The sequence below is a fragment of the Allobosea sp. FW305-C-101 genome, from assembly GCF_058783685.1.
The window spans coordinates 725386-838402 of record NZ_JBYSYT010000001.1; the positions used below are offsets into that span (position 1 = coordinate 725386).

The window sequence follows — 113017 nt, forward strand, 5'->3', positions numbered from 1 at the left end:
GGCCGCCGATGACCATATCGATGTCGAGGCGGCCGGCATTCTGCTGGGCCTTGATCTTGGCCGGCAATTCGGGCGCCGGGGCCTTGGTGAAGACCATGCGCGAGACGGCCTTGGGATTGGCCTTCGGATAATTCTCCAGCGGCGTCTGGACGAGGGCGAGCGCCCCGCCGACGTCGATGATGCTGATCGTCAGCGGCGAGGCCGGCAGCTTGAGCTGCTGCGCGAAGACGCCGGGCGCATGCACTGCTGCGCCGAGGCCGGCAACGCCACCAATGAAATGACGCCGATTGATGCTGTCGTGAGCCATGATTTCTCCTCCAGATGTGGATGCCCGCTTACGAGCTTTATTATGATGTGCAGGCCCGACCGCCCCGATCCGGCCCCTGCCCTCGCCCCGGGAACCTGCCAAGTTGACGCAGCCCCCGGTTGATCAGTATCCTAGTATACTAGTCGTCGAGAGCTTGGCAATGGCCCACCCTGCAACCCGTCACAGCACGGACCAAATCTACAGCGTTCTGCGCGGCGATGTGATCAGCGGCGCGCTGAAACCGCGCGAATCGATGTCGGAGGCGCGGATGGCTCTGCGCTTCGGCGTCAGCCGCACACCTGTGCGCGAGGCGTTCAAGCGGCTGGTCGACGAGGGCTTCCTCGTCGCGGTGCCACAGGTCGGCACCTTCGTCGCACCGATCGACCTTGCCGCCGTCCGTGACAGCCAGTTCATCCGCGAGACGCTGGAATGCCGCACCGTGGTGCTGGCCGCGCAGCGCATCGGCGATGCCGATTGCCGCCGCCTCGCCGCCCAGGTCGAGCAGCAGGCGGAAGCGGTCCGGCGCGGAGAGCGCTCCGAGATCTTCCGCCTCGACGAGGTGTTCCATGCCGAGATCTCGCGCATCGCCGGCCACCGTGCGGTCTGGAGCATGATCGAGAGCGTGAAGGCCCAGATGGACCGGGTGCGCTGCCTCTCGCTGGAGACGCCGTCCTGGTCCGAGGTGATCCTGAACGAGCACCGGATCATCGCGGCCTGCATCATGAAGCACGACGCCAAAGGCGCGGAAGCCGCGATGCGCGCGCATCTGCGCACGGTCTTCGCGACGATCGACACGATCGCGAAGGACCATGCGGACGCCTTCGACGATTCCCGCCTCGCTCCCGAAACCACCTGACGCCCGTTCGCCGCGCAGCGACATTTCTCACAAGGATAACAACACCATGGAACAATGCTGGCGCTGGTTCGGGCCGGATGATGTCGTGACTCTGGCGCAGGCCCGGCAGGCCGGCGCGACCGGCATCGTCAACTCGCTGCACCAGATCCCCTATGGCGTGGTCTGGAGTGTCGAGGAGATCGAGAAGCGCCAGGCCATCGTCCGCGCCGACAAGAGCCTCGGCCTCGAATGGAAGGTGGTCGAGAGCCTGCCGATCCATGAAAGCGTCAAGATCGGCGAAGGCGACCTCGAAACCGTCTTCGAGAACTACCGCCAATCGATGCGCAACCTCGCCGCCTGCGGGCTTGAGGTGATCTGCTACAATTTCATGCCGGTGCTGGACTGGACCCGCACCGAGCTCGCCCACAAGCTGCCCGGCGGCGGCACGGCGCTACGCTTCAACCTGCACGAATATGTCGCGCTCGACCATTTCATGCTGAAGCGCAAGGGCGCCGACGAAGGGCACTCCGCGGAGGTGATGGACAAGGCCAGGGCCTGGTTCGAGAAATCCACGCAGGCCGATCGCGACCGCCTGCTCTCCAGCGTCATGGCCGGCCTGCCCGGCGCCTTCGACCGCTACGACCTGCCCGGCCTCGCCCGCATCCTCGAGCGCTATGCCGGCATGACCCATGACAAGCTGCGCGCCAACCTGAAGCGCTTCCTGGAGGCGATCATCCCGACCGCCGAAGAGGTCGGCATCCGCATGTGCATCCATCCGGACGACCCGCCGCGCTCGCTGTTCGGCCTGCCGCGAATCTGCTCGACCGAGGACGACATCGCCTACATCCTCGGCTCGGTCGAATCTTCCGCGAACGGGCTGACGTTGTGCTCGGGCTCGCTCGGCGCCAATCCGAAGAACGACGTGCCCGGCATCGCCCGCCGCTTCGCCGACAAGATCTGGTTCGCGCATCTGCGCAACGTCGCCAAGGACCCGGACGGCTCCTTCATGGAGGCTGAGCATCTCGGCGGCGACACCGACATGGTCGCGCTGGTCGACGTGTTGATGGCCGAGGAGCAGCGCCGTAAGGCTGCCGGCCACCCGCACTGGCGGATTCCGATGCGGCCGGACCATGGCCACGAGCTGCTCGACGATGTCGGCAAGGGCAGCTTCCCGGGCTACCCGGCCGTTGGGCGCCTGCGTGGCCTTGCGGAACTCCGCGGCGTGATGACCGCGCTGGCACAGGTCAAGGGCTACGCGGCCTGAAACGCGAAAGGCGGGCCTAAGGCTCGCCTTTCGCAAAGCCTTCAGCCGCCATTCTCGGGCGAAGCGAAGCGCAGACCCGAGAATGGCTGGCAGGGAAAGGCGCGTCCTCGTCCCGAGATACTCGGGTCAAGCCCGAGCATGACGCGCTGCATCCGCCTCAATGATCGTGGGAATGGCCCTTGTGGCCGTGCGCGGCGCCATGGCCGTGGCCATGATCGTGATGACCATGGCCGTGATGGTCATGGCCGCAGCCACAGCCGTCGCCATGCGCATGATCGTGCTTCTCAGCATGCTCGTGCTTGTGGTCATGCGCATGATCATGGCCGTGGTGATCGTGATGATGCCCATGGCCGTGGTCATGACCATGATGATGATCGTGATGGTCGTGCCCGCAGCCGCAATCGTCGCCATGGGCGTGATGGTGGACTTCCGCTTCCGGCTGGAACGGGCGCTCGACCACCGTCATCGAACAGCCCTGCCCGCGCACCAGCTCGCCGAGCGCAGCATCGTTCGGAATGTAAAGCGCTTCGGCCGTCATCTCGGCCGGGACATGGTGGCCGCCGAGATGCCAGGCGAGACGCACCAGCCGCAGCGGGTTCTCGGCGCGGATTTCCAGCAGGCTTTCCGGCGCGGCCTTGATCTGGACCAGCATGCCGTCTTCGAGCTTCAGGGCATCGCCGTCGTTCAGCGCCGTCGCCTTGTCGAGCGAGATCGCGAATTCCAGCCCGCCCGTGGCGCGAACGCTCACGCCATTGATCGAGCGGTCGCGATGGCCCAGCGGCAGCGTATCGACGACGCGCTCGGCCTTGACGGCGGCCTTGCGAAGGACGGAGGTGGCGCGAAGCATCGGCGGCATCCCATGGCTTGAGGCTAAGGCACCACGCGCCCGAGCCCGGATCGCAGCTTAGTAGCACAAACCGGCGGCCGTGCTACCAAGCTTGGATGTCACAGGGGCCTCAGCGCGGCAGCGCCTTGACCTCGGTGTCGAACTTCTTGAGCAGGCGCGAGCGCTCCACCGGCGAACCCCAGCGCGGGGTGTCGTAGTCGATCAGCTTCATCTCGGCGAATTTCGGCGCGTCCGGCGAGAGCAGCGAATTCTTGTTCGACGGGATCGAGTTGATCTTCAGCTTCGCATTGATGTTCTGGGCATCGGGCGAGAGCGTGAAATCGACGAATTTGCGCGCGGCCTCCGGATTCTTGCCGCCCTTGATGATCGAGACCGAGCCGGTCTCGTAGCCGGTGCCCTCGCAGGGCGCGAAGGTCTCGATCGGGGCGCCCTGCAGTTTCTGCGTCAGCATGTCGTGGATGAAGGCGATGCCGACAGCCGTCTCGCCGAGCGCTGCCGCCTTGACCGGGGCGATGCCGGACTTGGTGTACTGGCTGATGTTCTTGTGCAGGGCCTTGAGGTACTCGAAGCCCTTCTCCTCGCCGAGGCGCTGCACCGTCGTCGCGAGGAAGACATAGGCCGTGCCGGACGAGCTGGGATCGGCGATCTGAACCTCGTCGCGCAGCTTGGGATCGAGCAGGTCGGCCCAGCATTTCGGCGCGGCGATGCCCTTCTTCTTCAGCACCTCGGTGTTGTAGCCGACGCCGAGCGCGCCGAGATAGATGCCGTTGGTGCGGAATTTCGACTGCTCGGCATGGCGCTGCGCCCAGACATGCAGTTCCGGCAGCTTTGGTGACTTGTACTCGTCGAGCAGGCCTTCGTCGGCCGCCTGGAGATGCGGCTCGCCCGGGCCACCCCACCAGACGTCGCCGCGCGGGTTGCTCGCCTCGGCCTTGACCTGCGCATAGACCTCGCCGGTGCTCTTGCGGACCATCGAGACCTTGATGCCGGTGGCCTTCTCGAACATCGCAGCACCCTCGCGGCACTGCTCCTCGAGGATCGAGCAATAGACGGTGACCTGACCCTGGGCGAAAGCCGGGGCCGTGAAAGCCAGGCCGGCGATGAGCGCGCCAACCGGCGCGAAACGCGAAGAAACCATCATCATCCTCCCGATCGGATTCGTTTGCCGACGAAAAGACCGGCGGGAGGATGGGGAGTCAAGCGAAGCGCGGCTAGGCCTCGCCTTCCGGCTTGTCGGACACGGGAGCGACGAGCGCCTCGGCCGGCTTCGCGCGCTTCTTCTTGGCGACGGGCTTCTTGCGCCGCTTCGCCCGCGGCTTCGGCAGTTGCGCCTCCTGCAGCATCTCGAGCTGGACCTGCTGGATCTCGGCCAAGCGTTGCCATTGCCGGGTGACGAGATGGTCCATCTTCTCGTGCAGGTGGCGGATTTCGAGCTCGGCCTTGAGATTGACCTGATAGTCGTTGAGCGAACGCAGGCGATCCTTCGATTCCTGCCGCTTCTGGCTCATCATGATGATGGGCGCCTGCACCGCCGCGATGCAGGACAGCACGAGGTTCAGCAGGATGAAGGGATAGGGATCGAAGGCCTTGGTCTCGCCCATCAGGCCGTTGATCGCCATCCAGATGACCAGCACGAAGCCGAAGCTGATCAGGAAGGCCCAGGAGCCGCCGAAGCTCGCGAGATTGTCGGAGAAACGCTCGCCGAGCGTGCGGTGTTCCTCGAAATCATCTTCGGTATTCTCGGCGATGGTCTCCTGCCGAGCGATGCTCTCGGCGACCTCGCGATCGAGGTCGGAGTATTCGCCGTGCTCCTCGCGCAGGATCTCCTCGACATAGCGGGTGCGGTAGCGCGCGAGCTCCTTCAGGCTGATCAGCGCGTGATCGGGCATATCCGGGAAATCGTTGCGGATATGGTCGGCGAGCGCGGGGCGCAGCGTGCCGATCTCGATCAGGTTCCGGCGCGCCATCTCCTGCCCGCTGATGGCGCAGACACCGCGCTTCTTGCTGGCCGCACCGGCGAGACCCGCCGGATCGGCCAAGGTCGCGAGAGCGGCCGACGGCGCTTCCGCGACCCGATCATCATCCTGTTCCTGTGTCATTCCCTGCCCGTCATTGCGTCTTAAGCCTTCCGCAGATTGCACCTGATCCCGGCGCCGATACCAGCACCCGAAAAAGCCCGGCCGATGGCAACCTCCGAAACGAGATCGCCCGGCGAGGCGGCTGCCTCTCCGGGCTCATGATCGTCACGGGGCCGCACGCGGCCCGTTCAGGCGAGGCTTCAGCCTTTCGGCTTCTCGTCCTTGCCGGCCTCTTCGGAATCCTCGTCATCCTCTTCGGATTCGTCGGCTTCCTCGTCCTCGTCGCCCTCATCTTCCTCGTCCTCTTCGTCGAGGTCGAGATATTCGTAACCGAAGACGATCTCGCCGGTCTCCGGATCGAAGGCGCTGGCCGAAGCATCCTCGAAGGCCTCGATCAGCAATTCGGCATCCTCGGCCCCCTCGACATCGAAGCGGCGCACGGCTTCCTCGCCATCGGCCCTCAGGACGAGCTCGATCGCCCAGCCCTTGCCCGTGGTGTCATAGATGCATTTCAGACCCTGGATCGCCAGCATGATGCTCTCTCCTGAGCTCGACCGATGCGCGGCAGCGCGCCGGGTCAGATGCCCGACGCGCGTGACGACTGCGCGACGCTGGAGGGAAATGAGCTTTTGAACGTGCTAGCTGGCGGCATGCGCGAGGAAGCGCTCGACTTCGTCGCGCTTCGGCGCCCCGCTGCGGCCACCGAAGCGGGTGCATTTGATCGCGGCCGCCGCCGAGGCGAAGCGGATCGCAGCCGGCTCGGCCTGCCCTTCGGCCAAGGCCAATGCGAAGGCGCCATGCCAGACATCGCCTGCGCCCAGCGTATCGACGGTATCGACGACGAAAGCCGGGCTGTGCCGGACATCGCCTTCATCGACGAAGAGCACACCTTCCTTGCCGAGCGTGACCGCGAGCCAGGTCGGGACGCCGGCCGCGACCTTGGCGAGGCCGGTGCGCGGATCCTCCTCGCCCGAAATCTCGCGCAGCGCCTGCTGGCTGAAGGCGACATGGCTCGCCGTGCCCACAAGATCGGGATGCGGCGGCCTGCGGTCGCCGTCGAGCAGGCCGGGCACGCCTGCGACGCGGGCGAGCTTCAGGGCGGCAAGCGCGCCCTCCCCCCAGCGGGTGTCGGCGAGCACGGCGCCCGCTCCCTCCGGAAGGCTCGACGGCAGCCAGCCGATATCCTCCGGCATCGCCGGATCGGAATAGGAGATCACCATGCGCTCGCCTTCCGCATCGACGAGAATCGCCGAGACGGGCGAGCGCAGGCCGGCGACGCGGCGGGCGAAGCCGGCATCGACGCCCTCCGATTCGAGATCGGCGACGATCTGGTCTCCGGTCAGGTCATCGGCGAGGCGCGTCGCTAGCCAGCAGGCGCCGCCAAGGCGGGCGACCGCGACCGAGGCATTGCCGGCGCAACCGCCACCGACGACGGCGAGCCCGCGGGAGCGGTACTTCTCGCCGCGAGTCGGCATGGTCTCGACGCTGTAGACATAGTCCAGCGTGGCGATGCCCAGGCAGAAGACGCCGGCCAAGGCCTCACCAGCTCCCGGTGTTCTGCATGCTCGCCCACGGCTCGGCCGGGGCCTTCGGCTCGCCCTTCTGGAGCAGCTCGATCGAGATGTTGTCGGGCGAACGGATGAAGGCCATGTTGCCGTCGCGCGGGGGACGGTTGATGGTCACGCCGGCCTTCATCAGCTTGTCGCAGGTCGCGTAGATGTCGTCGACCTCATAGGCGAGATGGCCGAAATTGCGGCCACCGGTATAGGTTTCCGGGTCCCAGTTATAGGTCAGCTCCAGCGTCGGGCGACCGCGCGAAGCGCCGGCCTTCGCCTCCGCCAGATCGTCGGAGGCAGCGAGGAAGACCAGCGTGAAACGGCCCTTCTCGTTCTCGATGCGGCGGGTTTCGACCAGCCCGAACTTGTCGACGTAGAAATCGAGCGCCTGATCCAGATCGGTTACGCGCACCATGGTGTGGAGATATCGCATCGGTCTTCCTCGTTGTGTGGCGGCAGGGTTGATCCGTTTCCTAAATCAGGCAAGAGCATCGCCGTTCCAAGCCATCTGAACAGGACGCGCCATGACGACAACGCAAGACGGGCCGGCGACGGCACCGGCCGTGCGCGCCACGCCCGCCCAGATCGCGCAGATCAAGCAGCGCGCCGCGATCATCTCGGTGATGGCGACGATCCTGCTCACCGCGGCGAAGATCGTCGGCGCCATCATCTCCGGCTCGCTCGCCCTGCTCACCGACGCCCTGCAGGGGCTGGTCGATGTCGGCTCGACGCTGTTCACCTGGTTCGCCGTTCGCGCTTCCGACAAGCCGGCCGACGACGAGCATCATTACGGCCATGGCAAGGTCGAGGCGCTGGCCGCGCTGGTCGAGACGGCGATCCTGTTCACGCTCGCCGGCGCGATCCTCTGGGAGGCCGGCAACCGGCTCTGGACCAATGTCATCGAACACGTCCAGGTGACGCCGCTCGTCATCGGCGTGCTCGTACTCTCGATGATCGTCGACGCGATCCGCTGGCGTTCGCTGACCAAGGTCGCCAAGGAGACCGGCAGCGAGGCACTGGCCGGCGAAGCCACCCATTTCTCGGCGGATTTCGTCGGCTCGGGGCTGGTGCTCGTCGGCCTCATCGGTGTCTGGTACGGCATCGAGCGCGCCGACACCGCCGCAGCCTTCGCGATCGCCGCCTATACCGCCTTCTCGGCCTATCGCCTCGCACGGCGCGTCCTCGCCACACTCATGGATACAGCTCCCGAGGGGGTCAGCGAGAAGCTGCGCGAGGTTGCGCGCGGCGTGCCGGGCGTGGTCGGCGTCAACTGGCTGCGCGTGCGCCCGGCCGGGGGGCGCGTCCATGGCGAGATCGGCATCAGCGTCTCGCGGACGCTACCGCTCGACCGGGTCGTGGCGATCAAGGCCCAGCTTGGCGACGCCCTGCTTAAGGTCGAGCCCGGCGCCGAGATCACGATCACCGCCGACCCCGTGCAGGTCGATGACGAGACGGCGCTGGAGCGCGTGCTGCTGATCGCGCTCAAGCTCAAGATCCCGGTGCACCACGTCACCGTCCACTCGATCGGCGAGAAGCTCTCGGTCAGCCTCGACATGGAGGTCGACCAGAGCCTGCCGCTCGGCGAGGCGCATGAGATCGCGACGCGGCTGGAAAGCGCGATCCGGGCCGAATTCGGCGGCGAGACCGAGGTCGAGACCCATATCGAGCCGATGGAGACCGGGCAGCCTTCCGGCCACAACGCCGCCTGGGAAACCGTCGAGGATATCGGCAAGGCGCTGGCGGGCGAGGCCGCGAAAGTCGCCGGGCCGATCCATGACATCCACAGCGTGCGCGTGCGCCAGACCGCCAAGGGGCTGGTGGTGAACTACCATTGCCGGGTCGATCCGACGCTGGACGTCGCCGCCGTGCATGATGCCGTCGATGCGATCGAGCGTGCCGTGCGCCTCGCCCGGCCGCAGGTCTGCCGGCTGGTGAGCCATGCGGAGCCGGCGGTTCCGGCCGGTTCCTGACGCGCCCCAGCCGTCATTCTCGGGCGGAGCGAAGCGCAGACCCGAGAATCTCTTTCCAGAGGAGGCTCCGAGCCTCCTTGTCATGAGATGCTCGGGTCAAGCCAGAGCATGACGGCCCGTTTTCCGCCATGACGGCGCGTTTCCCTCCCGCGCCGGCATGCTCTAGAACCGCCCCCTGACCTTCGCCATCAGGGATTCCATGCGTACCGAAGACGCCCCGCTGATCCGCCTCGAGGATTACCGCCCCAGCGACTGGCTGATCGACACCGTCGATCTCGACGTCGGCCTGCATCCGCAGAAGACGCGGGTGCGCGCGCTCCTGGCGCTCAGGCCCAATCCGGAAGGACAGCCCGGTGCGCCGCTGAAGCTCGACGGCGACGAGCTGGTGCTGAAATCGCTGGCCATCGACGGCAAGCCGCTCGATGCGTCCGCCTATACGGTGACGCCGCAGGCGCTGACGATCCCGAACCCGCCACCGCATGACTTCACGCTGACGATCGAGACCGAGCTCGACCCCTCCGCCAATACCAAGCTGATGGGGCTCTACCGCTCCTCCAAGGTCTATTGCACGCAGTGTGAGGCGGACGGCTTCCGCCGCATCACCTATTTCCTCGACCGGCCGGACGTGATGAGCGTCTACACGGTCAGGCTGGAAGCGGCGAAAGCCGAAGCGCCGGTGCTGCTCTCCAACGGCAATCTCGTCGCGGCGGCGGAACTGCCCGGCGGCGACCGGCATTTCGCCGTCTGGCACGATCCGCACCCCAAGCCCGCCTATCTCTTCGCGCTGGTCGGCGGGGCGCTCGACCATGTCCGTCAGGATTACGTCACGGCCGACGGCCACAAGGTCGAGCTCGCCGTCTATGTCGAGCCCGGCAAGGCCGACCGCGCTGGCTGGGCGCTGGATTCGCTGGTGCGCTGCATGCGCTGGGACGAGCAGGTCTTCGGCCGCAACTATGATCTCGACGTGTTCAACGTCGTCGCCGTGTCGGATTTCAACATGGGCGCGATGGAGAACAAGGGCCTCAACATCTTCAACGACAAATACGTCCTGGCCGATCCGCAGACCGCGACGGACGGCGACTACGCCTCGATCGAAGCGATCATCGCGCATGAGTATTTCCACAACTGGACCGGCAACCGCATCACCTGCCGCGACTGGTTCCAGCTCTGCCTGAAGGAGGGCCTGACCGTCTTCCGCGACCAGGAATTCTCCGCCGACGAGCGCTCGCGCCCGGTGAAGCGCATCGCCGATGTCCGCACGCTGCGCTCGACCCAGTTCTCCGAGGATGCCGGCCCCCTCGCCCATCCCGTCCGGCCGCGCGCCTACAAGGAAATCAACAACTTCTACACGCCGACGGTCTACGAGAAGGGCGCGGAAGTCATCCGCATGCTCAAGGTCCTGATCGGCGACGACGCCTTCAAGCGCGGCATGGACCTCTATTTCGAGCGCTGCGACGGCACCGCCGCGACGATCGAGGAATTCCTCGCCTGCTTCACTGAGGCCTCCGGCCAGAATCTCGACCATTTCGCCCGCTGGTACGAGCAGGCGGGCACGCCGACCATCGTCGCCTCCGGCCGATACGACGCAGCGGCGAAGCGCTACACGCTCGATCTGGCACAGAGCACACCGCCCACGCCGGGCCAGCCCGAAAAGCAGCCGGTCGTTCTCCCGATCAAGCTCGGCCTCGTCGGCGCGAAGGGCGACCTGCCGCTGAAGACCGCCTCGAACGCCTATGCCGGCGACGGGCTCGTCGTGCTCGACCAGCCGTCGCTGTCCGTCACCTTCGATGATGTCGCGGAGGCGCCGATCCCCTCGCTGATGCGCGGTTTTTCCGCCCCGGCGCGGCTCGACCTCGATCTGTCGGATGCCGACTTGCTGCGGCTGTTTTCGGCGGACAGCGATTCCTTCAATCGCTGGCAATCGCTCCAGAGCGTCGCGACCCGCGTGCTCGTGGCCGCCGGCAAGCCCGGCGCCGATGCGGGAGTTCTGACGGCGACCGCCGGCAAGCTCGGCGAGGCATTGCAGGTCTTCCTCAAGAGCGATGCGCTGTCCGACCCCGCCTTCGCCGCGCAGGTGCTACGCCTGCCGGCGCCGGCCGATATCGCCCGCGAGATCGGTGGGGATGTCGATCCCGACGCGATCTTCGCAGCCCACCGCAAACTGTCGAGCGCGATCGGCAAGGCCTTGCTCGGAGACCTGCCGGGCCTGCGCGGGGCTTTGGCGGCGAGCGGCACCTATCGTCCTGATGCCGCGTCCGCCGGACGGCGGGCACTGCGCAACGAACTGCTCGGGCTGGCGGCCTTGGCCGCCCCGACTGACGCCGCCGACCTCTGCGAAGAGCAGTTCGCCGGCGGAGACAACCTGACCGATCGCCTCGCCGCGCTGGCAGCCATGACACTGATCCCCGGCGAGCGCCGGGAAGCTCTGATCGCCCGCTTTGCCGAGACCTATGCGGGCGAGCCGCTGGTGCTCGACAAATGGCTGATGGCGCAGGCGCTGATCGCCGAGCCCGGCACGCTGGAGCGGGTCAAGACGCTGATGCAGCACCCGGCCTTCTCGCTCGGCAATCCCAACCGCGTACGGGCGCTGATCGGCGGCTTCGCAGCCAATCTCACCCAGTTCAACCGGGCGGATGGCGCGGGCTACGAGTTCGTCGCCGATATCGTCGTGGCGCTCGACAAGACCAACCCGCAGGTCGCCTCGCGGCTGCTCGGCTCGTTCAAGAGCTGGCGCATGCTGGAGCCCGGTCGCAAGGGCCTTGCACAGGAGGCCTTGAGCACCGTGGCGCGGCTGCCGAACCTATCGCGAGACGTCGCCGACATCGCCGAAAGAGCGCTCGCCTGAGCGCTCTCCGGAATGGTTAATGCCGACCTGTCCAAAACATTAACGTTTCATTACCCGCGCAGGATTCATCGCCATAAGCACTACAACCTAAAGGGGAATTCGACACTCCTGACTCAACTCAGGGCTAGACAAACCGAGTCGTCCGGATTCAACTGACAGTGATTCGCGGGGATGCGGCACGTCTCCCGATCTTACTGACGGTAAAGTTCCGAAGGGGGACCGGGCATGTCGCGTGCCAACGCGGGCTGCGCACCTGTGCGCGCCGATACGATTCTGGGTGTAGCACGCTCGCTGACGCACCCGTTGTATCATCGCTTCGAAAGTTTCGAGCCCACCTTCCGCACCGCCATCCCGGCGCTCGTCGGGCTGTTCCTCGTCATCCTCGGTGCCGGGGCGTTGTTCCAGACTTCGGCCATGCGCGATGACGCCCTCGTCGACGCGACCGGCGACATGGACCTGGTCTCGGCGCTGGTCGCCCGCGAGCTCGATGCCGCGACGCTGACCGGCAAGGAGCCGACCGCCGTGCTCGCCGCCCTCACGGCCCGCCACCTCGCCGCCCATGGCCGTATCGTCCATGTCAGCGGCGCCGATGGCCGTATCATCGCCAGCGAGCCGGCCATCGGCCAGACGCAGCGCACGCTGGTCGACTTCCTCGGCCCGACCCAGCCATTGACCATCTTCGGCGACCGCGCCGGTGTGATGCGCATCACCTTGCCGAACGGCGTCGATGTCCTCGCCAGCGTGCGCAACCTCTCCTCCCCGCTCGGACAGGTCGCCGTGCTCCAGCCGGTCTCCCGCGCTCTCTCGACCTGGCAGCTGCGCCGCTCCGGCCTGATCCTGCTGTTCGGCGCCGCCGGGCTCGTCCTCGGCGTCACCACGCTCGCCTTCATGCTCCAGTCGAAGCGGGCGAGTGCCGCCGACCAGGATTGCGACTGCGTCCGCGAGCGCATCGATACCGCGCTCAACCGCGGCCATTGCGGCCTCTGGGACTGGGACCTCGCCCGCGGCCGAATCTACTGGTCGGATTCGATGTATGCCCTGCTCGGCTATGACCGTACCGGCGAGTACATGTCCTTCGGCGAGGTCTCGAGCTTCATCAACCAGGAGGATGTCGACCTCTACGCGCTGGCCGACGCGATCAGCCGCGGTGAGGCCGACCATCTCGACCGCGAATTCCGCGTCCGCTCCGCCGCTGGCGAATGGATCTGGCTCAAGGCCCGTGCGGAGCTGGTGATCGACCGCCGCACCCGCTCGCGCCACCTCGTCGGCATCGTCGTCGACATCTCCGAGCAGCGCCGCATGGCCGAGCGCACCGCCACCGCCGACGCCCGCCTGCGCGACGCCGTCGAGGCGATCTCGGAAGCCTTCGTGCTCTGGGATGCCGATAACCGCCTCGTGCTCTGCAACGCCAAGTACCAGCAGCTTCACCAGCTCCCGCCCGAGGCCCTGCAATCCGGCGCTTCCTATGACGAGATCATGGAGCGCTCCGCCCAGCCGCAGATCGACCGCGAGCCGATGCGCGTGCAGCGCGGCAATGCCGGCGCCTCCTACGAGGCCCGCCTCTCGGACGGCCGCTGGCTCCAGATCAACGGCCGCCGCACCAAGGATGGCGGCTCGGTCTCGGTCGGCACCGACATCACCAAGCTCAAGCAGCAGGAAGAGCGGCTGACCCAGTCCGAGCACCAGCTCCTGATGCATGTCACCGATCTCAAGGCCTCGCGCCAGAAGCTCGAAGCCCAGGCCCAGCAGCTCGCCGATCTGGCCGAACGCTATCTCGAGCAGAAAGCCTCCGCCGAAAGCGCCAACCGCGCCAAGTCCGAGTTCCTCGCCAATATGAGCCATGAGCTGCGCACGCCGCTCAACGCGATCATCGGTTTCTCCGAGATCATGGAGAACGGCATGTTCGGCCCGCTCGGCGAGAAATACACCGACTATGTCCGCGATATCCGCTCCAGCGGCGGCTACCTCCTGAGCATCATCGACGACATCCTCGACATGTCCCGCATCGAATCCGGCCGGATGCGGCTGGAGAAGACGGAGATCGCGCTCGGCCCGGTGCTCGACCAGGCGCTGCAGAAGGTCCAGCCGGAGGTGGAGCGCAAGCAGCTGGTGCTCGCCATCGAAGGCCCGCTCGACACCCATCTCGAAGCCGACCCGCACGCCCTCTACCAGATCCTCGGCAACCTCCTCGACAACGCCGCCAAGTTCACGCCGGAAGGCGGGCGGATCGCGGTCCGCACCCGCCATGTCCCCGGCGCGCTCAACATCTTCATCGAGGATACCGGCATCGGCATCCCCAAGGAGAAGATCGACCGGGTCGGCCGCCCGTTCGAGCAGGTCGAGGGCGATCTGGTCCGCAGCTACAAGGGCTCGGGGCTCGGCCTCGCCATCGCCCGCTCGCTCACCGAGATGCATGGCGGCTCGCTCCGCCTGCGCTCGGCGATGGGTGCCGGCACCATCGTCATGGTCCACCTGCCGCTCGACGGCGGCGCCAATCGCGTCACCGCGCAGGCGGCGTGAGGCTCCGGCCTCCACCGCCTCGTCATGCTCGGGCCTGACCCGAGCATCTCCTTCCGGAAGGGGCTCCCGCGCCCCCTCGTTCTGAAATTCTCGGGTCAAGCCCGAGAATGACGCCTAACTCCCCTTCCGCGCTTCGCCCAGCACGCGCGTGAAGATCGCCCGCACGCTGGAACGGACCTCGTCCAGCTCTGCCTTCAGCACCTTCGCATCCGGACGGCCGACCGCCGTCGCGATCCGGCGCAGCACCCGGGGCGGCACGGCCTTGGGGTCGAAAGCCTCCTCGACCGTGAAGCGCTGCCAGAGCTGGACGTCGCCGATCAGGCGATGCGCCTCCAGCAGGACCGAGGCATCGCCATCCGAGAGCAGGCCGGCAGCCTTGGCCGCGGCGAAGACCGAGGCCGTGTCGTTGACGATCAGGCCGGGGTTCTCGCTGGCATAGGCCAGCACGAGGAACTGGGCGAGGAAATCGAGATCGGTGATGCCGCCGGCGGCGAGCTTCAGGTCCCAGGGGTCCTTCTCGCCCTTCTCCTTGGCGATGAGCGCGCGCATCTCGGCGACGGCCGCCGCGACCTTGGCGGGCTCGCGCTTGCGCGAGAGGATTGCGCGGATCGAGGCCTCGGCCCGCTTCGCCAGGCCTGCATCGCCAGCGACGACGCGGGCGCGGGTCAGCGCCATCTCCTCCCAGATCTCGGCCTCGCCGGAATGATAGGCCTCGAAGCCGGCGAACTGGGTCGCGGCCGGGCTCTTGTTGCCGGTCGGGCGCAGGCGCATGTCGACCTGATAGAGCGTGCCGCGCCGCGTCGGCACGGTCAGCGCCGCGACGAGGCGCTGGGTGAAGCGGACATGCCAGGTGACGGGATCGAGGCTCTTGGCGCCGTCGCTCGATCCTGCCTCCTCCGGTCGGTCATAGAGCAGGATCAGGTCGAGATCGGATGAGGGCGTCAGCTCGCCCGCGCCGAGCCGGCCGAGGCCGAGCACCACCGTCTCCGCGCCCTCGATGGTTCCGTGATCCTCGATGAAGGACCGGCGCGTATCGGCAAAGGCGACGCGCAGGCAGGCTTCCGCCACCGCGCAATAGGCCTGCCCTGCCCCTTGCGCGGGATAGACGCCGGAGAGCAAGCGGGCGCCGACCAGGAAATTCTCCTGCCGGGCCGCGTCGCGCAGGCGATCGAGCCCGTCCTCGACGCTCGGCGGCGGCGAGCCGACATAGTTGCGGATGCGGCGCTCCAACGCTTCGACATCGAGCACCGCCTGTCCGAAGGCGGGATCGATGACGCCGTCGAGCACATGCGGGTGCAGGGCCGCGACCTTGGCGAGGCGCGGCGCGCTGCCAAGAATCTCGGCGAAGAGCGTCAGCAGGGAATCATGCGAGCGCAGCAGCGTCAGCAATTCCACCGCAGCCGGCATGCGGACGAAGGCGTTGTCGAGATGGGCGAGCGCACCATCGGGATCGGCGGTGCGGCCGAGCGCGACGAGCAGCGCAGGCGTCAGTTCCGTCAGCACCTCGCGGGCACGGGCGCTGGTCACGGCTGCGCGGCGGCCGAAGTGCCAGCCGCGCACCGTTTCCGCTGCGGTGGCACCATCGCGGAAGCCGAGCTTGCCCAGCGTTTCGATCGTCTCGGGATCGGCCTCCGAGCCGGTGAAGCTCAGCGTGCCGGCTTCGGAAGCGAGGCTCGGCCCTTCCTCGAAGAGCAGGGCATAATGCCCCTCGACGCGCTTCGCATGCGCCGTCAGCGCCTTGCCGAAGGCGGCCGTCGAGGGATAGCCGCAGAAGCGGGCGAAGCCTTCGAGTTCGGCCGCCGCCTTGGGCAGGGTCTGCGTCTGCTCGTCGGCCTGCATCTGCAGGCGGTGCTCGATGGTGCGCAGCCAGCGATAGGATTCGGAGAGTTCGTCGCGGGCCTGCGGCGTGATCCAGCCCTCGGTCGTCAATTCGCCGAGCATCTCCAGCGTGCGCGGGCCGCGTAAAGCCGGGCGGCGGCCGCCGAAGACGAGTTGCTGGGTCTGGACGAAGAACTCGATCTCGCGGATGCCGCCGCGCCCGAGCTTCACGTTGTGGCCGGCGACCGCAATGGTCTCGTGGCCCTTCACCGTCTGGATCTGGCGCTTCATCGCGTGAATGTCGGCGATGGTCGCGAAGTCGAAATACTTGCGCCAGATGAAGGGCGCGAGGTCTTTCAGGAAGCGCCGGCCAACCTCGATGTCCCCGGCAATGGGCCGGGCCTTGATCATGGCGGCGCGTTCCCAGTTCTGGCCGACCGTCTCGTAATAGGAATAGGCCGAGGGCAGCGAGACCGCGACATGGGTCGAGGCCGGGTCCGGCCGCAGGCGCAGGTCGACGCGGAAGACATAGCCGTCCGGCGTGCGCTCCTGGATGATGCGTGCGATCTGCTGGGTCAGCTTGACGAAGAAGCTCGTGGGCTCGCCGACGCCGGCCGCTTCAGCCGCCTCCGGGTCGAAGAACACGACGATGTCGATATCGGAAGAATAGTTCAGCTCGCCGGCACCGTGCTTGCCGAGCGCCAGCACGACGAGACCGGATCCGAGCCCCGGATTGGCGGGATCGGCGAGATTGATCCGGCCGAGATCGGCCGCCTGGCGCAGGACATGGTTGGTCGCGAGCTGCGTCGCCATGTCGGCAGTCGCGGTAAGAGCGGCCGTCACGGTCTCGACATCCCAGGCGCCGCCGATATCGGCCAACGCGATCAGGAGCGCCATCGAGCGGCGGAAGCGGCGCAGTTCCCGCATCAGGTCGGCGGTTTCGCAGCCGGCGCCGGCAAAGGCCGCGATGCCGGCGAGCAGCGTGTCGCGGCGCGCCTCCGGCGCGTCCGTCAAGGCGGCAAGCAAACCGGCCGGATCGAAGCGCATGATCTGCGTCAGGAAGGGCGAATGGGCGAGGATGCCGGCGATGAGCGCCGCGCTGCGCGGATGCTCGGCCAGATGCGCGCTCAGCGCCCCGGCCGCTTCCTCGTCATGGAGCCGCTCGATCAGCTCGCGCTTCAGCAGCGCCTCGGCCTTGGCCTTCGCCGGCAGGACCGGCGCAGCCTCGAGCCTGTCACAGAGCCGTTCCGCCATTGCGAACTCCCTCGCAGCCAATGTCGAGCCCTCATCCTGAGGAGCCATTCCCAAGGGAATGGCGTCTCGAAGGATGTTCCAGGAGGCCTTTTTGAACCATCTGAAGCATCCTTCGAGACGCGCTTCTACGAAGCGCTCCTCAGGATGAGGGCTCGGACATACAACCCTTTAGTGGGTGGGCAGGCCAGCAGGGTTTGGCGCCGCTGTCGAGGCGGCTGGCTCCACGAGGGCCGGCGTGTCCACAGGCTTCGGACTGCCGGCCGGCAGGAGGATGACCACGCGCAGGCCCGGCGCATTGTCCTCCAGCCTGATCTGGCCGCCATGGAGCCGCACCACACCGGACGCCAGCGAGAGGCCAAGCCCGAAGCCCGGCTTGCTGCGGCTGGCATCGAGCCGCACGAAACGGTCGAGCACGCGGCCGCGATCGGCCTCCGGGATACCGGGGCCGCGATCGGCGACGGCAAGCTCGACCTGATCGCCGATCTGCCGCGCCGAGACCGTAACCGTGCCGTCGCCGCCTTGCTCCGGTGTGCCGTATTTCAGGGCGTTGTCGATCAGGTTGTTCAGGGCCTGCCCGATCAGCTCGCGGTTGCCATGCACCTTCAGGCCCGGCTCGACCGCGCAGGCGAGCGAGAGGCCGGCTTCCTCGGCGAGGGGCTCGTAGAGCTCGGCGAGGCCCAAGACCACTTCGGACAGGTCGAGTTCGCTCATGTTCTCGCTGATGCGGCCGGCCTCCAGCCGCGCGATCATCAGGAGCGCGTTGAAGACGCGGATCAGGTTGTCCGCCTCCTCGATCGCGCCATCGAGCGCGGCCCGCAGTTCATCCGGCGATTTGGCCGTGCGCAGCGCCTCCTCGGCGCGGTTGCGCAGGCGTGTCAGCGGCGTCTTGAGGTCATGGGCGATGTTGTCGGTGACCTGCTGCATGCCGGCCATCAACTCGCCGATGCGGTCGAGCATGGCGTTGAGGTTGAGCGCCAGCCGATCGAGCTCGTCGCCCGTGCCGGTGATGGCGAGCCTGCCCTTCAGGTCACCCGCCATGATGCCATGCGCGGTCTCGGTCATGCCGTCGATGCGCTTCAGCACGCGCCGCGCCACGAACCAGCTGGCGAAGCAGCCGAGGACGAAGACCAAAGCCAGCGACCAGCCGGCGGCGCGGCGGATGACGATGCCAAGCCGGTCGCGCTCCTCGAGGTCGCGGCCGACGAGAAGGCGAAAGCCGGCCGGAAGCATGTAGACCCGCACGAGCGCGCGGCTCGGCGTGTCGACCGTCTCGCTGGAGCGGGCATATTCGATCTCGCTCTCGCCGGTGCGGTCGAGCGTGCCGGGCGGGATCGCCTCGACATTGCCGGCGATGCGCTCGCCGACTGGCGTGGTGACGAGATAGAGCGAGGCGCCCGGCGCCCGCGAGCGGCGCTCGATGATGTTGACGAGACGGCGGATGCCACCCTGACGCTGCTGCTCGGCCAGGCCCTGGATCTCGGCATCGATGGTCGAGCGGATCTGGTCGGTCAGCAGGCGCTGCGCGTTCCAGGCGACATAGCCGAGCGCAAACGCCGCAAAGAGCGCGAAGATGACGAGATAGGCCGCCGTCAGCTTGAAGGCGGTCGTGCGGAACAGCGTCGGCAGGAAGCGCTGGCGCTTATGCGGGGAGGCGTCAGCGCGCGCTATCACGGACCAGGTATCCGGCGCCGCGGATGGTGTGGATCATCGGCTGCTCGAAGCCCTTGTCGACCTTGGCGCGCAGGCGGCTGACATGCACGTCGATGACATTGGTCTGGGGATCGAAATGATAATCCCAGACGTTCTCCAGCAGCATGGTGCGGGTCACGACCTGGCCGGCATGCTTCATCAGATATTCGAGCAACCTGAATTCGCGCGGCTGCAGCACGATCTCCTGGCTCTCGCGGGTAACGCGATGGGCGAGCCGGTCGAGCACCAGTTCACCGACGCGGTAGGTCGTCGGCTCCGAGGCGGGCGCACTGCGCCGGCGGGCCAGCACCTCGACACGGGCCAGAAGCTCCGAGAAGGCATAGGGCTTGGGGAGATAATCGTCGCCGCCGGCACGCAGGCCCTTCACCCGGTCATCGACCTGGGCGAGCGCGGAGAGGATCAGCGCGGGAGTATCGTCCTTCTGCTCGCGCAGCGAGCGGATCAGGGAGAGCCCGTCGAGGCGCGGCAGCATCCGGTCGATGACCAGCACGTCATAACCGCCGCCCTCGGCCATGGCATAGCCTTCCAACCCGTCCGCGGCATGGTCAGCGACATGGCCGACCTCGCGGAACGCCTTGGTCAGGTAGGCCGCAGCCTCGGCATCATCTTCGACGATCAGGAGTCGCATGGATCAACCCTAGCCTATCAAACGCGAGAACGGCAGGCCGGATGATACGCATCCGGCCTGCCGCCGCGACGGCAAGGTCCCTCGGCTGGGGCGACAGGAAACCGAAGGGACCCTGCTCAGCATCGGACCGGAAAGCAGGGCAGCTTTCCGGGGAAGCCCGATGCACTTCCGGTTCAGGCCGCCGGCTGGCGGCCGACCTCGAAGGTCACGTCCCGCGACTTGCCTTCGCGGAAGAGCGTGATCGTGGCCTTGGCGCCCGGCGCGAAGGTCGCGATCTTGCGCGACAGCTCGCGAGCGTCCTTGATCGCCTCGCCGTTCACAGCGGTGATGGTGTCGCCGCGGCGGATGCCGGCCTTGGCGGCAGGGCCGTTGCCCTGCGCCTCGGCGACGAGCGCGCCCTTGGCGTCCTTCAGGCCGATGGCGTCGGCCATCTCGGTCGTGACCGGCTGGATCTGCACGCCGATGAAGCCGCGCGCCACCGTGCCGTCCTTCTTCAGCGACTCGACCACCTGCTTGACGGTGGAGGCCGGGATCGCGAAGGCGATGCCGACATTGCCGCCGGAGGGCGAGAAGATGGCGGTGTTGACGCCGACGACCTCACCCTTCTGGTTGAAGGTCGGGCCACCCGAGTTGCCGCGGTTGATCGGCGCGTCGATCTGGATGAAGTCGTCATAGGGGCCCGAGCCGATATCGCGGCCCTGCGCCGAGACGATGCCGGCCGTGACCGTGCCGCCGAGGCCGAACGGATTGCCGATCGCCAGCACCCAGTCACCGATGCGCGCCTTGCCGTCGGCAAGCTGCACGAAGGCGTAGTCGCCGGCATCCTTGACCTTCAGCAGGGCCAGATCGGTGCGCGGATCGGTGCCGACCACCTTGGCATCCAGCGTCTTGCCGGAGTCGGTGACGAGCTGGACCTCGACGGCGTTCTCGACGACGTGGTTGTTGGTCACGACATAGCCGTCCTGGCTGACGAAGAAGCCCGAGCCCTGGGCCATGCCCTGACGCGGCTGCGGCTTGCTCGGGGCAGAGCCCTCGCCGCGCTCGCGGAAGAAGCGGCGCAGCTGCGGCGGCAGGTCATCGAGATTCTGCTCGTCGCCGGCAGCAGCGGCCTGCGTCTTGACGCGGACCGAGACAACAGCCGGCTTCACCTTCTCGACGAGGTCGGCGAAGGAGGGCAGCGCGGTCTGCGCGCCCGAGAGCTGGATCGGCTGGGCAACGGCGTTGTGGTTCTGCATCAGGGCGCTGTCGGCGATGCCGGCGGCGAGGCCGATGCCAAGGATGGCGGTGCCCGCCAGAAGCGCGCCGCGCTTGAGAATGGACTTCCGGGTGTCGTTCTTTGTCGTCATGATCTGAACCTCGTGGAGCGACAGGGCGCTTTCCCCTGCTCGTGACGAGAACCATGACGCCGGCCGCCTTACGCGGCTTTGGCCTGAAGATGACGCTTTCGTAAGGTTGCGGCGCGGGGCCGAGGCGTCATTCTCGGGCTTGACCCGAGAATCTCAGGCCGGAAGAGCATCGCAGCCTCCTTCGGCGAGAGATGCTCGGGTCAAGCCCGAGCGAGACGGCAGTGGCTAGCCCTGCTCGTCCCGCAGCAGCCTGTCGATGCGGCTGCGCTCCTCATCGGTCAGCGGCACGGTGGCAGCGGCCTCCTCACCCATCCGTTGCCGCCCGCGTCGCCAGACGAAGGCTATACCGGCGAGCAAGATGAGGAACGGCGCACCCCAGAGCAGCAGTGTCTGCGCGTTGAGCGGCGGGCGCAGCAAGACGAAATCGCCATAGCGGGCAACGACGAAATCGACCACGGCCTTGTCGTCGTCACCAGCGACGATGCGCTCCCGGACAAGGATGCGCAGGTCGCGGGCGAGCGGCGCGTCGGAATCGTCGATCGACTGGTTCTGACAGACGAGGCAGCGCAGGCCGCCGGAGATGTTGCGCGCCCGCTGCTCCAGCGCCGCGTTGGGCAGGATCTCGTCAGGCTGCACGGCTTGCACCGCAGGCGCCGCCAGCAGCATCAGACCGAAGATGAAAGCGATCCGCCGCATCGCCCTCACTCCGCCGGCTGCGGGGCGGTCACGGGCACAGCGCGCTTCGGCGCCGCCAGCCGGAAGCGCCGGTCGGTCAACGAGAGCCCGCCGCCGAGCGCCATGACGAGCGAACCGATCCAGATCAGCAGGATCAACGGCTTGTCGTAGAGACGCACCGCGACGCCGCCATCCTGCGCTTCGCCGAGGCTGACATAGGCCTGGCTCAGGCCGTCCGTGCGGATACCGGCCTCGGTCGTCGGCATGGAGCGGGCCGTGTAGACGCGCTTGGAGGCCTCGACCGGCGCGAGCTCGCGATCGCCCGAGAAGACCTGGAAGCGGGCGACCTCGGACCGGAAATTCGGTCCGGTGCGCGGCGACATGCCTTCCAGCACGATGGTGTAGCGGCCGCTGGTCAGGCGCTCGCCGGGCTTCAGGACGGTGATCGCCTCGGTGCTCCAGGCCTGGGCGGCGATGCCGATGATGCTCAAGCCGACGCCGGCATGGGCGAAGGCCGTGCCCCAGGCCGAACGCGGCAGGCCGCGCGCCCGCGACAGCATCGCCCGCCAGCCGCTGGCACGCATCATGATGCGCTCGCCGAGATCGAAACCGGCGGCAAGGACGAGGAAGACGCCGAGGCCCACGCCGAGCGGCGCCAGAACCGGCCCGCCGCGCGTGAAGAAGAGCAGCGCGAGAGCGGCCAAGACGGCGATCCCGAAGGCCATGGCGTTGCGCTGGGCCGCGCCGAGCAGGTCGCCGCGCTTCCAGGCGAGCGACTGGCCGAGCGGCAGGATCAGCAGCAGCGGCACCATCACCGGCACGAAGGTCGCGTTGTAGAAGGGCGGGCCGACCGAGATCTTGTCGCCGGTCACCATCTCCAGCAGCAGCGGATAGAGCGTGCCCACGAAGACGGTGGCGCAGGCCGTCGCCAGGAAGACGTTGTTGACGACGAGCGCGCTCTCCCGGGAGACCGGCGCGAACAGGCCGCCCTGCCGCAGCAGGGGCGCGCGCCAGGCGAAAAGCGCGAGCGAGCCGCCGACGAAGAAGATCAGGATCAGGAGGATGAAGAGGCCGCGTGCCGGGTCGGTCGCAAAGGAATGGACCGAGGTCAGCACGCCCGAGCGGACGATGAAAGTGCCCAGCAGCGAGAGCGAGAAGGTCAGGATCGCCAGCAGGATCGTCCAGACCTTCAGCGCGTCGCGCTTCTCCATCACCACGGTCGAGTGGATCAGCGCCGTGCCGGCGAGCCAGGGCATGAAGGAGGCGTTCTCGACCGGGTCCCAGAACCACCAGCCGCCCCAGCCGAGCTCGTAATAGGCCCAGTACGAGCCCATCGCGATCCCGAGCGTCAGGAATATCCAGGCCAGCAGCGTCCAGGGCCGGACGGCGCGCGCCCACATCGCGTCGATGCGCCCGTCGATCAGCGCCGCGACGGCGAAGGCATAGGTGATCGAGAAGCCGACATAGCCGACATAGAGCAGCGGCGGATGGATCGCGAGGCCGAGGTCCTGCAGGATCGGGTTGAGGTCCTGCCCTTCGGCCGGCACAGGCGACAATCGCTGGAACGGGTTCGAGGTCAGCAGGGTGAAGGCGAGGAAGGCGACCGCGACGAGCCCCTGCGCGGCGAGCGCCCCAGCCCGCAGGCGCGGCGGCAGCGAGCGGCGCGACAATGCGACGAGCGCCCCGAACAGCGTCAGGATGAGCACCCAGAGCAGCATCGAGCCTTCGTGGTTGCCCCAGACCGAAGTGAGTTTGTAGATCAGCGGCTGCGCCGAATGGGAATTGGCGACGACGTTGCCGACCGAGAAATCGGAGCGGACATAGGACGTCACCAGAGCCGCGAAGGACAGGGCGACCAGCGCGAACGAAACCAGCGCCGCGCTGCTGCCGACCGAGGCCAGCGTCCGGTCCTGCCGGAACACGCCCCAGAACGGCACCACCGCCTGGATCACGGAAACGCCGAGCGCGAGCGCCAGCGCATAATGGCCGATCTCGACGATCATATCAGGCTCACGGCTTTGCCGGCGCAGCGGCAGGAGAGCCGGCACCGCCCGGCTGCCAATGCCCCTGCTTCTTCAGCGTATCGGCGACTTCGCGCGGCATATAAGTCTCGTCATGTTTCGCCAGCACCGAGTCCGCCTTGAAGCGGCCGGCGCCTTCGAAGACGCCCTCGGTGACGACGCCCTGCCCTTCCCGGAAGAGATCGGGCAGCAGGCCATCATAGCCGACCCTGATCGAGGTCTTGCCGTCGGTCACCGCGAAGGTAACGCGCTTGCCGTCGCTGCGCTGAACCGAGCCCGCCTCGACCAGCCCGCCGAGGCGCATACGGGTACCGGGCAGCACGCCCTTCTCGGTGATCTCGGTCGGGCCGTAGAAGAAGACGATGGTGTCGCGCATCGCGAAGAGGACGAGGCCGGCGGCCAGGGACAGCACGGCACCGGCCATCGCGATCAGCGTCAGCCTGCGCTGCTTGCGGGTGAAGCGGCGCTTCGCCGGGAGCGGCCGCGTCGGCTGGGCAATCGTCATGGCGCGGCCTCCTTCAAGGCCAATTCATCGGCGAGAGCGTCGATGGCCGCAAGCGCGTCCTTGTCTTCGGCGAGGCGTTCGCGCGCGGTCCTTACGGCCTGCAACGCCGCAGGCTTGTCGCCGAGGACGGTGCGGGCGCGGATCAGGCGGCTCCATTCGGGCAAGCTGCCGCCGCCTGCGCTCAGGCGCTCGGCCAACCCGTCGACCATCGCCTTGATCGCCTGCTGGCGTTCGGCTTCGGGAAGGGCTGCGACCGCCTTGCGGCCGGCATCGGCCTGCATGCGCTCCAAACGGGCACGAACGGCGCCGGCCCAGTCGGCATCGGCAGGCGCCTCAGCCAATAGCTGGGTGAGAGCGGCCTGCGCGCCCTCGCCATCGCCGTCCTGCTCTTTGGCAAGCGCGAGGTAGTAACGGGCTCGCGGACTTTTCGGATCGAGCTTGACGGCCTCGGCGAAGGCTTCACGCGCAGCAGCGGTGACGACCCCGCCAGCTTCCATGATGCGGGCCTCGCCGAGCCCCGCCAGCAGATCGGCATCGGGCTTGCCGACGCGGGCGGCCGCGGCAAAGGCTTTCGCAGCCTCGTCGTACCGGCCCTGGCGGAGATAGATCGGTGCGAGCAGCGACCAGCCCTTGGCATCGCCCGGATTGGCGGCGAGATGGGCTTCCATGCGCGCGAGGATGATCGCGAAATCCTGCTGCGGGCCGGCCTTTTCCAGCCGTGCCGCCAGCGGCTGGTCAGGCAGGTTCGGCGAGCCGTAGAGCCCGTAGATCAGGAGGGCGAGCAAAGGCACGACCGAGAGCATCAAGGCGGAGCTTGCCCGGCGGCGACGCAGGGACGGCTCGGTTTCGCCCGCGGCTCCGGTTTCGTCGCCAGCGGCGCGCAGAAGCCGGCGGGCGGCTTCGGTACGGGCGGCTTGCGCGTCCTCCTCGCCGATCAGCTTGCGTGCGAGATCGCGGTCGATCTCCTTGAGCTGGGCGCGATAGAGGCTGCGGGCATCGGCCGTATCGCCGAACCCTTCCGTCTGGCCATGACTGAGCGGCCGGAGCAAGGCGAAGATCGCCGCTCCCGTCATGGCTGCAAAGATGGCCCAGATCATCATGCGGCGTTCTTAGCCAATCGTCCGCCCGGGTTCATGGTGACAAAGGGTCACGCGGCAAAGAATTCTTCTAAACCGAAGGCAGCTCAAGCCGCGCCCTCAATCCGCCCAGCGGCGAGCGATGCAGGGTGAGCCCGCCGCCATAAAGCTTGGCGATGTCGACGACAATGGAGAGGCCGAGCCCCGATCCCGGCGTGGTCTCGTCGAGCCGACGACCTCGCTTCAGGACTTCAGCCATGGCGCCCTCCGGCAGACCGGGGCCATCATCGTCGATCAGCAGCGCGATCCGCTCGGTGTCAGGTGCCTTTTCGACCGCAAGCGAGACCTCGACGGTGGAAGAGGCCCATTTGAAGGCGTTGTCGAGGAGATTGCCCAGCATCTCCTCCAGATCCTGCTTCTCGCCGCGGAAGCGTAGGCCGGGTGCGATCGTGTGCGAACCGGAGATGCCCTTGCCCTGCGAGATCTTGGTAAAGGTACGCAGAAGCGCATCGAGAGAGGGGGGGATTTCCGTCACGCCGCCGAGCGCGCCTGAAAGCGCCGCGGCCCGCGCCCGGTCGAGATAGTACTGGACCTGGTCGCGCATGATCGCGGCCTGAGCGCGGACGGTTTGAGGCAACTGGCCGTCGCCGCTCGTGTCGGCCTCGTTCATCATCACGCTGAGCGGCGTCTTCAGTGCATGCGCGAGGTTGCCGACCTGCGTGCGGGCGCGGTCGAGGATTTCGTGATTGGCGTCGATGAGCTGGTTGAGCTCGCTGGCGAGCGGTGCGAGATCGGGCGGATACTGCCCGACGATGCGCGGGTTCTCACCCGTCCGAACGGCGCCGACGGCAGAGCGCAGGCGCACCAGCGGGCGCAGACCGAAGCGGACCTGCACCAATGTCGATGCGACCAGGGCGATGCCAAGCAGCAGGAAGGTCATCGCCAGCGCGAAGCGGAAATCCCGGATGTCCCCCTCGATCTCGTCGGCGGGGGCTGCAACGGCAACAGTGAAGCGCCCATCCTCGCCCACATCGATCTCGCGCTCCAGGATGCGCAGGAGCCGGTCGTCCGGGCCGGAGACATAGCTTTCGCGCAGCCCCCGGCTGTTCGGCACGATCGGCTGATCGAGCAGCTTGGGGAGCTGCCCACCGACGAGGGAACGCGAGGCGCGGACATTCGGCCGCTCGCCGTCCAGCCTTGTGATCTGCCAGTACCAGCCGGTGAGCGGCAGGTCGAAGCGCGGCTCGCCGAGATCGCCGATCGTCTGGCGTTCAGTCTCAGGCGGCGCAGCGAGGTCCGCGACCAGCTGCTTGATGTAGACCGAGAGCCGCTCGTCGAAACCGCGCTCGGCCGAACGACGGTAGAAGGTGGTCAGGCCGACACCGGCCAGTACGAGGATCAGCACGCAGCAGACGGCCGCGGAGAAGAACAGCCGCGTTCCCAGCGAATAGCGATGGGATTTGAGCGGCATCGCCCGCGATCAGACCTTTTCCGGGGCGGCGGCGATGTAGCCGAGGCCTCGGACGGTCTCGATGATGTCGACGCCGAGCTTCTTGCGCAGGCGCCCGACGAAGACCTCGATCGTGTTGGAATCGCGATCGAAATCCTGATCGTAGAGATGCTCGACCAGCTCGGTCCGCGATACCACCCGGCCCTGATGATGCATCAGGTAGGAGAGCAGGCGGTACTCGTGCGAGGTCAGCTTCACCGGATTGCCGTCGACCACGACCCGGCTCGCGCGGGTGTCGAGCCGGACGGGGCCGCAGACCAGCTCCGAGGTGGCATGACCCGCCGCGCGTCGCAGCAACGCCCGGACGCGCGCCAGCAGTTCCTCGATATGGAAGGGCTTCACGACATAGTCGTCGGCGCCGGCATCGAAGCCCGAGACCTTGTCGCTCCAGCGGTCGCGCGCGGTCAGGATCAGCACCGGCATGGTCTTGCCGGCCCGGCGCCAGCCCTGCAGCACGGCGACGCCATCGACCTTCGGCAGGCCGAGGTCGAGAATCACCGCGTCATAAGGCTCGGCCTCGCCGAGATAGAGGCCTTCCTCGCCGTCAAAAGCCTTGTCGACGGCATAGCCGGCATTCTCAAGCGCAGTCACGATCTGGCGGTTGAGGTCCTTGTCGTCCTCGACGACGAGCAATCTCACGGTGGGGTCGCTCCAGTTGGGGAAGCCGCAACGGCTGTCAGCGGATGGTGGCGATCTTGCCGGATTGTCCTTCCAGCGTCACCCGCGCGACGCGGCCGTCGCGCTTCAGCGTCGTCACGACATAGACGAAATCCTCGCCCTGTCGACAGAGTCTGATGCGAACGACCTCGCCAGGGGCGGCGTGGCGGGCATGGCGCGAGGCTTCCGCCGGCTGCATGACGCGCCCTTCGGCGACGGCGTCGCGGGTCTCTTCGGAGGACAGGCAGGAGATCGGCGTCGCATCGTCGACGCGGATCACCGGCATCGGCGAGGAGGCGATAAGCGCAAAAGCAAGGATCGGTTCGACCGGCATCATCGACATGGGCTAATCCCATCCGCGTGAATGCGCCATGAATGCATCGCCTCGTTCACAACTCACAGTAGATCAGCGTATCGATACTCGTCCACGCCATTCGCGCCCGCGGCCGACCGTGGCGCTGAGCTGGCGGAGCGAGAGCGCGATCTCCCGCTGCTGCGAGCCGAAATCGGCGAGTTCCTGCGCAGCAGGATAGGTCCATTCCGGCGCGTTCACGATTTCGGTACGAAGCAAAGCCTCGCCGTCGAGCACGCCGAGTTCGTAATGCTCTCCCTCCTCTCCGAGAGGCACCTCCACCAGATCCCAGGAATCGCCGTCGATTCGCGTCCGCCTCAACCAGTCGATGACGATGCCTGCACCCGTCCTCGCCGCCTTCGGCCGGACGGGCGATAGCGGCACGAGCGCCTCCCCGGCGATCGGGACCGTGAACTCCACCATCGTGGCATCGCCGACATCGTCACGGACAGGCCCGACGCGATAACGCCGCGTCCGCCCGAGATCGGCCAAGTCTGCCGTCAACGAGACGGCCGCGCCATCGAGCACGACGACGCGAGCGCCGGCCGGAAGGGTGCGCGCCGCCGCGGCCTCACTGCCGCCGATTCCGCGAATCAACCCCGACAGGCGGAACTGCTGTGGCCCGATCAACTCGACCTGCGCAGCCGTGACGATCTCGACAGCGCCGTCCGCTCCAAGCAGGGCCAGAGCATTCGAGCCCGCCAACGCGGCCTCCGGCGAGACGGAGGAGAGCACGCCACCGCGCAACCTGACCTCCAGCACGGCACGACGGTCCGTTCGCCAGAGCGGTCCCTGAGGCAGCGCCGTGAGGGTCTCGCCGACGATCGAGGGCGCCTCGACGAAACCGTCGAGATCGAACACGCCTGCCTCGTCGGCCCGCCAGATCGCCAGAGCGCCGGGCCAGGGGGCAGCGAAAGCCGCCAGCGACAGCAAGGGCGGCGGCTGCACGGTGACGATCGGCAGGGCCAGCGGCACGGCCAATGGGCGTCCGGGCAACGCCGGAGGCGTTCGCGGCGGGCGCGTGCCACCGCTGGTTCCCGTCGAAACATAGATCGCCGGCTCGACGGCGCGAGCGCTCACCCGCCGCGTTGGCCCGTCGGCGATGCGGGTCACACGAAACAGGCGGCTGCCCGACTCGACCGGGACGGACAGGACATCCCCGGGCTCGATCGCGATGCAGCGTGGAGACAGCTCGCATTCGAGGCTTTCACGCCCAGCCCAGGCTTCCTGCAGGCGCTGGTCCGCGAGACGCCGGCCTTCGGCGGAGCGGGTCACAATCGCGGTTTCGACGGAGACTTCGCGCCGGGCCGCTCCGGCCAGGCGGCGCGAACGCGCGGCGGCGTTGCGGTAGTCTGCCTCGCTGTCGCTGAAGCCAAGACGCAGTTCGAGCGGGAGCTCGGTTTCCTGGCTGCGCCTGAGCGTGAAGGGTTCGCCATCGCGATCGGGAACGAGATCATCCGTGCCCAGCAGGCGCGAGACCTTGCCGCCCCTGCCCTCGAAACGCAGAGCGCCTGCGCTCATGATCGCGTCGAAGCCGAAGCTCTGAGCCAGCGGTTCCAGGGCCTGCCGCGCCGATAGCGGGCGATCCAGCACATAGCCGTCGACGAAGCCGTCGACCGCAATCCGGTCAGCCACAGGCAATCCGAAATCGGCGAGCAGTTTCGCGACGAGCCGATCGACCGGCGTGCCTTCCAGGCGCCCGTTCAGCCAATGACCCGTCTCGAAATTCGCTCCATCGGCCCAGATGCCGGAGAGGTCGGGAAAGGCTGGGAAAGGCCGCGTGTCCCAGTTCCACACGAAGATCCGGTTGGGATCGACCATGCGGATGCCGCTGACCGGATGGATCGGATTGCGCGCAGCGTCGAAGCCGACCCGGGCCGGATCGAAGCCGGAGATGATGGCTTCCAGTCCCCGCGCCTGCACGAGATCGTCACGCGCGCCGCTGGAAAACGGCGGATAGCCGCCTTCGTCCGATTTCGGATCGGGGAACATGTTGGGCGCATTGGCGCCCTTGTCGACGGCGGGAATGCCGATCTCGGTCAGCCAGATCGGCTTGGCGCCCGGCACGAACGGGGTCGCCGTCGTCTCGATGCCGCCGGCACGACGGATATGGGCCTGGCTCCACCAGCCCCAGAGATCCTTCGGCCGGAAGGTCCAAGGCTTGCCGTAGGCGCCGTCGGTGATCGGCAGGCGCGTCTGTGCGGCGCGGCCGTCCTCGTCGGCGTAGTACCAATCATAGGCTTCGCCGGCGGTCAGGCGCTGGCGCAGGTGAGCCAGATCGGCCGGCCCCCGCGCGATCGCAGCATCGGCATGGCTGCCGGAATCACGCCAGTCCGAGAACGGCGGATAGAAATCGATGCCGATCGCGCCGATTGCGGGCGACGCCCAGAACGGATCGAGCGGAAAATCGATCGCCTCTCCGTCATCGCGGACATCCGCGCCATATTCGGTCCAGTCGGCAGCATAGGTCAGGGTGGCGCCGGGCAGCATGGCCTTGACGTCCTGTGCGATGGCCACGAGCGCGTCGACCATCGGATAACCGGCCGCGCCGCGCAGATGCGTCAACCCCACCATCTCGGAACCGATGACGAAGCCCTCGACGCCGCCAGCAGCCTGAGCCAACGCGGCGCAATGCATCACGAGCCGGCGATAGGACCATTCATCCGGTTTGGCGCAGGTCACGTTCGAGCCCGCGGCGGCCATATCGGCGGGAACAACCGTGCCGACGAAGGACGCGACCTGCGCCGCGACGGCCGCGCCGCCTTCCGGGCTTCCCGGCTCGCCCGGCGCCGGATCGCAGGTGATGCGGCCCCGCCAGGGATAGCGCGGCTGGCTCGCCGCATCCGAGTAGGGGTCCGGCAGCCCATTGCCGGCCGGGATATCCATCATCAGGAAGGGGTAAAGCACGACCTCCAGACCGTAATCGACACGCAGGCGCCGGATCAGCGCGACGATGCTCTCGTCCGAGGGAGTGCCGCCGAACGCAGGCCTGCCGCCGATCTGGCTGACGACACGGGCAGAGGACCGCGACAGCCCGGCGACCGACCACTCCGCCCCGACCGTCGGCTTGTGCGGGATCTCGACGCGGGGGGCGACGCCGCAAGACCCGACACGCAGATCGTCGCCGAACCAGGACACGACCAACGACACGCGGCGCAGATTGGGGCAGAGCGACACGAGATGATGGAGCGCGGTATCGGCGTCGCTGCCGCCATAGAGCTGGTGGCGCGTCAGGCTTTCGGTGACGCCGGGCGCGGACTCATGGCTGACCGGGCGGACGTCATAGACGAACTCACCGGCGCCGGGCGTCAGCGCCACCGCGCGGATCATGCCGCCCAGCCCGTCGACGGCGCGCACGACCTCGAAGTCGAACTGCGGCACGCGGTTGCCGTAATCGGCCAGCGGAAAACGTTCGAACACGACATAGGCGAGGCCGCGATAGGCCGGCGCCTCGCCCGCCTCCTTCGCCGCGATCAGCGGATCGGGCTCCTGCGTCTCATAGCCGTGATGGACGCGCATCTGCACAGTCTGGACATCGAGTTCGCGCCCGTCGACCCAGATGCGCCGGATGAAGGCGATCGGCCCCTCGCACAGGCCGATCGCCAGATTGGCATGGTAGCTATAGGTCGTCTCGAAGGTCTTCTTCGCACGGCTGCCGCCCTTGCCGCCGCTCTTGGTGCGCGTGATCGAGACCGTGACCTCTTCCTCGAAGCGCGTCGCCCAGATCAATTGCCCGCCAAGCCGCGCGCGGCCGTAGAGGCGCGGGATAGCCGCGCCCTCCGTCGCGGCGAGGCCATTGACCTCCTTGAGGCGCGGCCCATCGACGATCTTGTTCCCGCCCGAGCTGCCGAGCCAGGCCTGGTCGATGCTGGCACCGGCGAGGCCGCCGAGCGCCTGACCGATCGCGCCACCGACCGGCCCGCCCAGGGCCGTGCCGAGAGCTGCGCCGGCAACCTGGAGAAGAAGCGTCGCCATCAGTCGGTCACTCCGGGGAAAGAAAAGGCATGGCTGAGATGGCGCCGCCACCAGGGCGTGAACGCAACCTCGGCGACGGCCGCACCGTCATGCGCGTGGATGATGCGATCCGGGCTTGCCAGGATCGCGCAATGCTTGGCCGGCAGATGCTCGCGCCAACGAAACAGCAGCACGTCGCCGCGTTGCGCTCCCGTAAGGGCGAGCGGTTGCAGGTGGCGCTCGGCAGCCAAGGCGAGCGTCTCCTGCCGCAGGCTTTCGGCCCAGCTCGGCGAATAGGGTGGCGGCGTTTCCGGCTCGTCGCCGCAGAGGTCGCGCCAGACGCCGCGTACCAGCCCGAGGCAATCGCAGCCGACACCGCATAACGAGGCCTGGTGGTGATAGGGCGTGCCCAGCCAGTGCCGCGCCGCCTCGACGATTTCGTCGCGCGTCATCGGAACAGGCTCCCGCCGTCGAGCGCCCCGTCGCCGGGGCGGACGCCGCCGATGATGAAATCCGTCGTCGGCATATGCGGGAAACCGCGGAAATTGACGCCGTTGGCGAATTTGGCGCGACAGGTCGCAAAGCTCTTGTCGCAGCCCGGCGTCACCCGAAAGCCGTCCCCGGGGGCGATCGGCACAGCCGGCGCCTGCCAGAGCTGGAACAGTGCCTGCGCGCCCTCGCGGCCGTGCCTCTTCACCTCGGTGGCGAAGCCGGCATTGGCGCCGCTGGTGAAGACCAACCGGCCGCCGGTAAAATGACCATCGGCATAGGACCCCATGCCCTCGGCCGAGAGCGAGAGGCGGCCATCGCTCTCGACGACCACCGCTTCCGCCGCGACAAGCGCGAGCCCACAGCGCGCATCGCCGAGATCGGCCGAGCAGGAGCGCATATAGAGCCGGCCGCGCTCCTCGTCGAAAGCCTTCGCGAAGCTGCGGATTTCGGCGGTGAAGCTCGCTTCGCCGCGCTTGATCTCGCCGACGAAGCCTTCCTCCAGCAGCACGCGCTGACCGGGATCGGCCCAGTTCACCAACCAGACGCGAACGCGCGCATCATCGTAGAGCCCGCGCGCCAGGTCGGCCTCGTTCAGCCCGAGGGCGGCGAAGGCGCCCGCAACCTCGCCGCCGCCGATGGCGAAGCCGAGTTCCGCTGCGCTTTCCGCGGCTTCGAGGCCGGTCGTCGCGGCGAAATCGACGCCCTCGAAAGACAGCTTGCGATCATGATCGGTGAAACCGAGCACGAGCCCGTCGCGGCGCGTCAGGCTCCAGCAATGGCACAGCGTCGTCGCGGCCGTCTCGATATGAGCGGCGAGACCGGAGGGGATGTCACGCATGGGCGGGCCTCAGGGAATGATCTCGACCACGGGAACGCGCGGGATCTCGCCGGCCGCGAAGGCGGAGAGATCGACCTCGATCGCGTCGGTGTCGAAGCGGACCGGTACGTCGAAGGCGAAACCGGCTGTCAGGACGGCGGCTGGAGGCGGGATCGAGCCGGCTGCGAAGGTGACCTGCCCTGTCGACAGGCTGCAGGAAAAGGCGCCGGCCGCGAGCTCGACACCGTCCATGGCGACCCGAACCGTGCCGGCGCAGGGCTTGGTGATCTCCCGGCTATAGGCGGACGCGCCGGAGCCATAGGCCTTGCAGAGCTGAAAGGCGGCGACGACACCGTCACCGACCCCGATGACCTGGTCGGTCGCGGCCGGCTGCTGCGAGGGCGGGCAACTCTTCCAGTCGAGCTGATCGCGCCAGCGAAAACCATGGAGCCGGCCGCGACGCTCCTCGAAGAAGCTCACCACGGCCGCCAGCGCATCGAGATTGCGGATGCCGAGTCCGGCATCGTAACGGCGCCGCGAATGCGCCCAGCGGCTGTTTCGAACTTCGCGCCCGGAAGCGAGCGTCACGATCTGGGTCTGGCGCTCCGGCCCGCCCCGCGCGCCGCGCGCGACATCGAGCGGAAAGCGGACCTCATGGAAATCCGGCATGCCTCCCCTCCCTCAAAGAGCCCGTCGCCCGCGCGCAACGGCGCGGGCTATCGCCGCGGAGACCTGCGCCTCCGAACGGCGGAAGCTGTCGGCATCGGGAGTCGAGACCTGCACCACGACGCTGAGCGGCCGCCCCTGCCCGCTACCCGCACGCACGCCGAGGCGCCCGTCCGGACCGCGGGCGAGCGGCATGATCGCCTCGGCGCCGCGCTCGCCCATCAGGCCGAGCCCGCGCCCGGTCGGAAAATAAGAGGGCGAGGCGACGATGCCGCCCTCGGCGAAGGGAGCGATCGGCACCGTTCCGCCGGAGCCGCCGAAGCCAATACCTCCGAAAAGACCCGTCAGGCTCTTGACGCCCGTGCTCAACAAGCTCGACAGGCCGGTCTGCAGCGGCTTCAGAGCGGTTTTGAGTAGGCTGTCGGTCATCGAGCGTCCGACGCTGCGCAGCACATCCTCGAAGCGCTTACCTTCGACGACGCCGCGCGAGAAGGCGCTGACGATCGACTTACCGAAGCTCTCGGAGGAGCGGCTCAGCGATTGGGTCAACCGGTCCATCGCCCTCAGGTCCGAGAGGCGCCCTCCCGACTCGATACCGTCATCATCCGTCATGGCCACTCTCTCGCTATGGTGGTTGGAATTGCCGCCTCAGGCGTCAGGAAAGGCGTCCATCAGCGCCGCGAGCGCCGGGCGCTCCGGGGCGGAGCTTCGGGAGAGGTCCTGATGCGCTCGCAACGCCGCCGCGATCTCGCGCGGCGTCGCGGCCCAGAAGCGATCAGGCGGCCAGGCCAAACGGCCGAGCCCGAAGGCCATCACCTCGTCCCAGGGGAAAGCCGCCGGCGCGCCTATGCCGGCGGCGGCTGAGGGGGGGCCGCGTCCCCACCCTCGCCGAAAGTCGCCTCGAGCAATGCGATCGCCGCCTTGATCGCGCCGCTCAGGCCGCCATCGAAGGAGAGCTCCGCGACATCCTCGTCGCGGATCGCCCTGCCCGCTCCGCGCAGGCCCGCGGCAATGATGCGGATGATGTCGCGGGCAGAGAGCCTGCCCTCGACGAAGCGCTCGCCCAACGCCGGGAGGCTATCGACGGCGAAGGCCTGTTCGAGCTCGGCGAGCGCGCCGAGCGTCAGGCGCATCGGCAGGGTTTCGCCGGAGACCATGAGCGCGGTCTCGCCGCGATGACGATTGACCATGACCGCCTCCTCAGAGCGCCGCGAAGGCCAGGAGCCCGGCGGATTCCAGCGACAGGTCGAAGGTGACCTCGCCGGCATGGTCGCCGCGGTACTCCAGGCCCGTGAGCTGGAACGGCCCGGAAATCGTGCCGAAATCAGGCACGACGATCTGCCAATCCCGGATCACCCCGTCGAAGAAGCTCTGCCGGACGAGCGCATCGGAGGCCTCGTCCTTGAAGATGCCCGCGCCGCTGATGCTGGCGCGGCGCACGCCGGCCCCCGCCAGCAATTCCCGCCAGCGCCCGGCCGATTCCGAGTGCGTCACATCGACGGTCTCGGCGTTGAAGGCGATCTGGCGCGCCCTCAGTCCGGCAACCGTGACGAAGCCGCCGGCACCATCCCCCGCCTTGAGCAGCAGGTCCTTGCCCTTCTGTGCCGCCATGCGGCTTCTCCTTTTCGAACTAGAGCGTTTCGGTGGCGGCGCGGAAGCGGATCGTCACCTGAGGCAATCCGTTGCGCGTTTCGCGGGCGAGCCGGCTCGACAGCCAGCGCAGATTGACCAGCGCATGCCCGTCCAGGGTGAGGTCGATCTGATCGAGCGCCGCGGCGATCAGGCCTGCGGCTTCCAGCGCCTGGCGCGACGAGCCGCTCTGCGCGGCCCAGACGACGAGCGCGAACTCCTGCTCGCAGCCCCGGTCGCTGCCAGTCGACCAGTCGCGTGCCTCGACCTCGCCATGGACGACATAGAGCCCGCGCGCAGTGCGCGGCGCCTCGTCGAAGACGCGGTCCGGACCGATCAGCGTGGTCAAAGCTGCATTGGCGACGAGGCGCGCCTGGACGGCAGCGCGGAGGGCCAGGATGGCGTCGCTCATGGCGTCACCTCCTCGGCGAGGCAGACCAGCCGCCGGCGCGCGCCATCGGGATCGGCGGCAGAGCGGATGTCGAACAGGCGATCGCCATCGCGCAGGCGCCGGCCGGCATCGACGTCACCGCGCCAGCGCATCGTGATGCGATAGTTGCGCGACTGTTCCGACCGGCCCTGCCGCCAGGCTTCGGTGCCGGACATCCACTCGACCTGCGCCCAGAGCGCGGCCACGGCCTCGAAAACCTGCGTTGCGCCGCCCAGCCCGTCCGGCGAAGCGACCGGCGCTTCCAGCACCAGCCGGCGCCGCATCCGGCCGATGGCAGCGAGTTCCTGCGCCATCTTCAGAGCCTCCCGCGACGAAACGGCGCGACCAGCGCGGCGATCGCAGCAGGCAAGGCCTGAGCATCGCGCCCGGCGACATCCCCGCGCAGCTCGAACCAGCGTGCGGCGAGACGCAGCACGGCCTGCCGCAGCGGCGCGGGCACTGCCCCAGCCGTTGCCCCGAAGCCGACGGCGACGTCGATCTCGATCGCGCCATGGGCACGGCCGATCTCGGGCACCTCGCCCGTCAGTCGGATGATCGGCGGATCGGCAGCCTTGTCGATGGTCAGCGAAGCACTCGCGACAGCCTGAGCCACGCCGAGCACGTCGTAGACGCGCGCGGCCTCGATGCGCAGCAGCGGCGAGAGCGGCAGGCGGATCTCGCCGCCGGCCGGCCAGCGGTCGAGCACGATGCGCCAGGGCTGCTCGATCAGGCAGCGACCCGAAGCAGCCTCGATCATCAGCCTTGCGGCCGTGATAAGGGTGATGAGCAAACTGTCCTCATCGGTCTGATCGAGGCGCAGGAACTGGCGGGCTTCAGTGAGCGTCACCGGTTCCATCACCGGTGGGCCCAGGGCAAGCGGCGTCATGGGCGCTCCCTTCATTCGTTCGATTTCATGGATTCGACCGCGAAGCCGCAGCCGAGAGGGTTCATCTGCGGCGCCGGGCGCGCTATTCAGCGCCCTCTCGGAGAGGAGCACCCGATGCACATCGCCAACCGGATCGCCGCCATCGGCCTTGCCTGCGCCGCCGCCAGCTTCGGGAGCCTGCCGGCGCGAGCCGTCGTCGCCGGGCAGGAAGGCGGGCCGGAAGCCGGCTCGACCCTGATGGTTCTGAACGCCCGCGGCGGGGTTTGCACCGGCATCGTCCTATCGGCGCGCGCCATCCTCACCGCGGCGCATTGCGCCGCCGGCGGCGCGGAATTGCGCGTTCACTGGCGCCAGGGCGGCGAGCCCGTCCTCGTCGTGCCGTCTTCAGTCGCGATGCATCCGGAATTCGATGCCGGCGCGATCCGCAGCCGCCGCCGCACGATCGACCTCGCGCTGGTCCGCCTGGCAGAGCCCCTGCCCGGCCGGTTCAGCGCAGCGAGCCTTGTCGACGGTTCGCTGCCACGCGCCGGCAGCAGCGTGACGCTCGCCGGCTACGGCGTCGCCCGCGAGGGCGAAGCCCGCAGCACGGGCACCTATCGCTCGGCAGCGCTGACCACGGTCGAGCCCTACGGCCCCGGCCGCATCCTGCTCTGGGCGGCCGACGGTGCCGGCGGCGGCAAGCGCCCCGGCGCCGGCGCCTGCCAGGGCGATTCCGGCGGACCGATCTTCGGCGATGACGGCATCGTCGCGGTCACGAGCTGGTCGACCGGCCCTTCCGGGCGCCAATGCGGGCTGCTCAGCCAGGGCGTTCTGGTTGCGCCGCAACGCGGCTGGATCGATTCCACCCTGTCGAAATGGGGCGAAACCGCACGCTGGACACGCGGTCGCTGACGGAAGGACTGGACTGTGCCGCGCCACAGCCTAGATTGATCGGCCGGTCCATTGGTTCGTTTCATGATCTTGCGCTCGTCACTCGCTCTTGCCTGCTTCCTGGCCATCAGTGCCTCTCAGCCGGCGCTCGCCGTGGTCGGCGGTGTCGATTCACGTGACGCGCTCGGCGCCCGCGCCTCGACCGTCCGGGTCGAGACCAGTCGCGGCGAGCTTTGCTCGGGCGCGGTGATCGCCCCAGAGATCGTGCTCACCGCGGCCCATTGCCTGATGGGCGGCGGCTCGATCAGCGTCGTCAGCCTCGACACCCAGTTCCGGGCGCGCCGCCAGATGGTGGTCGCAGTCCTGCCGCATCCGAGCTTCGTGCCGGGAACGACGCCGCGCACCCAACCCGGCACCGACCTCGCGCTGCTGCGCCTGGCCCAGCCCCTGCCGCGCGATATCGAGCCTTTGACGCTCGGCAGCGGCCTCTGGCAGGGCGAGACCGTCACCATGGCCGGCTACGGCTTGTCGGCGGAGAACAACAAGCGCACGGCACGGCGGCTGCGCGAGACGCAGCTCGTCAATGCCGGCAACTACACCACGCAGAACACCGTCAAGGTCGCGGTCGATGCCGAGAACCGCGGCGAGACGCCGGGGGCCGGCGCCTGCCGCGGCGATTCGGGCGGGCCGGTGCTGCGCGGCAGCGGGGCCCGCTCGCGTGACCTCGTCGGCATCGTCAGCTGGTCCAGCGGCCCGCTGAAGACGCAGGCGCGCCGGATCTGCGGCGGCTTCACTGCGATCACGCCGGTCAGCGATTATCGCAGCTGGATCGCCGAAGGCGCCGCGCGGCTACGTTCGCTCGGCAGCGAAGCGCCGCCTGAGCAGGTAGCCGAGCCGCGCGCCGCCTTCAGCTGGTGGTTTTCGCGCTGATCAGCCCTAGACGGCGAACTTCAGGCCCTTGATCGCGGCGAAATCCTGAACGCCGCCGCCGACGCGCTTGGTCGTGTAGAACAGCACATAGGGCTTGGCGGAATAGGGATCGCGCAGGATGCGCACGCCGGCCCGGTCGACGACCAGATAGCCGCGTCGGAAATCGCCGAAGGCGATCGAGACCGCGTTGTTGGCGATGTTCGGCATGTCCTCCGCCTCAGCCAGCGGGAAGCCGAGCAGCGTCGCCGGCGCGCCGGCCGAGGCCGGGGGCTGCCAGAGATAGTGGCCATTGGCGTCCTTGAACTTGCGGACCGTCGCCTGGACCTTGCGGTTCATCACGAAGGAAGCGTTCTGGCGGAAGCCCGCCTTCAGCGCATAGACGAGGTCGACCAGCACGTCGGAGGGGTTCGAGGCCGGGAAGGCGCCAGCCACGCCCGTATTGAGCACGCCGATATTGCCCCAGCTCCAGGAGGCGTCTGCGACCGTCGGATAGGCTAGGAAGCCCTTGGGCTTGTCGACGCCGTCGCCGGTGACGAAGGCAGCACCTTCCTGCTCGGCGAAGGCGCTCTCGACCTCCTCGGCGATCCACTGGTCGATATCGACGATGGCATCGTCGAGCAGGGTCTGCGTCGCCGCCGGCATGGCGTAGAGCTCCATCGCCGGGAAGGAGAGCTCGGCCAAGGTCGGCGAAGCGCCTTGCGGCCGCGCCGCCGTCTCGGCCACCCAGCCGGAGGCCGGGCCAGTCGTCGAGAAAGCCTTCTTGTAGGTGCCCGACGAGATCGTGCGAACCGTGGCGAGCGAACGGATCGGCGAGACATTGGCGAGGCGGCGCAGGATCTCGCCCTCGACGGTGGCCGGGGCGAGATAGCCGCCATCCGGGCCGGAGCCGGCGGAGAGCGCCTTGGATTCCAGCCGCTTCAGGCCGCCGGCCTCACCGGTACGGACATAGGACGCGAAAGCCGCCTTGTGCTCCGCCGTCAGCGGATCGCGCGGGCCGTCCTGACCGAGTGCCGGGCGGGAGCGCTCCAGCGTCAGCCGGTCGATGCGACGCATGGTGTCGTCAAGCGCCGCATCCATGCGGACGAGCTTCTCCTCGGTCAGCGGATCGACGCTCTGGCGCGCCTCCAGGCCGGCGAGGCGCTCCTCGTTGGTGGCGCGGTAATTCTCCAGCGTGTAGCGCAGGTCCTCGAAAGCCAGCGCGAGATCGCCGCCGGCGGCCTTGGTCTCGGGCGCGGTGTTTAGATGGCTCATGGTCTCTCCTCGGGTGATGGGTCAGATGAAGGCGGAGGGCCGCGTCGCCTTGACGACAGCGATCCGGGCCTGGGGCAGCATCGGGAAGGTCACGATCGACACCTCCCAGAGATCGATGCGTTCGAGCCGGCGCAGGCCGGTTCGCGGCTCGGTGCGGGCCTTCTCGTGGCGAAAGCCGATCGAGAGCCCGTCGATCGCCCCGTCGCGCATCAGCGCATGGAGCTCGCGGGCGCGGGCAACCGCGAGCGAGAGCCGACCGCGCACGAACAGGCCGCGGCTATCCTCGATCAGGCTCGACCAGCGGCCGATCGGCTCGGCCGGGTCGTGCTGCCAGAGCATCTTCACGCCGCCCGGCCCGCGCTTTTGCAGGCTCTCGCGGAAAGCGCCGGGCTCGACGATGTCCTTGCCGAGATCGGGAATGCGAAAGAGGCTGGCATAGCCTTCGAAGACGCCGTCCAGCCCGATCCGGGCCGGCGGGAGCGGCAGCAGCTTGGATGCGAACGAGGCGCGGGCCGGGCTGCGCGGCATCATCGATCGCCCTCCCCGCCGTCCCTGCCGCCCTTCGTCCGTTCGTCCTCAAGCTTCGCAAGCTGACGGACAAAACGGCTGAAGGTCTCGACGGGCGCGCCGCTGCGTGACGCCCCGCCCGCGCGGGTGGGCCGTGCGGGAGCCTTTGGCGGCGGCTTGGCCGCGCCGTTTCTGCCTTTCATGAAGGGTCCCCCTCGTGGCGTGCGTTGAAGCGATTGAGCTCGCGGACGAAATCATCGAAGCGCCGGTTGGCTGCGGTCAGTTCGCGCAGGACGAGCCAGGCCAGCCCCGAAGCGCTCGCTGCCCAGAGCAGCAGGCCGAGATGGCCAACATCGGCGCGGCCGACGAAGGCCGCGACGACCTGTTCGAGCATGTTCATGAGGCCTCCTTCCCGGAGGCGCGCCGGCCATAGCCGACGGCCTCGCGCTTCTCGTCCTCGTCGAGGAAAGCCGCAGTACCGAGCCGCCGCCAGAGCGATTCACGCTCCTCGGCCAGCGCCTCGATGGCGTCGAGATCGGGCTCCAGCACCAACTCGTCGCCGAAGGCGGGCCCAAGCCATTGCGCCAGGGACTGCGCGGTGCGGCGCACCAGCGGAATGACGGTCTGGCGCCAGAGCGCACGATTAGCCTCGGCGAAATTGGCGTGGGTGTTGTCGCCGGGCAGGCCGAGCAGCAGCGGCGGCACGCCGAAAGCGAGCGCGATCTCGCGAGCCGCCACGCCCTTGGCAGCGACGAAATCCAGCTCAGCCGGCGTCAGCGAAAGCGGCTTCCAATCGAGCCCTCCTTCGAGCAGGAGCGGCCGGCCGGCATTGCGGGCGCCCTGGAACGAGTCCTCCAGCTCCTGCTTCAGCCGCTCGAACTGCGCATCGGTCAGCGTCGCGCCTTCCGGGCCGTCATAGACCAGGGCGCCCGAGGGGCGCGCAGCGTTGTCGAGCAGGGCCTTGTGCCAGCTACCAGCGGCATTGTGGATGTCGAGCGCGACCGCCGCCGGCTCGATCGGCGACAGGCCATAGTGGTCGTCAACGGGGTGGAATAGCGTCAGATGCAGGATCGGCGGCAGGCCACCCTCGTCCTGGCGGAAACGCACTGTGTCGCCGCCGACCGTGTAGTCATAGGCTTCAGGCCAGCCGTCGCGACCAGGCACGACGCGCATCCGGTCGGGCCGGAGCGCATAGAGTTCGCGCGGCTCGCGGCCTGCGCTGACCGCCTCGACATAGGCATTGCCGGCGACGAGCAGGTGCCCGACCAGCATCTCGCGGAAGGCGATGCCGCCCTGGCGCGGATTGGGCCGTTCGATCAGGGCGAGCGCCGGATGATCCGGCATCTCGCGCGAACCCACCTTGGCGACGAGCGGCGTCTGCGCTGCCGCCTCCGCGATGAGGCGGATGCAGCGATGCACGACCGGATTGCGCTCATAGCCCTCCCGCGAAAGCGCGACATAGTCGCGGGGCGTCCAGACAGCGCGCCCCGCCTCGTGCAGCGCGATCAGCGGCCCGACGCGCGAGCGCTTCTGGCCCGGCGCGGCGAGGCCGCGCAGGCTGCGAAGAAAATCGAACATGGATGTCTCGCTGTTTGAGCGTGAAACGATCTGCCGTCATGGTCGGACTTGACCCGACCATCTCGGAAACCAGTGCCTTCTCGTCCTGAGATTCTCGGGTCGGCGTTTCACGCCGCCCGAGAATGACGCATCAGATGCCCCTCACCCGCGGCCGGGCCTTCGGCGCCAGCATCAGATGGGTCAGCGCCCAGACGAGTGCGTCGAGCCGGTCCGGCGAGCGGCCGGTTTCGAGGCCGCGCGGCCCGAAGGCGCACATCTCATCTTCGAGCGCGGAAAAGGCCCCGGCATGGCGCACCCGTCCCTGCGCATAGAGCGCAGCGACCGGCTCCGCGCGGAGATATTTGCCGCGCGTTGCCCGCACCGAAATGACGGGCACGCCGGCATCGACCTCGCGGATGATGCTTTCGACCATCTCGCCGCCCTGATTGACCTCGACGACGAGCGCATCCGCTTCATGGCGGCGATAGAGCGCGACCGCCCGCTCCGCCCATTCCTGCGGCCGCGCGCCGGCCAATGTCGCATCCTCCAGCACATGGCCGATGCCGTCATGGTCGACGCCGGCGACGACGAGCCCGCAGCGGTCCGCCCGCTGCGAGGAGGTGGCGGGCGGATCGACAGCGACCGCGATACGTGCCAGCGCCGGCTTCTCGCGCTCGCGGGCCGCCTCGATCATGGCCCGCGTCCAGAGCGCGTCCGGGCTTTCCTCGACGATCTCGCCGTCGAGTTCCTGCCGGCCGAGCCGCGTACCGCCATAGGTCTGCGTGACCGTGCGGACGAACTCTGCCGCGAGATTGTAGCGGTTGTCCTGCGTCCGCGCCCGGCTCACTGCGACATGCGGCTCGACCAGCAGGCGCTTCACCAATGGCAGCGGGCGCGGCGTCGTCGTCACGACCTGGCGGGGATGATCGCCAAGGCGCAGGCCGAATTGCAGCATGTCCCAGCACTCCCCAAGATTCGGCCACTTGGCCAGTTCGTCGGACCAGGCGGCACCGAATTGCGGGCCGCGTAAGCCCTCCGGGTCCTCGGCGGTGAAGACCTGCGCGATCGCGCCGTTCGACCATTGCAGGCGGCGCAGCGAAGGCTGCCAGGTTGGCCGCTCCCAGCGCGCATGGATCGAGAGCAATCCGGAGACGCCCTCGATCATCACGTCACGGACCTGCGCTTGCGTTTCGCCGACCAGGGCGATCCGCTCCGTCGGCATCTCCGCGAAGGGCGGATGGCCCAGCGCCATGCCTTTGACCCACTCTGCGCCAGTGCGGGTCTTGCCGGCCCCTCGCCCGCCCAGCACCAGCCAGATCGGCTTCAGCGGCTCGGGCGGCAATTGATCGGGGCGTGCCCAGATCTCCCAGGTACTGCGAATGAGCTCGACGTCATCCGCTGTCGCCGTCGGCATCAGCTTCTTGAGAATTCTCACCCGCGTCTTGAGCGGCCAGCGCTTCAAGACGTCGAGCAAGATCCTGACGGAGCTGTGCGACATGTCGCAGATCGTCGGCAGCGGAAGGGTCATCCGTGCGCTTGTCCTTCCTCGTGGCCGGAGGCTCCTCGATCGCGACCAGCTCGCGCACGGTGCGGGCGAGCACGGCCAGCGCCTTGGCGTCGGCCTCGCTCGCGGTCGTGCCTTTCGGCAGGTCGGCGAGATGCTCTTCATGGCTGTCGATCTGGCGCTTGGCGGCACGCCAGAGCTGGCCCACCACCGCCCTGCGCGAGATCGTCTTCCGTTTCGACTTCGGCCCGGCGGCCAGCTGCGGCGTTGTCTCGTCGTCTTCGGCCATCGCGTCCTTCCCGATGACAGGCACGAAAAAGCCGCCGGCTGGAGAGCGCGGCGGCTTCGTTCGGGCAGATTTCGTGAGCGTTCCTGATCTCTACCGGATCAGCGTCGCGATGTCAAGGACAAAATTCCTACAATCCTGAGATGCATCGCCCGAGAAGCGTCAGGCCTGCTCCTTCTCGATCCATTTGTAGGTCGCGGCCGGCACGTAGTTCTGCATCCGGTCGAGCAGGGTCGCCGGCTCGGTGTCGGTCATCGCCATCGCCCGGTGGTTCTGTTTGAGGAAGCCGGCCTCGACGGTGCGGTCGAGGAAGGTCGCGAGCGGATCGTAGAAGCCGGCGACGTTGAGCAGGCCGAGCGGCTTGGCGTGGATGCCGAGCTGCCCCCAGGTCCAGATCTCGAACAGTTCCTCGAAGGTGCCGATGCCGCCAGGCATGGCGATGAAGCCGTCAGAGAGCTCGGCCATGCGCGCCTTGCGCGTGTGCATGGTGTCGACGACCTCGAGCCGGGTCAGCCCGACATGGCCGACCTCCTTGTCCTTCAGCGCCTTGGGAATGACGCCGTGGACCTGGCCGCCGGCCTCCATCGCGGCATTGGCGACGATGCCCATCAGGCCGACCGCACCGCCGCCATAGACCAGCGTCAGGCCGCGCCGGGCGATCTCCGCGCCCATGGCGCGGGCGCCCGCCGCATAGACGGGGTCATTGCCGGGATTGGAACCGCAGAAGACACAGACAGATTTCATGAACCGAGAGCTTGCAAGATGCGGGCCCAGGAGCGCTGGCCCTTGTGGAAGGAGGATAGATCGTACTTCTCGTTCGGCGAATGGACCCGGTCGTCGTCGAGGCCGAAACCGACGAAGAGCGTGTCGATGCCGAGCGTGCGCTTGAAATCGCCGCCGACGGGGATCGAGCCGCCGCTGCCGATCGAGACGACGCGCCCGCCCCATTCCTCGGCGAGCGCAACGCGCGCCTTCTGGAGAACCGGCGAATCCACCGGCACCGCCAGCGCCGGCGAGCCGGAATGGCTGATGAATTCGGCGGTCACGTCCTCTGGCAGGCGCTCGCGGATGAACTGGTGGAAGGCGGCGGCGATCTTCGCCGGGTCCTGATCGCCAACGAGTCGGAACGAGACCTTGGCCGAGGCCTGGCCCGGGATGACCGTCTTGCTGCCTTCGCCGGTATAGCCACCCCAAATGCCGTTGACGTCGCAGGTTGGGCGCGACTGAATCTGCTCGATCAGCATCCGGCCCTTCTCGCCGATGGAATGCTTCAAGCCGACCTGGCCGAGGAATTCCTTCTCGGTCAGGTTCAGGTCGGCCCATTCCGCCTTCTGGGCATTGGTCGGCTCGTGCACGCCCTCATAAAAGCCGGGAATGGTGATGCGGCCGGTCTCGTCGTGGATCTCGCCGAGGATACGCGCGAGGAGATGGATCGGGTTCGCGGCCGCGCCGCCGAACAGGCCGGAATGCAGATCGCGATCGGCCGCGGTCAGCGTGACCTCCTGATAGACCATCCCGCGCAGCGTCGAGGTGATCAGCGGGGTCTCGCGGTCCCACATGCCCGTGTCGCAAACCAGCGCGTAGTCGGCCTTCAACTCAGCCGCATTCGCCTTGATGTAACCGGGAAGATTGACCGAGCCGGATTCCTCCTCGCCCTCGACCAGGATGGTCAGGCCGATCGGCAGGTCGCCGGTCTCGGCCAGCGTCGCGCGCACGGCCTCGATGAAGGTCATCACCTGGCCCTTGTCGTCGCAGGCGCCGCGCGCCGAGATGATCTTGCGGCCGGGTTCCAGCTCGCGGACGACCGGCTTGAACGGATCGGTATCCCAGAGGCTGACGGGGTCGACCGGCTGGACGTCGTAATGGCCGTAGAACAGCGCATGCGGCGCGCCGGGCTTGGGGCGGTGAGCGAGGACGACGGGGTGTCCGCCGGTCTCGCGCAATTCCGCCGTGAACCCGAGCCCTTCCAGATCGGCCCGCAGCCATTCGGCGGCAGCGCGGGTCTGTGCGTTATAGGCCGGATCGGTGCCGATCGAGGGGATTTCGAGCCAGGTTGAGAGGCGATCGAGCGAGGCGTCGAGCCCATCGTCGAGACGGGCGAGAATGGCGGGAAGCTTGGTCATGGCAGCCATCGGATGCGATTCAGATGACGTCATCATGGCAAGCCCAGGTGCAAGCGTCAGCTCCTATTCACGCATGACGGGCAGGCTCCGCCAGCCCGGCGGGGACCTAATTGCCAACCATTTGCAATTGCATTGACATGCCTGCACGGAGCCGTTACCCCTTATTGCAACCAAGTTGCAGCAAGGATTCGTCATGTCGCAAAGCGCTCCCGAATCCTCGTCGATTTGGCTTCGATCGCGCGGCGAACCCTCGCTGATGGATGTCTTCCGCACCATCAAGGTGACGCCGACCTCGTCGAACTGGCGCAAGTTCCTCGCCTTCTTCGGGCCGGGCTATCTGGTCGCCGTCGGCTACATGGACCCCGGCAACTGGGCGACATCGCTGGCCGGCGGTGCCCAGTACGGCTACACCCTGCTCGTCGTCGCGCTGATCTCCAACCTGATGGCGATCATCCTGCAGTCGCTCTGCGCGCGGCTCGCCATCGCCTCCGGGCGCGACCTCGCCCAGGCCTGCCGCGACGCCTATCCGCCCTATATGGCCTGGCCGCTGTGGCTGCTTGCCGAGCTCGCGATCTGCGCGACCGACCTCGCCGAGGTGATCGGCACTGCGATCGGCCTCAACCTGCTCTTCGGCATCCCGCTCGAGATCGGCGTGCTGATCACCGCCTTCGACGTCTTCGTCATCCTCTGGCTACAGACGCGCGGCTTCCGCTGGATCGAGGCCTTCATCATCACGCTGCTCGGTGTCATCGCGGTCTGCTTCGGCATCCAGATCGCGCTGGCCGATCCGAACTGGGGCGAGGTCATTCGCGGCTTCGCGCCGACGACGGAGATCGTGACCAACCCGAACATGCTCTACATCGCACTCGGCATCATCGGCGCGACGGTGATGCCGCATAACCTCTACCTGCATTCCGGCATCGTGCAGACGCGCGCCTATGGCGAAACGATCCCGGAGAAGCGCGAAGCGCTGAAATTCGCGACGATCGATTCCACCGTCGCGCTCTGCTTCGCGCTCTTCATCAACGCGTCGATCCTGATCCTCGCAGCCGCGACCTTCCACAAGGCGGGCCATACGGATGTCGCCGAGCTCGGCCGTGCGCAGGAGCTGCTTCAGCCGCTGCTCGGTGCCTCGATCGCGCCATCGCTCTTCGCCATCGCCCTGCTCTGCTGCGGCCTGAATTCGACGGTGACGGCGACCATGGCCGGCCAGATCGTGATGGAGGGCTTCCTGCGCATCCGCCTGCCGGCCTGGATGCGGCGGCTGGTGACGCGCCTCGTCGCCATCATCCCGGCAATCGCCGTCACGCTGATCTATGGCGAGGGACAGACGGCCAAGCTCCTGATCCTGAGCCAGGTCATCCTCAGCCTGCAATTGCCGTTCGCGGTGGTGCCGCTGGTGATGTTCACCGCGTCGAAGGCCAAGATGGGCGCGCTCGTCGCCCCGCGCTGGCTCAGCCTGACCGCAGCCATCATCGCTGCGGTCATCATCGCGCTGAATCTCAAGCTGCTCTACGACTTCGCGACGGGGGCGTGATCACCCGCCGTCGAGCCCAGGGTCGCCCCGAGCATCTCTGAAACCAGCGCCTTCTCGTCACGAGATTCTCGGGTCTGCGCTTCGCTCCGCCCGAGAATGACGCCGTAAGCAACCTTCAGCGTTTTCCGCCCGACATCGAACCCAGAATCCCGCGCAGGATCGCGGTGCCGACCTGCCGGCCGATCGAGGTCGCGGCCGAACGCGCCGCCGAGGTGATGATCTTCTCGGCCATGCTCTGGGGCAATGCCCCGCCGCGCGAACCCGGCCCGGTCTTCGGGCGCTGCTGGGGAGCGCCGCCGCCGAGCCAGCCGCCGATCGTGTCGAGGATGCCGCCGCCCCCGCCATCGGTAGACGCCTCGACCGGCGAGCCATCCGGATTGAGGTTCTTGCGCGCCATCAAAATCTCATAGGCCGACTCGCGGTCGACCATGGTTTCGTACTTGCCCTTCTCGGGCGACGCGTTGATCGCCTGCTGGCGCTGCTGCGGCGAGCAGGGGCCGACCTGCGCCATCGGCGGCGCGATCAGGGCGCGCTCGACCATCTCCGGCGAGCCCTTGCCTTCGAGCATCGAGATCAGCGCCTCGCCGACGGCGAGCTGGCTGATCGCCTCCTCGGTCTTGATCTTCGGGTTCTGCCGGAAGGTCTCGGCAGCAGCGCGCACCGCCTTCTGGTCGCGCGGAGTAAAGGCGCGCAGCGCGTGCTGGACGCGGTTACCGAGCTGGGCCAGCACCGTATCGGGGATATCGAGCGGGTTCTGCGTGACGAAATAGACGCCGACGCCCTTCGAACGGATCAGGCGCACCACCTGCTCGACCGCCGTCAGCAGCGCCTTGGGCGCGCCGTTGAACAGCAGATGCGCCTCGTCGAAGAAGAAGACGAGTTTCGGCTTGTCGAGGTCGCCGACCTCCGGCAGCTGCTCGAACAGCTCGGAGAGCAGCCAGAGCAGGAAGGTCGCGTAGAGCCGCGGATTGTTCATCAGCTTGTCGGCGGCGAGGATGTTGACGATGCCGCGGCCGTCGCGATCCGTCTTCATCAGGTCGTTGATGTCGAGCGCCGGTTCACCGAAGAACAAATCGCCCTTCTGGTTCTCCAGCACGAGCAAGGCGCGCTGGATGGTGCCGACCGTTGTCGCGCTGACGTTGCCGTATTTCGTCGTCAGCTCCTTTGCATTGTCTGCGATGAAGGTCAGGATCGCGCGCAGGTCCTTGAGGTCGAGCAGGAGGAGCTTCTGCTCGTCGGCGATGCGGAAGGCGATGTTGAGCACGCCCTCCTGCGTATCGTTGAGGTCGAGCAGGCGCGCCAGCAGCAGCGGCCCCATCTCGGAGATGGTGGCGCGGACCGGATGGCCCTGCTCGCCGAACACGTCCCAGAAGACGGTGGAGAACTGGTCCGGCTCGTATTTCAGGCCGAGTTCCTTGGCCCGGTTGACGAAGGGCGGCTTGGAATCACCGGGGGCGACGATGCCGGACAGGTCGCCCTTGATATCGGCCGCGAAGACCGGGACACCGTTGCGGGCGAAGCCCTCGGCCATGACCTGCAGCGTCACCGTCTTGCCGGTGCCGGTCGCGCCGGTCACCAGCCCATGGCGATTGGCGAGCTTCAGCAGGAGGTTTTCAGGCTTGCCGCTCTTGCCGATCAGAATCGCGCCGTCATTCGCCATTGAAATTCGCCCATAAGGTTTCGTGCCGGTACGGCAAGGGTGTAACCAAAGGACGCAGAAGGCGGAAGCCCGCGGCCGTTGGAAATCAGATCGTAAACATGTAAACTATTTTTTGAAGGCTTCGTGGCGAAGCCGTTTGGCGAGGGGTTTAAGGTCCATGGAAGAGTTGCTCACGCGCGTGGCCGCGGTTGCCGGCATCAACGAAGAGCTCGCCCGCAAGGCGGTCGGCATCATCCTCGCCTTCCTGCAGAAGGAAGGCCCGGCCGCCGAGATCGGCCAGCTGATGGCGGCTCTGCCGGGCGCGCAGGCGCTGGCCGATGCCGAAGGCGGCGCCAAGGGCGGCATGCTCGGCGCGATCGGCGGGCTGATGGGCGGTGGCGGCGGCGTGATGGCGCTCGGCGGCCAGCTGATGGGCGCCGGCCTCTCCATGGGCCAGATCCAGAGCGTCTCGAAGGAAATGTTCGCTGTCGGCCGCGAGAAGGCCGGTGAGGACGCGATGGGCGCGATCGTCGGCGCGATCCCGGGCCTCGGCCAGTTCGTCTGATCTCACTCGTATTCCCAAACGCCGCGGCGCTGTCTCAGGATAGCGCTGCGGCGTTTTTGCATTCTCGCACCTGTCTTGCGACGAAGTAGGGATGGCGGTGCGCGCGCGCCCATGGCAATCAGCGCTCCACGGCTGCACACTATGCGGAAGAGGAGTATCGGCGCGCATGAACTCGGCTGCCCCATCCGACCTTCCCTATCTCGACGCTTTCGCGGCGCCGTCGCATGACGCCTGGCGCTCAGCGGTCGACAAGGTCCTGAAGGGTGCCGATTTCGAGAAGAAGCTCGTCAGCCGCACCGCCGACGGCATCCGCATCGAACCGCTCTATCCCGCCGCCGCGGCGCCCCAGCGCGCCCTGCGTGCCGAGACCGGGCGCTGGCATGTCGCGGGCAGGCTCGACCATCCGCAGCCGGGCGAGGCGCGGGCGCTCGCCCTCGCCGACCTCGAAGGCGGCGCCGACACGCTCACCATCAGCTTCGCCGGGGCGTTGGCGGCGCGCGGCTACGGCCTGATCGCCGACGACGTCGCGACGCTCGACGCCGCGCTTGACGGCGTGATGCTGGACCTGATCCATCTGCGGCTCGATCCGGCCCCGCAAGGCCGGATCAATGCCCTGCTGCTCGCCGCCCTGATCGAGAAGCGCGGCCACGCAGCAAGTGAGATTTCCGTTTCGTTCGGCCTCGACCCGATCGGCGTCTTCGCCAGCCGTGGCTCGCTGGCGGCACCCTGGCCCGAACTCGGCCGTCGGCTGGGGGCGACCATCCGTACCCTCAAGGAGCATGGCTTCGCCGGGCCGTTCATCGAGGTCGACAGCCGGCCCTATCATGAGGCCGGTGGGAGCGAGGCGCAGGAGCTTGGCGCGGTGCTTGCCACGTCGGTTGCCTATCTGCGCGCGCTCGAAGCACAGGGTATGACTCTGTCCGAGGCCCGCGATACGCTGGCCTTCACGCTGGTCGCGGATACCGACGAGTTCCTGACGGTGGCCAAATTCCGCGCCGCGCGCCTGCTCTGGAACCGCGTCCAGCAAGCCTGCGGCCTGACGCCGAAACCCGCCCGCATCCATGCGGAAACGGCGTGGCGCTCGCTGACGAAGCGCGATCCGAACGTCAACCTGCTGCGCGGCACGGTCGCGGCCTTCGCGGCAGGCGTCGGCGGCGCCGATTCGATCGCCGTCCAGCCCTTTACCGCCGCGCTCGGCCTGCCCGATGTCTTCGCGCGCCGCGTCGCCCGCAACACCCAGCTCATCCTGCTCGAAGAGAGCAATCTCTGGCGCGTCGCCGATCCCGCCGCCGGTGCCGGCGGCTTCGAGACGCTGACGCAGACCCTCTGCGAGCAGGGCTGGCAGGCCTTCCAGGAGATCGAACGGCAGCGCAGCGGCGATCTCGGCGGCATCGTCGCAGCGCTGGTCAACGGCCATCTCCAGAAGGCGCTCGCCGAACAACGTACCGCCCGCGCCAAGGCCGTGGCGACGCGCCGCGAACCGATCACCGGCACCAGCGAATTCCCGAACATTCGCGAGGAAACGGCCAAGGTGCTTGCCATCGCGCCGGTCAAGCTCGACGGCAAGCGCGTGCAAGGCAGCCTCGCCGAGCGGAACCAGGGCGAGATCATCCGCTCCTTCGTCGGCGGCGCCGGCCGGGCCGACGCGCTGGCCGCCCCCGCCACGGGCCTGCACGCAGAGCCCCTGCCCTCGCTCCGGCTGGCGGAACCGTTCGAGGCTTTGCGCGACAAGGCCGATGCCCAGCCGCAGCGCCCGGTCGTCTTCCTGGCGACGCTCGGCCCGATCGCCGATTTCACGGCGCGCTCCGGCTTTGCCCGCAACCTGTTCGAGGCCGGCGGACTCGCGGCTCCGTCAGGCGACGGCTTCGCCAAGGATGGCGCCACCGATCTCGACGCTCTCGTTGGCGCCTTCCGCGCCTCGGGCGCGAAGCTCGCCTGCCTCTGCGGCTCGGACGCTGCCTATGCTGCCGAAGGCGCCGCAGCTACCGAAGCGCTTACGAAGGCTGGAGCGACGGTCTGGCTCGCCGGGCGCCCGGCCGAGACCGAAGCCTTGAACAAGGCCGGCATCGCCACCTTCATCTATATGGGCTGCGACGTGGTCGAGACGCTCACGCAAGCGCAGGCCGTCACAGGCGCCTGACCGGAGACAAGAGTTTGACTGCCATCGCCCTCACCATCGCCGGTTCGGATTCGAGCGGCGGCGCCGGTATCCAGGCCGATCTCAAAACGTTCGCCGCGCATCAGGTCTATGGCGCCAGCGTCATCGTCGCGCTAACCGCGCAGAACACGAAAGGTGTCAGCGCCATCCATGCCGTGCCGCGCGATTTCGTCGCCCAGCAGATGGACGCCGTCTTCGAGGACCTCGACGTCGGCGCGGTCAAGATCGGCATGCTGGCGACGGCGGAGCTGATCGAGACCGTCGCGGCCGGCCTGAAGCGCCATGGCGCGAAGAATGTCGTGCTCGATCCCGTCATGATCGCCGCCTCCGGCGCGCGGCTGCTTGAAACATCGGCGGTAGACGCGATCCGCACGCATCTCTTCCCATTGGCGACCCTGATCACGCCGAACCTGCCGGAAGCCGCCGCCCTGCTCGGCTCCAGCATGGCCGAGACCGATCAGGCGATGGACGAGCAGGCCGAGAAACTCGCATCGCTGGGGGCGGCGAACGTCCTGGTCAAGGGCGGCCACGGCACCGGCGAGATCAGCAGCGACCTCCTGCTGCTCTCAGGCGGCGCACGCCAGCGCTTCAACGCACCCCGCCTCGCGACGCGCAACACGCACGGCACGGGCTGCACATTGTCCTCAGCCATCGCGGCCAATCTCGCCAAGGGACTGGCACTGCCGGAAGCCGTCGGCCACGCCAAGACCTATATCTCCGCCGCCATCGCCGCGGCCGATCAGGTCGCGGTTGGCCACGGCCACGGACCGGTGCACCATTTCCACCATTGGTGGGACAAGGCGTGAGCGCGATGGCGGCCTCGTCCGGTTCCCTCTCGGTGCTGCGCCGGCGCCGCATCGAAAGATTGCGGCGTGAAATCGCGTTGCTGGAGCATACGGACGGCCAGCTCTGGCGCGGGGCCATCATCGATACGCTGGTCGCGGTGGGCCTGATTGCGCTCTTGCTGATCGGTGTCGCGGCGAAGCTGCACTATTTCATGTATCATCCGCTCGCCGTCGCAGCAGCCTGCCTCGGCACGGCGGCGTTTGCCTGGTGGCTTGGTCGCTATACGCTCTGGATTCCGGTAATCATCGTCTCCCTGCTTCTGGCGATCCTCTTTGAAGGCCATATCGGCGGACTCGACTTCAGCGACAGCGACAAGAGCGACGCCCCGTCGGACAAGCGCAGAAAACTCGAAGCGGCGCTGGCGAAACGGCGCCGGACCTTGGCGAAACTGGAGGCACGGGCATGACCGCGATCCCGGATTTCACGAAGCTGTCCTTCGCCGGATCGGCACGGCCTGCGCAGGGCGCGCTGCCCACCGGCGAAGCCTGGCAAACGCCCGAGGACATCCCGGTCAAGCCGGTCTACACGGCGGCAGACCGTGACGGCCTGCCCTTTGTCGAGACGCTGCCGGGCATCGCGCCCTATCTGCGCGGCCCCTACCCGACCATGTATGTCAACCAGCCCTGGACGATCCGGCAATATGCCGGCTTCTCCACGGCCGAGGATTCCAACGCCTTCTACCGGCGCAATCTCGCCGCCGGGCAGAAGGGGCTCTCGGTCGCCTTCGACCTCGCCACCCATCGCGGCTATGACAGCGACCATCCGCGTGTCGGCGGCGATGTCGGCATGGCCGGCGTCGCGATCGACTCGATCTACGACATGCGCACGCTATTCTCCGGCATCCCGCTCGACCAGATGAGCGTGTCGATGACGATGAACGGCGCCGTCCTGCCGGTACTGGCGCTCTATATCGTCGCGGCGGAAGAACAGGGCGTGCCGCAGGCCCAGCTCTCGGGGACCATCCAGAACGACATCCTCAAGGAGTTCATGGTCCGCAACACCTATATCTACCCGCCCTCGCCCTCGATGCGGATCATCGGCGACATCTTCGCCTTCACCTCGGCGAACATGCCGAAATTCAACTCGATCTCGATCTCCGGCTACCACATGCAGGAGGCCGGGGCGACGCAGGACCTCGAGCTCGGCTACACGCTGGCCGACGGCGTCGAGTATATCCGTGCCGGCCAGCGCGCGGGGCTCTCGGTCGACGTGTTCGCACCGCGCCTGTCCTTCTTCTGGGCGATCGGCATGAACTTCTTCATGGAAGTCGCCAAGATGCGCGCCGCGCGCCTGATCTGGGCGAAGCTGGTCAAGGATTTCGGGGCGCAGAACGAGAAGTCCCTGCCGCTGCGGACCCATTGCCAGACTTCGGGCTGGTCACTGACGGCGCAGGATGTGTTCAACAACGTGCCGCGCACCATGATCGAGGCGATGGCGGCGACACAGGGGCACACCCAGTCGCTGCACACCAACGCACTCGACGAGGCGCTGGCGCTGCCGACCGATTTCTCGGCCCGCATCGCCCGCAACACCCAGATCCTGCTGCAGCAGGAGAGCGGCACGACACGGATCATCGACCCGTGGGGCGGCTCTTATTATGTCGAGCGGCTCACTGCGGAACTTGCCGAGAAGGCCTGGGGCCATATCCAGGAGGTCGAGAAATTAGGGGGCATGGCCAAGGCGATCGAGGCCGGAATCCCGAAGCTGCGCATCGAGGAGGCCGCCGCCAAGACCCAGGCCCGCATCGATGGCGGCCAGCAGGCGATCATCGGCGTCAACTGCTACAAGCCCGACAACGAGGCGACGATCGACGTGCTCAAGGTCGACAATGCCGCGGTGCGCGCCCAGCAGCTCGACAAGCTCAGGCGCCTCAAGGCCGAGCGCAGCGAGACCGAAGTGCAGGCCGCCCTGACCGCGCTGACCAATGGCGCGGCCGGCAACGGCAACCTGCTCGATCTCGCGGTCAAGGCCGCCCGTGCCAAGGCCACCGTCGGCGAGATTTCCATGGCGATGGAGCAGGTCTTTGGACGCCACCGGGCCGAGATCAAGGCGATCTCGGGCGTCTACAAGCGGGAGGTCGGCGAGATGAACCCAGCCGTGACGCGCGTCCAGCTGCTATGCCAGGATTTCGAGGAAGCGGATGGGCGCCGCCCGCGCATCCTCGTCGCCAAGATGGGCCAGGACGGGCACGATCGTGGCCAGAAGGTCATCGCCTCGGCCTTCGCCGATCTCGGTTTCGACGTCGATATCGGCCCCCTCTTCGCGACGCCCGACGAGGCAGCGCGTCAGGCGGTCGAGAACGACGTCCATATCGTCGGCGTCTCCTCGCTGGCGGCAGGCCACCTCACGCTGGTGCCGGAGCTAAAGGCGGCGCTGGCCAAGGCCGGCCGCCCCGACATCATGATCGTGGTCGGCGGCGTCATCCCGCCGCAGGATTTCGACGCGCTGATCGAAGCCGGCGCCTCGGCGATCTTCCCGCCCGGCACGGTCATTGCGGACGCCGCCGAGAAGCTCCTTCAGGAGCTCAACCAGCGCCTTGGTTACGCTCAGCGGACGGCTGCGGAATAAAAGAAGGCGGGCGCTGCCAGCTGGTAGCGCCCGCCCCATGATCACGACCGACGTGGCGACACTTACCGCCAGCCGTGACCATAGCCGTAGCGCGGCGGAGGCGGCCGCGAGCCGTAACCGTCGGAATAGCGATGCCAGCGGCGCTGGCCCCAGAAGCCGTGGACGGCGGGCGGCGCCGGGCGCCAGCCATAGCCGTAGGACGGGCGATCATAGGAACGCTCATAGCCACCGAAGGCCTGGGCCTCGCCGACCCCGGCGAAGGCCGAGCCTGCGAGCACGGCACCGCTGAGCACGAGCGCTGCCAAACCGATCCGGGCGCGATTGCCAAACATGGTCTCATGTCCTGTTCCGGCAGGGTTCGCCCTGCCACGGATCGGACATTCGCAGGTCGTGGCTGAACGGGCTTTGAGGGCGCCGTTCAGCCGCCGTTTAACTGCCGGCCAGTTGCTCGCGCTTCAAAAGCAGCGAGGCCGCGATCACGACGACGGCGACGGCCCCGATCATGATCGTGCAGGCGGCGTTGATCTCGGGGGAGACGCCGAGCTTGACCGCCGAATAGAGCCGCATCGGCAGCGTCGTCGCGCCGGGCCCCGTCGTGAAGCTCGCGATGACAAGGTCGTCGAGCGAGAGCGTGAAGGCGAGCATCCAGGCAGCCGCCACCGCTGGCCAGATCAGCGGCAGGGTCACTGTCCAGAAGGTAACGAAGGGGGTGGCGCCGAGATCCTGCGCGGCCTCTTCCAGTGAGCGGTCGAAACCGGCGAGCCGCGACTGCACGACGATACAGGCGAAGCCGAGGCTGAAGGTCGCGTGCGCAATCGTGACCGTCCAGAAGCCGCGCTCGACATCGACGGCCACGAAGAGCAGCAGCAGCGACAGGCCCGTCACCACCTCGGGCATGACGAGCGGCGCCAGCACCATGCCGGAAAACATCGTGCGCCCGATGAAGCGGCCATGCCGCGCCAGAGCCAGCGCCGCCAACGTGCCGAGGACCGTCGCCAATGTCGCCGAGACGAAGCCGAGGCGGATCGAGAGCCAGGCGGCGTCGAGCAGCGGCTGGTTCTGCATCAGCGCGCCATACCAATGCGTCGAGAAGCCGCCCCAGACCGTCACCAGCCGCGAAGCGTTGAAGGAATAGGCGATCAACGTCAGGATCGGCAGGTAGAGGAAGGCAAAGCCGACGATCAGCGCGAGGATCAATCCGGGGCCGAGCCGGCTCATGCCGCCCCCTCGCGGCTCAGGCGAGCACGCTGGAGCAGGACGAGCGGCAGCACCAGCACGACCAGCAGCACGACCGCCACCGCCGAAGCCAAGGGCCAGTCGCGGTTCGAGAAGAATTCGCTCCACAGCACCTTGCCGATCATCACGGTATCGGGGCCGCCGAGCAGATCGGGGATGACGAACTCGCCGACCGCCGGGATGAAGACCAGCGCCGAGCCGGCCAGGATGCCCGGCAGCGAGAGCGGCAGGGTCACCGTCAGGAAGGCCGTGACCGGCGTGGCGCCGAGATCGGCGGCCGCCTCCAGCAGACCGCGATCGAGCTTTTCCAGCGTCGCGAAGAGCGGCAGCACCATGAAGGGCAAATAGGAATAGACCATGCCGAGCAGCACGGCCGTCTCGGTGTTGAGGAGACGAAGCGGCTCGGCCTCAAGGCCCAGGAAAGCGAGCGCCGCATCGAGCAATCCGTCCGGCCTCAAGATTCCGATCCAGGCGTAGACGCGGATCAGGAAGGAGGTCCAAAACGGCAGGATGACGAAGACGAGCAGGATGCCGCGCCAGCGCGCGGGCACTGATGCCATGGCGTAAGCCAGCGGATAGCCGATCGCGAGAGCGAAGACGGTCGTCAGCGCCGCGATGCGCAGGGAATAGAGATAGCTCTGCCAGTAGAGCGCGTCGTCGCCGAGCAGGCTGAAATTCGCGAGGTCGAGCTGGGAGAGGAATTCGCCGAGCTGGGCCAGACCTTCCCAATGCGGCTGATAGGGCGGGAGAGCGGTCGCGGCCTGCGAGAAGGCCATGCGCAGCACGATGGCGAAGGGCGCGAGGAAGAACAGCGTCAGCCAGAGATAGGGCACGGCCACGACGAGGCGCCGCAGCCGCTGCAGCGAAGCGACCGCGCTCATGGCATGGCCCCACCGTCATGCTCGGGCTTGACCCGAGCATCTCGTGACAAGAAGGGCTCCAGCGCCTCGTCCTGCCAGAGATTCTCGGGTCTGCGCTTCGCTTCGCCCGAGAATGACGCCCCTGCCCCTACGCCCCTCATGGCGGCAGCACCACGCCGGCCTCGACATCCCAGGAGAGCCAGACCCTGTCATCCCAGGCGAAGGGCCGGGCCAGCCGACGCGTGCGGTTGGCCAGCGCGACCTTGACGAGCTGGCCGCCCTCGCCGCCGAGCATCACCTGGATCATGGTGAAATCGCCGAGATAGCCGATGTCCCAGATCTCGCCCGCGACCTTGTTGACGACTTGCTCCGGTTCGTCATGGCCGATCTCGATCTTCTCCGGCCGAATGCCGACGACGAGCGGCTCGCCCGGCTGCAGCGCTGGCGCCTCCTCGTCGAGCTCGACAATGCCGACATGCGGCATCTCAGCCCGAACCAACTCGCCCTCGACGGCTACGATCCGCCCATCGAAGATGTTGATATCGCCGACGAATTCCGCGACGTGGCGATTGGCCGGCGCCTCGTAGATCACATCCGGCGGGCCGATCTGGACGAGCTTGCCATGATCCATCACCGCCATGCGGTCGGCCATGGTCATGGCCTCGTCCTGGTCGTGGGTGACGACCATGAAGGTGAGGCCAAGCTCGCTCTGCAGGTCCATCAATTCGAATTGGGTCTGCTCGCGCAGCTTCTTGTCGAGCGCCGCCATCGGCTCGTCGAGCAGCAGAAGCTTCGGCCGCTTGGCCAACGAACGGGCAAGCGCGACGCGCTGGCGCTGGCCGCCGGAGAGCTGGTGCGGCTTGCGCCCGCCGAAGCCGGAGAGCTTGACTAGCGCCAGCATCTCCTCGACGCGCCGGTCGATCTCGGCGCGCGGCAGCCCTTCCCGTTTCAGCCCATACGCAATGTTGCCGGCCACGCTGAGATGCGGGAACAGCGCATAGGACTGGAACATCATGTTGATCGGCCGCAGATGCGGCGGGATGCCGGTGATGTCCTGCCCGTCGAGCAGGATCGTGCCGGCATCGGGCGTCTCGAAGCCGGCAAGCATGCGCATCAGCGTGGTCTTGCCGCAGCCGGATGGCCCGAGCAGCGCGAAGAATTCGCGCGGATAGAGCGAAAGCGAAAGGTCGCCCACCGCGGTGACGCCGCCGAAGCGCTTGGTCACGCCCTGGAACGCGACGAGCGGCTTCGCCGCCGGGTCGTTCCAGGGCTGGAAGGCCCGGCGCACACTGCCGGGCGAGCTCTTCTTCATGGTGCCCGTGACCTGTCCGACGCTGGTCACTTGCCGGTCTTGACGCGAGTCCAGAGCCGGTTCACCAGCCGCTGGGCCTTCTGGTCATAGGGCGTGATCGTATAGAGCCGCGCCATCACCGCGTCCGACGGATAGATGCCGGGATTGTCGCGCACCGCCGCCGAGAGGAACGGCTTCGAGGCGATATTACCGTTGGCGTACTGGATGAAGTCCGAGTTCTTCGCGGCCATGGCGGGCTTGTTGACGAAGTCGATGAACTTCAGGGCAGCCTCAACATTGCCGGCATCCTTCGGGATCACCAGGGAGTCGAACCACATCAGCGCGCCTTCCTTCGGGATCGAATAGGCGATCTGGACGCCGTTCTTGGCTTCCTCGGCCCGCTTCTTCGCCTGAAGAATGTCGCCGGAATAGCCGACCGCCAGGCAGATATCGCCGTTCGCCAGGGCGTTGATATATTCCGACGAGTGGAACTTCTGGATGTGCGGGCGGATCTTGCGCAGGAGCTCGCCGGCCTTGTTCAGATCGGCCTCGTTCTTCGAGTCGGGATCGAGCCCGAGATAGCGCAAAGCCGCCGGGAACATCTCCTCGACAGCGTCGAGCACGTGGACGCCGCAGTTCGAGAGCTTCTTCAGCGTTTCCGGCTCGAAAACAACCTTCCAGCTGTCGATCACCGCGTCGGGGCCGAGGCGCTCCTTGATCTTGGCGGTGTTGTAGCCGATCCCCGTAGTGCCCCACATGTAGTTCACGGCGTATTTGTTGCCGGGATCGTATTTCGAGAGCCTTGTCTGGATGTCCGGCCAGAGGTTTTTGAGGTTCGGCGCCTTGTCCTTGTCGACCGGCTGGTAGAGGCCCAGCGGAATGTGGCGCGGCAGGAAGGAGGCGGTGACGACGATCAGGTCGTAGCCGGTCTTGCCGGCGAGAAGCTTGGTCTCGACCGTCTCCATCTGGTCGAAGGTGTCGTAGACGACGGTAATGCCGGTTTCCTTTTTGAAGGCATCGAGCACCTCCGGATCGACATAATCAGACCAGTTGAAGATGCGCAGTTGCTTGTCCTGCGCGGCCACCGGCGTGGCCAGAAGTCCCAGTCCGATCGCGCAAGCGGCAATCGCCTCGGTCAGTCGCTTCGTCGCCCTACCCAATCCGCCCCTCCATCGTGTTGGCGCGCGCACGCTACCAGCTTTCCCCCCGGCATCAACCGCGATCGGGCGCGACCGGATGCCCGCGCACAGGCAAGCTGCGCCTGACGCAAGCGTGAACGGCGGCAGCCTTGCCGGCCCCCACCGTCATGCACATACCGTACCGCATGCGCCTGTTCCGCCGCTTCCTGCTGTTCTTCGCGATCGCCTTCCTGCTGCCGCTCGCGAGCCATGCGGGCTGGTGGTACTGGCAGGCGCATGCACCGAACTGGCAGCGCGCCGACTGGACGAGCGCCAAGCTCCTGCCGGCGGCTTCCGTCGAGCCCGAAGCGACCGTGCACGTCTTTGCCGCGCGTGTCGGGCGCTGGCGCGGCATCTTCGCCCACCATTCCTGGGTCGTGGTGAAGGAGCGTGGCGCTTCCGCCTATACCCGCTTCGATGTCGTCGGCTGGGGCGCGCCGGTCCGGGTCAACCATCGCGATGCCGATGGCCGCTGGTTCGGCAACATGCCGGAGCCTGTCGCGGAAATTCGCGGTGAGGCGGCCGAGCGTTTGATCCCGCGCATCCGCGCCGCGGTGGCTGACTACGCCTATTCCAGCCCCGGCAGCTATCTCGCCTGGCCGGGGCCGAACTCGAACAGCTTCGTCCAGCATGTCCTGGCGGAGGTGCCGGAGCTCCGGCAGGCGCTACCGCCGACCGCGCTGGGCAAAGACTGGCGCGCCGATGGGCTCTTCGCCGGGCTGACGGCCAGCCGCACCGGCATCCAGGCCTCGCTCTACGGGCTTGCCGGTGTGACCGTGGGCTGGGTCGAGGGTATCGAGATCAACCTGCTCGGCCTCGTCGCCGGGCTCGACCTGCGCAGCCCGGCGCTGAAGCTGCCGGGCTGGGGACGGGTCGGGGTTTAGGACACAGAAGTGGTCAGACCGCCTCGAAAGCCTGCGCCAGATCCGAGATCAGGTCTTCAATATTCTCGATACCGACGGAGATGCGAATCAGCGCGTCGGTCAGGCCGATCTCCTCGCGCATTTCACGGGCGACGCCGGAATGGGTCATCGCGGCCGGGTGCGAGACCAGCGTCTCGGTGCCGCCGAGGCTGACCGCGAGCTTCATGATCTGGAGATGGTCGAGCAGCGCGAAAGCCTCCTTCTCGCCGCCCTTGACGTCGAAGGCGAAGGTCGAGCCCGCCGCCGTGCACTGGCGGTCGAAGACGGCCTTGCGCGGGTCGCCATCCGCAAGATTGCCGAGATAGTGGACACGAGCGACCTTCGGATGGCTCTCCAGATACTCCGCCACGAGCTTGGCGTTCTCGTTGGCGCGGCTCATGCGGATGTCGAGCGTCTCCAGCGAGCGCATCAGCATCCAGCAGGAATTCGGATCGGCCTGCGTGCCGAGCGAGCCGCGCCAGGCCTTCACCTGCCGCACCAGCGCCTCGGAGCCGCTGATCGAGCCGCCGACGAGATCGGAATGGCCACCGACATATTTCGTCAGCGAAAGCAGCGAGAGGTCGGCGCCTTGCTTCAGCGGCTTCTGGTATTTCGGGCCGAGCATGGTGTTGTCGACGACGACAGGCGGGCGATGGCCCTGCGACTTCTCCAGTTCGTCGGCGATCATCTTGCAGGCTGCGAGATCGACGAGACCGTTGGTCGGGTTGGCCGGGGTCTCGACCAGGATCATCGCGACGCGGCCCTTGGCGGCAGCGGCGCGGGCGACATCACGCATCTGCTCGATGTCGAGCCCGTCGGTGAAGCCGAAGGGCGTGACGCCGAAGGCGCCCATCTGGTTCTTGAGCAGGGTCTCGGTGCCGCCATAGAGCGGGCGCGAATGCAGGATCGTATCGCCCGGCCGCAGGAAGGCGAAGCAGGTGGTGGCGATCGCCGCCATGCCGGAGGCGAAGACCGCGCATTTCTCGGCCTCGTCCCAGATCGCCAGGCGATCCTCGAGGATTTCCATGTTGGGGTGGTTGAAGCGCGAATAGACGAGGCCGGGCTTCTCGCCGGGCTTCGGCTGGCGCCGGCCCGAGGTGAAATCGAAGAAGTCCTTGCCCTGCTGGGCGTTCTCGAAAACGAAGGTCGAGGTCAGGAAGACCGGCGGCTTGAGCGAGCCTTCCGACATGGCCGGCGAATAGCCGAAGCCCATCATCAGCGTCTCGGGATGGAGCTTGCGGTTGGCGATCCGGTCCTTGTGGTAATTGTCTTCGCTCATGGCCGTCTCCCTTGCGATCCTGCGACGCAGGCCGTTTTCTGCCACCAGATTATTCCCATCATCGCGCCATTGCTTGGCCGATCAGCATCATCCTAATGTGCCCTGAGCAGCTTTCTGCTCAATTTTGACAGGGATGGAGCATATCGTGCTCGACAGCATCGACCGCCGGATTCTCGCCGTGCTGCGCGAGGACGGGCGCATCACCAATCAGGACCTGTCGCAGCGCGTCGGGCTGTCGCCAACGCCCTGCCTCCGGCGCCTGAAGCGGCTGGAAGAGACCGGTGTCATCCAGGGCTACACGGCCGTCGTCGACCCCAAGGCTTATGGGCTGCCCTTCAGCGTCTTCGTCTCGGTGCGTCTCACCCAGCAGAACCAGGAACAGATATCCGAATTCGAGAAAGCCGTCGAAAGCTGGAGCGAGGTGGCGGAGTGCTACCTGATGACCGGCTCGCAGGATTACCTGCTGCGCGTCGTCACCGACGGCATCGAGGGCTATGAGCGCTTCCTGAAGCAGAAGGCGACGCGACTGAAATGCATCCAGTCGGTCGAATCCAATTTTGCGCTGGCGACGATCAAGAAGCGCTCCGGCTTGCCGCCAGTCTAAAAGCTCTCAGCGGGCGCCGAACAGCTCGGCCGCCGCAGCCTTGGCCATGCCGCTCTGCTGATGCGCCACGCCGGGCACGACGACCTCCCGCCAGCGCAGCGTCACCCCGAGGCGGCGCGCTTCGTCGCGAGCCGTGGCCATGAAATGCTCGCCGCGTGCGAAGCGGGTCGCGCCCTGCTCCTCGGCGCCGCGGGATTTGTTGAGCTGGTGATGATTGGGATCGATGTCCTGATCACCGATCATGACCAGCATCGGCTTGACGAGGGCACGGGCCAGAGTGGCATCGGTGGCAGGCGTACCCTTGAGCGAATACGGATAGGCACGCTCGCCAGCGAGAGCTGGCAGCGTGTAGTAGCCGGCATTCGCCACGGCCGCCGTCGCGATGCGCGCCTCCGGCATCAGCATGACCATGCGATGCACGAACTGGGCACCGGCCGAGTGCCCGAAGATCGTATAGCTGTCGCCGGCAACACGGCCGCTGGCGCGGGCGGCGTCGAACAGCCGCTCGATCAGGCCGAAGGTCCATTTCGCCTTGTCCGGCTCGCCGCGCACCCCGCCCTGCTGGAAGCGGCGGCTCGGAAACTGATCCTTGTCGAAGTGAGGCGCCAGGACGAGGAAACCGGCCCGGTCGGCGGCAGCCTTCCAGGCATCGCGGGCGCCCTTCGCATTGCGGCCCATTCCGTGGACCGCGATCAGCAATGGGCATGGCTTGGCGGCGCAAACCGGCGGCGCATAGGTCGACACCGCGATGGTCGCCGGCAGCGGGTCAGAATAGCTGCCCTCGGCCGAGCCGGTCCCGGCGAAAAGCGCCGGCGTCTCGGCAGAGGCGGCGGAAAGCCCAAGGCCCAGCGCCAGCGCGACGACCACCGCTCTCCTGCCAAGCCTCTTCATTTCGCCCGCTCCTCTAGCCGCCGCGATCCATGGCGCGGCGCACGACCTGCGTGACCTCGCTGTTGGACAGGAAGAGATCATGACGCAGCATGCTCCAGCCGCGCCCGGAGGTATCGGCGACCCTGACGCCCAAGGCTTCCAACCGCGAGCGATCCGCCGCACCGGCGCGCGCGACACCGCCGGCGATACGGGCGGAGACGGCCAGTGCCCGGTCGCCGGGATCAATGATCACGGTCATGCGCTGCGCCAGCGGCCCGAGCTTCTTCACCGTCTGCTCGAAGGCGTCGATATCGACATCGGGCGAGGCCAGCACGACCGAGCCGATCCGGGCGTAGATCTCCTGGGAATCGCGCAGCTCTCGCAGGCCTTCCAGCGTCAGGAAAGTGCCCATCGAATGGGCGACGATATGGATGCGGCCGACGGTCGGGTTGGCGACGAGCGCCTGCAGCGCCTGGACGAAGCCGTCGCGCGACCAGAGCGCGCTCTCGCGATCATAGGCGTAGTCGAAGAGTTTGCCGCCGGAGGGCCAGGTGAACAACGCCGTGCGGCCCTGGAATTCCAGCGAATGCGAGAGCTGGCCGGCGCTGCGCGCAGCTGTCTCGAAAGTCTCGTTGAAGCCGTGGATGTAGAGCAGGACGTCGCGTCCGTTCGCAGCGTCCGCGAAGGCCCGCGCCGCATCCCCCGACGTCTCGCGCGAAACGCCGAGCACCGCCCAGTCGCCGCTCACCGCCGAGGAGACCCGGCCCGAAATGCCGCGCCCGGGCGGCGACAGTCTGACCTCGGCAAAGGTCAGCGGGCCGCGATCCGTGTTGAAATAGGGCGTGGCGTTACCCGTCGACCGGCGCGTCGTTACGACGAGCAGCCGCGGGTCCTTGCCGAGCGCCGAGGTGTCGGCGCGCTCGGGCTCGGAAAAGGGCGACACGCTCGCCTCGCTCTGCGCGCAAGCGGCGAGGCCGAGCGGCAGGAACGCGGCGAGGGCCAGCGAACGGCATGAAAAGGCGCGCCTTGTAACGGGCATGGAGACAGGCATCCGGTCAGAATGTGAGAGGCCGAACTGGCAGCCGGACCTTCTAAAGGCAGGGCAAGGCGGCCAGAATGGGGCAAGGCTGCCGCCGCCTGCGCGCAATCGCGCAGGCGTTGCACGGAAGCGACATCACTGCGCCGCGCCGGAGATGATCGTGATCGGTGCGGTGACGACGAGCCCGACGGTCGAGCCGACCGTGCCCATCACGCCGCCGGCGACATCGCCCAACCGGTCGCCGAATTGCGGCCCGGCGAAGCCAATGCCCTTGTCCTGCTGCAGCCTCTGGCCGATGAGCTGCACCACTTTCGGCGAGGACGCGAATTTCGCGTGGTTGAGGCTATCCCCGGATGAGACCTCGGAGAGGTCGATCAGCTTGACGCCGAGCTTTTCCAGCTCCGCGATCGTCTCGGTGTCCTTGCTCGACACTGCGCCGAGCCGCTTCTTGTCACCGGCGAAGCGCCGGGAGAAGTCGAGCGCCCGGTCATCAGCCGAAACGAAAACCGTTATCGGCCGCCGGATTTCGCGCATCTGCATCCGGAACACGTCCAGATCGACGTCGGGTGCCGCGAGCATGACGTCGCGCAGCTTGCCGCCGAAGGCGCCGTCGCCCCGGATCGCGGCCTGCCGGAGCGTCTCCAGCGTCAGCAGCGTGCCCATGGAATGAGCGAGGATGTCCATCCGCGACGGACCGAGATCGCGGGCGATGGCACGCAGGTTCGCCTCGAGGAAATCGCGGGAATAGAAGGCGCTTTCGCGATCATACGGATAGGCCAGCAATTGGCCGCGCGAGGGCCAGGTGAACAGCACCGGCACGCCCTTGAAGCCGGAATCATGGACGATCTGGGCGAAGCGATAGACGGAATCGGCGAAATTCGTGTTGTAGCCGTGGACGAAGACCAGCACGTCGCGCTGGGAAGCCGGCCGCCGTGCGAGCTCCCTGCGCACGTCGGAAACGACCGGCGCGAGGTCGAGCTTCTGGAGATTGGTCGCGGTGAAATGCTTCGCCGGGTCGCCCGGGCCCGAGTCAGGCAGCTCCAGATTGCCGGACTTGTGGACGAGCGGCACGGTGATGTCGAGGCGGGCGAAGGAGAGCTTCGGCCCACGCTCGCCGCTGAAATAGACCGGCTGCGCCGAGGCTTCGCGGGTCGTCGCGACATAGATCTGGACGGTCCCCGCGACGTCCGCCTTAGGGGCCTGGCTCAGCTCCAGCACGCGCGGCGTGCCGCAGGCCGCAAGCGCCAGCGGGAGGAACAGGGCCAACAGGAAAACACGAAGCCGCATCGCCACGCACATCATTGCCAAGTCGTCTCACCGCAACAGCGAATTCACAAGATGCGCACATGACACAGTGATGAAGCAAGTGAAGCGCGAGGACGCCTTGTCGCCCGCTCCCGCGACTTGCTAACTGGAGGCATGGTCGACAGCAGCTCTCCAGCCGATCCGCTCGGCGACGCGATCCTCGCCGGCGAGCGCGCAGCGCTGGCCCGGGCGATAACGCTGGCGGAATCGCGCCGTGCCGACCATCGCGAGCAGGCGCAGGCCCTGATCCAGCGGCTGCTCCCGCATACCGGCCGCGCCATCCGGGTCGGCATCACCGGCGTGCCCGGCGTCGGCAAATCGACCACGATCGATGCGCTCGGTACCTATCTCACGGAAAAAGGCCACAAGGTCGCTGTGCTCGCGGTCGACCCGTCCTCGACCCGCACCGGCGGTTCGATCCTCGGCGACAAGACGCGGATGGCCCGGCTCGCGATCGACCCCAATGCCTATATCCGCCCCTCGCCTTCCTCGGGCACGCTCGGCGGCGTCGCCGCCAAGACCCGCGAGACGATGCTGCTCTGCGAGGCCGCCGGCTTCGACGTGATCCTGGTCGAGACGGTTGGCGTCGGCCAGTCGGAGACCGCAGTCGCCGACCTCACCGATTTCTTCCTCGTGCTGATGCTGCCCAATGCCGGCGACGAATTGCAGGGCATCAAGAAGGGCATCATCGAGCTCGCCGACATGATCGCGGTCAACAAGGCCGATGGCGACGGCGCGACGCCTGCCCGCGCGGCCGCCGCCCAGTACAAGGCGGCCCTGCACATTCTGGCGCCCGCCTCGTCGCTGTGGAGCACGCCGGTCGTGACGATCTCGGGATTGACCGGGCTCGGGCTCGACGCGCTCTGGTCGAAGGTCGAGGATCACCGCGCCCGCTTCGAGGCCAAGGGACTGATCGCCGAAAAGCGCCGCCGGCAGGACGTCAAATGGATGTGGGCGATGGTGCAGGACCGGTTGCAGGCCAGGCTCCGGCACGATCCCGCGCTGAAGGCCCGCACCCCGGAGCTGGAGGCCGCCGTCGCGGCCGGCCGCCTGCCCCCGACATCCGCGGCGGACGAGATCGCGCGGGCGCTGGGATTGTAGGGCTCGCGTCGTGCACCCCGGTTCCAGATCGGCACAGCCGAGGCTGGCATGCGGCTTGATCCGTCGCAGCCGAGCAGGAGTTTCCATGGTGCTTTCCCGACGCAGCGCGCTGGCGATGGGCCTTTTCGGCACGGCCTCGGCCGTTCTGCCCGCCTCGGCACAGTCGCGCGGCACGGCTGCCGGTCCGCTCGGCCATCTCGGACTTGACGCCAGCCAGTTAGGGCTGCGGCCCGGCGCCACCGAGGATCAGTCGCGGCAGTTGCAGGCCGCCCTCAAGCAGGCTGCCACGCGCGGAAGCCCGCTCCTGTTGCCACCCGGCCGCTACCGGGTCGGCAGCGTCACCCTGCCCGAGAATGCTCGGATCGTCGGTGTGCCCGGCGAAACGCACTTCGTCACGGCAAGCGGCCAGCCCCTGCTGGTCGCGCGCAATATCGGCCGAGCCGAGCTGATCGGCCTGAGCTTCGACGGGCTCGACATCCCCTCGGCCCAGCGCAGCGGTTTGCTTGTGGCGGAGAATGTCGGCGAGCTCACGATTTCCGGCTGCGCCTTCACCAAGGCTGGCTCGGTTGGATTGACGCTCGATCGTTGCGGCGGACGCGTCACGGCGAGCCGCTTCCGCGACATGCGGGATGCCGCCCTGTTCGCCATCGATTCGAGAGGGCTCACCGTCGAGCAGAACCGGGTCGAAGATTGCGGCAATAACGGCATCCAGGTCTGGCGCAGCCAGGTGGGCGACGACGGATCGATCGTGCGCGGCAACCATGTCCTGCGCATCCGCACCGATGGCGGCGGCAGCGGGCAGAACGGCAACGGCATCAGCGTCTTCCGCGCCGGCGGCGTCATCATCGAGGGCAACCAGCTGCGCGACTGCGCTCTGAGCTTCATCCGCAACAATTCCGGCTCGGGCGTCCAGATTCTCGGCAATCAGGGGCGGCGCTGCGGCGAGGTCGCGCTCTACAGCGAATTCGCCTTCGAGGGCGCGATCATCGCCAACAACCATGTCGAGGACTGCACGTCCGGCGCCTCCATGACCAATCTCGACCAGGGTGGGCGCATGGCGGTCTGCGCCAACAACATCATCCGCCGGGCGACGCGCAAGGCCGTGCCCTACAGCAAGGACCCGGTCGGCGGCTACGGCATCCATGTCGAGGCGGAAGCAGTGGTGACCGGCAACGTCATCGAGGAGGCCAGCGATATCGGCATCGCGCTCGGCTGGTCCTGGGGCATGCGCAATCTCGCCGCCACCGGCAACGTCATCCGCAAGACCGGGATCGGCGTCTCGGTCTCCCTGGTGCCGAAGGAGCGCAACGCGCTGGTCGCCAACAACGTCATCGCCGAGGCCCGCGACGGCGCCGTGATCGGCACCGAATACGGCAAGCCCGTCACGGGCGACCTGACCAAGGCCCCCGATGCCAGGGCCTCGGGGATCGTGGTCGCGAACAATGCGGTGCGTTGAGCCCGGCTCAGACCGCGGAAGCGTGAATCCGGCCCACTTCGATGCCGTTCCAGTTCTTCAGCACGGTCTCGCGCAGCGGCGCGAAGGCGGCCTGCGTTGCGTCGTCCATCGGCAGGAAACGTGCGATCAGCGCGCCGAGTGCGATCTCGGCGGCACGGCCGGCGCCATCATCGCATTTCAGGGCGATGCCGTAACCCAGCTCCGGCAGAGACGCGCAATAGACGCCTTCGGCGCCGGTCTTGGTGAAGGCGCGCTCACCCAGCAGGTCCATCAGGCGGGTGTCGTAGCGGCCGGTGCCGGCGACCATGAAGGGATGGGCGGCAGCCGCCGCCCGGATACGCGCCGCCGCCTTCGCCCGCTCCGGCCCGAAGCCGCGGCCGGTGCCGAAGCGGGCGAAGCCCAGCGCCAGCGCCGAAAGCGGCACGGCATAGGACGGGATCGAGCAGCCATCGATGCCCATGCGGTCGGCACTGTGCGCGGCGCCCGTCACCGCCTCCAGCGCGCCGCGCACGGCCTGCTGTACCGGGTGGCCCGCCGTCACATAGCCCTTGGGGTCCTCGTCCATGTTGCAGGACAGGCAGACGAAGCCGGCATGCTTGCCGGAGCAGTTGTTGTTGAGGGCGCTGGGCTCGGCGCCCGATTTCGCCAGGGCGCGGGAGACCAGCTCGTTCGAAGGCCAATGCGCGCCGCATTCGAGGCAGCCGGCATCGCGGCCGGCCTTGCTCAGCATCGCGAGCGAGGTTTCGGCATGGAGCGGCTCGCCCGAATGCGAGGAGACGGCGAGCGCGATCTCGGCCGCGGTCAGCCCATAGCGGTCGGCGGCGCCGCTCTCGATCAATGGCAGGCCCTGGATCGCCTTGACGGCCGAACGCGGGAAGACGGGACGCTCGACATCGCCGGCCGAGAACACCACGCCGCCATCGGCATCGACGACGATCGCCGCGCCGCGATGGCGCGATTCGACGACATTGCCGCGCGTGACCTCGGCGAGAACAGGGTTTTCCATGGCGACCTCCGTTGCCCGCCTGCTGCGAGCTTGCCGCCTTTTGGCGCCGACGCGGGGTCCTGTCAAAAGCGCTGGCGCGAAGCGCGCCGGGCTGCCACGGTGCCGCCCAGCAGACCCGCGCCCTTCAGCGATGGAAGACCGATGTCGCCGGACTACGAGACCGAATACAACAACCGCGCCCGCGTGCCGGAACATCCGGGAATCATCGCCGGTTGGCAGGCCGATGCCGCCGCCTATCGCAGCGAGGCGCTGTGCGAGCTCGATGTCCCCTACGGCGAGGGCGTGCGTCAGGCTTATGACCTGTTCAAGCCCGAGACGATCCGCGGCAACGCGCTGGTGATGTTCATCCATGGCGGCTACTGGCAGGCGCTCGACCGCAGCTATTTCTCGCATATGGCGCGCGGGCTGAACCGCCTCGGATTACCGGTCGCGGTCGTCGGCTACGATCTCTGCCCGCAGGTCCATCTCGGCCATATCGTCTGGGAACTGCAGCAGGTAGCAGCGGCGCTATGGCGGCGCTTCGGCCTGCCGGTCGTCGCGTCCGGCCATTCCGCCGGCGGCCATCTCAGCGCCTGCACGCTCGCTACCGACTGGAAGAATGTCGATCCCGATCTGCCCGATCATCTGGTGCCAGCCGCCTATGGCATCTCAGGCCTCTACAACCTGAAGCCCCTCACTGAGACCAGCATCAACAAGGCGCTGAATCTCGACCTGGCCGCCGCGGAACTGGAAAGCCCGCTGTTCTGGCCAGCTCCCTCGCGATTGACGATGGATGCCGTGGTCGGCGGCGCCGAGAGCGACGAGTACCACCGGCAGAGCCGCCGGCTCGTCGATGTCTGGGGGCTGGAAGGGGTGACGACACGCTATGAGGAAATCCCCGGCGCCAACCATTTCACCGTGATCGCCGGACTGACCGACCCGGAAAATGCGATGACCCGGCGGATCGCCGCGCTCGCCGGCGCTTGATCTCATCGCACCGAAGATTCTATCCAGACCCATCAGAGTTTCGGAGCGCGCGATGCAGACCTTCTTCGTCGAGATCAAATGCAAGCTCGGCAAGACCTACGAGGTCGCCAGCGAACTGGCCGATCGCGAGATCGCTTCCGAGATCTACTCGACCGCCGGCAATTACGACATCCTGGCCAAGTTCCACGTGGCGGCCGATGTCGATATCGGCCATTTCGTCGCGCAGAAAGTGCAGTCGATTCCCGAGATCGCCGACACCCACACGATCATCACGTTCAAGGCGTTCTGATCCTTCGCGCCGGCGGCGCTGGAAATTTGTCGAATCGTTTCCAACGCTTGCGTGTGGTTTCTCGCAAGCCGATTCAGCATCTTGCCAGATTGATTCAAGTTCGCGCCCGCATCACCCTTTCCGCACCGGCGAAACTGCTAGCGGTGTCGACGGCTTGACGGCATGGGGGCTTTCGCGCGACCAGCATCCTTCGGACTGCAGGGATCTTCGCGCCATGAAAAGCACGCTCTCCACCGATCTGCGCTCGGGCGCGCTCGTCTATCACCGCCAGCCCCGGCCCGGTAAGCTTGAGATCCAGGCGACCAAGCCGCTCGGCAACCAGCGCGACCTGGCGCTCGCCTATTCGCCCGGCGTCGCCGCCGCCTGCGAGGCGATCGTCGACGATCCCTCCGAGGCGGCCGAGCTGACCTCGCGCCAGAACCTCGTCGCCGTCATCACCAACGGCACCGCCGTACTCGGCCTCGGCGATATCGGCCCGCTCGCCTCCAAGCCGGTGATGGAGGGCAAGGCCGTCCTCTTCAAGAAATTCGCCGGGATCGACTGCTTCGACATCGAGGTCGAGCAGAAGAACATCGAGAAATTCGTCGAGGTGGTCGCGGCGCTGGAGCCGACCTTCGGCGGCATCAATCTCGAGGACATCAAGGGGCCGGAATGCTTCGAGATCGAGGAGCAGCTCAAGGCCCGGATGAAGATCCCGGTCTTCCATGACGACCAGCACGGCACGGCGATCATCGTCTCGGCCGCCGTCCTCAACGGGCTCGACCTCGCCGGCAAGAAGATCGCCGACGTCAAGATCGTCGTCTCCGGCGCGGGCGCGGCCGCACTCGCCTGCACCAACCTGCTGGTCGAGCTGGGCGCGCAGCGCAAGAATATCTGGCTCACCGATCTCGACGGCGTGGTCTACAAGGGCCGCAACACGCTGATGGACCGCTGGAAAGAGGTCTATGCGCAGGAGACCGACGCCCGGACCCTGGCCGAGGTCATCGGCGGCGCCGACGTCTTCCTCGGCCTCTCCGCCGCCGGCGTGCTGAAGCCCGAGATGGCGAAGCAAATGGGGCCGAAGCCGCTGATCCTGGCGCTCGCCAACCCAAATCCCGAGATCACGCCCGAGGACGCGCTCGCGGTGCGTCCGGACGCGATGATCTGCACCGGCCGCTCGGACTATCCGAACCAGGTCAACAACGTCCTGTGCTTTCCCTATATCTTCCGCGGCGCGCTCGACGTGCAGGCGACGACGATCAACGAGGCGATGAAGCTCGCCGCGGTGCGCGCCATCGCCTCGCTCGCCCGCGAGGCAACCTCCGACATCGCGGCGCGCGCCTATGGCGGCGAGGCCTCGACCTTCGGCGCGAACTCGCTGATCCCGAACCCGTTCGATCCGCGCCTGATCATGCGCATCGCCCCGGCCGTCGCCGAGGCCGCCATGGTCACCGGCGTCGCCCGCAAGCCGCTGGTCGATGTCGAGGCCTATCGCGAGCAGCTCTCGCGCTTCGTCTTCCGCTCCGGCTTCCTGATGAAGCCGCTGTTCCAGAAGGCCAAGGCCGATCCCAAGCGGGTGATCTACGCCGAGGGCGAGGACGAGCGCGTGCTGCGCGCCGCCCAGGTCGCGCTGGAGGAAGGGCTCGCGATCCCGATCCTGATCGGCCGCCCGAGCGTGATCGAGACCCGCATCCAGCGCTTCGGCCTGACGCTCAGGCCCGGCACCGATTTCGAGGTGGTCAACCCCGAGGACGACCCGCGCTATCGCGACTACGTCCAGAGCTATCTCGACATCGCCGGCCGGCGCGGCATCACGCCGGAAGCCGCCCGCGCGCTGGTTCGCACCAACAACACCGTGATCGCGGCGCTCGCCGTGGCGCGGGGCGAGGCCGATGCGATGATCTCGGGCCTCGAAGGCCGGTTCATGTCGCGGCTGCGGCATATCAAGGACATCATCGGCCTGGCGCCGGGCGTCTGCGACATCGCGGCGATGACGCTGATCATCACCAACAAGGGCGCCTTCTTCCTGTCGGACACGCATGTGAAGCACGACCCGACGGCGGAAGAGATCGCCGACATGACCGTGCTCGCGGCCGATCATGTCCAGCGCTTCGGCATCGCCCCGAAAGTCGCCCTGCTCTCGCATTCCGATTTCGGCGCGGCCGATACGCCCTCCTCGCTCAAGATGCGCAAGGCGCTGAAGTTGATCCGCGAGCGTGCGCCGCATCTCGAATGCGACGGCGAGATGGAGGCCGACACCGCTCTCGTCCCGCTGATCCGCGAGCGCGTCCTGCCCTCCTCGACGCTGAAGGATGTGGCGAACATCCTGATCTTCCCCAATCTCGACGCCGCCAACATCTCCTACCAGTTCGCCAAGGTGATGGCCGATGCGCTGCCGGTCGGCCCGATCCTGATCGGCACGGCCAAGCCCGCGCATATCCTCACCGGCTCGGTGACGGCGCGCGGCGTGGTCAACATGACCGCCGTCGCGGTGGTCGAGGCGCAGGAGCGCGCAGCCGCTGCGGCGGCCGGCTAGCCGGCACGGGGCCCATGGCACGCGTCCTGCCCGCCCTTGTCATCGGCCTCTGCCTGCCCGCGGCGGCGGCAGGGGCACAGGAGGTGCTGCGCGAGGAGCCCGGATTCCTGCGCGTCCAGATCGAAGGCCGCGCAGCGCGCCTCGAAACCCTGATCATCCGCCCGGATCGGGGCTCGGGCAAGTTGCCACTCGCATTGATCACGCACGGCAAGGCGCCGGGCAATATGCGGATGAGCGATCTGCGCGCCGTCAACTACGCCTCGATCGCCCGCGATCTCGCCCGCCGTGGCTGGCTTGCCGCTGTCGTCGTCCGGCGTGGCTTCGGACAATCGGACGGTCCCTTCTCGACGGAAGGCGCGGGCTGCGCACTGCCCGACATGGCGCAGCGCTTCGAGAGCGACGCGAAGGAACTCGAGGCCGCGCTCAAGGCGCTGGCCGAGCGCCCCGACGTCGCGTCCGACCGCATCATCGCCCTGGGCGAATCGGCAGGCGGCGCCGCGGTCATGGCACTGGCCCAGCGCAAGCCGCCGGGCCTGAAGGCGGTGATCAACGTCGCCGGCGGGCTCGAACTCGGTGATTGCGTCGAGAAGGGCCGGGACGCACTTGTCGCGACCATCCTGCACTGGCCGTGGAAGGATACGCTGCCGCAGCTCTGGGTCTATGCCGGCAACGACGAGCTTTTCCCACCATCCCTGGTCGACCGCATCCGGGCGGCGGCCCTCGACCGTGGCGGCGACGTGCGCCTCATTGCGTTGCCGGAAGTCCTCCCTCGCGGCCACGCGGCTTTCCAGAACGGCCGAGCCCGTTTTGTCTGGTTGCGGGAGATGGACGCCTCCTTGCGTGCCTGGAACCTGCCGACCCTGACGCCCGGACGGCCCAAGGCAGAATTCGAACGCATCGGGCTCGAAGGCCGTGCTCCGGTATTCGAGAACTATTTCAGCGCTCCCGGTGAAAAGGCGATGGCCGTGAGCCCGACGGGCAAGAGCTTCACCTATCGCTTTGGCGAACGGGACCTCGAAACAGCCCGACGGAACACGCTGGCGGATTGCGGCAAGAAGGCCGGGGATTGCCGCGTGGTCTTCGAGAACGACCGGGCCGTCGAAGCCCCCTAGCGCAAGGTCGGCTTTTCCGACTTGGCAGACTCAATCAGGCAGGCTCTACTTCATCAGTCGGGCATCGCTCGCAACGGCGCCCGGCTGAGGGAGGTTGCCATGCTCGACGTCACGCGCCGCCATGTCCCTTTGGCCTTCGCCGCCATCCTGGCCGCGACCCGCGCCGCTGCGCAGGGCCGCATCGTCTTCCACCGCGGCAATGACGGCGATCCCGAGACGCTCGATCCGCACAAGACCTCGACCGTCGCGGAAGCCCATCTGCTGCGCGATCTGCGCGAGGGCCTCGTCATCCACGACATGAAGGGCGAGGTCGTGCCCGGCGTGGCCGAAAGCTGGACGATGAGCCCGGACGGCAAGACTTGGCGCTTCAAGCTGCGCGGCAATGCCAGATGGTCGAACGGCGACCCGGTCAAGGCCTCGGATTTCGTCTATTCCTTCCGGCGCATCATCGATCCCGAAACCGGCGCGAAATACGCCAACCTGCTCTTCCCGATCCGCAATGCCGAGGCGATCCATAAGGCCGCCGCCGGCTCCTCGCTTGAGACGCTCGGCGTCAGCGCTCCCGACGAGGGCACGCTGGAGATCGTGCTGGAGCAGCCGACGCCTTATCTCCTCGAACTGCTCACCCATCAGAGCGCCCTACCCGTCCACCAGGCGAGCGCGGCCAGGGCGGCGCAGGAGCCCGGGCGGCCGGAGAACTGGATCACCAACGGCCCCTATATGCTCAGGGAGTTCGCACCGAACTCGCATATCCGGCTCGACCGCAATCCGCATTTCCATGCGGCCACTGAAGTGAAGATCGACACCGTGATCTTCTATCCGGCCTCGGACCTCGCGGCCGCCGCGAGACGCTTCCAGGCCGGGGAGTTGCATCTCACGACCGACATACCCGCCGACCAGTTCAAGGCGCTGAAGGAGAAGCTGGGAGATCAGGTCCGCATCGGCCCCTATCTCGCGACCTATTTCCTGATCATCAACAGCGCCAAGCCGCCTTTCGACGATGAGCGTGTCAGGCGGGCGCTCTCGCTGCAGATCGACCGCGAATTCATCGCCGACCGGATCTGGGGTGGGACGATGCTGCCGGCCTATGGCGTGATCCCCCCGCATATCGGCAATTACGGCGAGCGCGCCGAACTCGATTTCCGCCATGCCTCGGTGCTGGAGCGCGAGGACGAAGCCAGGCGCCTGCTCGCCTCGGCCGGGTTCGGCAGCGTGCCGCTCCAGGTCGAATTCCGTTTCAACACCACCGACAACAACCGCCGCACCGCCGAGGCAATAGCGGAACAGTGGCGCGCCATCGGGGTCGAAACCCGCTTCGTCGAGACCGATTTCCGCACGCATTTCGCCTATCTGCGCGACGGCGGCGATTTCGACGTCGCCCGCTACGGCTGGATCGGCGACTATTCCGACCCGCAGAACTTCCTCTTCCTGTTCGAGAGCGACAATGCCGGCTTCAACATCGGCAAGTACCGGAACCCGCAATTCGATGCGCTGATGAAGCTCGCTGCCGAGGAACTCGACATCGCCCGGCGCGCCGCGATCCTGCGTGAAGCCGACAGCATCGTCATCCGCGAGGAGCCCTGGATCCCGGTGCTGCATTACTCGACCAAGAACCTGGTCTCGCCGAAGCTCTCGGGCTTCGAGCAGAACCTGCGCGGCGCGATCCCGACGCGGTTCCTGAGCCTGAAGGCCTGAACGCCGGCCCTGCATCAGACGCCGGGCCGTTTCCCCGCCTTGAGGCTCGCAAGCGGCGCCAAGCTTCGCTAGGAAGGTCCGGCGTTCCCTTCCAATCAGCGAGTCCGCATCGATGAGCCGCATCGTCTACGTCAATGGCGCCTATCTTCCCGAGGAAGAGGCCAAGATCTCCGTTTTCGACCGCGGCTTCATCTTCGGTGACGGCATCTACGAGGTTTCGGCGGTGATCGGCGGCAAGCTGGTCGATTGCGAGGCGCATCTGGCCCGGCTCGAGCGCTCCTGCGGCGAAATCCGGCTTGCCCTGCCCTGGTCGAAGGCCGAGCTCGTCGCGATCCATGAGGAGCTGATCAAGCGCAACGCTCTCGACGAGGGCGGCATCTACCTGCAGGTCTCGCGCGGCGCGGCCGACCGCGACTTCCCGTTCCCGAAGGATGTCCAGCCGACGCTGGTGATGTTCACCCAGGCCCGCAACTTCGTGAATGCGCCGACGGCCAAGACCGGCATCAAGGTCGTCTCGACCCCGGACCTGCGCTGGGCCCGCCGCGACATCAAGAGCGTCAACCTGCTCGCCCCCGTGCTCGCCAAGCAGTTCGCGCTGGAAAATGGCGCGCAGGAGGCCTGGCTCACCGAGGACGGCGTGGTGACGGAAGGCGCTTCCTCCACCGCCTGGATCGTCAAGGGCAAGACGCTGATCTCGCGCCCGCTCTCCAACAAGGTGCTGCCGGGCATCACCCGCAAGGCGGTGCTCGCCTATCTCGCCGAATCCGGCTTCAGCTTCGAAGAGCGTGAATTCACGCTGGAAGAGGCGCTCGACGCCGAGGAGGCCTTCATCACCTCCGCGACCAGCCTCGTCATGCCGGTGACCACGATCGACGGCCACACGATCCATAACGGCGCGCCCGGCCCGACCGCGCTGCGCCTGCGCGAAATCTATATCGACTACGCCCGCAAGGGTGGCGTTCTCGGCTGAGGCACTCCAACAGCCGTCATGGTCGGGCTTGACCCGACCATCTCGGAAACCAGCTTTCTCGTCATGAGTTTCTCGGGTCGGCGCTACACGCCGCCCGAGAATGACGAGCCGGCGGCCAATTCCCCCATCACATAGGTCGCGGCGACATTGCGCTCGTCGCCAAGCGTGACGAGCACGAACAGCTCCTCCGCGAGATCGCGCACCGTTTCCATGCGGTGCGCCATCGCCCGCGTCGCGCCCGTATCGAGCACGACGACATCCGCCTCGCGACCGGTCTCGAAGCTCCCGATCAGCTGATCGAGGCCGAGCGCCACGGCATTGCCCCGCGTGATCGCATGCAGGGCTTCCAAAGCCGACAGGCTTTGCCCTTGGAGCTGCAACACCTTGTAGGCCTCGGCCATGGTCCTGAGCATCGAATAGGAGGTGCCGCCGCCGATATCGGTGGCGACCGCGACCTTGACGCCGCGCTGTCTCGCATGAGCCCAGTCGAACAGCCCTGAACCGAGGAAGAGGTTCGAGGTCGGGCAGAACACCGCAACCGCCCCTGTCTCCGCAAAAGCCTGCCACTCATTGTGGGTCATGTGGATGCAATGACCCATCAGGCTTTTCGGGCCGAGCAGTCCGTAACGCCGATAGATGTCGGCATAATCCGCAGCTTCCGGATAGAGCTCGCGGGCGAAGGCGATCTCGGCGCGGTTCTCGTCGATATGGGTCTGGACATGGCAGTCGGGATGCTCGGCCGCCAGCTTCCCTGCCGCCGCCAGTTGCTCCGGCGTCGAGGTGATCGCGAAGCGCGGCGTGATCGCATAGAGCTGCCGGCCCTTGCCGTGCCAACGCGCGATCAATGCCTTCGAATCACGATAGCCGCTCTCGGCCGTGTCGGTCAGGGCCTCCGGCGCGTTACGGTCCATCATCACCTTGCCGGCGATCATGCGGGTGTTGCGGCGCTGCGATTCCGTGAAGAACGCCTCGGCCGATTGCGGATGGACTGAAGCATAGACCGCCGCCGTGGTCGTGCCGTTGGCCAGCAATTCATCGAGGAAGAAGCGCGAGAGCTTCTCGGCATGGCCCTGTTCGCTGAGCTTCTGCTCCTCGACGAAGGTGTATTTGTTCAACCACTCCATCAATTGCGCGCCATAGGAGGCAACGACCTGCGTCTGCGGCATGTGGATATGGGCGTCGATGAAGCCCGGCATGATCAGATGCGGGCGATGGTCGACGATCTCGGCATCGACCGGCAGCGTCCGCAGCAATTCCCGCGCCTCGCCGGCCGCCTTGACCAGCCCGTTCTCGATGACGAGTAGCCCATCCTCGATGAAGCGATGCGCCGATTCACCGGCAGTCTGCGGGTCATCGACGAACCAGAGCAGGCGACCGCGCAGCGCGCGCAAAGCGGTTGGTGCAGTCACGTCGGGCAGCTCCGGCACAATTCCACATCACATCTGCACCAAATCGAAGCTTCCGGCCAAGCGCAGATCATGCCTAATCTGGAGGCATGAATTGGCTTTGCAAATGGGGCGGGCAGGATGCGTGAGAGCTTGCGCTTCCTGCTCGGCGACAGGCTGGTCGAGATCGACCGCTGCGATCCGACTTTGACCGTGCTCGACTGGCTGCGCCTCGACCAGCGCATGACCGGCAGCAAGGAAGGCTGCGCCGAGGGCGATTGCGGCGCCTGCACTGTCGTCGTCGGCCGGCTGGATCGCGGGCAGCTGCGCTACGAGGCGATCAATGCCTGCATCCGCTTCCTGCCGACGCTGGACGGCTGCCAGTTGCTCACCGTCGAGCACCTGAAGGGCACGGATGGCAGCCTTCACCCGGTTCAGCAGGCGATGGTGGAATGCCATGGCTCGCAATGCGGCTTCTGCACGCCGGGCTTCGTGATGTCGCTGCTGGCGCTGAGACTCAACGAGGCGGCCCCGGACACCGGCCGCATCGAGGATGCGCTCGCCGGCAATCTCTGCCGCTGCACCGGCTACGAGTCGATCATCGCCGCCGGCCGCCGCATGAACGAGATCGCGCCGCGGGACGCAGACCCTTTCCTGCGCGAGCGGGAGGTCGTCGCCGCGCGGCTTGCAGCGCTGAACGATGCCGAGACGCTGGCCCTGCAAGGCGATAGCGGGAGTTTCTATGCGCCCGCGACAATCGAAGCACTGGCCGAACTCGTCGCGGCACACCCACAGGCGACTCTTGTCGCCGGCGCGACCGATGTCGGGCTCTGGGTCACCAAGGCGATGAAGCGTCTCGATCCCGTCATCTATCTCGGGCGGATCGAAGCTTTGCGCGCCATCAGCAACGAAGGCGATCATCTGCGCTTTGGGGCGATGGCTGGTCACATCGACGTCCGCACAGCGCTCGCTGCCCTCTCGCCACAGCTCGACGAGTTGATGCGCCGCTTCGGCGGCGAGCAGGTGCGCAATGCCGGGACGATCGGCGGCAACGTCGCCAATGGCTCGCCGATCGGCGACCTGCCGCCGGCCCTGATCGCACTCGACGCGACGCTGGTGCTGGCAAGGCGCGGCGGGACGGGGATCGAGCGCCGGAGCATCCCGCTCGAAAGCTTCTTCATCGAGTACCGCAAGCAGGATCGACGGCCTGGTGAATTCGTCGAGGCGGTGCTGGTGCCGAAGCAGGCGGAGGGCGTGCTGTTCCATGCCTCCAAGGTCTCGAAGCGCTTCGACGAGGATATCTCCGCCGTCTGCGGCGCCTTCCGGCTGACGCTCGGCAGCGACGGGCGCATCAGCGAAGCTCGCCTCGCCTATGGCGGCATGGCCGGCATCCCGAAGCGCGCGGCGGCGGCCGAAGCCGCCCTCGTCGGTCAACGCTGGAACGAAATGGCCGTCACGGCAGTCATCGCCGCCCTCTCACAGGATTTCACGCCGCTCGACGACATGCGCGCCTCGGCGCAGTATCGGCTCAAGATCGCCGGCAACCTGCTGCGCCGTTTCCTGATCGAGACGACGCAAGCGCAGACGCAGACGCGGGTCGCCGGCCTGCTGGCGGAGGCCGCCCATGGCTGACGCACGTCGCAAGCTCGATATCCCGGTGGAGAGCGGCCCTCTCGGTAGCTCCCGCATCCATGATTCCGCGCCTAAGCATGTCGCGGGGGAAGCGCTCTATATCGACGACATCGCCGCACCCGAGGGATTGCTGCACGCCTATCTCGGCACGAGCACGATCGCTCATGGTCGGTTGCTCTCGCTCGATCTGGAAGCGGTTCGCGCCGCGCCGGGCGTCGTCACCGTGCTGACGGCGGCGGATATCCCCGGCGCGAACGACATCTCCTCGACGCATCTGCGTGACGAGCCGGTCTTCGCGACCGAGGCCGTCCTGTTCCACGGCCAGCCGCTCTTTGCCGTTGTCGCCGAAACGCGTGAGCAGGCGCGTCATGCCGCGGCGCTGGCCAAGGCCGAATATGCCGAGGAAACGCCGCTCATCGACATCGCCGCCGCCCGCCAAGCCGGTGGGAAGCTGGTCACAGCCCCGCTCAAGCTGGAACGCGGCGAGATCGCAGCCGCCATGGCAGCGAGCCCGCGCCGGCTGAAAGGCGCGATGGCGATCGGCGGGCAGGAGCATTTCTACCTCGAAAGCCAGATCGCGCTGGCCATCCCCGGCGAGGACGACGACATGGCGGTGCTGGTCTCGACCCAGCATCCGAGCGAAGTCCAGCACATGGTGGCCGCCGTGCTCGGAGTCGGCTCGCACGCGGTCACCGTCGAGGTCCGGCGCATGGGAGGCGGCTTCGGCGGCAAGGAGACGCAGGCCAATCTCTTCGCCTGCGTCGCTGCCATCGCGGCCCGCAGGCTGAAGCGGCCGGTGAAGCTACGGCCCGACCGCGACGATGACATGGCGATCACCGGCAAGCGCCACGATTTCGTTTGCGATTACGAGATCGGCTTCGACGATGACGGCCGCATCCACGCGCTCGACGCCGTCTATGCGGCGCGCTGCGGTTGGAACGCCGATCTGTCGGGGCCGGTGACCGACCGCGCCCTGTTCCACATGGACAATTGCTATTTCTATCCGGCGGTGCGTGCCCGCTCCGAGCCGCTCTTCACCAACACCTGCTCGAACACCGCCTTTCGCGGCTTTGGCGGGCCGCAAGGCATGGTCGGGGCCGAACGCTTCATCGAGGAGGTCGCCTATGCGACCGGGCTTGATCCGCTGGAGGTGCGCCGACGCAATCTCTATGGCGGCGCCGGACGCAACGTCACGCCCTATCACCAGACGGTCGAGGACAATATCGCGGGCGACGTCATCGCGGAGCTGGAGCGGCGCTGCGATTATCAGGCGCGCAAGGCGGCGATCCGCGAGGCCAACAAGGCGAGCCCCGTCATCAAGCGCGGCATTGCGCTGACGCCAGTGAAGTTCGGCATCTCCTTCACCGCGACCTGGTTCAACCAGGCCGGCGCGCTGGTCCATGTCTATACCGACGGCACGGTCGCGCTGAACCATGGCGGCACCGAGATGGGCCAAGGGCTCTATATCAAGGTGGCGCAAGTGGTGGCCCACGCCTTCGGCATCGGGCTCGACCAGATCAAGATCACCGCGACGACGACCGGCAAGGTGCCGAATACCTCCGCCACCGCCGCCTCGTCGGGCTCCGATCTCAACGGCATGGCCGCGCTCGATGCCTGCGAGACGATCAAGAAGCGCTTGACGGAATTCGCTGGGAAGCATTGGCAGGTCGAGGCGAACGACATCGCCTTCCTGCCGGGCCGTGTGAAAATCGGCGCTCGCGAGATCGCCTTCAGGGAACTGATCGCCGCCGCCTATATGGCCCGCGTCCAGCTCTCGGCGACGGGCTTCTATGCGACGCCGAAAATCCACTGGGACCGCAAGGCCGGGCGCGGCCACCCGTTCTACTATTTCGCCTACGGCGCCGCCGCGGCTGAGGTCGCGATCGATACGCTGACCGGCGAGTACAAGGTCGAGCGCGTTGATATCCTGCATGATTGCGGGCAATCGCTGAATCCGGCGATCGACAAGGGCCAGATCGAGGGCGGCTTCGTGCAAGGCATGGGCTGGCTCACCACCGAGGAGCTGGTCTGGGACAGGAAGGGCCGGCTGTCGACGCACGCGCCCTCGACCTACAAGATTCCCGTCGCCTCCGACCGGCCGCGCATCTTCAACGTGGATCTCTTGGAGAATGCGCCGAACCGCGAGCCGACGATCCATCGCTCCAAGGCCGTCGGCGAGCCGCCGCTGATGCTGGCGATCTCGGTGCTGCACGCGCTGTCCGATGCGGTCGCGAGCGTCGGCGACTACCGGGTTTGCCCACGCCTCGACGCGCCGGCGACCCCGGAACGGGTGCTCGATGCGGTCGAGCGGGTCAGGGCGGAGGCAGCGCCATGAGCCTCGCCGCCTTCCTCGCCGCCCATCAGCGCGACGGTATCGTCCTCGTCCGGATAGAGGCGGCGGAAGGCTCGACCCCACGCGAGGCCGGCGCCTGCATGGCCGTCAGCCCCGGCGCCATCGCTGGCACGATCGGCGGCGGGCAGCTCGAATTCCATTGCATCGACCTCGCCCGGCACATGCTCAGCGAGGGGGCCGAGGATCAGGTACTCGATATCCCGCTCGGGCCGCAGATGGGGCAATGCTGCGGCGGGCGGGTGCGTGTCTCATTGCACCATGTCGGCGCGGCCGAGATCGCCCTGTTCAGCGCCCGCGAGAAGGCGGAAGCCGCAGCGTGGCCGCCGGTCCTGATCTTCGGCGCCGGCCATACCGGCCGCGCGCTGGCGCACGCACTGGCCCCCCTGCCCGTCTCCATCTCGCTGATCGACGACCGCGACGACGTCATGAGCGGGCTTCCAGCCGCCGTCACCTGCATCCGCATGGCCGATCCCGTCGATGCGATTGCGAGCGCTCCGGCCAAGGCTGCCTTCGTCGTGCTCTCGCATAGCCACGCGCTCGACTATCGGCTGACCGAGGCGGCGCTGGCGCGCGGCGATGCGGCTTATGTCGGCATGATCGGCTCGGCCACGAAGCGGGCTCGCTTCGAATCCGGCTTCCTGCGCAGCGGCGGGCGGCGCGAGGCGCTCACGCGCCTGACCTGCCCGATCGGCGGTTCGGATGTGGACGACAAGCGCCCGGAGGTGATCGCGGCCTTGACGGCAGCCGAGCTGGTGCGTTGCTTGCTTGGCCGCCGGGAGCCGGCGAAAGGGAGACGTTCGCGACATGAATCAGCCGCGTGAGCAGGACGTGCCGTCGCGGCTGGCGCTCGCCCATGTCTCGAAGAGCTTTCCCGGCGTCAAAGCCAATGAAGACATCAGCCTGAGCGTCCAACCCGGCGAAATCCACGCCCTGCTCGGCGAGAATGGGGCCGGCAAATCAACGCTGGTCAAGATCATCTACGGCGTCCAGCAGGCCGACGAGGGCACCATCTCCTGGAACGGTTCTCCCGTCGCGATCCCCTCGCCCAAGGCCGCGCGCAAGCTCGGCATCGGCATGGTCTTCCAGCATTTCTCGCTGTTCGACGCGATGACGGTGATCGAGAACATCGCGCTCGGGCTCGACGAAGCCGTCGACCGCGACGAGCTGAAAGCCCGTGTCGCCGCGATCCTGCAATCCTATTCGCTGCCGCTCGATCCGGAGCGCGAGGTCCATACGCTCTCGGTCGGTGAGCGCCAGCGCATCGAGATCGTGCGCTGCCTGCTGCAGAAGCCGAAGCTGTTGATCATGGACGAGCCGACCTCGGTGCTGACGCCGCAGGAGGTCGAGCGCCTGTTCGCGACGCTGCGCCAGATCGCGACTGAGGGCTGCTCGATCCTCTACATCTCGCACAAGCTGCACGAAATCAAAGCACTCTGCGACAGCGCCACGATCCTGCGCGGCGGGCGCGTCGTCGCGACCTGCGACCCCAAGGTCGAGACGACCAAGCGCATGGCCGAGCTGATGATCGGCGCCGAACTGCGCAAGATTGAGCACGGCAAGGCGACGGGCTCCGGCGCCGTCCGGCTGGAGATCAAGGGCCTGTCGCTCCCCGGTGAGCCGCCTTTCGGCACCGATCTGGAGAGCGTTTCTTTCGAGGCGCGGGCCGGAGAGATACTCGGCATCGCCGGTGTCGCGGGCAATGGACAGGCCGAACTCCTGACCGCACTCTCGGGCGAACAGCTCGCTACCCATGCCGAAGCGATCAAGCTCGACGGGAAAGCTGTCGGACTGGACGGCGCCGGTACCCGCCGGGCACTCGGCCTCGCCTGCGTGCCCGAGGAGCGCAACGGCCATGCCGCCGTGCCGGATTTCTCGCTCGCCGATAACGGCATCCTGACGGCGCGCCATCGCCTGCCGCTGGCGCCGCATGGCTTCATCAGCCGCGCTAGCGTGAAGCGCTTCGCCGATGGTGTGATCAAGCTCTTCGACGTCCGGACCACCGGCAATGCGGCGCTCGCCCGCTCGCTATCGGGCGGCAATCTGCAGAAATTCATCATGGGCCGCGAGATCGGCCAGCAGCCGGCCGTGCTCGTGGTGTCGCAACCGACCTGGGGCGTCGATGCCGGCGCTGCCGCCGCGATCCGGCAGGAGCTCGTCGACCTCGCCGCCAAGGGCTCTGCTGTCGTCGTGATCTCGCAGGATCTCGACGAATTGCTCGAACTCGCCGACCGGCTCTGCGTCATCAACGAGGGGCGGCTGTCGGCGCCGCGCCCGGTCGCGAGCCTCGGCATCGACGAGATCGGCCTGATGATGGGCGGCGTCCACGGCGCGGAGGCGGCCCATGCTTGAATGGCGCCGCCGCCGCGAGCCGAGCACGCTGATGCTGCTAGCGAGCCCGCTGATCGCGATCGGGCTCACGATGCTGATCGGCATGGTCGTCTTCACCGCCATGGGCTATGACGGCTTCCACGCGGTCGAGAGCATCTTCCTGACGCCGTTCCTGGAGCCGCAGCGCTGGGGCGATATCGGGGTCAAGGGCGCGCCGCTCGTCATGATCGCGCTGGGGCTCGCCATCGGATTCCGCGCCAATGTCTGGAATATCGGCGCCGAGGGGCAATACGTCATGGGCGCCATCGCCGGCACCGGCGTCGCCCTCCTGACCTATGACATGACGGGTTGGTGGATCCTGCCCGCCATGGTGCTGGCCGGCATCCTCGGCGGCATGGCCTGGGTCGCGATCCCGGCCTTCCTGCGGGTGAAATTGCAGGTCAGCGAAATCCTGACCAGCCTGATGCTGACCTATGTCGCCGTGCAATTCCTGTATTTCCTGGTGCGCGGTCCCTGGAAGGACCCGGGCGGCTTCAACTTCCCGCAGACGCGGATGTTCACCGCTGACCAGACGCTGCCCACAGTGCTGGAGGGGACGCTCGTCCATCTCGGCATTCCCGCCGCGCTCGTGCTCGCGGTCATCGCCTGGCTGCTGATGGAGAAGACCACCGCGGGCTACGCGATCAAGGTCGTCGGCCTCGCGCCGGCCGCGGCCCGCCATGGCGGCTTCAGCGCCACGCGCACGACCTGGGCGACGCTGCTGATCAGCGGCGCGCTCGCCGGTCTCGCCGGATTGTTCGAGGCCGCCGGCCCGTTCGGCCAGCTCACACCGCAATTCCCGGTCGGCTACGGCTTCACCGCGATCATCGTCGCCTTCCTCGGCCGGTTGAACCCGCTCGGCATCGTCTTCGGCGGCATCGTGCTGGCCGGAACCTATGTCGGCGGCGAGATCGCGCAATCGACCGTCCGGTTGCCGCAGGCCGCGACCGGCCTGTTCCAGGCGATGCTATTGTTCATGCTGCTTGCGACCGACGTTCTGGTGCGCTGGCGGATCGCCTTCAAGCGGAGGACGGCATGACCTCCGCCATGCTCGCCTCCATCCTGATGACCCTGATCGCGGCTTCGACGCCGCTGCTGCTGGCCGCATTGGGCGAGCTCGTCGCCGAGAAGGCGGGCGTGCTCAATCTCGGCGTCGAGGGCATGATGCTCTGCGGCGCGGTCGCTGGCTTCGCCGTCGCGTTCTCGACCGGCAGCACCGGGATCGGCCTCGTCGCGGCGATGGCCGCAGGCATCGCCGCCTCGATGGTCTTTGCCGTACTGGCGCTTTCGCTCACCGCCAATCAGGTCGCGACCGGGCTCGCGCTGACGATCTTCGGCATCGGCGCTTCCTCGCTGATCGGTGCGGGCTTCGTCGGGCGCACCATCACGCGGCTCCAGCCGGTCTTTCCGGCAGCGCTGTCGGAGCATCCGATCCTGCGCGTGATCTTCGGCCACGACATCCTGATCTATCTCTCGCTTGCGCTTGTCGCTGGCGTCAGCTGGTTCCTGCGCCGGACGCGGCCGGGCCTGATCCTGCGTGCGGTCGGCGAGAACGATGCCTCGGCCCATGCGATCGGCTATCCGGTCGTCGCCATCCGCTATGCGGCGGTCGCCTTCGGTGGCGCCTTGGCCGGGCTCGGTGGGGCCTATTTCTCGCTGGCGCTGACGCCGATGTGGGCCGACCGCCTGACCGCCGGCCGCGGCTGGATCGCGCTCGCCCTCGTCGTCTTCTCGGCCTGGAAGCCGGGGCGCCTGCTGCTCGGGGCCTATCTCTTCGGCGCCGTGATGACGCTCGAACTGCAGCTCAAGGCGGCCGGCGTCACCTGGCTCGCGCCGGAGGTTCTGGCGATGGCCCCCTACCTTGCGACGATTGCAGTTCTGACCATGATGTCGCTAGGACGGAAGACCGGCCGGCTCGACGCGCCCGCCTGCCTCGGCAAACCCTTCTCGGCGTCCTGACGCCGCAATTCACAACGGGGAGTTCTCGTAATGACCAGCATCATCACCCGCCGCAAGCTGACCTTCGGTGCGGCCGCCGCCTCCACCCTGCCGATCCTCGGCCGCGGCGCTTCGGCGCAGGCCCCGCTCGGCGTGGGCTTCGTCTATGTCGGCCCGATCGGCGACCACGGCTATACCTGGACGCATAACCAGGGCCGGCTGGCGCTGGAGAAGGAATACGGCGCCAAGATCAAGACGAGCTTCATCGAGAACGTCGCCGAGGGGCCGGACGCCGCCCGCGCCATCCGCCAGCTCGCCCAGGCCGGCAACCAGCTGATCTTCACGACCTCCTTCGGCTTCATGAACCCGACGATCCAGGTCGCCAAGCAGTTCCCGAAGATCCATTTCGAGCACGCCACGGGCTATATGCGGGCCGAGAACGTCGCGACCTACGATGCGCGCTTCTACGAGGGCCGCGCCGTGATCGGCACCATCGCCGGCCATATGTCGAAGACCGGCCAGGCGGGCTATGTCGCCTCCTTCCCGATCCCGGAAGTCGTGATGGGCATCAACGCCTTCCACCTCGCCGCCCGCAAGGTGAACCCGAACTTCAAGACCAAGGTTGTCTGGTGCTCGACCTGGTACGACCCCGCCAAGGAGGCCGATGCCGCCAAGGCGCTGATCGACCAGGGTGCCGACATGATCACCCAGCACACCGATTCCGCCGCCCCGCTCCAGGCGGCCGAGCAGCGTGGCGTCTTCGCCTTCGGCCAGGCCTCGGACATGAGGTCCTTCGCGCCGAAGGCCCATCTCTCGGCCATCGTCGACGACTGGTCGGGCTACTACATCAAGCGCGTCAAGGAGGCCATGGACGGCACCTGGAAGACCGGCGCCGTCTGGCACGGGCTCAAGGAGGGAATGGTCAAGATCGCGCCCTATAATGACGCGGTCACGCCCGCGGCCCGCGCCGCCGCCGACGAGGTGACCAAGGGCATCATCGCCGGCACGCTCCACCCCTTCACGGGCGAGCTGAAGGACCAGAAGGGCGTCGTGCGCCTCAAGGCCGGCGAGACCGCCAGCGACGAGATGCTCTCGAAAATGGACTGGTACGTGGACGGCATCCAGGCCTGATCCCAACACTTTCGCTGCTGCGGCTGCACGCCGCCGCCGCAGCAGCGATTCGCCGGTCCCGGCACCTGACGGTTGGTCAATTCGACCGCAAAAGCCTGTCATGGCTCTAAATTGGGCTCGTTCCTGCCTGAATCCGATGGAACGAAGCCGTTTCCTGTGCGTATCTACCGCCGCGGGCATCGTCTTTCCGCGTTAGCCGTGGCAACTGCGTGAGTTGCGCGCCGCGAATGGCACCCATGTGCCGCGGCCGCTCATGCCGGAAACGAGCATGAACGGCCGTCATCGAGCACGCGACGCCTGAACAACCTTCTCAAGGAGGATTTCATGACCAAGAACGAACTGATCGCCGCCATCGCCGAAGAGACCGGCAAGACCAAGGCCGACGTCTCGGCCATCCTGGCCTCGCTCGGCACGACCGTCGCCAAGACCCTCAAGAAGGGCGACGACGTCACCCTCGGCGGCATCGGCAAGCTCTCTGCTGCCAAGCGCGAAGCCCGCGAGGCCCGCAACCCCTCGACCGGCGCGACCATCAAGGTTCCTGCCAAGACCGTCGTGAAGTTCAAGGTCACCAAGGACCTCGCCGACGCGGTGGCGTAAGGCCATCATCGGGATCGAGCGGCGTTCGCGCATGAAACGCGGACGCTGCTTGAGTCTCGTCGTCATGCTCGGGCTTGACCCGAGCATCTCTTCGACGAGATTCTCGGGTCTACGCTGCGCTCCGCCCGAGAATGACGCTGTCTCATGTTCCTTCGCCTCTTCACCGATCTGCGCGCCGCCAAGGTCCCCGTGACCCTGCGCGAATATCTGACGCTGCTCGAAGGGGTGGAGGCCGACCTCGCCGAACACAGGGTCGACGAGTTCTATTATCTCGCCCGCGCCACGCTGGTGAAGGACGAGCGCCATCTCGACAAGTTCGACCGCGTCTTCGCCCAGGTGTTCAAGGGCATGGAGACGCTGCAGCAGGCGATCGAGGAAGCCGGCATCCCCGAGGAATGGCTGCGCAAGCTCGCCGAGAAATTCCTGACCGACGAGGAAAAGGCCCAGATCGATGCGATGGGCTGGGAGAAGCTCTGGGAGACGCTGAAGCAGCGGCTCGACGAGCAGAAGGGCCGCCATCAGGGCGGCAACAAGTGGATCGGCACCGCCGGCACCTCGCCCTATGGCGCCTATGGCTACAATCCCGAAGGCATCCGCATCGGCCAGGATAAGAACCGCAATTTCCGGGCGGTGAAGGTCTGGGACAAGCGCGAGTTCAAGGATTTCGACGACACCCGTGAGCTCGGCGTGCGCAACATGCGGATCGCGCTCCGGCGCCTGCGCCGCTTCGCCCGCACCGGCGTGGCCGAGGAACTCGACCTCGACACCACGATTTCCGAGACGGCCAAGCACGGCTATCTCGACGTCCAGCTTCGGCCCGAGCGCCGCAACGCCGTCAAGGTGCTGCTCTTCCTCGATGTCGGCGGCTCGATGGACTGGCATATCGAGCTGGCCGAGGAGCTGTTCTCGGCGGCGCGGGCCGAGTTCAAGCATTTCGAGCATTTCTACTTCCACAACTGCCCCTATGAGCGGGTCTGGAAGGAGAACCGCCGGCGCCACGACCAGCAGATCGCGACCTGGGACGTGCTCAGGACCTATCCGTCCGACTACCGCCTCGTCTTCGTCGGCGACGCTTCGATGAGCCCCTACGAGATCGCGATGCCCGGCGGCTCGGTCGAGCACTGGAACGAGGAAGCCGGCGAGGTCTGGATGGAGCGACTGGCGACCAAGTTCCCCAAATCGGTCTGGCTCAACCCGGTGCAGCCGAATCTCTGGAACTACACCCAGTCGATCCGCCAGATCGGCGGATTGATGGGCGGGCGCATGTTCCCGCTGACGCTCGACGGGCTCGATGGCGCGATGAAGGTTCTGGCGCGGTGACCAATACTGTCATGAACGAAGACGACGACGGCCCTGCGCCGAGCTGGCGCCAGCGGCCGAAGCCCGTCGGCTTCGAGATCGGCTACAAGCTCGAGGGCGACACGCTGGAAGTCGACCGGACACGCCGGGTCGACAGCATCCGCCTCAGCGCGGTCGAGCAGGTGCGCTTCGTCTATGCCCCCGGCAACATCTCGTCGAAGGGCTACAAGACGCAGCTCAGGCTCAGCGACGGCCGAACCGTGACCTTCGGCAACCTGTCCTGGCGCTCGCTGACCGATCTCGACCGCGACGATCCGCGCTACCACCGCTTCGTCACGGCGCTGTCGGCCGCGATCGCGCGCGCCAATCCCAAAGCCCGCTTCGTCGCCGGTCGGCCGAAGCCGATCTGGCTCGGCGTCACCGTCGTCGGCGCGCTCTCGGTCCTGATGCTGACGGCCTTCACGCTGCGCGCGTTCCAGCAGGGCGCGACCAATGCCAGTTTGCTCGGCGTGCTGCTGATCGCCGCCTCGTTCTGGCAGGTCTGGCCATTGGTCAGCCTCAACCGGCCGCGCGAACTCGCGACCGGCGAGGTGCCTGAAAGTCTCGTCCCCGGCGGGACCGGCTGAGGCTCAGCGGACGACCAGCACCGAGCATTTCGCCCGGCGCACGATCGCCGAGGCGTTCGAGCCGATGACATAGGCGAGCATGCCGGGCTCATGCGAGCCGATGACGATGAGGTCGATACCGCCGGCATCGGCCTCGGCGAGCACCTCGCCATGGACCGAACCGATCAGCACCTTGGCCGAAACCTGCTCGGCCGGGAGATCGACCTTCGCGGCGATCTCGGCGAGCTTCGCCTCGGCATCCTCCTGCTGCTCGGAATCGAAATCGGCCGGCACGAATTCCATATAGGTGACCGGGATCAGCGAGCGGACATAGACCAGTCGCACCTTTCCACCCGAGATCTTGGCGAAGGATACGGCTGCCGCGATCGCCGGCTGGGCGAGATCGGCTTCGGCGAGATCAACGGGGACCATGATCGATCTGTACATCGCATCCTCCAAGGCTGGTTTCGAAACCATCATGGAGTTTGCCAGTACGCGCGCCATGATCCAGCGCAAAATGCGGGATGCGGCGCAGCGCCGCGCGCCGGACTAGATCGGCAGGGCTAGCCCTGGCGCTCGGGCGTGCGGACGATCAGGCCGTCGAGCTCATCGCGGATGCGGATCTGGCAGGACAGGCGCGAATTGGGGCGGACGTCGAAGGCGAAGTCCAGCATGTCCTCTTCCATGTGCTCGGCAGGGCCGACAGCGGCAGTCCAGGCATCGTCGACATAGACATGGCAGGTAGCGCAGGCGCAGGCGCCGCCGCATTCCGCCTCGATGCCGGGGATCGCGTTGCGGATCGCCGTCTCCATCACGGTCGAGCCGGCTTCGGCCTCGACGGTGCGGCTCTCGCCCTGAGCGTCGATGAAGGTGATATTCGGCATGAAGGACTCCGGCGGCGCGATGACGGCCTCCGCTTAGAGCATTTCAAAGCGGCACGGAACGGGGTTTCGCGCCGCAGCCACCCGCTCAGGCGGCGCAGTCGAAGCGCGCGATGACCGCCCTCGCCTCGGCGGCAGCCAAGGCAAGCGCATCGAGCGCGCTCTCGCTTGCCTGCTGCTGCGACCCGGCCAAGCTCTCCTCGATGCGGTCGGCAGCCTCGGCGACCTGCCAGGCGCCGACAGCACGGGCCGCACCCTTCAAGGTGTGGGCCGCATCCATGCGCTGCTGCCGGTCGGCACTGCCATGGATCGCGCGCAGATGGACGACGCATTGCTGGGCGAAGAGCGTGAGCAATTCGCGCTCAAGCTCGTGGTCACCGGCGGTCTGGCTGGAGAGATAGGCGAAATCGATGGCCTTCTCGGTCATGTCGGGAACTCTTCAAAACGGGTCATCAAATCGCCGCATCGGCCGGTCTCATGCCCTTCAGGAAGCGCCCGGATGGTAAACGAGGCGTTAACGACGTTTGTGAATCGCGCGGTCAAATGGGTTTCCAAGGCTCCAGGGGTCCACTACCCTTCCAATTGGTAAATGATGGGCGCAGTGTCTCCGTTCACCCGGCCAGAGGCGGCATGGGGCGGCGGAGATCACCATACGCGCCCATGTTCAGTAGCGTGGCGAGGCGGCAACGATGAATCGACCCAAGAAGCTCCAGGACCCCACTGAAGCTGCGATGTCGGCGATCGAAGAGGCGCTCCGCCTTGACCAGCCCAAGGACGGCACTGACACGCCGGTCGAGACCGAGCCCCGGCTACCCACGACCAGCGAGAACGACCTGAAGCTCGAAATGCCGCGCGTCGAGCCGGCTCCGGCCGCGATCCCGCCCGCGCCTGCCGCTCCCGCCCAGCAGCAGCCCGCGCCGCCGCGCGCCGCGATCGCGCCCGATACCAGCCGCGTCGCCAATGATGACCGCCGGGATTCGAGCTCGCTCGTCCAGGCCTTCGCCGTGCGCCCGTCGCGCAAGCCGTACTGGTTCGCAGCGCTCGCCTCGCTCGCCTGGCTCGGCGGCGCCGCCTTCGTCCTGCTCGGCCGCTATGGCTCGTTCAGCAACGGCCTGCCTGAACCCGTCGCCAGCTTCGGCATCGGCGAATGGACCTTGCTCGCGCTCTCGATCGGCGCGCCGGTCGTGTTCTTCTTTGTGCTGGCGGCGCTCTATCGCCGCACTCAGGAAATGCGCCTGATCTCGCGCGCCATGACCGAGGTCGCGCTGCGCCTCGCCGAGCCGGAGGTTGCCGGCGCCGATTCCGTGCTGTCGCTGAGCCAGACCATCCGCCGCGAGGTCGCCGCCATGGGCGACGGCATCGAGCGTGCCGTGGCGCGCGCCGGAGAACTGGAAACCATCGTCCGCGGCGAAATCTCGACGCTGGAACGCGCCTATGCCGATAACGAGATCCGCCTGCGCTCGCTGATCGACGAACTCGTCACCCAGCGCGAGGCCGTGGTCGGCAATGCCGAGCGCGTGAAGCTCGCGATCAGTGGCGCCCATGACGGGCTTGCCAAGGACCTCGACAGCGCCAGCCGCGCCATCGCGGAAGCCGTCTCGCAGGCCGGCGACCGCGTCACCGGCTCGCTCGGCGCCAAGGGCGACCAGATCACGCAGGCGCTCGGCCGCGCCGGCGAGAAGATGATCGAGGAGATCAGCGGCCGCAGCCACGACCTCGTCGAGCGCCTGCAGATTACCTCCGGCGAAGTCTCCGAGCGACTGGCGGGCGCCAGCGGCAACCTGTCGGACATGCTCGACGGCCGCGCCAAGGAAATCGCGAGCTCGCTGGAGCGCACCGGCGCGGTCCTCACCGAGCGCCTGACCACCGGTGCCCAGGACGTCACCCGCGCTATCAGCGAGACCGGCAACCAGGTCGCCGAGACGCTGACCGGCCGCGTCGAGACCGTCAACGAACTGCTCAAGAACACCGGCGAGACGCTCGCCCGCGACATCTCGGCGCGCGGCACGGAAGCCGCAGAGCGCTTCGAGGCCAGCAGCCGCACCATGGTCGCGCAGATCGAGAGCCAGAGCGAAGCCCTGCAGGCACGCCTGGCCGAATCCGGCGAAGCGCTGCGCAGCGCCCTCTCCGACGAGGGCGAGAGCGTCACCACCCGCCTCGCCGAGGTTGGCCGCGGCGTCAACAGCCTGCTCAACCGCCAGAACGAAGCCATCGCCAGCCGCCTCACCGAAGTCGGCGAGAGCGTCCACGGCCTCATCGGCACCCATGGCGACACGCTGGTCAGCCGCCTCAACGAGACCGCCCGCACCGTCGATGACGTGCTGCGCGAGCGCAGCGAGGCGATCATCCTGCGCGTCAACGACGCCAGCCAGTCCCTGAGCGAGTCCGTCGCGCAGCATGGTGACACCCTCACCGGCCGCATCACCGATGTCGCGGGCCAGGTGAACGGGCTCTTCACCGAGCAGGGCGGCAAGCTCGTCGACCGCCTCAACGAGACCGGCCAGACCGTCCACACCCTGCTCGACCAGCAGGCCGAGAAGCTCGTCGACCGCGTCTCCAGCGCCGGCAGCGAGCTCGCCGACCTGGTCGGCCAGCAGAGCGACGGCGTCGTCGAGCGCGTTGCCGAAGCCGGCCGCAGCCTCGCCAGCCTGATGGGCGAGCACAGCGACGCCACCGTCGCGCGCGTCTCCAACGCCGGCGCCGATGTCGCCAAGCTCCTGTCGGAGCGCAGCGAAGCGTTGGTCTCCAGCGTCTCGGGCGCGGTCAATACCGTCGAGACGCGCCTGCGCGACGAGAGCGAACTGCTCGTCAGCCGCCTCACCCAGGCCGGTCATGATGTCAGCGCCGTCGTCGGCAGCGAAAGCGAGCGCCTGCTTTCCGGCCTCTCGGAGACCGGCATGCGCGTCAGTGCCCTGCTCGACGAGCAGGCCGGCGCGATGACCGTCAAGGTTTCGCAGGCCGGTCTCGAGATCAAGGATCTGCTCGGCAACGAGAGCCAGGCGCTGGCCAGCCGCGTCGCCGATGTCGGCCGCTCGGTGCACGGCATCCTGGCGGAGCGCTCGAACGCGCTGATCTCCCGCCTCGCCGAGACCGGCGCCAGCATCGACCAGCAGCTCGACGAGCGCGGCGCGACGCTGGCTTCCCGCATCACCGGCAGCATCGAGGCGGCGCAGAACGCCCTCGAACAGCAGCAGACTGGCTTCCTCGCCAGCGTCAGTGAGACCGGTGAGAAGGTCGGCGCCCTGCTCGGCGAGCAGCGCGAGACCATGGTGCGCGACCTCGTCAGCACCGGCCGCGAGGTCCACACCCTGCTCGGCGAGCAGAGCGAGGATCTGGCGCGCCGCATGACCGAGGCGACCCGCACCCTCACCGAGACGATCAATGTCGACGGCCGCCATGTCGCCGACCGCGTCTCCGAAGCGACGCAAGGGTTGCGCGACACCTTCACCGTCCATGCCGAGGAGGCGCGCACCCTGCTCGCCGGCACCGGCCGCGAGATCGTGCTGGCGCTGACCCAGCAGGGCGGGCGCGTCAACGAGGCGCTCTCGGCCAATGCCGAGTCGATGCTGCGTTCGGTCGAGGGCCGCGCCCAGGCGCTGAACGAGGCGCTGGCGCTGCGCCACGACGCGCTGACCAAGCTGTTCGACGAGCGCGGACACGAGATCGAGGCGGCGCTCGGCGGGCGCCTCGCCGCACTCTCGACGCTGTTCGATACGCAGGGCCGCGACGTCGAGAATGCACTCGCCGCGCGCCTTGGCGCCTTCGAGGACCTCATCGTCGTCCAGGGCGGCGTCCTGACCGCCAAGATCTCCGGCGACGCGCAGCAGCTCACCGCCGCGCTCCATTCCGGTATCGCGCAGGTCGAGAAGCTGATCTCCGAAGACAGCGTCATGCTGGCCGACAAGGCCGGCACCCGCGCGCTAGAAGCGGCCGAGCTGCTCGCCAGCCGCACCCGCGAGGCGGCGGAGGCGATGGAAAGCCAGATCAAGCTGTTCGAGGACCGCTCGGGCACGAAGAGCGCCGAGATCGCCGGCACGCTCGACAGCCTGATCGCCCGCATGGACGGCAGCCTCGGCTCGCGCGCCACCGCCCTCAACGAGGCGCTGGTCGAGCGCACGGTCGATATCGCCCGCGTGCTGGCCGAGGGCGGACGCGAGGTCACCCGCGCGCTCGCGGCCAAGGCCGACGAGATCGGCGAGGTCGTCACCTCCAAGAGCGAATCGCTCACCCGCACGCTCAGCGACAAGGCCGACACGATCAACGCGACGCTCGGCGGCCGCGCCCTCCAGATCGCCGATACGCTCGACCAGAGCGTCGCGCGCTTCGAAGAGCGCGTCGTCGGCCGGCTCGACACCGTCTCGAACACGCTCGACACGCGCGGCGACGAGATCGCCGCGACGCTGCAGGGCCGTTCGGAAGCGATTGCTACGCTTCTTGCCGAGCGGGCTCAGGAACTGCGCGCCCTCTTCGACGACCAGGGCGGCGGCATGGTCTCGGCGCTCGCCAGCCAGAGCGAGGCGATCGCCGCCGCGCTCACCGAGCGCGCCGAGCAATTGCGCACCCTGTTCGACGATCGCGGGCTCGGCATCGTGGCCGCACTCGGCCGTCGCGGTGACGCCATCTCGGGCGCGCTCGACCAGCGCGCCGAGCAGCTGCGCGCAATCTTCGAGGGCCAGGGCGCCGGCATCGTCACGGCGCTGGAGCGCCAGGGCGTGGCGATCACCAATTCGCTGGACGAGCGGACGGACGCCATGCGCGCCGCCTTCGACGCCAAGGGCCACAGCCTCGTCGAACTCATCGGCCGCCAGGGCGAGACCCTCACCCAGTCGCTCGACGAGCGTGTGGAGACCCTGCGCGCCGTGTTCGACGCCAAGGGCAATGGTGCCGTCGAGGCGCTGAACGAGCGCGGCGAGGCGCTGGCGGCCGAGTTCGCCACGGTCGGCGAGACGGTGGTGCGCGCGCTCGAAAGCCGCGGCAACGCCATCGTCGCCGGTCTGCGCGATCGCGGCGCGGTCATCACCAACGCGGTCGAGGCTTCCTCCAACGCGTTGCGCGAGACGCTCGAAGCCGGTTCGCGCCAGTCGATCGAGGCGCTGGTCGGCACCAACGAGCAGCTGCGCGAGGAGCTCGGCGGGATGCTCGGGCGCCTCGGCGAGGCCAACAAGCTGATGCAGCAGATCGTCAACGGCGCGAACAAGAACCTCGCCGCCGTCGAGAACAGCCTGTCGACCCGCGTCGGCGAATTGCAGAACGTGATCGGCACCGTGATGGCGGAGGCCGGCTCGGCCTCGCAGCAGGTCACGGCGCAGATCGCAGAGCTGAAGAGCTTCTCGGAGGGTACGCTGCGCGAGACGACCGCGCTGATCGGCCAGCTCGACGATCGCGGCACCTCGCTCAACGAGGTGACCCAGGCCAGCAGCGCGGCGCTCAACGCCGTCGCCGGCCGGCTGGAGCAGATCGAGGGCCGCGTCGGCAAGGCGCTTGCCGAGCGCCGCGATGCGCTGGAGCAGCTGCACGGGCTGATCGCCAACCGCACCGACGATGTCGAGTCGATCACCCGCTCCTTCGCCTCGCTGATCGACGACTCGCTCAGCACGGCCGAGGCGCGCGCCCGCCAGATCGGCACGGTTCTGTCCGACTCGGCGGAATCGACGACGAACGCGATCGCCCAGCAGTTCGAGGCCATCCGTTCGGCGACCGGCCAGGAGCGCGAGCGCACGGCGGAAGCCCTGCGCCTGGCCTATGCCCAGGTCTCGACCGAGATCGGCGGCGAGATCACCAAGGTGACCGAGCGCTTCCAGAAGGCGGCGCAGGACATGCGCGGCATTACCGGCGACATCCAGCGCGAGCTGGAAGCCACCCGCGCCGAACTGAAGCGCGGCGTGCTCGAACTGCCGGCGGAGGCCCAGGAATCGACCTCGGCCATGCGCCGGGTCGTGGCCGAGCAGATCAAGGCGCTGAACGACCTCACCGAGATCGTGACGCGGTCCGGCCGCCGTGGCGACGTTTCGCTGCCGATCGACCACGCCGCCAGCCGCCGCCCGGTCGCGGCTGCGGCCGCCGCCCCCCCTGCCCCGGTGTCTCCGACCCGGCCTGCCCAGGCGTTCACGCCGGCCCCGCAGCCTGCGCCCGCCCCTGAGGAACCCCTGCTGCGGCCGTCCATCGATGCGGCGAGCGAGCCCGCGCAGCCTGCCGCGCCGCGCACAACCGTCCGGATCGAGACCGCGACTGCGCCGAGCCGCCCGGCCACGGTGCAGGAAGCGCCGCGCCGCCAGCCGGAGGCAGCCCAGCAGCAGCCGGCCAAGGCAGGCTGGCTTTCGGACCTGCTGACCCGCGCCTCGCGCGAGGACAAGCAGCCCGAGCCGAGCAAGCCGACGACGCATTCGATCGAGAAGCTCGATTCGCTCTCCGTCGATATCGCGCGGATGATCGACCATGACGCGGCCGTCGAATTGTGGGACCGCTACAAGCGCGGCGAGCGCAACGTCTTCACCCGCCGGCTCTACACGCTGCAGGGCCAGCAGACCTTCGACGAGATGCGCCGCAAGTATCGCCGCGACGCCGAGTTCAAGGACACGGTCGACCGCTATATCGAGGAGTTCGAGCGCCTGCTCGGCGAAGCCGCGAAGGACGACCGCGACTCGATGGTGGCCAAGACCTACCTGACCTCGGAGACCGGCAAAGTCTACACGATGCTGGCCCATGCCAGCGGGCGCTTCGAGTAAGCGCCACTATCCCTGTCGAAACGGGAAAGGCCGCCTGCGAAGGCGGCCTTTCCTTTTGGTGGGGTGCTGCCGAGAGGCCGATGGCCGCCTAAGCCGCCGCCCGGAAACGCGCCTCGCCGCGGCTCACGAAACAGGTCTTGTCGAACAGGGAGAGATCGAGCGGGTTGGGCAATCGCACATCCGCGATCTCGGGGAATGGCCTGCCCGCGCCTTCATAGGAACGATCGACCTGCGAGAGGAAAACGAGGATCAGCCCCCTCTCCCGCGCGAACGCCTTCAACATACTCACCTGCAGAGCGAGCTCCGGCGTGTCGCGGCGCTGGTCGAGCAGCTGCAGGTAGTCGATCACCGCCACGGTGCCGCGCGATGCGTCCGCCAACCTCGCGACGACATAGTCGGCGCTGATCGCATCGGAACAGTCGCAGTCGAACAGGCCGGCGAATTCATCCGGTTCGATCTTGATCGCATGCAGCCGGGAGAGCACGTCGGCCGGCGTGTATTCAAGCGTCAGGAACACGCCGCGACGCCCGGCCCGCATGGCTTCCGCGAGCAAGGCGAGGCTTGCAAGCGTCTTGCCCTGTCCCGGCCGCCCGGCGATCAGGACGAGGTCGCCCGGCTCTAGCCAGCGGCCACAACGCGCGAACGGACGTCATTCCCGGCTGCTTCGCCGCCAGCAAACTCCAGCTGCGATAGCCTTCCTCGACCGCAATGCGATCGAGCGCCGCGTGGAGCGGTATGCGTTCCGCCCGGCTCAAAAGCCTGGCCTTGCGCTTCAACTGATGGATCGGGGCCGACAAATTCATGACGTGAACCTCCTATCGCGAGCAGCTGGCGCAATCCCTCCTCATGCGTGATGCCCGGACAGTCGGTCAGGTCGTCGGAATGCCCTACATGATGATGCTTCCCCGGCTGGAGGGGGGAGGCTCGGGCCGAGCCGGAATCAGAATCTAGCGCAGGCGTGGGCGAAAGGAAATCGCCGGGGGGATGCGCTCAGCGCGCCCAGCGCACGATCTCGACCAGCACCTGCGACAGCGCCCGGTCGAGCGCCTGGGTCGCGCCCGCCCCGTCGACCGCGCCGGCCGGCACCCGCGCCGCGAAGAGCCGCGCCCGCTGGATCTGCCCGGTCCGGTCGCCGACGATCCGCGCGGTGATCTCGACCACCGCCATGCCGGTCGCGGCGTCGATGTTGAAGCTGCGGATATTGGTGTTGAGCTGGACGTCGGGGGAGATGCGCTGCCCCGGCCCCGAGACGGAGCCGACCCGGCCGGCATTCTCGAAGGTCTGGATCAGGCGGGCCTGCACCAGCGCCGGCACCCGGTCCGCCCATTGCGCCCCGCCGACGAAGGACAGCGCGCCGCTCGAATCCCGGACGATGACGCGATCGGAATCGAGCGCCTGCACCGCCGTCGGCTCGGCCACGACCATGATGGCGCGCGAACCACCGACCTTACTGAGCCCGCCCGGTGCCGACAGATCGAAGGTGGTCGGCGTCGCTCCGCCACCGCAGCCGGCGAGGAGCGCGGCGGCGGCCACGGCCAGGATGGGGAGGAAGCGGCGAGCCCGGCGGGCCGGAGGAAACTGAACCTCGGTCGTCATGGGGCTAGCGCGATCCGTTGTACTGGGGAAGCGGCGGCCTGCCGCCGAAAATGAACTGCTGCGGGTTGCGTTCGAAATTCCGCAAGGTGCGGTTGAGTTCCGTGAGCGTGCGCTTGCCATCGGCCGCCAGCGATTCGACATCGCGCAGCCCCGGCCCGGTGAAGCGGTTGATGCCTGCCGTGATCTCGGCGGTGCGCTTGTCGAGATTGTCGGCGAGCGTCCGGATCGACTTGGCGGCGTCGGCGACTTCCTGGAAGGCGCTGCGGCCATCGGGGCCGGAACCGGATTCGAGGAAGCCCTTTGCTGCCGTCAGCACACCCTCGATCTGATCGGCCGCCTTGTCGAGCTTGGCCGAGATCGAGGCGGCGTCCTTCACCACCTTGGCCACTTCGGCACTGGAGCCGCCAAGCGCCCCAGTGAACTTGTCGACATTGTCGACGATGCTGGCGATCCGGCTGCGATCGACCGAACGGACGACGGCCGTCAATTCCTCGCTGAGCGCCTGCAGCTTTTGCGAGAGTGGCTGGATCGTCTCGGCAATGCTGCCGAAGCTCGCCATCAGCTTGTCGACGCCATCGGCGTTGTTGCCGAGCGCCTGCGAGAATTTCTCGACATTGCGGACGGTGTTGTTGATCGGGCCCGTATTCTGCTTGATCAGCCCGTCGAGCGAGGTGAGCATTCCGTCGGCCTTCTGCGCGACGTTGCGCACGGTCTCGATGATGTCCTGCAGCTCGGAGCGCTCGGCGATGATCGTTGGCATCGGCTCGCCCGGCTTGGCCCTCAGCATCGGGGCGGCGGGGTCACCGCCGATGAGCTGCAATGCGACCACGCCCGCCAAACCTTGAGCCTCGATGCGCGCGCGTGTGTCGTCGCGCACCGGCGTGGTGTTGGCGACCTGGATCACGGCGTAGATGCGGCGCGGATCGTCCGGCTGGAGCTCGATACTGGTGACCTCGCCGACGCGCAGGCCGTTGAACAGCACGCTCGATCCGCGTCCAAGCCCGGTCACGGTGCCGGTGAAGATGACGCGGATGCTTTCCTTGCTTCCTGCCCCACCGCTGTTGAACCAGTAGACAAAGCCGAAGGCCGCCGCGAGGACCGCGAGCGTGAACAGACCGACGAGTGCGTAATTGGCGCGCGATTCCATGGCCTAGCCGCTTCGTCCCTGCTCTCCCGCCGGCAGCCTGGCCATGGCGCGCTCTCCGCCGAAATAGGCCTTCAACCATGGATGGTCGGACGCCAGCATCGTCGCCAGCGGGCCGACCGCGATCACCTTCTTGTCCGCCAGAGCGGCGATTCGGTCACAGGCATGATACAGGCTGTCGAGATCGTGGGTTACCATGAAGACGGTCAGACCGAGAGTCTGCTTCAAGGTCATGATCAGGTCGTCGAATTCGGCGGCGCCGATCGGGTCCAGCCCCGATGTCGGCTCGTCCAGGAAGACGATCTCCGGGTCGAGCGCGAGCGCGCGGGCAAGCGCAGCGCGCTTGATCATGCCGCCTGACAGTTCGGAAGGCGCCTTGTCGGCGGCATCGCGCGGCAGGCCGACGAGATCGAGCTTCACCATCGCCAGTTCGTCGAGCAGGTCCGGCGAGAGCTGAAGGTACTCCCGCATCGGCACCTGGATATTCTGCTTCACGGTCAGGGCCGAGAACAGCGCGCCCTGCTGGAACATCACGCCGAAGCGCCGCTCGAGTACGCGCCGCTGCTGCTGGTTGAGATCGTCGACATCCTCGCCGAAGACCTCGATCGTGCCCCGCCGCTTGCGGACAAGACCGAGGATCGTGCGCGTCAGCACCGACTTGCCCTGGCCCGAGCCGCCGACGAAGCCGAGGATCTCGCCGCGCAGCACGTCGAGATCGAGCCCATCCATGATCACCTTGTCGCCGAAGGCGACCTTGAGATCGCGGACGCGGATGACCGCCTCGGGTTCGCCGGGCGCCTGCTTGGGGTGGGATTGGGAAACGTCCTGCCGCGTCATCGTCAGAACTCGATCGAGGCGAAGAACATGGCGAAGAGCCCATCGACGACGATGACCATGAAGATCGCCTTCACCACCGAGGCCGTGACCTGCCGGCCGAGCGATTCCGCCGAACCCTTGACCGCGAGCCCCTCGATCGAGGCGATCAGCCCGATGACGAAGGCCATGAACGGCGCCTTGATCAGCCCGACGGCGAAATGCTTCCAGGTGATGACCGATTGCAGGCGGGCGAGGAAGGTGTCGACGCCGATCCCACCATAGAGCCAGGAGACCAATCCCGCTCCGACCAGCCCCGCCATCGCCGAGATGAAGGTCAGGATCGGCAGCGAGATGATCAGCGCGAGGATGCGCGGCACGACCAGAACCTCGATCGGATCGAGGCCCATGACGCGCAGCGCATCGATTTCCTCGCGCATCTTCATTGAGCCGATCTCGGCGGTGAAGGCCGAGCCCGAGCGGCCGGCGATCATGATCGAGGTCAGGAGCACCGCGAGTTCGCGCAGGATCAGGATGCCGGTGAGGTTCACGACGAAGGCGGAGGCGCCGAACTGCTGGAGCTGGAAGATGCCCTGCTGCGCGACGATGCAGCCGACGAGGAACGAGATCAGCATGATGATCGGCGCGCCGTTGAAGGCGATCAACTCGATCTGGTTGACCAGAGATGGCCCCCGGAACTTGCGCGGGCCGAGCAGGACGCTGGCCGAGCCGACCACGACCTCGCCGAGGAACATCGCGCCGCCGACCATGTCGCGGCCGAAGCGCACGACGCCCTCGCCGATATCGACGAGGATGTCGACCACGCCGACATGCCGGTGCGGCTTCGGAGGATCGTCGTCATGGACCTGGACCTCGGCCAGCAGGAGGCCGTGCTCGGGCCTGCTGCTGACGAGTTCGACCGCGACGCCGTCCCGCTCCTGCCGCGCCTTCAGGCGGTTGAGGACATAGGCGCCGAGCGTGTCGAGCCGTGTCACATCGGTGAGGTCGATCCGGGCGCCCGCCGTCGTCAGGCTCTCGGTGATCTCGCCGATCACTTCCTCGATGCGCGGGGCACGGTCGGCGCTCCATGAGCCCGAGAGCGCCACCACGAGCGCGTCCGCGTCATCGCGGATAATCGCCTGCGGTTCGGCGGTATCGAGGCTCGCCATGTCGCCGTGAGGTCCCTGTTCCCCTGGCCGAAGCGGCCCTGCAGCCGTGCGCGACCGCGCTTTGCCGGTCGCCTCAGCCTCCACCCCCCGCCCTGTATTGCCGTGCCGCGCCGGCTTGGCAAGCTGCGGGCCATCCATTGCTTTCCGCGGCGCCGCCAATGCCGCGAAAGGCCCGGGAACCACGCCTTCTCGGGCGACCTGTTCCAATTCGGGGCGAAAGCAGCAATTCCTTAAGAAATCGCAAGGCAGGCTCGACAGATAACGTCACGACCGCCCTGCTGATTCGGCCGGTCCTTCGAAGGCAGATTCGTCATGGGCGATGCGCGCTCGCTGACACCGCTGAGCCAGGCCGATTACGAGGCGATCGAAGCCGCGGTGATGGAAACCGCGCGCGGACGCTGGTTCATGGTCGAATATGCCAAGCGCAACCGGCAGGCGGACACGCTGCAGTTGCTCGGCGCCATCCAGCGGATCGAGCGGGTCGTCGGCCTCGGCGTGCAGGAGACGAGCCGGGAAACCAATCTGATCGAGGCAGCCGCGCTGATCAGCGATCTGCGCACCGATCTCGAACGCATCAGCGGCAAGGCCGAGGCCCGCTCGTCGGGGCTCGCCGCCCAGATCGAGAAGGCGGCCGGCACGGTGCTCGCCGCGACCGAGAGTATCCAGGAAGCGGCCTGGGGCCTGCGCGAGACCGGCGCAGATCAGGAAGCCTGCGACGCGCTCGACCGGCGCGCGGCCGAAATCTCGACCGCGATCGGCGTCGTCGACAGCGTGGTGCAGCGCATCGACAAGATCGCCGACACCATCGCGATGCTGGATTCGAGTCTAAGGGCCTTCGGCGAGGTTTCGCGCGAGTCGAGCGTGAGCTTCGAGTCGATGGCAGCGATGACCGTGCCACCGCCCTCCTCAATGCCGCGCCAGTACGACGATCTCGAGATCGCGACGGAGGGTCACCAGCCCGTCCCGATGGAGCGCATCGACCGGCCTGCGGATGAAGCGCGCCTGGCCACCGCACCGCTGCTCGACGACGATATCGTCTTCAGCGATTCCGACGACGCGATGCCGGAGGCCCTGCGTTTGGCGACGAGCCCGTCCGAGACCGCCATGCGCGAGATCGACGCGCTGCCGGCCGAGCGCAAGCTCGCCTATTTCGTCTAACTGCTCGGCCAGCCGCTCAGTTCTCGCGGCGGATCGCGCTTTCGTGCCAGCGGTGCAGCAGCAGGTACGAGATCAGGCTCGTCGCCAGGAAGATCGCGATACCGGAGAGCGAGATCATCACCAGCGCCGCGAAGACGCGCGGAATCTTGAGCTGATAGCCCGCTTCCAGAATGCGATAGGCGAGGCCCGAAGCGCTGCCGCCGGTGCCGGCGACGAACTCGGCGACGACCGCGCCGATCAGCGCGAGACCGCCTGAAATCTTCAGCCCGGCGAGGAAATAGGGCAGCGCCGCCGGCAGCTTGAGATAGCGCATCGTCTGCCAACGCGAGGCGCCGTAGAGCTCGAACAGGTTGACGAGGTTGTGGTCGGCCGAGTTCAGCCCGAGGATCGTGTTCGACAGGATCGGGAAGAAGGCGACGATCCAGGCGCAGATCAGCAGCGACAGGTCGATGTCGTTGGCCCAGATGATGATCAGCGGCGCAATCGCGACGATCGGCGTGACCTGCAGGATGACCGCATAGGGCAGAAGCGCCATCTCCAGCCATTTCGACTGGCTGAACAGCACGGCGAGCGTCACGCCGACGACGACCGCGGCAGCGAGCGCCATGAAGGTGATCTTCAATGTGACCCAGAGCGAGCCCGAGAGCGTGCCCCAATCCGCGACCAGCGTCTGGCCGACGAGGATCGGCCCGGGCAGCACATAATGCGGGATCTCGTTCCAGCGGACGGCGAATTCCCAGAGCGCCAGCATGGCGATGCCGATGACCAGCGGCGCGAGGATGCGCGGCCAGACGCTGGCGGGCAGGCCGAGGATACGGGTTTCGGCCATCGCGACGGGCAATGCCTGCGCGTCGGTGCCGTCCGGGCTCAGTGTTTCGACGGGCGCGCTCATTGGCCGATCGCCTCCTTGAGCTTGGTGGAGGCGACGCGGCAGAGATGGGCGTATTCGCCGGAGGTCCGGAACAGCTCGTCGCGCGGATAGGCGGCATCGACCTGGAGATCGGCCATGACCCGGCCGGGCCGTGCCGCCATCACCACGATGCGCTGCGAGAGATAGACCGACTCGAAGACCGAATGAGTGACGAAGACCGCGGTGAAGCGCTCGCGCTCCCACAGGGACAACAGATCGTCATTGAGGCGGTGGCGGGTGATCTCGTCGAGCGCCGCGAAGGGCTCGTCCATCAGCAGGATCTTCGGCCGCATCACCAGCGCGCGGGCGATCGAGACGCGCATCTTCATGCCGCCCGAGAGCTCGCGCGGATAGGATTTCTCGAAACCCTTGAGCCCGACCAGCGCCAGCATCTCGGCCGCGCGCGCCTCGGCCTCGGCTCTGGCCACGCCCTTGAGCTTGAGCGGCAGCATGACGTTGGCGAGCGCATTGGCCCAGGGCATCAGCGTCGGATCCTGGAAGACGAAGCCGAGATCGCGTGCGCCATGGCCGGCGCTGCCCTGTGCTTCGCCGGTCTCGCCCGGCCAGGTGATCGTGCCCGAGCTCGGCGCGCCGAGCCCTGCGATCATGCGCAGCAGCGTCGACTTCCCGCAGCCTGACGGGCCGAGAAGGCTGATGAACTGCCCTGCCCCCAGCTCCAGATCGACATCGCGCACGGCGAGCGTGCCGTTGGCGAAACGCTTCGAGACGTGCCGGACCGCCACCAGCGGCGTGCTCGCGGCAGATTGCGGCTTCGTCTCGTCCATCGTCACAGTCATCTTTTCAGCAATGTTCGTCCGGCTCAGCCTTTGCCGATGCCCTTGTTGACGAAGTCGAGGCTGTAGGCCTTCTTCACGTCGACGCCGGCCGGAACGACGCCGGCCTCGCTCATCGTCTTGTAGAAGCTTGCCCAGCGCGCGTTGGTCATGGCGCCGATGCCGAGCGTCTTGGCGTCGCCGGAGACGACGATGCCGCGCTCGTTCATCACCTTGAGCGCGTAGTCGATCTTCTCCTGATCCATGTCGGGATTGTCCTTCAGGATCCGGGCATTGGCGGCCTCGTTGCCGGCGCCGCCCTTCATGTACTCGGCCCAGCCTTCGAGCGTCGCATCGGTGAAGCGCTGTACCAGCTCCTTCTTCTCCTGGACCATCTTCCGGGAGATCGTGATCGTGGTGTTGTAGTTCTCGAAGCCGGCATCCGCGAGGAGATGCACGACCGGGTCGACGCCCGCCTTGCGGATGACGAAGGGCTCGGAGGAGAGGAAGCCCTGCTGCGTCAGCTTCTTGTCGGCCAGGAACGGCGCCATGTTGAAGGTGTAGGGACGGATCTGCTCGTCCTGGAAGCCGAACTTGAGCTTCAGGAAGGGCCAGAAGCCGACGCGGGCTTGCGCCGCGATCAGGATCGGCTTGCCCTTGAGGTCGGCGAGCGTGTCGTTGCCCTGGCCGGGATGCGAGATCAGGACCTGCGGGTCCTTCTGGAAGATCGAGGCGATGCAGAGGAAGGGCAGGTTCTCATGCGCGAAGCTGAGCGCCTCCAGCGAGTTGCCCATGATCATGTCGACGCGGCCGCCGAGCAGGAGCTGGGTCGGGTTCTGCTGCGGGCCGCCCGGGCGGATCTCCACGTCGAGCCCGTATTTCTTGTAGATGCCGTTGGCCGCGGCCAGATAGAAGCCGCCATGCTCGGTCTGGGCGCGCCAGTTGGTCTGGTAGCTGACCTTGTCGAGCGTCTGCGCATTGACGCGCGCGCCCGGCATCGGGATCAGCAGGGAGGCGGTGGAGCCGCCGATCAGCCCCAGCGCGGCGCGCCGGTTCACGCGATATTTCATCGTCGTCATCTCGCAATCTCCCCTCACGCCGCGGCCGACCCGGCCACTGGCCCGTCTCCTTATCCCATGCGATAGGACGACGGGACAATGCAACGCCGTGCCGCCGGGTTTCTGCACAGAAACAAGGCGATCGCACCGGCTCCTAACAGGCCTGATCATGACCGCACGTTTCTGGGGCGACCTGAAGAGCTCCGACTTCGCCACGCTTTCGCCTGACCGCACCGTCGCGGTGCTGCCCCTGGCTGCGATCGAGCAGCACGGCCCTCATCTGCCGGTCTCGGTCGATACCACCGTGATGAACGGGATGCTGGCCGAGGCCATGCCGCTCGTGCCTGATGATCTCGACGTGCTCGTGCTACCGACGCAGGCCGTCTGCAAGTCGAACGAGCACCTGCACTCGCCGGGCACCGTCACGATCGGCTGGGACAGCGCCGTCCGCTCCTGGATCGAGATCGGCGAGAGCGTGAAGCGGGCGGGCCTGCGCAAGCTCGTGCTGATCACCTCGCATGGCGGCAATGTCGACCCGATGAAGATCGTGGCGCGGGAGCTGCGCGTCGATCACGGCATGCTCGCCGTCTGCACGGCCTGGATGTCCTTCGGCCTGCCCGAGGGGCTCTATGGCGAACTCGACATCCGCCACGGCATCCATGGCGGCGATGTCGAGACCTCGCTGATGCTGCATTTCCGGCCGGACCTCGTCGACATGAGCCGGGCCGCGCTGTTCAAGCCGCATACCGTGACGATGGCCGAGGAAGGCTACACCCATCTGCGCCCGACCGGCCTGCATGCCTTCGCCTGGATGGCGCAGGACGTGAACCGCGCCGGTGCCGCCGGCGACGCCGGCCTCGCGACGGCTGCGAAGGGCAAGACGACGGCTGCGCTTCAGGCGAAAGGCTTCGTCCAATTGATGGTCGATGTCGCGCGGATGCCGCTCGATACGCTCTACAAGGCGGATTGAGCCTCACTCCGGATCGAGGAGACGCGGCCCCGGCCCCTCCTCGGCCAGGCGGTCGAGCGGATTGTGCAGCGGGCAATCCCGCACCGAAAGGCAGCCGCAGCCGATACAGCCGTTGAGATCGTCGCGCAGCCGGGTCAGCCGGTCGATGCGGCGTTCCAGCTCCTGCTTCCAGGCGGATGACAGCCGCGCCCAATCGGCGACGGTCGGCGTGCGCTCCTGCGGCAGGGCCTTGAAGGCCTCGCGAATGGTCTTCAGCGGAATACCGGCACGCTGCGCCACCTTGATGATCGCGACCCGGCGCAACACCTCGCGGGCATAGCGGCGCTGGTTGCCCGCCGTGCGATGGCTGCGGATCAGCCCTTCCGCCTCGTAGAAATGCAGGGCCGAGACGGCAAGCCCGCTGCGGCGTGCGACATCACCGACGCTGAGCTCGCCCGGCAAACGCACCTGCTGGGACATCGGAATACGCCTCTTGACCTTAACCTTACTTGAGGTTCTATAAGCCCTGCTCCCGTGATGCAAACCGGAGCGTTTCCATGCACCAGAAGGTCGATACGCGGATCAGGCTCGCCCTGATCTATGGCAGCAGCCGCGAAGGCCGCTTCTGCGACAAGGTCGCCGGCTGGGCGATCTCGCAGATCGCGGGCGACGGCCCGTTCGATCTCGCGGTCGTCGACCCCGGCGAGATCGACCTGCCGCCCCGCCATGTCAGCGGCAAGCATCCTGCCCTCGAAGAGCTCAGGAGCATCATCGGCTGGGCCGACGGCTTCGTCGTGGTGACGCCGGAATATAATCGCGGCTATCCGGCAATCCTGAAATTCCTGATCGACGCGGTCGGGCCGGAATGGCGCGGCAAGCCGGTCGGCTTCGTCTCCTATGGCGGCATCTCGGGCGGCCTGCGCGCTGTCGAGCAATTGCGCCTCGTCTTCGGGGAGCTGCATGCCGCACCGATCCGCGACGGCGTCGCCTTCGCCGATGTCTGGAGCCGCTTCGATGCGGAAGGCGGATTGCTCGATGCCGACCGCGCGGAACAAGCGATGGCGACGATGCTCGCGCAGCTCCATTGGTGGGCGAGCGCATTGCGCAAGGCGCGCGAGAGCGTGCCCTACGGCCAGTTCGCGGCGGCGTGATACGTCACGCGAACGTGGAAAGAGCTTCACAAATCCGAACTGGTCTCTTCGTGGCGGGATGCGGAACAATGCCCCTCCCTGACGAGGAGCCGACGGATATGAAGCTCAAACTTCTCCGCAACGCGACGCTGAAGCTCTCCTATGGCGGCAGGACCTTCCTGATCGACCCGGATTTCGGCCCGCGCCATAGCCGTCGCTCCTTCACCGGGCGCTCGGAGAACCCGATGGTCGAACTGCCCGAGCCGGTCGAGGACATCATCGCCGGCGTCGACACCGTGATCGTCTCGCATCTCCATGCCGATCATTTCGACGAGGTGGCCAAGGAGCGCCTGCCGAAGGACTTAGCCATCATCTGCCAGCCCGGCGATGAGGCGGCGATCGCGCAGGCGGGCTTCTCCTCGATCACCGCGATCGACTGCTTCATCCGATTGGGCCAGATCATCCTGAAGCGGCACCCGGCCCAGCACGGCACCGGCGCCGTCGTCGAGACGATGGGGCGGGTGATGGGCCTGAGCTTCGAGGCACCGGGTGAGCCGACACTCTACTGGTGCGGCGACAGCGTGTTCTACCCGCCGCTGCGCGACGCCGCGACGGCGACGGGACCGGACGTCATCGTGACGCATTCCTGCGGGGCGATGTGGGACAACACGCTGATCGTGATGGATGACGAGCAGACGCTCGATCTCGCCGAGGCCTTTCCGCTGGCGACGGTGATCGCGACGCATATGGAAGCGCTGGACCACGCCACGGTCAGCCGTTCGGCGCTGCGCAAGGCGGCGAAGGAGCGCGGCGTCGACACGCGGCGCCTGCGCATCCCCACTGACGGCGAGACGATCGAACTCGGCGTGCCGGCGCTGGTGTGAACCGTCTGAGCTTAGCCGTCATGCTCGGGCTTGACCCCAGCATCTCTGGAAAGAGAAGGCGCCTCTTCCTGCATGAATTTCTCGGGTCGAGGCTCCGCCTCGCCCGAGAATGACGCAGTGAAGAAGGTTTACTCCCCCGCCTTGAGCTGCTTGGCGTAGATATCCTTGTACTGCTCGCGCAGCAGGTTCTTCTGGACCTTGCCCATGGTGTTGCGCGGCAAGTCGGCGACGACGAAGACCTGCTTGGGCTGCTTGAACTTGGCGAGCCGCTGCTCCAGCGCCGCGGCGATGCCCTTCGCGGTGATCTCGGCGCCGGGCTTGCAGACCACGACGGCGGTTACGCCCTCGCCGAAATCGGGATGCGGACAACCGATGACGGCGCTCTCGATCACGCCCGGCATCTCGTCGATCTCGGTCTCGACTTCCTTCGGATAGACGTTGTAGCCGCCGGTGATGATCAGGTCCTTGCCGCGCCCGACGATATGGACGTAGCCGGCGAGATCGATCTTGCCGAGATCGCCGGTGATGAAGAAGCCGTCCGGCCGGAACTCGGCGGCCGTCTTCTCGGGATTGCGCCAATAGCCCTTGAAGACGTTGGGGCCCTTCACCTCGATCATGCCGATCTCGTCTCGGGCGATCTCCTTGCCGGTCTCGGGATCGGTGACGCGGGCCGAGACGCCCGGCAGCGGGAAGCCGACCGTGCCGGCGACCCGATCGCCCTCATAGGGGTTCGAGGTGTTCATGTTGGTCTCGGTCATGCCGTAGCGCTCGAGAATGGCGTGACCGGTGCGGTCGCGCCATTCTCGATGCGTCTCGGCCAGCAGCGGGGCCGAGCCGGAGACGAAGAGGCGCATATGCTTCGTCGCCTCCTTGGTCAGGCGGGCATCCTGAAGCAGGCGGACATAGAAGGTCGGCACGCCCATCATGCTCGTCGCCTGGGGCAGATGCTTGAAGACCTGCTCCGGATCGAACTTGGGCAGCAGGATCATCGAGGCGCCGGACAGCAGGATCACGTTCGTCGCGACGAAGAGGCCGTGCGTATGGAAGATCGGCAGGGCGTGCAGCAGCACGTCGCCCTTGCCGAAACGCCAGTAGTCGACCAGCGCCAGCGCATTCGACGACAGATTGTCGTGGCTCAGCATCGCGCCCTTGGAGCGGCCGGTCGTGCCGGAGGTGTAGAGGATCGCAGCGAGATCGTCCGGCCCGCGCGCGACGTCGGCGAAATCGCCCGAGGCGGCATTGGCCTTGTCGAGCAGGCTGCCGGCGCCGATGCCGAGCGTCTCAAGCTTCGCGCCGGCCTTCTCGGCATAGGGGCGCAGCGCTTCAGCCTTGGCGGGATCGCAGACGAAGACGGCAGGTTCGGCGTCTCCCAGGAAATACTCGATCTCGGCCGGGGTATAGGCGGTGTTGAGCGGCAGGAAGATCGCGCCGGCCCGGACCGTGCCGAGATAGAGCATCAGCGCCTCGAAGCTCTTCTCGACCTGAACCGCGACGCGATCGCCCGGCTTGACGCCGAGCCCGGTGAGCGCAGCGGCGAAGCGGGCGGACACCGCGACCATGTCGCCATAGGAGAAACGCCGGCCGTCATCGAGCAGCGCGAAGGGCGCATCCGGCGCCGGCATGCGCGAGCGGATCAGGTCGAAGAGGTGATTGCCCATGATTTCGGGTCCTTTCAGGCGTTTCCGTATCAGCTCGTAGCAGGGCGCAGCAGCTTGCGCACGCTGGAGGAGGCGACCACCGTGTTGCGGGTGGCGAAGGCCTCGTGATTGGTCTCGATATCGTCGAGGTCGTAACGGTAATTGACCATCACGCCATGCGACTCGCGCAGGCCCCGTGCCGAGAGATTGCCGCCGACATTGATCCGCTCCAGCCGCGCGCCGTTGCCGAGGTGGAAGCGTGCGACCGGATCGATGACGCGGCCCGACGCCGTGCGTGCCCGCAGCATGTATTGCGCCGTCATCTGGCCGAGCAGCTTGTCGCGGCGCGCCTTCGTCGCGTCGTCGAGCGAGATCGTCTCGCCGGCCGGGCGGGCGAGTTCAGCGCGCTCCTCATTGGTGAGGGTGAGATCACCGGGCTCGTCGGCGATGCCGGCCAGCCAGCGGGCGAAGCCCGGCACCGGCGAGAGCGTGACGAAGGTATCGAGCCCCGGCAATTCGCGCTTCAGGTCCTCGGCCACCTGCTTGATCAGGAAATTGCCGAAGGAGATGCCGCGCAGGCCCTCCTGGCAGTTCGAGATCGAATAGAACACCGCCGTCGTCGCCTGCTGCGCCGGCAGGATCGTGCGCTCCGGCTCCAGCACCTCGCCGATGCTGCGCGGAATGTCGCCGGTCAGCGCGACCTCGACGAAGATCAGGGGGTCATCGACGAGCTGCGGATGGAAGAAGGCGAAGCAGCGCCGGTCCGCCGGCTCCAGCCGGCGCCTCAGATCGTCCCAGCCTTGGATCTCGTGCACCGCCTCGTAGCGGATGATCTTCTCCAGCACATTGGCCGGCGTGCGCCAGTCGATCCGGCGCAGAACGAGGAAGCCGCGGTTGAACCAGGAGCCGAAGAGATGGCGGAAATCGTCGTCGATGCCCTTCAGCCCGGGCTCCGCCGCCATCGCCTCGAACAGCGCCTCGCGCATCCGCACCAGAACATGCGTGCCCTCGGGCGCAAGGTTGAGACGACGCAGCAATTCCTGCCGGCGCGGCTCGGCCGCGAGATGGAGCGCGGAGACGGTCGCGGCATCCGGCTTAGCACGATAGGCCTCGATCGCCTGGTCGAGCCGGTCGTGATCGGGGCCGAAGCGCTCCTGCAGCATATTGAAGAAGGCGAGCCGGCCGGGCTTGTCGAGGCCCTGCCAGGCTTCCAGCACGGCCTGCGCCAGCGCCATGCCCGAGGCCTCGCCGCGGCCGGAGAGCAGATCCTCGCAGAGCTTGTCGATCGGGCGCGAGCGGCTGCCGAGAAAACGCTCGAAGCCGATCAGCGCGCGGCCACGATCCGCTACGTTGGTCAGAAGTTCGCCCAGAAATGCCATGTCCATGCCGGCTCCCAGTTCGCAGGCTGATCCTATACGAGATTCAGCGCAGGCAAATCGGGCATCAGCGCAGCAGGCTCCAGGCCTTCAGGAAGAAATCCGGCGTGCCGAAATTGCCGGATTTCAGCGCGACGACCATTTCTGGCCCGTCCACGACGCGTGTCCAGGGCACGCCGGGGTCGATTTCCGGGCCGATTTCCAGCGTGCGGATGCCCAAGCCCAGCACGGTCGCGCCCGATGTCTCGCCGCCCGCGACCAGAAGCCGCGTCACGCCGCCCTCGGAAAGCCGCCGCGCGACCTCGGCAAAAGCGTGCTCGACGATGCTGCCCGCCCTCTCGCGGCCGAGCTTGTCCTGCACCGCCGCGACCTCGGCCGGGTCATCGCTGGAATAGAGGAGGAACGGCTTGTCGGCGGGCTGCGCCAGCGCCCAGGCGGCGAGGCCGGCGGCGTCCTGCCTGCCATCGGCCAGCGCGAAGGGATCGACCTTGAGCGCGGGGTAACCTGCTTCCAGCGCCGCCTTGATCTGGCCACGCGTCGCGGTCGAGCAGCTGCCCGAGATGATGCCGGCGCGACCGGCCGGCGCCTGCAAGTCCTGCGGGCCGGGACGCTCCGGCAGCAGGCCGGCGCGTCGGAAATTCTGGGGCAGGCCCATGGCAATGCCGGAGCCGCCGGTCAGCAGGACATGCTCGGACACGGCATGGCCGAGCGTCATCAGGTCCTCATTGGTCAGCGCGTCGGTGACGGCATAGCGGATGCCATCGGCCTGCAACTTCGCGAGGCGCGCCTTCACGGCGGCCGGGCCGGCGAGGACCGTCGCATAATCGACGAGGCCGGTTTCGGT

Annotated in this window: 102 protein-coding genes and 1 pseudogene (2 of these 103 running past the window's edge); 39 read left to right on the top strand and 64 right to left on the bottom strand. The window is 67.4% G+C overall.

Going from position 1 to position 113017, the window contains the following annotated elements; all coding sequences use genetic code 11:
* A protein-coding gene (locus AC3WMA_RS03470; RefSeq protein WP_492284004.1) for an extracellular solute-binding protein crosses the window boundary here: on the bottom strand, positions 1-307 show its 5' portion. 884 nt of this gene lie to the left of the window's left edge; 307 of the gene's 1191 nt are visible here — the first part of the coding sequence; the start codon lies at positions 305-307; its stop codon lies off the left edge, out of view.
* 160 nt (positions 308-467) lie between these two features.
* Between AC3WMA_RS03470 and AC3WMA_RS03475 the strand changes: the two genes are divergently transcribed.
* Entirely contained in the window at positions 468-1163 is a 696-nt protein-coding gene (locus tag AC3WMA_RS03475; protein WP_492284005.1) for a GntR family transcriptional regulator, read from the top strand.
* A 46-nt stretch (positions 1164-1209) separates the two neighbouring features.
* On the top strand, positions 1210-2406 hold the full coding sequence (uxuA, locus tag AC3WMA_RS03480) for a mannonate dehydratase (protein WP_492284006.1): 1197 nt from the start codon (positions 1210-1212) through the stop codon (positions 2404-2406).
* 157 nt (positions 2407-2563) lie between these two features.
* Here uxuA and AC3WMA_RS03485 read toward each other — a convergent pair whose 3' ends face one another.
* From AC3WMA_RS03485 to AC3WMA_RS03510, 6 genes are all read right to left on the bottom strand, one after another.
* Positions 2564-3262 (bottom strand): urease accessory protein UreE, encoded by a 699-nt coding sequence (locus AC3WMA_RS03485; RefSeq protein ID WP_492284007.1) that lies wholly within the window; start codon positions 3260-3262, stop codon positions 2564-2566.
* A gap of 100 nt (positions 3263-3362) precedes the next feature.
* On the bottom strand, positions 3363-4391 hold the full coding sequence (locus tag AC3WMA_RS03490; protein ID WP_492284008.1) for an ABC transporter substrate-binding protein: 1029 nt from the start codon (positions 4389-4391) through the stop codon (positions 3363-3365).
* Between the two features lie 73 nt (positions 4392-4464).
* The gene (locus AC3WMA_RS03495) at positions 4465-5352 is read right to left on the bottom strand and encodes a DUF1003 domain-containing protein (RefSeq protein WP_492284009.1); all 888 of its coding nucleotides are present in this window, start codon (positions 5350-5352) and stop codon (positions 4465-4467) included.
* A gap of 179 nt (positions 5353-5531) precedes the next feature.
* Positions 5532-5864, bottom strand: coding sequence for a hypothetical protein (locus AC3WMA_RS03500; protein WP_492284010.1), 333 nt, complete (start codon positions 5862-5864; stop codon positions 5532-5534).
* Between the two features lie 105 nt (positions 5865-5969).
* On the bottom strand, positions 5970-6866 hold the full coding sequence (locus AC3WMA_RS03505; protein WP_492284011.1) for a PfkB family carbohydrate kinase: 897 nt from the start codon (positions 6864-6866) through the stop codon (positions 5970-5972).
* 4 nt (positions 6867-6870) lie between these two features.
* Positions 6871-7320, bottom strand: a complete 450-nt coding sequence (locus AC3WMA_RS03510; RefSeq protein ID WP_492284012.1) for a VOC family protein — start codon at positions 7318-7320, stop codon at positions 6871-6873.
* A gap of 91 nt (positions 7321-7411) precedes the next feature.
* Here AC3WMA_RS03510 and AC3WMA_RS03515 point away from each other — a divergent pair, with 91 nt between their 5' ends.
* The 3 genes from AC3WMA_RS03515 to AC3WMA_RS03525 all read left to right on the top strand — a co-directional run bounded on the left by AC3WMA_RS03515 (position 7412) and on the right by AC3WMA_RS03525 (position 14222).
* Positions 7412-8857, top strand: coding sequence for a cation diffusion facilitator family transporter (locus tag AC3WMA_RS03515; protein WP_492284013.1), 1446 nt, complete (start codon positions 7412-7414; stop codon positions 8855-8857).
* Between the two features lie 199 nt (positions 8858-9056).
* The gene (gene pepN / locus AC3WMA_RS03520; RefSeq protein WP_492284014.1) at positions 9057-11702 is read left to right on the top strand and encodes an aminopeptidase N; all 2646 of its coding nucleotides are present in this window, start codon (positions 9057-9059) and stop codon (positions 11700-11702) included.
* A gap of 225 nt (positions 11703-11927) precedes the next feature.
* On the top strand, positions 11928-14222 hold the full coding sequence (locus AC3WMA_RS03525) for a PAS domain-containing sensor histidine kinase (protein WP_492284015.1): 2295 nt from the start codon (positions 11928-11930) through the stop codon (positions 14220-14222).
* Positions 14223-14336: 114 nt separating this feature from the next.
* Here AC3WMA_RS03525 and AC3WMA_RS03530 read toward each other — a convergent pair whose 3' ends face one another.
* The 22 genes from AC3WMA_RS03530 to AC3WMA_RS03635 form a co-directional block, all read right to left on the bottom strand.
* Positions 14337-17294, bottom strand: coding sequence for a bifunctional [glutamine synthetase] adenylyltransferase/[glutamine synthetase]-adenylyl-L-tyrosine phosphorylase (locus AC3WMA_RS03530; RefSeq protein ID WP_492284016.1), 2958 nt, complete (start codon positions 17292-17294; stop codon positions 14337-14339).
* A 168-nt stretch (positions 17295-17462) separates the two neighbouring features.
* On the bottom strand, positions 17463-18965 hold the full coding sequence (locus AC3WMA_RS03535; RefSeq protein ID WP_492284017.1) for a sensor histidine kinase: 1503 nt from the start codon (positions 18963-18965) through the stop codon (positions 17463-17465).
* Entirely contained in the window at positions 18949-19632 is a 684-nt protein-coding gene (locus AC3WMA_RS03540; protein ID WP_492284018.1) for a winged helix-turn-helix domain-containing protein, read from the bottom strand. Before AC3WMA_RS03540 ends, AC3WMA_RS03535 begins: the two co-directional genes overlap by 17 nt.
* 173 nt (positions 19633-19805) lie before the next feature.
* Positions 19806-20978: a trypsin-like peptidase domain-containing protein gene (locus AC3WMA_RS03545; RefSeq protein WP_492284019.1), complete on the bottom strand. Its 1173-nt coding sequence runs from the start codon at positions 20976-20978 to the stop codon at positions 19806-19808.
* 225 nt (positions 20979-21203) lie between these two features.
* The gene (locus tag AC3WMA_RS03550) at positions 21204-21674 is read right to left on the bottom strand and encodes a cytochrome c-type biogenesis protein (protein ID WP_492284020.1); all 471 of its coding nucleotides are present in this window, start codon (positions 21672-21674) and stop codon (positions 21204-21206) included.
* Positions 21675-21679: 5 nt separating this feature from the next.
* Positions 21680-23656 (bottom strand): heme lyase CcmF/NrfE family subunit, encoded by a 1977-nt coding sequence (locus AC3WMA_RS03555; RefSeq protein ID WP_492284021.1) that lies wholly within the window; start codon positions 23654-23656, stop codon positions 21680-21682.
* 7 nt (positions 23657-23663) lie between these two features.
* Positions 23664-24179, bottom strand: coding sequence for a cytochrome c maturation protein CcmE (ccmE, locus tag AC3WMA_RS03560; RefSeq protein ID WP_492284022.1), 516 nt, complete (start codon positions 24177-24179; stop codon positions 23664-23666).
* Positions 24176-25279, bottom strand: a complete 1104-nt coding sequence (gene ccmI, locus AC3WMA_RS03565) for a c-type cytochrome biogenesis protein CcmI (protein WP_492284023.1) — start codon at positions 25277-25279, stop codon at positions 24176-24178. The genes ccmE and ccmI overlap by 4 nt, the downstream gene beginning before the upstream one ends.
* Before the next feature lie 67 nt (positions 25280-25346).
* A complete protein-coding gene (locus AC3WMA_RS03570) occupies positions 25347-26726 on the bottom strand; it encodes an ATP-binding protein (RefSeq protein WP_492284024.1) in 1380 nt (459 codons plus the stop codon).
* A gap of 9 nt (positions 26727-26735) precedes the next feature.
* Positions 26736-27404, bottom strand: coding sequence for a response regulator transcription factor (locus tag AC3WMA_RS03575; protein ID WP_257734675.1), 669 nt, complete (start codon positions 27402-27404; stop codon positions 26736-26738).
* A 37-nt stretch (positions 27405-27441) separates the two neighbouring features.
* On the bottom strand, positions 27442-27765 hold the full coding sequence (locus AC3WMA_RS03580) for a PepSY domain-containing protein (protein WP_492284025.1): 324 nt from the start codon (positions 27763-27765) through the stop codon (positions 27442-27444).
* Positions 27766-27828: 63 nt separating this feature from the next.
* Positions 27829-31749, bottom strand: a complete 3921-nt coding sequence (locus AC3WMA_RS03585; protein WP_492284026.1) for a baseplate multidomain protein megatron — start codon at positions 31747-31749, stop codon at positions 27829-27831.
* Positions 31749-32180: an NlpC/P60 family protein gene (locus AC3WMA_RS03590; RefSeq protein ID WP_492284027.1), complete on the bottom strand. Its 432-nt coding sequence runs from the start codon at positions 32178-32180 to the stop codon at positions 31749-31751. The genes AC3WMA_RS03585 and AC3WMA_RS03590 overlap by 1 nt, the downstream gene beginning before the upstream one ends.
* The gene (locus tag AC3WMA_RS03595; protein WP_492284028.1) at positions 32177-33058 is read right to left on the bottom strand and encodes a phage/gene transfer agent baseplate hub protein; all 882 of its coding nucleotides are present in this window, start codon (positions 33056-33058) and stop codon (positions 32177-32179) included. Before AC3WMA_RS03595 ends, AC3WMA_RS03590 begins: the two co-directional genes overlap by 4 nt.
* Positions 33059-33067: 9 nt before the next feature.
* The gene (locus AC3WMA_RS03600; RefSeq protein ID WP_492284029.1) at positions 33068-33706 is read right to left on the bottom strand and encodes a phage distal tail protein, Rcc01695 family; all 639 of its coding nucleotides are present in this window, start codon (positions 33704-33706) and stop codon (positions 33068-33070) included.
* A 12-nt stretch (positions 33707-33718) separates the two neighbouring features.
* Complete coding sequence (locus AC3WMA_RS03605; RefSeq protein WP_492284030.1) at positions 33719-34315, bottom strand: phage tail tape measure protein; 597 nt, start codon at positions 34313-34315, stop codon at positions 33719-33721.
* 36 nt (positions 34316-34351) lie between these two features.
* Positions 34352-34612 carry a phage tail assembly chaperone gene (locus tag AC3WMA_RS03610; protein WP_492284738.1) on the bottom strand — a complete coding sequence of 87 codons (261 nt, stop codon included), beginning with the start codon at positions 34610-34612 and terminating at the stop codon, positions 34352-34354.
* Positions 34549-34893, bottom strand: coding sequence for a gene transfer agent family protein (locus tag AC3WMA_RS03615; protein WP_492284031.1), 345 nt, complete (start codon positions 34891-34893; stop codon positions 34549-34551). The genes AC3WMA_RS03610 and AC3WMA_RS03615 overlap by 64 nt, the downstream gene beginning before the upstream one ends.
* A 10-nt stretch (positions 34894-34903) precedes the next feature.
* Positions 34904-35314, bottom strand: a complete 411-nt coding sequence (locus AC3WMA_RS03620; protein ID WP_492284032.1) for a phage major tail protein, TP901-1 family — start codon at positions 35312-35314, stop codon at positions 34904-34906.
* A 19-nt stretch (positions 35315-35333) separates the two neighbouring features.
* Entirely contained in the window at positions 35334-35744 is a 411-nt protein-coding gene (locus tag AC3WMA_RS03625; protein WP_492284033.1) for a DUF3168 domain-containing protein, read from the bottom strand.
* Positions 35741-36076, bottom strand: a complete 336-nt coding sequence (locus AC3WMA_RS03630) for a phage head closure protein (RefSeq protein WP_492284034.1) — start codon at positions 36074-36076, stop codon at positions 35741-35743. Before AC3WMA_RS03630 ends, AC3WMA_RS03625 begins: the two co-directional genes overlap by 4 nt.
* A 2-nt stretch (positions 36077-36078) precedes the next feature.
* Positions 36079-36648, bottom strand: coding sequence for a head-tail connector protein (locus AC3WMA_RS03635; RefSeq protein WP_492284035.1), 570 nt, complete (start codon positions 36646-36648; stop codon positions 36079-36081).
* A 114-nt stretch (positions 36649-36762) separates the two neighbouring features.
* On the opposite strand from AC3WMA_RS03635, the gene AC3WMA_RS03640 reads away from it, so the two are divergent.
* The gene (locus AC3WMA_RS03640; RefSeq protein WP_492284036.1) at positions 36763-37539 is read left to right on the top strand and encodes a S1 family peptidase; all 777 of its coding nucleotides are present in this window, start codon (positions 36763-36765) and stop codon (positions 37537-37539) included.
* Positions 37540-37602: 63 nt separating this feature from the next.
* Entirely contained in the window at positions 37603-38448 is an 846-nt protein-coding gene (locus AC3WMA_RS03645; protein ID WP_492284037.1) for a S1 family peptidase, read from the top strand.
* A gap of 6 nt (positions 38449-38454) precedes the next feature.
* Here the strand turns inward: AC3WMA_RS03645 and AC3WMA_RS03650 are convergent, their stop codons facing one another.
* The 8 genes from AC3WMA_RS03650 to AC3WMA_RS03685 form a co-directional block, all read right to left on the bottom strand.
* On the bottom strand, positions 38455-39699 hold the full coding sequence (locus AC3WMA_RS03650; protein ID WP_492284038.1) for a phage major capsid protein: 1245 nt from the start codon (positions 39697-39699) through the stop codon (positions 38455-38457).
* Between the two features lie 21 nt (positions 39700-39720).
* On the bottom strand, positions 39721-40230 hold the full coding sequence (locus AC3WMA_RS03655) for an HK97 family phage prohead protease (protein WP_492284039.1): 510 nt from the start codon (positions 40228-40230) through the stop codon (positions 39721-39723).
* Positions 40231-40405: 175 nt separating this feature from the next.
* Positions 40406-40606, bottom strand: coding sequence for a hypothetical protein (locus tag AC3WMA_RS03660; RefSeq protein WP_170843290.1), 201 nt, complete (start codon positions 40604-40606; stop codon positions 40406-40408).
* The gene (locus tag AC3WMA_RS03665; protein WP_492284040.1) at positions 40603-41784 is read right to left on the bottom strand and encodes a phage portal protein; all 1182 of its coding nucleotides are present in this window, start codon (positions 41782-41784) and stop codon (positions 40603-40605) included. The genes AC3WMA_RS03660 and AC3WMA_RS03665 overlap by 4 nt, the downstream gene beginning before the upstream one ends.
* A 130-nt stretch (positions 41785-41914) precedes the next feature.
* Positions 41915-43177 (bottom strand): DNA-packaging protein, encoded by a 1263-nt coding sequence (locus tag AC3WMA_RS03670; RefSeq protein ID WP_492284041.1) that lies wholly within the window; start codon positions 43175-43177, stop codon positions 41915-41917.
* The gene (locus AC3WMA_RS03675; protein ID WP_492284042.1) at positions 43155-43556 is read right to left on the bottom strand and encodes a hypothetical protein; all 402 of its coding nucleotides are present in this window, start codon (positions 43554-43556) and stop codon (positions 43155-43157) included. Before AC3WMA_RS03675 ends, AC3WMA_RS03670 begins: the two co-directional genes overlap by 23 nt.
* A 159-nt stretch (positions 43557-43715) precedes the next feature.
* Positions 43716-44297, bottom strand: a complete 582-nt coding sequence (locus AC3WMA_RS03680; RefSeq protein WP_199087584.1) for an LOG family protein — start codon at positions 44295-44297, stop codon at positions 43716-43718.
* Positions 44294-45676 carry a M20/M25/M40 family metallo-hydrolase gene (locus tag AC3WMA_RS03685; protein WP_492284043.1) on the bottom strand — a complete coding sequence of 461 codons (1383 nt, stop codon included), beginning with the start codon at positions 45674-45676 and terminating at the stop codon, positions 44294-44296. Before AC3WMA_RS03685 ends, AC3WMA_RS03680 begins: the two co-directional genes overlap by 4 nt.
* Before the next feature lie 193 nt (positions 45677-45869).
* Here AC3WMA_RS03685 and AC3WMA_RS03690 point away from each other — a divergent pair, with 193 nt between their 5' ends.
* A complete protein-coding gene (locus tag AC3WMA_RS03690; protein ID WP_492284044.1) occupies positions 45870-47213 on the top strand; it encodes an Nramp family divalent metal transporter in 1344 nt (447 codons plus the stop codon).
* A 115-nt stretch (positions 47214-47328) separates the two neighbouring features.
* Here the strand turns inward: AC3WMA_RS03690 and AC3WMA_RS03695 are convergent, their stop codons facing one another.
* Positions 47329-48873 carry a helicase HerA-like domain-containing protein gene (locus tag AC3WMA_RS03695; protein WP_492284045.1) on the bottom strand — a complete coding sequence of 515 codons (1545 nt, stop codon included), beginning with the start codon at positions 48871-48873 and terminating at the stop codon, positions 47329-47331.
* Between the two features lie 157 nt (positions 48874-49030).
* Here AC3WMA_RS03695 and AC3WMA_RS03700 point away from each other — a divergent pair, with 157 nt between their 5' ends.
* The 5 genes from AC3WMA_RS03700 to scpA all read left to right on the top strand — a co-directional run bounded on the left by AC3WMA_RS03700 (position 49031) and on the right by scpA (position 54989).
* A complete protein-coding gene (locus tag AC3WMA_RS03700) occupies positions 49031-49417 on the top strand; it encodes a DUF2267 domain-containing protein (RefSeq protein ID WP_336809463.1) in 387 nt (128 codons plus the stop codon).
* Between the two features lie 166 nt (positions 49418-49583).
* A complete protein-coding gene (locus tag AC3WMA_RS03705) occupies positions 49584-51557 on the top strand; it encodes a methylmalonyl-CoA mutase subunit beta (RefSeq protein WP_492284046.1) in 1974 nt (657 codons plus the stop codon).
* Positions 51558-51571: 14 nt separating this feature from the next.
* On the top strand, positions 51572-52381 hold the full coding sequence (thiD, locus tag AC3WMA_RS03710; protein WP_492284047.1) for a bifunctional hydroxymethylpyrimidine kinase/phosphomethylpyrimidine kinase: 810 nt from the start codon (positions 51572-51574) through the stop codon (positions 52379-52381).
* Positions 52378-52827 carry a hypothetical protein gene (locus AC3WMA_RS03715; RefSeq protein ID WP_492284048.1) on the top strand — a complete coding sequence of 150 codons (450 nt, stop codon included), beginning with the start codon at positions 52378-52380 and terminating at the stop codon, positions 52825-52827. The genes thiD and AC3WMA_RS03715 overlap by 4 nt, the downstream gene beginning before the upstream one ends.
* Complete coding sequence (gene scpA, locus AC3WMA_RS03720) at positions 52824-54989, top strand: methylmalonyl-CoA mutase (RefSeq protein WP_492284049.1); 2166 nt, start codon at positions 52824-52826, stop codon at positions 54987-54989. The genes AC3WMA_RS03715 and scpA overlap by 4 nt, the downstream gene beginning before the upstream one ends.
* A gap of 62 nt (positions 54990-55051) precedes the next feature.
* Here the strand turns inward: scpA and AC3WMA_RS03725 are convergent, their stop codons facing one another.
* From AC3WMA_RS03725 to AC3WMA_RS03745, 5 genes are all read right to left on the bottom strand, one after another.
* Positions 55052-55321, bottom strand: coding sequence for a hypothetical protein (locus AC3WMA_RS03725; RefSeq protein WP_492284050.1), 270 nt, complete (start codon positions 55319-55321; stop codon positions 55052-55054).
* 97 nt (positions 55322-55418) lie between these two features.
* Complete coding sequence (locus tag AC3WMA_RS03730) at positions 55419-56207, bottom strand: ABC transporter permease (protein ID WP_492284051.1); 789 nt, start codon at positions 56205-56207, stop codon at positions 55419-55421.
* The gene (locus AC3WMA_RS03735) at positions 56204-57106 is read right to left on the bottom strand and encodes an ABC transporter permease (protein WP_492284052.1); all 903 of its coding nucleotides are present in this window, start codon (positions 57104-57106) and stop codon (positions 56204-56206) included. Before AC3WMA_RS03735 ends, AC3WMA_RS03730 begins: the two co-directional genes overlap by 4 nt.
* Before the next feature lie 136 nt (positions 57107-57242).
* Entirely contained in the window at positions 57243-58397 is a 1155-nt protein-coding gene (locus tag AC3WMA_RS03740; protein ID WP_492284739.1) for an ABC transporter ATP-binding protein, read from the bottom strand.
* A 26-nt stretch (positions 58398-58423) separates the two neighbouring features.
* Positions 58424-59536 carry a polyamine ABC transporter substrate-binding protein gene (locus AC3WMA_RS03745; RefSeq protein WP_492284053.1) on the bottom strand — a complete coding sequence of 371 codons (1113 nt, stop codon included), beginning with the start codon at positions 59534-59536 and terminating at the stop codon, positions 58424-58426.
* A 146-nt stretch (positions 59537-59682) separates the two neighbouring features.
* Here AC3WMA_RS03745 and AC3WMA_RS03750 point away from each other — a divergent pair, with 146 nt between their 5' ends.
* The gene (locus AC3WMA_RS03750) at positions 59683-60438 is read left to right on the top strand and encodes a DUF3750 domain-containing protein (RefSeq protein WP_492284054.1); all 756 of its coding nucleotides are present in this window, start codon (positions 59683-59685) and stop codon (positions 60436-60438) included.
* A 13-nt stretch (positions 60439-60451) separates the two neighbouring features.
* Here AC3WMA_RS03750 and AC3WMA_RS03755 read toward each other — a convergent pair whose 3' ends face one another.
* Positions 60452-61735: a cystathionine gamma-synthase family protein gene (locus AC3WMA_RS03755; RefSeq protein WP_492284055.1), complete on the bottom strand. Its 1284-nt coding sequence runs from the start codon at positions 61733-61735 to the stop codon at positions 60452-60454.
* A gap of 133 nt (positions 61736-61868) precedes the next feature.
* Between AC3WMA_RS03755 and AC3WMA_RS03760 the strand changes: the two genes are divergently transcribed.
* The gene (locus tag AC3WMA_RS03760) at positions 61869-62339 is read left to right on the top strand and encodes an Lrp/AsnC family transcriptional regulator (RefSeq protein ID WP_061964482.1); all 471 of its coding nucleotides are present in this window, start codon (positions 61869-61871) and stop codon (positions 62337-62339) included.
* Between the two features lie 6 nt (positions 62340-62345).
* Here AC3WMA_RS03760 and AC3WMA_RS03765 read toward each other — a convergent pair whose 3' ends face one another.
* The 3 genes from AC3WMA_RS03765 to AC3WMA_RS03775 form a co-directional block, all read right to left on the bottom strand.
* On the bottom strand, positions 62346-63230 hold the full coding sequence (locus AC3WMA_RS03765) for an alpha/beta hydrolase family protein (protein ID WP_492284056.1): 885 nt from the start codon (positions 63228-63230) through the stop codon (positions 62346-62348).
* Between the two features lie 13 nt (positions 63231-63243).
* On the bottom strand, positions 63244-64248 hold the full coding sequence (locus AC3WMA_RS03770) for an alpha/beta hydrolase (RefSeq protein ID WP_492284057.1): 1005 nt from the start codon (positions 64246-64248) through the stop codon (positions 63244-63246).
* Positions 64249-64383: 135 nt separating this feature from the next.
* Positions 64384-65535 carry an alpha/beta hydrolase gene (locus AC3WMA_RS03775; protein WP_492284058.1) on the bottom strand — a complete coding sequence of 384 codons (1152 nt, stop codon included), beginning with the start codon at positions 65533-65535 and terminating at the stop codon, positions 64384-64386.
* A gap of 132 nt (positions 65536-65667) precedes the next feature.
* Here AC3WMA_RS03775 and meaB point away from each other — a divergent pair, with 132 nt between their 5' ends.
* Positions 65668-66654, top strand: coding sequence for a methylmalonyl Co-A mutase-associated GTPase MeaB (meaB, locus tag AC3WMA_RS03780; RefSeq protein ID WP_492284059.1), 987 nt, complete (start codon positions 65668-65670; stop codon positions 66652-66654).
* An 85-nt stretch (positions 66655-66739) separates the two neighbouring features.
* Entirely contained in the window at positions 66740-68110 is a 1371-nt protein-coding gene (locus AC3WMA_RS03785; protein ID WP_492284060.1) for a TIGR03808 family TAT-translocated repetitive protein, read from the top strand.
* 7 nt (positions 68111-68117) lie between these two features.
* On the opposite strand, the gene AC3WMA_RS03790 is transcribed toward AC3WMA_RS03785, so the two are convergent.
* The gene (locus tag AC3WMA_RS03790; RefSeq protein ID WP_492284061.1) at positions 68118-69116 is read right to left on the bottom strand and encodes an asparaginase; all 999 of its coding nucleotides are present in this window, start codon (positions 69114-69116) and stop codon (positions 68118-68120) included.
* Positions 69117-69257: 141 nt separating this feature from the next.
* Here AC3WMA_RS03790 and AC3WMA_RS03795 point away from each other — a divergent pair, with 141 nt between their 5' ends.
* From AC3WMA_RS03795 to AC3WMA_RS03820, 6 genes are all read left to right on the top strand, one after another.
* Complete coding sequence (locus tag AC3WMA_RS03795) at positions 69258-70082, top strand: alpha/beta hydrolase (protein WP_492284062.1); 825 nt, start codon at positions 69258-69260, stop codon at positions 70080-70082.
* A 52-nt stretch (positions 70083-70134) separates the two neighbouring features.
* On the top strand, positions 70135-70371 hold the full coding sequence (locus tag AC3WMA_RS03800) for an Lrp/AsnC ligand binding domain-containing protein (RefSeq protein WP_038361355.1): 237 nt from the start codon (positions 70135-70137) through the stop codon (positions 70369-70371).
* Positions 70372-70585: 214 nt separating this feature from the next.
* On the top strand, positions 70586-72886 hold the full coding sequence (locus tag AC3WMA_RS03805; RefSeq protein WP_492284063.1) for an NADP-dependent malic enzyme: 2301 nt from the start codon (positions 70586-70588) through the stop codon (positions 72884-72886).
* Positions 72887-72900: 14 nt separating this feature from the next.
* Positions 72901-73998 carry an alpha/beta hydrolase family protein gene (locus AC3WMA_RS03810; RefSeq protein WP_492284064.1) on the top strand — a complete coding sequence of 366 codons (1098 nt, stop codon included), beginning with the start codon at positions 72901-72903 and terminating at the stop codon, positions 73996-73998.
* 99 nt (positions 73999-74097) lie between these two features.
* The gene (locus AC3WMA_RS03815; RefSeq protein ID WP_492284065.1) at positions 74098-75693 is read left to right on the top strand and encodes a peptide ABC transporter substrate-binding protein; all 1596 of its coding nucleotides are present in this window, start codon (positions 74098-74100) and stop codon (positions 75691-75693) included.
* A gap of 112 nt (positions 75694-75805) precedes the next feature.
* Positions 75806-76663 (top strand): D-amino-acid transaminase, encoded by an 858-nt coding sequence (locus AC3WMA_RS03820; protein WP_492284066.1) that lies wholly within the window; start codon positions 75806-75808, stop codon positions 76661-76663.
* Positions 76664-76746: 83 nt separating this feature from the next.
* On the opposite strand, the gene guaD is transcribed toward AC3WMA_RS03820, so the two are convergent.
* Positions 76747-78072 (bottom strand): guanine deaminase, encoded by a 1326-nt coding sequence (gene guaD / locus AC3WMA_RS03825; protein ID WP_492284067.1) that lies wholly within the window; start codon positions 78070-78072, stop codon positions 76747-76749.
* Positions 78073-78189: 117 nt separating this feature from the next.
* On the opposite strand from guaD, the gene xdhA reads away from it, so the two are divergent.
* The 10 genes from xdhA (at position 78190) to AC3WMA_RS03875 (ending at position 89991) form a co-directional block, all read left to right on the top strand.
* The gene (gene xdhA / locus AC3WMA_RS03830) at positions 78190-79680 is read left to right on the top strand and encodes a xanthine dehydrogenase small subunit (protein WP_492284068.1); all 1491 of its coding nucleotides are present in this window, start codon (positions 78190-78192) and stop codon (positions 79678-79680) included.
* Positions 79673-82015: a xanthine dehydrogenase molybdopterin binding subunit gene (gene xdhB / locus AC3WMA_RS03835; protein WP_492284069.1), complete on the top strand. Its 2343-nt coding sequence runs from the start codon at positions 79673-79675 to the stop codon at positions 82013-82015. The genes xdhA and xdhB overlap by 8 nt, the downstream gene beginning before the upstream one ends.
* Positions 82012-82854 (top strand): xanthine dehydrogenase accessory protein XdhC, encoded by an 843-nt coding sequence (xdhC, locus tag AC3WMA_RS03840; RefSeq protein ID WP_492284070.1) that lies wholly within the window; start codon positions 82012-82014, stop codon positions 82852-82854. The genes xdhB and xdhC overlap by 4 nt, the downstream gene beginning before the upstream one ends.
* Positions 82838-84382, top strand: a complete 1545-nt coding sequence (locus AC3WMA_RS03845; RefSeq protein WP_492284071.1) for an ABC transporter ATP-binding protein — start codon at positions 82838-82840, stop codon at positions 84380-84382. The genes xdhC and AC3WMA_RS03845 overlap by 17 nt, the downstream gene beginning before the upstream one ends.
* Positions 84375-85439 (top strand): ABC transporter permease, encoded by a 1065-nt coding sequence (locus tag AC3WMA_RS03850; protein ID WP_492284072.1) that lies wholly within the window; start codon positions 84375-84377, stop codon positions 85437-85439. Before AC3WMA_RS03845 ends, AC3WMA_RS03850 begins: the two co-directional genes overlap by 8 nt.
* The gene (locus AC3WMA_RS03855) at positions 85436-86359 is read left to right on the top strand and encodes an ABC transporter permease (protein WP_492284073.1); all 924 of its coding nucleotides are present in this window, start codon (positions 85436-85438) and stop codon (positions 86357-86359) included. Before AC3WMA_RS03850 ends, AC3WMA_RS03855 begins: the two co-directional genes overlap by 4 nt.
* Positions 86360-86389: 30 nt before the next feature.
* Positions 86390-87469, top strand: coding sequence for a BMP family ABC transporter substrate-binding protein (locus AC3WMA_RS03860; protein ID WP_492284074.1), 1080 nt, complete (start codon positions 86390-86392; stop codon positions 87467-87469).
* A gap of 297 nt (positions 87470-87766) precedes the next feature.
* Positions 87767-88066 (top strand): HU family DNA-binding protein, encoded by a 300-nt coding sequence (locus AC3WMA_RS03865; RefSeq protein ID WP_492284740.1) that lies wholly within the window; start codon positions 87767-87769, stop codon positions 88064-88066.
* A gap of 144 nt (positions 88067-88210) precedes the next feature.
* Positions 88211-89386 carry a vWA domain-containing protein gene (locus AC3WMA_RS03870; protein WP_492284075.1) on the top strand — a complete coding sequence of 392 codons (1176 nt, stop codon included), beginning with the start codon at positions 88211-88213 and terminating at the stop codon, positions 89384-89386.
* Positions 89383-89991, top strand: coding sequence for a hypothetical protein (locus AC3WMA_RS03875; protein WP_492284076.1), 609 nt, complete (start codon positions 89383-89385; stop codon positions 89989-89991). The genes AC3WMA_RS03870 and AC3WMA_RS03875 overlap by 4 nt, the downstream gene beginning before the upstream one ends.
* 3 nt (positions 89992-89994) lie before the next feature.
* On the opposite strand, the gene AC3WMA_RS03880 is transcribed toward AC3WMA_RS03875, so the two are convergent.
* Entirely contained in the window at positions 89995-90402 is a 408-nt protein-coding gene (locus AC3WMA_RS03880) for a universal stress protein (protein WP_492284077.1), read from the bottom strand.
* Between AC3WMA_RS03880 and AC3WMA_RS03885 the strand changes: the two genes are divergently transcribed.
* Positions 90401-90523: a hypothetical protein gene (locus tag AC3WMA_RS03885; RefSeq protein ID WP_492284078.1), complete on the top strand. Its 123-nt coding sequence runs from the start codon at positions 90401-90403 to the stop codon at positions 90521-90523. The genes AC3WMA_RS03880 and AC3WMA_RS03885 overlap by 2 nt on opposite strands.
* A 10-nt stretch (positions 90524-90533) precedes the next feature.
* On the opposite strand, the gene AC3WMA_RS03890 is transcribed toward AC3WMA_RS03885, so the two are convergent.
* Entirely contained in the window at positions 90534-90854 is a 321-nt protein-coding gene (locus AC3WMA_RS03890; protein ID WP_492284079.1) for a 2Fe-2S iron-sulfur cluster-binding protein, read from the bottom strand.
* 85 nt (positions 90855-90939) lie between these two features.
* Entirely contained in the window at positions 90940-91278 is a 339-nt protein-coding gene (locus tag AC3WMA_RS03895) for an Hpt domain-containing protein (protein ID WP_492284080.1), read from the bottom strand.
* A 262-nt stretch (positions 91279-91540) separates the two neighbouring features.
* Between AC3WMA_RS03895 and AC3WMA_RS03900 the strand changes: the two genes are divergently transcribed.
* On the top strand, positions 91541-97576 hold the full coding sequence (locus AC3WMA_RS03900) for an apolipoprotein A-IV repeat region-like domain-containing protein (protein ID WP_492284081.1): 6036 nt from the start codon (positions 91541-91543) through the stop codon (positions 97574-97576).
* An 88-nt stretch (positions 97577-97664) separates the two neighbouring features.
* Here the strand turns inward: AC3WMA_RS03900 and AC3WMA_RS03905 are convergent.
* The 5 genes and pseudogenes from AC3WMA_RS03905 to AC3WMA_RS03925 form a co-directional block, all read right to left on the bottom strand.
* Positions 97665-98379 (bottom strand): annotated as a pseudogene (locus tag AC3WMA_RS03905) (DNA helicase).
* Between the two features lie 187 nt (positions 98380-98566).
* Complete coding sequence (locus AC3WMA_RS03910) at positions 98567-99172, bottom strand: ABC-type transport auxiliary lipoprotein family protein (RefSeq protein ID WP_492284082.1); 606 nt, start codon at positions 99170-99172, stop codon at positions 98567-98569.
* Between the two features lie 4 nt (positions 99173-99176).
* Entirely contained in the window at positions 99177-100319 is a 1143-nt protein-coding gene (locus AC3WMA_RS03915; RefSeq protein WP_492284083.1) for an MlaD family protein, read from the bottom strand.
* A 3-nt stretch (positions 100320-100322) separates the two neighbouring features.
* A complete protein-coding gene (locus AC3WMA_RS03920; protein WP_492284084.1) occupies positions 100323-101153 on the bottom strand; it encodes an ABC transporter ATP-binding protein in 831 nt (276 codons plus the stop codon).
* Positions 101154-101155: 2 nt separating this feature from the next.
* On the bottom strand, positions 101156-102298 hold the full coding sequence (locus tag AC3WMA_RS03925) for an MlaE family lipid ABC transporter permease subunit (protein WP_492284085.1): 1143 nt from the start codon (positions 102296-102298) through the stop codon (positions 101156-101158).
* Positions 102299-102610: 312 nt separating this feature from the next.
* Here AC3WMA_RS03925 and AC3WMA_RS03930 point away from each other — a divergent pair, with 312 nt between their 5' ends.
* Positions 102611-103456 (top strand): hypothetical protein, encoded by an 846-nt coding sequence (locus AC3WMA_RS03930; protein ID WP_492284086.1) that lies wholly within the window; start codon positions 102611-102613, stop codon positions 103454-103456.
* Positions 103457-103472: 16 nt separating this feature from the next.
* Here AC3WMA_RS03930 and AC3WMA_RS03935 read toward each other — a convergent pair whose 3' ends face one another.
* From AC3WMA_RS03935 to AC3WMA_RS03945, 3 genes are read right to left on the bottom strand one after another with little or no spacing between them, the layout of a single operon-like run.
* Complete coding sequence (locus AC3WMA_RS03935) at positions 103473-104285, bottom strand: ABC transporter permease (RefSeq protein ID WP_492284741.1); 813 nt, start codon at positions 104283-104285, stop codon at positions 103473-103475.
* Positions 104286-104344: 59 nt separating this feature from the next.
* A complete protein-coding gene (locus tag AC3WMA_RS03940) occupies positions 104345-105151 on the bottom strand; it encodes an ABC transporter ATP-binding protein (RefSeq protein WP_492284087.1) in 807 nt (268 codons plus the stop codon).
* Between the two features lie 35 nt (positions 105152-105186).
* Entirely contained in the window at positions 105187-106218 is a 1032-nt protein-coding gene (locus AC3WMA_RS03945) for an ABC transporter substrate-binding protein (protein WP_492284088.1), read from the bottom strand.
* A 148-nt stretch (positions 106219-106366) separates the two neighbouring features.
* On the opposite strand from AC3WMA_RS03945, the gene AC3WMA_RS03950 reads away from it, so the two are divergent.
* Complete coding sequence (locus AC3WMA_RS03950; RefSeq protein ID WP_492284089.1) at positions 106367-107167, top strand: creatininase family protein; 801 nt, start codon at positions 106367-106369, stop codon at positions 107165-107167.
* A gap of 3 nt (positions 107168-107170) precedes the next feature.
* Here AC3WMA_RS03950 and soxR read toward each other — a convergent pair whose 3' ends face one another.
* Complete coding sequence (gene soxR, locus AC3WMA_RS03955) at positions 107171-107626, bottom strand: redox-sensitive transcriptional activator SoxR (protein WP_492284090.1); 456 nt, start codon at positions 107624-107626, stop codon at positions 107171-107173.
* A gap of 77 nt (positions 107627-107703) precedes the next feature.
* On the opposite strand from soxR, the gene AC3WMA_RS03960 reads away from it, so the two are divergent.
* Together AC3WMA_RS03960 and AC3WMA_RS03965 are read left to right on the top strand one after the other, a co-directional pair.
* Entirely contained in the window at positions 107704-108297 is a 594-nt protein-coding gene (locus AC3WMA_RS03960; protein ID WP_492284091.1) for an NADPH-dependent FMN reductase, read from the top strand.
* 98 nt (positions 108298-108395) lie between these two features.
* Positions 108396-109160, top strand: coding sequence for an MBL fold metallo-hydrolase (locus tag AC3WMA_RS03965; RefSeq protein WP_492284092.1), 765 nt, complete (start codon positions 108396-108398; stop codon positions 109158-109160).
* A gap of 128 nt (positions 109161-109288) precedes the next feature.
* Here the strand turns inward: AC3WMA_RS03965 and AC3WMA_RS03970 are convergent, their stop codons facing one another.
* The 3 genes in view from AC3WMA_RS03970 to otnK are tightly spaced (at most 58 nt apart) and all read right to left on the bottom strand, a layout consistent with a single transcriptional unit that may run on beyond the window.
* The gene (locus AC3WMA_RS03970; RefSeq protein WP_492284093.1) at positions 109289-110818 is read right to left on the bottom strand and encodes a malonate--CoA ligase; all 1530 of its coding nucleotides are present in this window, start codon (positions 110816-110818) and stop codon (positions 109289-109291) included.
* Between the two features lie 29 nt (positions 110819-110847).
* On the bottom strand, positions 110848-112182 hold the full coding sequence (locus AC3WMA_RS03975; RefSeq protein ID WP_492284094.1) for a malonyl-CoA decarboxylase: 1335 nt from the start codon (positions 112180-112182) through the stop codon (positions 110848-110850).
* A 58-nt stretch (positions 112183-112240) separates the two neighbouring features.
* Positions 112241-113017 carry the 3' portion of a 3-oxo-tetronate kinase gene (gene otnK / locus AC3WMA_RS03980; protein WP_492284095.1) on the bottom strand. Its footprint extends 495 nt past the window's final position, so 777 of the gene's 1272 nt are visible here — the last part of the coding sequence; its start codon lies beyond the right edge, outside the window — the gene reads right to left on this strand; its stop codon occupies positions 112241-112243.

Coding starts and splice junctions, on each gene's coding strand:
- AC3WMA_RS03475 (WP_492284005.1), top strand. CDS start 468: ATGGCCCACCCTGCAACCCGTCACAGCACGGACCAAATCTACAGCGTT.
- uxuA (WP_492284006.1), top strand. CDS start 1,210: ATGGAACAATGCTGGCGCTGGTTCGGGCCGGATGATGTCGTGACTCTG.
- AC3WMA_RS03485 (WP_492284007.1), bottom strand. CDS start 3,262: ATGCCGCCGATGCTTCGCGCCACCTCCGTCCTTCGCAAGGCCGCCGTC.
- AC3WMA_RS03490 (WP_492284008.1), bottom strand. CDS start 4,391: ATGGTTTCTTCGCGTTTCGCGCCGGTTGGCGCGCTCATCGCCGGCCTG.
- AC3WMA_RS03495 (WP_492284009.1), bottom strand. CDS start 5,352: ATGACACAGGAACAGGATGATGATCGGGTCGCGGAAGCGCCGTCGGCC.
- AC3WMA_RS03500 (WP_492284010.1), bottom strand. CDS start 5,864: ATGCTGGCGATCCAGGGTCTGAAATGCATCTATGACACCACGGGCAAG.
- AC3WMA_RS03510 (WP_492284012.1), bottom strand. CDS start 7,320: ATGCGATATCTCCACACCATGGTGCGCGTAACCGATCTGGATCAGGCG.
- AC3WMA_RS03515 (WP_492284013.1), top strand. CDS start 7,412: ATGACGACAACGCAAGACGGGCCGGCGACGGCACCGGCCGTGCGCGCC.
- pepN (WP_492284014.1), top strand. CDS start 9,057: ATGCGTACCGAAGACGCCCCGCTGATCCGCCTCGAGGATTACCGCCCC.
- AC3WMA_RS03525 (WP_492284015.1), top strand. CDS start 11,928: ATGTCGCGTGCCAACGCGGGCTGCGCACCTGTGCGCGCCGATACGATT.
- AC3WMA_RS03530 (WP_492284016.1), bottom strand. CDS start 17,294: ATGGCGGAACGGCTCTGTGACAGGCTCGAGGCTGCGCCGGTCCTGCCG.
- AC3WMA_RS03540 (WP_492284018.1), bottom strand. CDS start 19,632: ATGCGACTCCTGATCGTCGAAGATGATGCCGAGGCTGCGGCCTACCTG.
- AC3WMA_RS03545 (WP_492284019.1), bottom strand. CDS start 20,978: ATGACGACAAAGAACGACACCCGGAAGTCCATTCTCAAGCGCGGCGCG.
- AC3WMA_RS03550 (WP_492284020.1), bottom strand. CDS start 21,674: ATGCGGCGGATCGCTTTCATCTTCGGTCTGATGCTGCTGGCGGCGCCT.
- AC3WMA_RS03555 (WP_492284021.1), bottom strand. CDS start 23,656: ATGATCGTCGAGATCGGCCATTATGCGCTGGCGCTCGCGCTCGGCGTT.
- ccmE (WP_492284022.1), bottom strand. CDS start 24,179: ATGACGATTGCCCAGCCGACGCGGCCGCTCCCGGCGAAGCGCCGCTTC.
- ccmI (WP_492284023.1), bottom strand. CDS start 25,279: ATGATGATCTGGGCCATCTTTGCAGCCATGACGGGAGCGGCGATCTTC.
- AC3WMA_RS03570 (WP_492284024.1), bottom strand. CDS start 26,726: ATGCCGCTCAAATCCCATCGCTATTCGCTGGGAACGCGGCTGTTCTTC.
- AC3WMA_RS03580 (WP_492284025.1), bottom strand. CDS start 27,765: ATGTCGATGATGCCGGTCGAACCGATCCTTGCTTTTGCGCTTATCGCC.
- AC3WMA_RS03585 (WP_492284026.1), bottom strand. CDS start 31,749: ATGGCGACGCTTCTTCTCCAGGTTGCCGGCGCAGCTCTCGGCACGGCC.
- AC3WMA_RS03590 (WP_492284027.1), bottom strand. CDS start 32,180: ATGACGCGCGACGAAATCGTCGAGGCGGCGCGGCACTGGCTGGGCACG.
- AC3WMA_RS03595 (WP_492284028.1), bottom strand. CDS start 33,058: ATGCGTGACATCCCCTCCGGTCTCGCCGCTCATATCGAGACGGCCGCG.
- AC3WMA_RS03600 (WP_492284029.1), bottom strand. CDS start 33,706: ATGCCGGATTTCCATGAGGTCCGCTTTCCGCTCGATGTCGCGCGCGGC.
- AC3WMA_RS03605 (WP_492284030.1), bottom strand. CDS start 34,315: ATGACGGATGATGACGGTATCGAGTCGGGAGGGCGCCTCTCGGACCTG.
- AC3WMA_RS03615 (WP_492284031.1), bottom strand. CDS start 34,893: ATGGTCAATCGTCATCGCGGCGAGACCGCGCTCATGGTCTCCGGCGAA.
- AC3WMA_RS03620 (WP_492284032.1), bottom strand. CDS start 35,314: ATGGCGGCACAGAAGGGCAAGGACCTGCTGCTCAAGGCGGGGGATGGT.
- AC3WMA_RS03625 (WP_492284033.1), bottom strand. CDS start 35,744: ATGAGCGACGCCATCCTGGCCCTCCGCGCTGCCGTCCAGGCGCGCCTC.
- AC3WMA_RS03630 (WP_492284034.1), bottom strand. CDS start 36,076: ATGGCGCAGGAACTCGCTGCCATCGGCCGGATGCGGCGCCGGCTGGTG.
- AC3WMA_RS03635 (WP_492284035.1), bottom strand. CDS start 36,648: ATGACGCCGCTTGCCCTGGGCCCACCGGTGATGGAACCGGTGACGCTC.
- AC3WMA_RS03640 (WP_492284036.1), top strand. CDS start 36,763: ATGCACATCGCCAACCGGATCGCCGCCATCGGCCTTGCCTGCGCCGCC.
- AC3WMA_RS03645 (WP_492284037.1), top strand. CDS start 37,603: ATGATCTTGCGCTCGTCACTCGCTCTTGCCTGCTTCCTGGCCATCAGT.
- AC3WMA_RS03650 (WP_492284038.1), bottom strand. CDS start 39,699: ATGAGCCATCTAAACACCGCGCCCGAGACCAAGGCCGCCGGCGGCGAT.
- AC3WMA_RS03655 (WP_492284039.1), bottom strand. CDS start 40,230: ATGATGCCGCGCAGCCCGGCCCGCGCCTCGTTCGCATCCAAGCTGCTG.
- AC3WMA_RS03660 (WP_170843290.1), bottom strand. CDS start 40,606: ATGAACATGCTCGAACAGGTCGTCGCGGCCTTCGTCGGCCGCGCCGAT.
- AC3WMA_RS03665 (WP_492284040.1), bottom strand. CDS start 41,784: ATGTTCGATTTTCTTCGCAGCCTGCGCGGCCTCGCCGCGCCGGGCCAG.
- AC3WMA_RS03670 (WP_492284041.1), bottom strand. CDS start 43,177: ATGCCGACGGCGACAGCGGATGACGTCGAGCTCATTCGCAGTACCTGG.
- AC3WMA_RS03675 (WP_492284042.1), bottom strand. CDS start 43,556: ATGGCCGAAGACGACGAGACAACGCCGCAGCTGGCCGCCGGGCCGAAG.
- AC3WMA_RS03680 (WP_199087584.1), bottom strand. CDS start 44,297: ATGAAATCTGTCTGTGTCTTCTGCGGTTCCAATCCCGGCAATGACCCC.
- AC3WMA_RS03685 (WP_492284043.1), bottom strand. CDS start 45,676: ATGACCAAGCTTCCCGCCATTCTCGCCCGTCTCGACGATGGGCTCGAC.
- AC3WMA_RS03690 (WP_492284044.1), top strand. CDS start 45,870: ATGTCGCAAAGCGCTCCCGAATCCTCGTCGATTTGGCTTCGATCGCGC.
- AC3WMA_RS03695 (WP_492284045.1), bottom strand. CDS start 48,873: ATGGCGAATGACGGCGCGATTCTGATCGGCAAGAGCGGCAAGCCTGAA.
- AC3WMA_RS03700 (WP_336809463.1), top strand. CDS start 49,031: ATGGAAGAGTTGCTCACGCGCGTGGCCGCGGTTGCCGGCATCAACGAA.
- AC3WMA_RS03705 (WP_492284046.1), top strand. CDS start 49,584: ATGAACTCGGCTGCCCCATCCGACCTTCCCTATCTCGACGCTTTCGCG.
- scpA (WP_492284049.1), top strand. CDS start 52,824: ATGACCGCGATCCCGGATTTCACGAAGCTGTCCTTCGCCGGATCGGCA.
- AC3WMA_RS03725 (WP_492284050.1), bottom strand. CDS start 55,321: ATGTTTGGCAATCGCGCCCGGATCGGTTTGGCAGCGCTCGTGCTCAGC.
- AC3WMA_RS03730 (WP_492284051.1), bottom strand. CDS start 56,207: ATGAGCCGGCTCGGCCCCGGATTGATCCTCGCGCTGATCGTCGGCTTT.
- AC3WMA_RS03735 (WP_492284052.1), bottom strand. CDS start 57,106: ATGAGCGCGGTCGCTTCGCTGCAGCGGCTGCGGCGCCTCGTCGTGGCC.
- AC3WMA_RS03740 (WP_492284739.1), bottom strand. CDS start 58,397: ATGAAGAAGAGCTCGCCCGGCAGTGTGCGCCGGGCCTTCCAGCCCTGG.
- AC3WMA_RS03750 (WP_492284054.1), top strand. CDS start 59,683: ATGCACATACCGTACCGCATGCGCCTGTTCCGCCGCTTCCTGCTGTTC.
- AC3WMA_RS03755 (WP_492284055.1), bottom strand. CDS start 61,735: ATGAGCGAAGACAATTACCACAAGGACCGGATCGCCAACCGCAAGCTC.
- AC3WMA_RS03760 (WP_061964482.1), top strand. CDS start 61,869: ATGGAGCATATCGTGCTCGACAGCATCGACCGCCGGATTCTCGCCGTG.
- AC3WMA_RS03765 (WP_492284056.1), bottom strand. CDS start 63,230: ATGAAGAGGCTTGGCAGGAGAGCGGTGGTCGTCGCGCTGGCGCTGGGC.
- AC3WMA_RS03770 (WP_492284057.1), bottom strand. CDS start 64,248: ATGCCCGTTACAAGGCGCGCCTTTTCATGCCGTTCGCTGGCCCTCGCC.
- AC3WMA_RS03775 (WP_492284058.1), bottom strand. CDS start 65,535: ATGCGGCTTCGTGTTTTCCTGTTGGCCCTGTTCCTCCCGCTGGCGCTT.
- meaB (WP_492284059.1), top strand. CDS start 65,668: ATGGTCGACAGCAGCTCTCCAGCCGATCCGCTCGGCGACGCGATCCTC.
- AC3WMA_RS03785 (WP_492284060.1), top strand. CDS start 66,740: ATGGTGCTTTCCCGACGCAGCGCGCTGGCGATGGGCCTTTTCGGCACG.
- AC3WMA_RS03790 (WP_492284061.1), bottom strand. CDS start 69,116: ATGGAAAACCCTGTTCTCGCCGAGGTCACGCGCGGCAATGTCGTCGAA.
- AC3WMA_RS03795 (WP_492284062.1), top strand. CDS start 69,258: ATGTCGCCGGACTACGAGACCGAATACAACAACCGCGCCCGCGTGCCG.
- AC3WMA_RS03800 (WP_038361355.1), top strand. CDS start 70,135: ATGCAGACCTTCTTCGTCGAGATCAAATGCAAGCTCGGCAAGACCTAC.
- AC3WMA_RS03805 (WP_492284063.1), top strand. CDS start 70,586: ATGAAAAGCACGCTCTCCACCGATCTGCGCTCGGGCGCGCTCGTCTAT.
- AC3WMA_RS03810 (WP_492284064.1), top strand. CDS start 72,901: ATGGCACGCGTCCTGCCCGCCCTTGTCATCGGCCTCTGCCTGCCCGCG.
- AC3WMA_RS03815 (WP_492284065.1), top strand. CDS start 74,098: ATGCTCGACGTCACGCGCCGCCATGTCCCTTTGGCCTTCGCCGCCATC.
- AC3WMA_RS03820 (WP_492284066.1), top strand. CDS start 75,806: ATGAGCCGCATCGTCTACGTCAATGGCGCCTATCTTCCCGAGGAAGAG.
- xdhA (WP_492284068.1), top strand. CDS start 78,190: ATGCGTGAGAGCTTGCGCTTCCTGCTCGGCGACAGGCTGGTCGAGATC.
- xdhB (WP_492284069.1), top strand. CDS start 79,673: ATGGCTGACGCACGTCGCAAGCTCGATATCCCGGTGGAGAGCGGCCCT.
- xdhC (WP_492284070.1), top strand. CDS start 82,012: ATGAGCCTCGCCGCCTTCCTCGCCGCCCATCAGCGCGACGGTATCGTC.
- AC3WMA_RS03845 (WP_492284071.1), top strand. CDS start 82,838: ATGAATCAGCCGCGTGAGCAGGACGTGCCGTCGCGGCTGGCGCTCGCC.
- AC3WMA_RS03850 (WP_492284072.1), top strand. CDS start 84,375: ATGCTTGAATGGCGCCGCCGCCGCGAGCCGAGCACGCTGATGCTGCTA.
- AC3WMA_RS03855 (WP_492284073.1), top strand. CDS start 85,436: ATGACCTCCGCCATGCTCGCCTCCATCCTGATGACCCTGATCGCGGCT.
- AC3WMA_RS03860 (WP_492284074.1), top strand. CDS start 86,390: ATGACCAGCATCATCACCCGCCGCAAGCTGACCTTCGGTGCGGCCGCC.
- AC3WMA_RS03870 (WP_492284075.1), top strand. CDS start 88,211: ATGTTCCTTCGCCTCTTCACCGATCTGCGCGCCGCCAAGGTCCCCGTG.
- AC3WMA_RS03885 (WP_492284078.1), top strand. CDS start 90,401: ATGATCGATCTGTACATCGCATCCTCCAAGGCTGGTTTCGAAACCATC.
- AC3WMA_RS03880 (WP_492284077.1), bottom strand. CDS start 90,402: ATGGTCCCCGTTGATCTCGCCGAAGCCGATCTCGCCCAGCCGGCGATC.
- AC3WMA_RS03890 (WP_492284079.1), bottom strand. CDS start 90,854: ATGCCGAATATCACCTTCATCGACGCTCAGGGCGAGAGCCGCACCGTC.
- AC3WMA_RS03895 (WP_492284080.1), bottom strand. CDS start 91,278: ATGACCGAGAAGGCCATCGATTTCGCCTATCTCTCCAGCCAGACCGCC.
- AC3WMA_RS03900 (WP_492284081.1), top strand. CDS start 91,541: ATGAATCGACCCAAGAAGCTCCAGGACCCCACTGAAGCTGCGATGTCG.
- AC3WMA_RS03910 (WP_492284082.1), bottom strand. CDS start 99,172: ATGACGACCGAGGTTCAGTTTCCTCCGGCCCGCCGGGCTCGCCGCTTC.
- AC3WMA_RS03915 (WP_492284083.1), bottom strand. CDS start 100,319: ATGGAATCGCGCGCCAATTACGCACTCGTCGGTCTGTTCACGCTCGCG.
- AC3WMA_RS03920 (WP_492284084.1), bottom strand. CDS start 101,153: ATGACGCGGCAGGACGTTTCCCAATCCCACCCCAAGCAGGCGCCCGGC.
- AC3WMA_RS03925 (WP_492284085.1), bottom strand. CDS start 102,298: ATGGCGAGCCTCGATACCGCCGAACCGCAGGCGATTATCCGCGATGAC.
- AC3WMA_RS03930 (WP_492284086.1), top strand. CDS start 102,611: ATGGGCGATGCGCGCTCGCTGACACCGCTGAGCCAGGCCGATTACGAG.
- AC3WMA_RS03935 (WP_492284741.1), bottom strand. CDS start 104,285: ATGGCCGAAACCCGTATCCTCGGCCTGCCCGCCAGCGTCTGGCCGCGC.
- AC3WMA_RS03940 (WP_492284087.1), bottom strand. CDS start 105,151: ATGGACGAGACGAAGCCGCAATCTGCCGCGAGCACGCCGCTGGTGGCG.
- AC3WMA_RS03945 (WP_492284088.1), bottom strand. CDS start 106,218: ATGACGACGATGAAATATCGCGTGAACCGGCGCGCCGCGCTGGGGCTG.
- AC3WMA_RS03950 (WP_492284089.1), top strand. CDS start 106,367: ATGACCGCACGTTTCTGGGGCGACCTGAAGAGCTCCGACTTCGCCACG.
- soxR (WP_492284090.1), bottom strand. CDS start 107,626: ATGTCCCAGCAGGTGCGTTTGCCGGGCGAGCTCAGCGTCGGTGATGTC.
- AC3WMA_RS03960 (WP_492284091.1), top strand. CDS start 107,704: ATGCACCAGAAGGTCGATACGCGGATCAGGCTCGCCCTGATCTATGGC.
- AC3WMA_RS03965 (WP_492284092.1), top strand. CDS start 108,396: ATGAAGCTCAAACTTCTCCGCAACGCGACGCTGAAGCTCTCCTATGGC.
- AC3WMA_RS03970 (WP_492284093.1), bottom strand. CDS start 110,818: ATGGGCAATCACCTCTTCGACCTGATCCGCTCGCGCATGCCGGCGCCG.
- AC3WMA_RS03975 (WP_492284094.1), bottom strand. CDS start 112,182: ATGGACATGGCATTTCTGGGCGAACTTCTGACCAACGTAGCGGATCGT.